Annotated in this window: 108 protein-coding genes and 3 CRISPR repeat arrays (1 of these 111 running past the window's edge); of the genes, 49 read left to right on the top strand and 59 right to left on the bottom strand. The window is 45.5% G+C overall.

The features are described 5' to 3' along the window. A CRISPR array of direct repeats spans positions 1-1,068; the repeat unit is 35 nt; unit sequence CTTTCCTAACCCACACCCCGCAAGGGGACTGAAAC; it reaches 952 nt to the left of the window's first position. Between the two features lie 322 nt (positions 1,069-1,390). Next, positions 1,391-1,681 (top strand): nucleotidyltransferase family protein, encoded by a 291-nt coding sequence (locus NIES208_RS05940; protein WP_075890707.1) that lies wholly within the window; start codon positions 1,391-1,393, stop codon positions 1,679-1,681. Then, complete coding sequence (locus NIES208_RS05935; protein WP_075890705.1) at positions 1,674-2,033, top strand: HepT-like ribonuclease domain-containing protein; 360 nt, start codon at positions 1,674-1,676, stop codon at positions 2,031-2,033. The genes NIES208_RS05940 and NIES208_RS05935 overlap by 8 nt, the downstream gene beginning before the upstream one ends. 133 nt (positions 2,034-2,166) lie before the next feature. Here NIES208_RS05935 and cas6 read toward each other — a convergent pair whose 3' ends face one another. From cas6 to crn3, 8 genes are all read right to left on the bottom strand, one after another. Next, positions 2,167-3,282: a CRISPR-associated endoribonuclease Cas6 gene (gene cas6, locus NIES208_RS05930; protein WP_075890703.1), complete on the bottom strand. Its 1,116-nt coding sequence runs from the start codon at positions 3,280-3,282 to the stop codon at positions 2,167-2,169. Positions 3,283-3,804: 522 nt separating this feature from the next. Beyond that, positions 3,805-5,468: a CRISPR direct-repeat array (repeat unit 35 nt; unit sequence GTTTCAGTCCCCTTGCGGGGTGTGGGTTAGGAAAG). 240 nt (positions 5,469-5,708) lie between these two features. After that, on the bottom strand, positions 5,709-7,037 hold the full coding sequence (locus NIES208_RS05925) for a TIGR02710 family CRISPR-associated CARF protein (protein ID WP_075890701.1): 1,329 nt from the start codon (positions 7,035-7,037) through the stop codon (positions 5,709-5,711). A gap of 78 nt (positions 7,038-7,115) precedes the next feature. Further along, on the bottom strand, positions 7,116-9,485 hold the full coding sequence (locus tag NIES208_RS05920; protein ID WP_075890699.1) for a TIGR03986 family type III CRISPR-associated RAMP protein: 2,370 nt from the start codon (positions 9,483-9,485) through the stop codon (positions 7,116-7,118). Continuing rightward, the gene (gene csx19 / locus NIES208_RS05915; RefSeq protein WP_075890697.1) at positions 9,485-10,057 is read right to left on the bottom strand and encodes a type III-D CRISPR-associated protein Csx19; all 573 of its coding nucleotides are present in this window, start codon (positions 10,055-10,057) and stop codon (positions 9,485-9,487) included. Before csx19 ends, NIES208_RS05920 begins: the two co-directional genes overlap by 1 nt. After that, on the bottom strand, positions 10,054-11,625 hold the full coding sequence (locus NIES208_RS05910) for an RAMP superfamily CRISPR-associated protein (RefSeq protein WP_075890695.1): 1,572 nt from the start codon (positions 11,623-11,625) through the stop codon (positions 10,054-10,056). The genes csx19 and NIES208_RS05910 overlap by 4 nt, the downstream gene beginning before the upstream one ends. A 3-nt stretch (positions 11,626-11,628) precedes the next feature. Further along, positions 11,629-14,034 (bottom strand): RAMP superfamily CRISPR-associated protein, encoded by a 2,406-nt coding sequence (locus NIES208_RS05905; RefSeq protein ID WP_216349364.1) that lies wholly within the window; start codon positions 14,032-14,034, stop codon positions 11,629-11,631. Further along, entirely contained in the window at positions 14,034-15,782 is a 1,749-nt protein-coding gene (locus tag NIES208_RS05900; protein WP_171971727.1) for a Cas10/Cmr2 second palm domain-containing protein, read from the bottom strand. The genes NIES208_RS05905 and NIES208_RS05900 overlap by 1 nt, the downstream gene beginning before the upstream one ends. Before the next feature lie 177 nt (positions 15,783-15,959). After that, complete coding sequence (gene crn3, locus NIES208_RS05895) at positions 15,960-16,874, bottom strand: CRISPR-associated ring nuclease Crn3/Csx3 (protein WP_075890693.1); 915 nt, start codon at positions 16,872-16,874, stop codon at positions 15,960-15,962. Between the two features lie 68 nt (positions 16,875-16,942). Between crn3 and NIES208_RS05890 the strand changes: the two genes are divergently transcribed. Then, positions 16,943-18,385 carry a TIGR03985 family CRISPR-associated protein gene (locus tag NIES208_RS05890; RefSeq protein ID WP_075890691.1) on the top strand — a complete coding sequence of 481 codons (1,443 nt, stop codon included), beginning with the start codon at positions 16,943-16,945 and terminating at the stop codon, positions 18,383-18,385. A gap of 697 nt (positions 18,386-19,082) precedes the next feature. Next, positions 19,083-19,720: direct repeats of the CRISPR family, unit length 35 nt; unit sequence CTTTCCTAACCCACACCCCGCAAGGGGACTGAAAC. Between the two features lie 307 nt (positions 19,721-20,027). Here NIES208_RS05890 and NIES208_RS05880 read toward each other — a convergent pair. Continuing rightward, positions 20,028-20,708: an HAD-IA family hydrolase gene (locus tag NIES208_RS05880; protein WP_075890687.1), complete on the bottom strand. Its 681-nt coding sequence runs from the start codon at positions 20,706-20,708 to the stop codon at positions 20,028-20,030. Positions 20,709-20,715: 7 nt separating this feature from the next. Continuing rightward, the gene (locus NIES208_RS05875; RefSeq protein ID WP_075890685.1) at positions 20,716-21,900 is read right to left on the bottom strand and encodes an NAD(P)/FAD-dependent oxidoreductase; all 1,185 of its coding nucleotides are present in this window, start codon (positions 21,898-21,900) and stop codon (positions 20,716-20,718) included. Between the two features lie 101 nt (positions 21,901-22,001). On the opposite strand from NIES208_RS05875, the gene NIES208_RS19900 reads away from it, so the two are divergent. Further along, positions 22,002-22,319 carry an inositol monophosphatase family protein gene (locus NIES208_RS19900; RefSeq protein ID WP_084176548.1) on the top strand — a complete coding sequence of 106 codons (318 nt, stop codon included), beginning with the start codon at positions 22,002-22,004 and terminating at the stop codon, positions 22,317-22,319. A 287-nt stretch (positions 22,320-22,606) separates the two neighbouring features. After that, positions 22,607-22,741, top strand: a complete 135-nt coding sequence (locus NIES208_RS19615) for a hypothetical protein (RefSeq protein ID WP_282956310.1) — start codon at positions 22,607-22,609, stop codon at positions 22,739-22,741. A 272-nt stretch (positions 22,742-23,013) separates the two neighbouring features. Here the strand turns inward: NIES208_RS19615 and NIES208_RS05865 are convergent, their stop codons facing one another. Then, positions 23,014-23,373: a YkgJ family cysteine cluster protein gene (locus NIES208_RS05865; protein WP_075890684.1), complete on the bottom strand. Its 360-nt coding sequence runs from the start codon at positions 23,371-23,373 to the stop codon at positions 23,014-23,016. A gap of 147 nt (positions 23,374-23,520) precedes the next feature. Between NIES208_RS05865 and psb30 the strand changes: the two genes are divergently transcribed. Beyond that, the gene (psb30, locus tag NIES208_RS05860) at positions 23,521-23,652 is read left to right on the top strand and encodes a photosystem II reaction center protein Ycf12/Psb30 (protein ID WP_075890682.1); all 132 of its coding nucleotides are present in this window, start codon (positions 23,521-23,523) and stop codon (positions 23,650-23,652) included. An 83-nt stretch (positions 23,653-23,735) separates the two neighbouring features. On the opposite strand, the gene recJ is transcribed toward psb30, so the two are convergent. After that, positions 23,736-25,757: a single-stranded-DNA-specific exonuclease RecJ gene (gene recJ, locus NIES208_RS05855; RefSeq protein ID WP_075890680.1), complete on the bottom strand. Its 2,022-nt coding sequence runs from the start codon at positions 25,755-25,757 to the stop codon at positions 23,736-23,738. 130 nt (positions 25,758-25,887) lie between these two features. After that, on the bottom strand, positions 25,888-27,390 hold the full coding sequence (crtD, locus tag NIES208_RS05850) for a C-3',4' desaturase CrtD (RefSeq protein WP_075890678.1): 1,503 nt from the start codon (positions 27,388-27,390) through the stop codon (positions 25,888-25,890). Between the two features lie 157 nt (positions 27,391-27,547). Here crtD and NIES208_RS05845 point away from each other — a divergent pair, with 157 nt between their 5' ends. Then, a complete protein-coding gene (locus tag NIES208_RS05845) occupies positions 27,548-28,087 on the top strand; it encodes a hypothetical protein (protein WP_075890676.1) in 540 nt (179 codons plus the stop codon). 18 nt (positions 28,088-28,105) lie between these two features. Beyond that, complete coding sequence (locus tag NIES208_RS05840) at positions 28,106-28,513, top strand: hypothetical protein (protein ID WP_075890673.1); 408 nt, start codon at positions 28,106-28,108, stop codon at positions 28,511-28,513. 81 nt (positions 28,514-28,594) lie between these two features. On the opposite strand, the gene NIES208_RS05835 is transcribed toward NIES208_RS05840, so the two are convergent. From NIES208_RS05835 to NIES208_RS05825, 3 genes are all read right to left on the bottom strand, one after another. Continuing rightward, complete coding sequence (locus tag NIES208_RS05835; protein WP_075890671.1) at positions 28,595-29,593, bottom strand: aspartate carbamoyltransferase catalytic subunit; 999 nt, start codon at positions 29,591-29,593, stop codon at positions 28,595-28,597. A gap of 79 nt (positions 29,594-29,672) precedes the next feature. Continuing rightward, positions 29,673-29,966 (bottom strand): 50S ribosomal protein L25, encoded by a 294-nt coding sequence (gene rplY, locus NIES208_RS05830; protein ID WP_075890669.1) that lies wholly within the window; start codon positions 29,964-29,966, stop codon positions 29,673-29,675. A gap of 61 nt (positions 29,967-30,027) precedes the next feature. Then, the gene (locus tag NIES208_RS05825) at positions 30,028-31,359 is read right to left on the bottom strand and encodes an adenylosuccinate synthase (RefSeq protein ID WP_075890667.1); all 1,332 of its coding nucleotides are present in this window, start codon (positions 31,357-31,359) and stop codon (positions 30,028-30,030) included. A gap of 120 nt (positions 31,360-31,479) precedes the next feature. On the opposite strand from NIES208_RS05825, the gene dapB reads away from it, so the two are divergent. Genes dapB through NIES208_RS05810 form a run of 3 tightly spaced genes read left to right on the top strand, consistent with a single transcriptional unit; the run spans position 31,480 to position 33,893 of the window. Then, entirely contained in the window at positions 31,480-32,307 is an 828-nt protein-coding gene (dapB, locus tag NIES208_RS05820; RefSeq protein WP_139324993.1) for a 4-hydroxy-tetrahydrodipicolinate reductase, read from the top strand. A 24-nt stretch (positions 32,308-32,331) separates the two neighbouring features. Next, on the top strand, positions 32,332-33,174 hold the full coding sequence (locus tag NIES208_RS05815) for an RpnC/YadD family protein (protein WP_075890663.1): 843 nt from the start codon (positions 32,332-32,334) through the stop codon (positions 33,172-33,174). A gap of 2 nt (positions 33,175-33,176) precedes the next feature. Beyond that, on the top strand, positions 33,177-33,893 hold the full coding sequence (locus tag NIES208_RS05810; protein WP_075890661.1) for a phosphate ABC transporter permease: 717 nt from the start codon (positions 33,177-33,179) through the stop codon (positions 33,891-33,893). Here the strand turns inward: NIES208_RS05810 and NIES208_RS05805 are convergent. Next, positions 33,882-34,463, bottom strand: a complete 582-nt coding sequence (locus NIES208_RS05805; RefSeq protein ID WP_075890659.1) for a nicotinate-nucleotide adenylyltransferase — start codon at positions 34,461-34,463, stop codon at positions 33,882-33,884. The genes NIES208_RS05810 and NIES208_RS05805 overlap by 12 nt on opposite strands. A gap of 149 nt (positions 34,464-34,612) precedes the next feature. Here NIES208_RS05805 and pgsA point away from each other — a divergent pair, with 149 nt between their 5' ends. Further along, positions 34,613-35,155: a CDP-diacylglycerol--glycerol-3-phosphate 3-phosphatidyltransferase gene (gene pgsA / locus NIES208_RS05800; protein WP_075890657.1), complete on the top strand. Its 543-nt coding sequence runs from the start codon at positions 34,613-34,615 to the stop codon at positions 35,153-35,155. Here the strand turns inward: pgsA and NIES208_RS05795 are convergent. Together NIES208_RS05795 and NIES208_RS05790 are read right to left on the bottom strand one after the other, a co-directional pair. Next, positions 35,054-36,349 carry an O-antigen ligase family protein gene (locus NIES208_RS05795; protein ID WP_075890655.1) on the bottom strand — a complete coding sequence of 432 codons (1,296 nt, stop codon included), beginning with the start codon at positions 36,347-36,349 and terminating at the stop codon, positions 35,054-35,056. The two genes, pgsA and NIES208_RS05795, sit on opposite strands and share 102 nt — an antisense overlap. Before the next feature lie 66 nt (positions 36,350-36,415). Further along, positions 36,416-36,982 (bottom strand): zf-TFIIB domain-containing protein, encoded by a 567-nt coding sequence (locus NIES208_RS05790; RefSeq protein WP_075890653.1) that lies wholly within the window; start codon positions 36,980-36,982, stop codon positions 36,416-36,418. Between the two features lie 260 nt (positions 36,983-37,242). Here NIES208_RS05790 and NIES208_RS05785 point away from each other — a divergent pair, with 260 nt between their 5' ends. The 4 genes from NIES208_RS05785 to bioF all read left to right on the top strand — a co-directional run bounded on the left by NIES208_RS05785 (position 37,243) and on the right by bioF (position 42,456). Then, a complete protein-coding gene (locus NIES208_RS05785) occupies positions 37,243-38,094 on the top strand; it encodes a pentapeptide repeat-containing protein (protein WP_075890651.1) in 852 nt (283 codons plus the stop codon). Then, positions 38,064-38,234, top strand: a complete 171-nt coding sequence (locus tag NIES208_RS18885; protein WP_171971726.1) for a hypothetical protein — start codon at positions 38,064-38,066, stop codon at positions 38,232-38,234. The genes NIES208_RS05785 and NIES208_RS18885 overlap by 31 nt, the downstream gene beginning before the upstream one ends. Beyond that, a complete protein-coding gene (polA, locus tag NIES208_RS05780; protein WP_075890649.1) occupies positions 38,234-41,185 on the top strand; it encodes a DNA polymerase I in 2,952 nt (983 codons plus the stop codon). Before NIES208_RS18885 ends, polA begins: the two co-directional genes overlap by 1 nt. 104 nt (positions 41,186-41,289) lie before the next feature. Next, a complete protein-coding gene (bioF, locus tag NIES208_RS05775; RefSeq protein WP_075890647.1) occupies positions 41,290-42,456 on the top strand; it encodes an 8-amino-7-oxononanoate synthase in 1,167 nt (388 codons plus the stop codon). A gap of 7 nt (positions 42,457-42,463) precedes the next feature. Here bioF and NIES208_RS05770 read toward each other — a convergent pair whose 3' ends face one another. The 5 genes from NIES208_RS05770 to NIES208_RS19190 form a co-directional block, all read right to left on the bottom strand. Next, complete coding sequence (locus NIES208_RS05770; protein WP_075890645.1) at positions 42,464-43,300, bottom strand: hypothetical protein; 837 nt, start codon at positions 43,298-43,300, stop codon at positions 42,464-42,466. A gap of 533 nt (positions 43,301-43,833) precedes the next feature. Next, a complete protein-coding gene (argS, locus tag NIES208_RS05765) occupies positions 43,834-45,591 on the bottom strand; it encodes an arginine--tRNA ligase (RefSeq protein ID WP_075890643.1) in 1,758 nt (585 codons plus the stop codon). 130 nt (positions 45,592-45,721) lie between these two features. Continuing rightward, positions 45,722-46,798, bottom strand: a complete 1,077-nt coding sequence (locus tag NIES208_RS05760) for a Fic family protein (protein WP_235641341.1) — start codon at positions 46,796-46,798, stop codon at positions 45,722-45,724. A 184-nt stretch (positions 46,799-46,982) separates the two neighbouring features. Further along, a complete protein-coding gene (locus NIES208_RS05755; RefSeq protein WP_075890639.1) occupies positions 46,983-47,366 on the bottom strand; it encodes a DUF4346 domain-containing protein in 384 nt (127 codons plus the stop codon). 189 nt (positions 47,367-47,555) lie between these two features. Continuing rightward, entirely contained in the window at positions 47,556-48,509 is a 954-nt protein-coding gene (locus NIES208_RS19190; protein WP_075890637.1) for a hypothetical protein, read from the bottom strand. A gap of 142 nt (positions 48,510-48,651) precedes the next feature. Here NIES208_RS19190 and NIES208_RS05745 point away from each other — a divergent pair, with 142 nt between their 5' ends. Next, positions 48,652-50,169: a SagB/ThcOx family dehydrogenase gene (locus NIES208_RS05745; RefSeq protein ID WP_075890635.1), complete on the top strand. Its 1,518-nt coding sequence runs from the start codon at positions 48,652-48,654 to the stop codon at positions 50,167-50,169. Positions 50,170-50,196: 27 nt separating this feature from the next. Here the strand turns inward: NIES208_RS05745 and NIES208_RS05740 are convergent, their stop codons facing one another. Together NIES208_RS05740 and NIES208_RS05735 are read right to left on the bottom strand one after the other, a co-directional pair. Beyond that, positions 50,197-51,102, bottom strand: a complete 906-nt coding sequence (locus NIES208_RS05740) for a formylglycine-generating enzyme family protein (RefSeq protein WP_075890633.1) — start codon at positions 51,100-51,102, stop codon at positions 50,197-50,199. 120 nt (positions 51,103-51,222) lie between these two features. After that, complete coding sequence (locus NIES208_RS05735) at positions 51,223-51,405, bottom strand: hypothetical protein (RefSeq protein ID WP_075890631.1); 183 nt, start codon at positions 51,403-51,405, stop codon at positions 51,223-51,225. Between the two features lie 53 nt (positions 51,406-51,458). On the opposite strand from NIES208_RS05735, the gene NIES208_RS05730 reads away from it, so the two are divergent. The 4 genes from NIES208_RS05730 (at position 51,459) to NIES208_RS05715 (ending at position 55,144) form a co-directional block, all read left to right on the top strand. Beyond that, a complete protein-coding gene (locus tag NIES208_RS05730; protein ID WP_075890629.1) occupies positions 51,459-52,382 on the top strand; it encodes an ABC transporter ATP-binding protein in 924 nt (307 codons plus the stop codon). A gap of 27 nt (positions 52,383-52,409) precedes the next feature. Next, positions 52,410-53,048: a DUF2059 domain-containing protein gene (locus NIES208_RS05725; RefSeq protein WP_075890627.1), complete on the top strand. Its 639-nt coding sequence runs from the start codon at positions 52,410-52,412 to the stop codon at positions 53,046-53,048. 75 nt (positions 53,049-53,123) lie between these two features. After that, the gene (locus NIES208_RS05720; RefSeq protein WP_084176547.1) at positions 53,124-53,456 is read left to right on the top strand and encodes a DUF3082 domain-containing protein; all 333 of its coding nucleotides are present in this window, start codon (positions 53,124-53,126) and stop codon (positions 53,454-53,456) included. Positions 53,457-53,647: 191 nt separating this feature from the next. Then, the gene (locus NIES208_RS05715; RefSeq protein WP_075890625.1) at positions 53,648-55,144 is read left to right on the top strand and encodes a diguanylate cyclase; all 1,497 of its coding nucleotides are present in this window, start codon (positions 53,648-53,650) and stop codon (positions 55,142-55,144) included. On the opposite strand, the gene radA is transcribed toward NIES208_RS05715, so the two are convergent. Next, positions 55,137-56,561, bottom strand: a complete 1,425-nt coding sequence (radA, locus tag NIES208_RS05710) for a DNA repair protein RadA (protein WP_075890623.1) — start codon at positions 56,559-56,561, stop codon at positions 55,137-55,139. The two genes, NIES208_RS05715 and radA, sit on opposite strands and share 8 nt — an antisense overlap. Positions 56,562-56,783: 222 nt before the next feature. Between radA and rpaB the strand changes: the two genes are divergently transcribed. Further along, positions 56,784-57,512: a response regulator transcription factor RpaB gene (gene rpaB, locus NIES208_RS05705; protein ID WP_075890622.1), complete on the top strand. Its 729-nt coding sequence runs from the start codon at positions 56,784-56,786 to the stop codon at positions 57,510-57,512. A gap of 344 nt (positions 57,513-57,856) precedes the next feature. Here the strand turns inward: rpaB and NIES208_RS05700 are convergent, their stop codons facing one another. Further along, positions 57,857-59,080, bottom strand: coding sequence for a PQQ-dependent sugar dehydrogenase (locus NIES208_RS05700; protein ID WP_315861621.1), 1,224 nt, complete (start codon positions 59,078-59,080; stop codon positions 57,857-57,859). A 210-nt stretch (positions 59,081-59,290) separates the two neighbouring features. Continuing rightward, the gene (gene clpS, locus NIES208_RS05695; protein ID WP_075890618.1) at positions 59,291-59,578 is read right to left on the bottom strand and encodes an ATP-dependent Clp protease adapter ClpS; all 288 of its coding nucleotides are present in this window, start codon (positions 59,576-59,578) and stop codon (positions 59,291-59,293) included. A gap of 259 nt (positions 59,579-59,837) precedes the next feature. Here clpS and NIES208_RS05690 point away from each other — a divergent pair, with 259 nt between their 5' ends. Continuing rightward, positions 59,838-60,731: an alpha/beta fold hydrolase gene (locus NIES208_RS05690; RefSeq protein ID WP_075890616.1), complete on the top strand. Its 894-nt coding sequence runs from the start codon at positions 59,838-59,840 to the stop codon at positions 60,729-60,731. Between the two features lie 56 nt (positions 60,732-60,787). After that, the gene (locus NIES208_RS05685; RefSeq protein ID WP_075890614.1) at positions 60,788-61,321 is read left to right on the top strand and encodes a hypothetical protein; all 534 of its coding nucleotides are present in this window, start codon (positions 60,788-60,790) and stop codon (positions 61,319-61,321) included. Between the two features lie 297 nt (positions 61,322-61,618). Here the strand turns inward: NIES208_RS05685 and NIES208_RS05680 are convergent, their stop codons facing one another. Together NIES208_RS05680 and NIES208_RS05675 are read right to left on the bottom strand one after the other, a co-directional pair. Next, positions 61,619-62,434 carry an SH3 domain-containing protein gene (locus tag NIES208_RS05680; protein ID WP_075890612.1) on the bottom strand — a complete coding sequence of 272 codons (816 nt, stop codon included), beginning with the start codon at positions 62,432-62,434 and terminating at the stop codon, positions 61,619-61,621. 298 nt (positions 62,435-62,732) lie between these two features. Further along, positions 62,733-63,752 carry a hypothetical protein gene (locus NIES208_RS05675; protein WP_075890610.1) on the bottom strand — a complete coding sequence of 340 codons (1,020 nt, stop codon included), beginning with the start codon at positions 63,750-63,752 and terminating at the stop codon, positions 62,733-62,735. Positions 63,753-63,931: 179 nt separating this feature from the next. Between NIES208_RS05675 and NIES208_RS05670 the strand changes: the two genes are divergently transcribed. From NIES208_RS05670 to NIES208_RS05655, 4 genes are all read left to right on the top strand, one after another. Continuing rightward, positions 63,932-64,222: a YiaA/YiaB family inner membrane protein gene (locus NIES208_RS05670; RefSeq protein ID WP_075890608.1), complete on the top strand. Its 291-nt coding sequence runs from the start codon at positions 63,932-63,934 to the stop codon at positions 64,220-64,222. Positions 64,223-64,575: 353 nt separating this feature from the next. Further along, entirely contained in the window at positions 64,576-65,901 is a 1,326-nt protein-coding gene (locus tag NIES208_RS05665; RefSeq protein WP_075890606.1) for a Mur ligase family protein, read from the top strand. Between the two features lie 175 nt (positions 65,902-66,076). Continuing rightward, positions 66,077-66,571, top strand: a complete 495-nt coding sequence (locus NIES208_RS19505; protein WP_216349363.1) for a hypothetical protein — start codon at positions 66,077-66,079, stop codon at positions 66,569-66,571. Next, positions 66,572-66,994: a type II toxin-antitoxin system VapC family toxin gene (locus tag NIES208_RS05655; protein ID WP_075890604.1), complete on the top strand. Its 423-nt coding sequence runs from the start codon at positions 66,572-66,574 to the stop codon at positions 66,992-66,994. It abuts the gene before it with no gap. 291 nt (positions 66,995-67,285) lie between these two features. Here NIES208_RS05655 and NIES208_RS05650 read toward each other — a convergent pair whose 3' ends face one another. Beyond that, positions 67,286-67,744: a rhodanese-like domain-containing protein gene (locus NIES208_RS05650; RefSeq protein ID WP_216349362.1), complete on the bottom strand. Its 459-nt coding sequence runs from the start codon at positions 67,742-67,744 to the stop codon at positions 67,286-67,288. Between the two features lie 40 nt (positions 67,745-67,784). Between NIES208_RS05650 and NIES208_RS05645 the strand changes: the two genes are divergently transcribed. Continuing rightward, complete coding sequence (locus NIES208_RS05645) at positions 67,785-68,483, top strand: DUF547 domain-containing protein (RefSeq protein WP_075890602.1); 699 nt, start codon at positions 67,785-67,787, stop codon at positions 68,481-68,483. On the opposite strand, the gene NIES208_RS05640 is transcribed toward NIES208_RS05645, so the two are convergent. Continuing rightward, positions 68,465-69,199, bottom strand: a complete 735-nt coding sequence (locus NIES208_RS05640) for a TIGR04283 family arsenosugar biosynthesis glycosyltransferase (protein WP_075890600.1) — start codon at positions 69,197-69,199, stop codon at positions 68,465-68,467. The genes NIES208_RS05645 and NIES208_RS05640 overlap by 19 nt on opposite strands. Before the next feature lie 7 nt (positions 69,200-69,206). On the opposite strand from NIES208_RS05640, the gene ubiG reads away from it, so the two are divergent. Then, a complete protein-coding gene (gene ubiG, locus NIES208_RS05635) occupies positions 69,207-69,944 on the top strand; it encodes a bifunctional 2-polyprenyl-6-hydroxyphenol methylase/3-demethylubiquinol 3-O-methyltransferase UbiG (RefSeq protein WP_075890598.1) in 738 nt (245 codons plus the stop codon). A gap of 166 nt (positions 69,945-70,110) precedes the next feature. Continuing rightward, entirely contained in the window at positions 70,111-70,611 is a 501-nt protein-coding gene (locus NIES208_RS05630; protein ID WP_075890596.1) for a tol-pal system YbgF family protein, read from the top strand. 38 nt (positions 70,612-70,649) lie between these two features. Here NIES208_RS05630 and NIES208_RS05625 read toward each other — a convergent pair whose 3' ends face one another. The 9 genes from NIES208_RS05625 to NIES208_RS05585 all read right to left on the bottom strand — a co-directional run bounded on the left by NIES208_RS05625 (position 70,650) and on the right by NIES208_RS05585 (position 81,116). Then, positions 70,650-70,949 carry a TehB family protein gene (locus tag NIES208_RS05625; RefSeq protein WP_075890594.1) on the bottom strand — a complete coding sequence of 100 codons (300 nt, stop codon included), beginning with the start codon at positions 70,947-70,949 and terminating at the stop codon, positions 70,650-70,652. Between the two features lie 76 nt (positions 70,950-71,025). Beyond that, positions 71,026-72,477, bottom strand: a complete 1,452-nt coding sequence (locus NIES208_RS05620) for a family 10 glycosylhydrolase (RefSeq protein WP_225875256.1) — start codon at positions 72,475-72,477, stop codon at positions 71,026-71,028. Positions 72,478-72,697: 220 nt separating this feature from the next. Continuing rightward, positions 72,698-73,522: an AsmA family protein gene (locus tag NIES208_RS05615; protein ID WP_075890590.1), complete on the bottom strand. Its 825-nt coding sequence runs from the start codon at positions 73,520-73,522 to the stop codon at positions 72,698-72,700. A 42-nt stretch (positions 73,523-73,564) separates the two neighbouring features. After that, positions 73,565-75,943 (bottom strand): hypothetical protein, encoded by a 2,379-nt coding sequence (locus tag NIES208_RS05610; RefSeq protein ID WP_075890588.1) that lies wholly within the window; start codon positions 75,941-75,943, stop codon positions 73,565-73,567. Positions 75,944-75,961: 18 nt separating this feature from the next. After that, positions 75,962-77,245: a histidine--tRNA ligase gene (hisS, locus tag NIES208_RS05605; protein ID WP_075890586.1), complete on the bottom strand. Its 1,284-nt coding sequence runs from the start codon at positions 77,243-77,245 to the stop codon at positions 75,962-75,964. 3 nt (positions 77,246-77,248) lie between these two features. After that, entirely contained in the window at positions 77,249-77,869 is a 621-nt protein-coding gene (locus NIES208_RS05600; protein WP_075890584.1) for a hypothetical protein, read from the bottom strand. Positions 77,870-78,082: 213 nt separating this feature from the next. Next, entirely contained in the window at positions 78,083-79,261 is a 1,179-nt protein-coding gene (recF, locus tag NIES208_RS05595; protein ID WP_075890582.1) for a DNA replication/repair protein RecF, read from the bottom strand. Positions 79,262-79,456: 195 nt separating this feature from the next. Next, the gene (gene mltG / locus NIES208_RS05590) at positions 79,457-80,545 is read right to left on the bottom strand and encodes an endolytic transglycosylase MltG (protein WP_075890580.1); all 1,089 of its coding nucleotides are present in this window, start codon (positions 80,543-80,545) and stop codon (positions 79,457-79,459) included. Then, positions 80,535-81,116, bottom strand: a complete 582-nt coding sequence (locus tag NIES208_RS05585) for a DUF3727 domain-containing protein (protein ID WP_075890578.1) — start codon at positions 81,114-81,116, stop codon at positions 80,535-80,537. The genes mltG and NIES208_RS05585 overlap by 11 nt, the downstream gene beginning before the upstream one ends. A 136-nt stretch (positions 81,117-81,252) precedes the next feature. Between NIES208_RS05585 and NIES208_RS05580 the strand changes: the two genes are divergently transcribed. Continuing rightward, positions 81,253-81,603: a hypothetical protein gene (locus NIES208_RS05580; protein ID WP_075890576.1), complete on the top strand. Its 351-nt coding sequence runs from the start codon at positions 81,253-81,255 to the stop codon at positions 81,601-81,603. Positions 81,604-81,678: 75 nt separating this feature from the next. Continuing rightward, positions 81,679-82,680, top strand: coding sequence for a UDP-glucose 4-epimerase GalE (galE, locus tag NIES208_RS05575; RefSeq protein WP_075890574.1), 1,002 nt, complete (start codon positions 81,679-81,681; stop codon positions 82,678-82,680). Positions 82,681-83,209: 529 nt separating this feature from the next. Here the strand turns inward: galE and NIES208_RS05570 are convergent. Then, positions 83,210-84,382: a glycosyltransferase gene (locus NIES208_RS05570; protein ID WP_075890572.1), complete on the bottom strand. Its 1,173-nt coding sequence runs from the start codon at positions 84,380-84,382 to the stop codon at positions 83,210-83,212. A 214-nt stretch (positions 84,383-84,596) separates the two neighbouring features. Between NIES208_RS05570 and NIES208_RS05565 the strand changes: the two genes are divergently transcribed. Both NIES208_RS05565 and metK read left to right on the top strand, forming a co-directional pair. Beyond that, entirely contained in the window at positions 84,597-85,136 is a 540-nt protein-coding gene (locus NIES208_RS05565; RefSeq protein ID WP_216349361.1) for a hypothetical protein, read from the top strand. 180 nt (positions 85,137-85,316) lie between these two features. Then, positions 85,317-86,570, top strand: coding sequence for a methionine adenosyltransferase (gene metK / locus NIES208_RS05560; protein WP_075890569.1), 1,254 nt, complete (start codon positions 85,317-85,319; stop codon positions 86,568-86,570). A 233-nt stretch (positions 86,571-86,803) separates the two neighbouring features. On the opposite strand, the gene NIES208_RS05555 is transcribed toward metK, so the two are convergent. Continuing rightward, positions 86,804-88,015, bottom strand: a complete 1,212-nt coding sequence (locus NIES208_RS05555; protein WP_084176546.1) for a YihY/virulence factor BrkB family protein — start codon at positions 88,013-88,015, stop codon at positions 86,804-86,806. A gap of 272 nt (positions 88,016-88,287) precedes the next feature. Here NIES208_RS05555 and NIES208_RS05550 point away from each other — a divergent pair, with 272 nt between their 5' ends. After that, entirely contained in the window at positions 88,288-88,740 is a 453-nt protein-coding gene (locus NIES208_RS05550) for a hypothetical protein (RefSeq protein WP_075890567.1), read from the top strand. A gap of 65 nt (positions 88,741-88,805) precedes the next feature. Continuing rightward, positions 88,806-89,120 (top strand): DUF2499 domain-containing protein, encoded by a 315-nt coding sequence (locus tag NIES208_RS05545; protein ID WP_075890565.1) that lies wholly within the window; start codon positions 88,806-88,808, stop codon positions 89,118-89,120. 34 nt (positions 89,121-89,154) lie between these two features. Here NIES208_RS05545 and NIES208_RS05540 read toward each other — a convergent pair whose 3' ends face one another. Further along, positions 89,155-90,624 carry a multicopper oxidase family protein gene (locus NIES208_RS05540; RefSeq protein ID WP_075890563.1) on the bottom strand — a complete coding sequence of 490 codons (1,470 nt, stop codon included), beginning with the start codon at positions 90,622-90,624 and terminating at the stop codon, positions 89,155-89,157. 30 nt (positions 90,625-90,654) lie between these two features. Next, on the bottom strand, positions 90,655-91,158 hold the full coding sequence (locus NIES208_RS05535) for a DUF411 domain-containing protein (RefSeq protein WP_075890561.1): 504 nt from the start codon (positions 91,156-91,158) through the stop codon (positions 90,655-90,657). Between the two features lie 118 nt (positions 91,159-91,276). Here NIES208_RS05535 and NIES208_RS05530 point away from each other — a divergent pair, with 118 nt between their 5' ends. From NIES208_RS05530 to NIES208_RS05510, 5 genes are all read left to right on the top strand, one after another. Further along, positions 91,277-91,564, top strand: a complete 288-nt coding sequence (locus tag NIES208_RS05530) for a hypothetical protein (protein ID WP_075890559.1) — start codon at positions 91,277-91,279, stop codon at positions 91,562-91,564. A gap of 56 nt (positions 91,565-91,620) precedes the next feature. Next, entirely contained in the window at positions 91,621-92,301 is a 681-nt protein-coding gene (locus tag NIES208_RS05525) for an urease accessory protein UreF (protein WP_075890557.1), read from the top strand. Positions 92,302-92,349: 48 nt separating this feature from the next. After that, positions 92,350-93,144, top strand: coding sequence for a type 1 glutamine amidotransferase (locus NIES208_RS05520; protein ID WP_171971728.1), 795 nt, complete (start codon positions 92,350-92,352; stop codon positions 93,142-93,144). A gap of 123 nt (positions 93,145-93,267) precedes the next feature. Further along, a complete protein-coding gene (locus NIES208_RS05515; protein ID WP_225875257.1) occupies positions 93,268-93,924 on the top strand; it encodes a hypothetical protein in 657 nt (218 codons plus the stop codon). A 46-nt stretch (positions 93,925-93,970) separates the two neighbouring features. Continuing rightward, positions 93,971-95,131, top strand: coding sequence for an aminotransferase class V-fold PLP-dependent enzyme (locus NIES208_RS05510; RefSeq protein ID WP_075890717.1), 1,161 nt, complete (start codon positions 93,971-93,973; stop codon positions 95,129-95,131). Between the two features lie 154 nt (positions 95,132-95,285). Here NIES208_RS05510 and NIES208_RS05505 read toward each other — a convergent pair whose 3' ends face one another. The 3 genes from NIES208_RS05505 to NIES208_RS05495 all read right to left on the bottom strand — a co-directional run bounded on the left by NIES208_RS05505 (position 95,286) and on the right by NIES208_RS05495 (position 96,732). Continuing rightward, positions 95,286-95,996: a Uma2 family endonuclease gene (locus NIES208_RS05505; RefSeq protein ID WP_075890551.1), complete on the bottom strand. Its 711-nt coding sequence runs from the start codon at positions 95,994-95,996 to the stop codon at positions 95,286-95,288. Positions 95,997-96,086: 90 nt separating this feature from the next. Then, positions 96,087-96,503 carry an HNH endonuclease gene (locus tag NIES208_RS05500; protein WP_075890549.1) on the bottom strand — a complete coding sequence of 139 codons (417 nt, stop codon included), beginning with the start codon at positions 96,501-96,503 and terminating at the stop codon, positions 96,087-96,089. Beyond that, a complete protein-coding gene (locus NIES208_RS05495; protein ID WP_075890715.1) occupies positions 96,493-96,732 on the bottom strand; it encodes a hypothetical protein in 240 nt (79 codons plus the stop codon). The genes NIES208_RS05500 and NIES208_RS05495 overlap by 11 nt, the downstream gene beginning before the upstream one ends. 262 nt (positions 96,733-96,994) lie before the next feature. Between NIES208_RS05495 and NIES208_RS05490 the strand changes: the two genes are divergently transcribed. Next, positions 96,995-97,585 carry a DUF3038 domain-containing protein gene (locus NIES208_RS05490; protein ID WP_075890547.1) on the top strand — a complete coding sequence of 197 codons (591 nt, stop codon included), beginning with the start codon at positions 96,995-96,997 and terminating at the stop codon, positions 97,583-97,585. A 60-nt stretch (positions 97,586-97,645) separates the two neighbouring features. Continuing rightward, positions 97,646-99,076, top strand: a complete 1,431-nt coding sequence (locus NIES208_RS05485) for a DUF4335 domain-containing protein (protein ID WP_075890545.1) — start codon at positions 97,646-97,648, stop codon at positions 99,074-99,076. A 60-nt stretch (positions 99,077-99,136) separates the two neighbouring features. On the opposite strand, the gene NIES208_RS05480 is transcribed toward NIES208_RS05485, so the two are convergent. Further along, the gene (locus tag NIES208_RS05480) at positions 99,137-99,643 is read right to left on the bottom strand and encodes a hypothetical protein (RefSeq protein ID WP_225875255.1); all 507 of its coding nucleotides are present in this window, start codon (positions 99,641-99,643) and stop codon (positions 99,137-99,139) included. A gap of 352 nt (positions 99,644-99,995) precedes the next feature. Between NIES208_RS05480 and NIES208_RS05475 the strand changes: the two genes are divergently transcribed. Continuing rightward, entirely contained in the window at positions 99,996-100,208 is a 213-nt protein-coding gene (locus NIES208_RS05475) for an acetyltransferase (protein WP_075890541.1), read from the top strand. Between the two features lie 239 nt (positions 100,209-100,447). Here the strand turns inward: NIES208_RS05475 and NIES208_RS05470 are convergent, their stop codons facing one another. From NIES208_RS05470 to NIES208_RS05445, 7 genes are all read right to left on the bottom strand, one after another. Next, on the bottom strand, positions 100,448-101,164 hold the full coding sequence (locus NIES208_RS05470) for a class I SAM-dependent methyltransferase (RefSeq protein WP_075890539.1): 717 nt from the start codon (positions 101,162-101,164) through the stop codon (positions 100,448-100,450). Positions 101,165-101,230: 66 nt separating this feature from the next. Beyond that, positions 101,231-101,854, bottom strand: coding sequence for a class I SAM-dependent methyltransferase (locus NIES208_RS05465; RefSeq protein ID WP_075890537.1), 624 nt, complete (start codon positions 101,852-101,854; stop codon positions 101,231-101,233). 41 nt (positions 101,855-101,895) lie between these two features. Beyond that, the gene (locus NIES208_RS05460) at positions 101,896-102,516 is read right to left on the bottom strand and encodes a GNAT family N-acetyltransferase (RefSeq protein WP_075890535.1); all 621 of its coding nucleotides are present in this window, start codon (positions 102,514-102,516) and stop codon (positions 101,896-101,898) included. A 345-nt stretch (positions 102,517-102,861) separates the two neighbouring features. Beyond that, positions 102,862-104,247: a glycosyltransferase family protein gene (locus NIES208_RS05455; RefSeq protein WP_075890533.1), complete on the bottom strand. Its 1,386-nt coding sequence runs from the start codon at positions 104,245-104,247 to the stop codon at positions 102,862-102,864. A 247-nt stretch (positions 104,248-104,494) separates the two neighbouring features. After that, positions 104,495-105,691, bottom strand: a complete 1,197-nt coding sequence (locus NIES208_RS05450; protein WP_075890531.1) for an HhoA/HhoB/HtrA family serine endopeptidase — start codon at positions 105,689-105,691, stop codon at positions 104,495-104,497. Between the two features lie 30 nt (positions 105,692-105,721). Beyond that, a complete protein-coding gene (locus NIES208_RS19610) occupies positions 105,722-105,853 on the bottom strand; it encodes a hypothetical protein (RefSeq protein ID WP_282956302.1) in 132 nt (43 codons plus the stop codon). Between the two features lie 194 nt (positions 105,854-106,047). Next, the gene (locus tag NIES208_RS05445; protein ID WP_075890529.1) at positions 106,048-107,625 is read right to left on the bottom strand and encodes a hypothetical protein; all 1,578 of its coding nucleotides are present in this window, start codon (positions 107,623-107,625) and stop codon (positions 106,048-106,050) included. Between the two features lie 68 nt (positions 107,626-107,693). Here NIES208_RS05445 and NIES208_RS05440 point away from each other — a divergent pair, with 68 nt between their 5' ends. Beyond that, positions 107,694-108,179 carry a helix-turn-helix domain-containing protein gene (locus NIES208_RS05440; protein ID WP_075890527.1) on the top strand — a complete coding sequence of 162 codons (486 nt, stop codon included), beginning with the start codon at positions 107,694-107,696 and terminating at the stop codon, positions 108,177-108,179. 11 nt (positions 108,180-108,190) lie between these two features. On the opposite strand, the gene NIES208_RS05435 is transcribed toward NIES208_RS05440, so the two are convergent. Beyond that, on the bottom strand, positions 108,191-109,192 hold the full coding sequence (locus NIES208_RS05435; RefSeq protein WP_075890525.1) for a GspE/PulE/PilB domain-containing protein: 1,002 nt from the start codon (positions 109,190-109,192) through the stop codon (positions 108,191-108,193). Between the two features lie 404 nt (positions 109,193-109,596). Here NIES208_RS05435 and NIES208_RS05430 point away from each other — a divergent pair, with 404 nt between their 5' ends. Then, entirely contained in the window at positions 109,597-110,592 is a 996-nt protein-coding gene (locus tag NIES208_RS05430) for a phosphoribulokinase (RefSeq protein ID WP_075890523.1), read from the top strand. 268 nt (positions 110,593-110,860) lie between these two features. After that, entirely contained in the window at positions 110,861-112,021 is a 1,161-nt protein-coding gene (locus NIES208_RS05425) for a CobW family GTP-binding protein (protein ID WP_075890522.1), read from the top strand. A gap of 180 nt (positions 112,022-112,201) precedes the next feature. Here NIES208_RS05425 and NIES208_RS05420 read toward each other — a convergent pair whose 3' ends face one another. After that, the gene (locus NIES208_RS05420) at positions 112,202-112,729 is read right to left on the bottom strand and encodes a GIY-YIG nuclease family protein (protein ID WP_075890520.1); all 528 of its coding nucleotides are present in this window, start codon (positions 112,727-112,729) and stop codon (positions 112,202-112,204) included. A 98-nt stretch (positions 112,730-112,827) separates the two neighbouring features. Here NIES208_RS05420 and NIES208_RS05415 point away from each other — a divergent pair, with 98 nt between their 5' ends. Continuing rightward, entirely contained in the window at positions 112,828-113,991 is a 1,164-nt protein-coding gene (locus tag NIES208_RS05415; RefSeq protein WP_075890518.1) for a DUF58 domain-containing protein, read from the top strand. The last annotated feature ends 98 nt before the right edge of the window (positions 113,992-114,089 follow it).

The following is a 114,089-nucleotide window of genomic DNA, read 5'->3' as shown; positions in this document are numbered from 1 at the left end:
CTTTCCTAACCCACACCCCGCAAGGGGACTGAAACAGCTTCTTCCAGTAACCCACTTCTCCTTGCGGGAGAATCTTTCCTAACCCACACCCCGCAAGGGGACTGAAACATGCAATACCATTCGGAGGCAGTGCAGTAGCACCAAAGCTTTCCTAACCCACACCCCGCAAGGGGACTGAAACTAATTAATTTAGATGATTCAGCTTTTATTCTAATAAAATCCTTTCCTAACCCACACCCCGCAAGGGGACTGAAACAGGCTAAGGAAACACTCGTCGTACCTCCTTTACGACACTTTCCTAACCCACACCCCGCAAGGGGACTGAAACCCTGCCCCCGATTCAACATCGTCAGTGATAACGGGACTTTCCTAACCCACACCCCGCAAGGGGACTGAAACATTCAACGGATTCAACGGATTCGACAATCTGAATTTCAACTTTCCTAACCCACACCCCGCAAGGGGACTGAAACAGATCAACATTGTTTTCTTGAGGGTCATTTTCGTACCCTTTCCTAACCCACACCCCGCAAGGGGACTGAAACTGCGATCGTTCAGCTCGTCTTCAAAGTTTTCCAAACTCTTTCCTAACCCACACCCCGCAAGGGGACTGAAACTTATTTGTTTATTTTTGTTTAAATACAGTTTTGTGAAACCCTTTCCTAACCCACACCCCGCAAGGGGACTGAAACAGTTTAATACTTCGTGGTAAAGAGCCTTCATAGTTAGAAAGATCCTTTCCTAACCCACACCCCGCAAGGGGACTGAAACAATAAGATTGCGTAATAGTATTAGCAACCTTTAAATCTACCTTTCCTAACCCACACCCCGCAAGGGGACTGAAACCTTCATAATGGTCGACAGATCCGGTGAATAGGCTTTTTCCTCTTTCCTAACCCACACCCCGCAAGGAGACTGAAACCATGGAGATGTTTTGCGTAAATTGTTAAACAATTACCCCTTTCCTAACCCACACCCCGCAAGGGGACTGAAACACGCGCCCACTATATTTGACGATTAAGCCTGCTGGTGTCTTTCCTAACCCACACCCCGCAAGGGGACTGAACAGGCAAGGTAATGTGTGTTCCGATGATTGGTCGTGGGCGCATCTCGATGTCGCCCTTACATAAATGGTGATATTAGGGTTTTTCGCAAGATATTTTTCAGCAATGAAAAAATCCCTTTTTGAATTTCAGTCCCCCAAAGGATACCGAAATCTTGAATTCTGCCCTCGAAAAGTGAGAGATGAAGGAAAGAAAAAAGAAGAAAATCTAAAGATTACTTTTGTTGAGCAAGTATTGGCCCACGAGTTTCAGCCTTAGTTGAGCAGAAAAAGTCAAAGCCACTGAACTTGTCTCCTAAAATTAAAAAACGACCCGACACTAGAATGATGACCAAGCAACAAGTGCTCGACCTTTTAGCTGAAAATAAAGCCCTACTTCAAGAACAGTACGGCGTAACAAAATTAGCCTTGTTTGGTTCTACTGCAAGGGATACCGCCACCGACAAAAGTGATGTAGACATTTTGATTAGCTTTGAAGGCAAAGCCACCGCGAAAAGATATTTTGGCGTACTCTTTCACCTCGAAGACCTTTTAAACTGTCCCGTTGATCTGGTGACAGAAAATGCCCTGCGTCCCGAACTGCAACCCTACATCGATGCAGAAAAGATTTATGTCTAGAAATACTCCGGCGAGGGAATGGCGATTTTATATTGACGATATGATTCGCTTTACCGAAAAAGTCCAACGTTACACCCAGGGTCTTGACCAAGAAAGCTTTATTCAGAGCGAACTGTATTACGACGCAACTCTCAGAAATCTGGAACTCATCGGTGAAGCCGCAACCAATATTCCACAGGACGTTCGAGCAAAATATCCAGTAATCCCTTGGCGACAAATCATCGCCACTCGTAACCGCATTATTCATGAGTATCTCGGCATAGACGATGACATTATCTGGAGCATCATTACCGACGAAATTCCGGGGCTACTTGTGGAACTCCAGAACCTAAAACAGACCGATGGCATCTAGAGATTTAGTCGCTTCGAATAAGAAATAGAATTCCTTTTTCACTAGAAATTAGTGTAAGTGGCGTAACCTTCTGAAACCCCTTCCGGCCTAAGGCCACCTTCCCCAAGGAAGGACACTAGAAACCCTCTAGAACTTATTCGGAATGATCATATTCGAGATTACTGAGCGATCGCCGAGCGCGTTTTAGGTAGGTTTTGGCAGTTTCATAATGAATGCCGAGGTCAAAGGCGATGTCCTGCAAAGATTCTCCTCGTTCTCTGCGTGCAAAGATCAATGCCCAAAGCTCCGTTATCCGTTGGGTGCGATCGCCCTGATACTTTTGCCGTTGAGCCGAAAATAGTTCTCTTAAACTTTCCACCCGTTGCAAGAAAAGCTGCTCGTCTAGATCAATGAGAACAGGTAAATCCACTTGTCCTGAAACCGTAAAACCAAGCCCAAAGGACGTTTTGTGACCCGTCCCGCAATAGGGCGCAAATGACCCCAGAGCCGAAAATAAACACCAAAAGTTTTTCTGATTCTTCCCCTCCGGTCGCACCGCAAACTGCACAGAACCGATAAACCCCGTCACTGCGCCTGCTTTCCCTGCTGCAACAGAGCGTGTTTCGATGCGGTGCTGCCGAATAACGACAAACTCATCCACCCAATCCAAAAAATTATTGGTCTCGACCGCAAACCCCGAAAAATCCTGCCATCGCCGTAAATAACTCTGAAAAATATTGCGGGGCAGCGGCAACGGTAAATGTCCACCGCGACGACGAAACCCAGTAGGGGATAGAAAACTCAAGGTCACTTTATCCCGCAATTTTTTTCGCCATAAACCCTGATAGGTATTGGGCTGTAGGCTCACACTGACTCGCTCAATGGTTAGCTCAGTAACTTTGCCGCTCCCTAGCCACAGCAGCGATGGCTTCACTGCCCACAGCCATGCCAACACCCCATCCACTGCTTCTGGGGACAATAGGTGCAATGACCATTCATGGCGATCGCCGGCTACGAGACGGAGATTTTCGGCGACAGTGCCGCCCCCTAAACGCGACATGGAAAAAGGTTTTTCGGATTGCCCGTCGTGGAGATAGGTGGACAAGGGGGGATTGTAATCTTGGATTTGGTTGAGAAACCAAGCGTGTAAACCCTTTGCGTAATGCGCCCTCAACACAAAATCCTGCTGGGCGCACAGTTCAAAGCGTAGCCCCACCATATCCGTGTGCTTGCGCTTGGATAATTTCATCAAATCAAGCTGCACCGCCATATCCAGACAACTCTCTCGTCACAAAGGTCTCTATAACTTTACAGGTCTTCCCCGCAGGCTTTCTCAATGTCTGAAGGGCGATCGCCTCACAAAGCCTCGCGGAAACAACCTTTAGTATTTATTTCTTTTTTCTCCTTAATAATCTGTCGTTCTCAGTTCAGAATTTTCAATTTCGGTACTCTTTGGGGGACTGAAATTGAAAAAGGTATTTTTTCGTCGATTAAAATTTGAGGTTTGCGAACAACTCCTACGTCGCCGTCATTTATGTAGGAGCGTCATCGGGATGCGACCATGACTAACCATTGGGACACATAGGTTAGTCCCCTTGAGGAGTAAGTCAAAAAAGTCCCCCTTTCAAACAAAAGATAAAGATAGTTTTTGTCCTTCCTTGGGGAAGGTGCCCGAAGGGCGGAAGGGGTGTCAGTAGGTTACGGAACTATGTTTTGGCTTGTCTAGGCTCTGTTTTTAGCGGAGTTTATGGAGAATCCCCCCTAGCCCCCCTTAGAAAAGGGGGGAGTCTCAATTTCAGTCCCCTTGCGGGGTGTGGGTTAGGAAAGCGTCGGTGACCAAACTGCTACTGGCGGTAATGGCGGGTTTCAGTCCCCTTGCGGGGTGTGGGTTAGGAAAGGTCAAAAAACGAGAGCGCTATGATGGTTGCAAATGGGAAGGGTTTCAGTCCCCTTGCGGGGTGTGGGTTAGGAAAGTTTTGATTGGTTTAGGAATCTCTGTAGGTATCGCTGCGTGTTTCAGTCCCCTTGCGGGGTGTGGGTTAGGAAAGGATTATTCCGCACGACAAACAGGTGCCGGACTATATACAAGTTTCAGTCCCCTTGCGGGGTGTGGGTTAGGAAAGGATTTACAATCTTGTTCTCATGGCGGCTCGCACGAAAGGGTGGTTTCAGTCCCCTTGCGGGGTGTGGGTTAGGAAAGCAGAAACTCTAACTACTTTAAGCAGTGGTCTAGCTGTTTCAGTCCCCTTGCGGGGTGTGGGTTAGGAAAGCGACATGGGTAACGGTGCTTCTCTCACTTTCCAAGGTGAGTATGTTTCAGTCCCCTTGCGGGGTGTGGGTTAGGAAAGCTGAAACTAACGAACGCCCAACGGGTGATGACAATCACCGTTTCAGTCCCCTTGCGGGGTGTGGGTTAGGAAAGAATTGCTATTTCTGAAGTCTTGTTAAACACCATTCTAAAGTTTCAGTCCCCTTGCGGGGTGTGGGTTAGGAAAGAGTTGCCACCACATCTTTCAGTTGCGCACAAAAAAGTGATATTATCTGGAGTTTCAGTCCCCTTGCGGGGTGTGGGTTAGGAAAGGACATGAACCACGCTGAACGCAATGCAGACATGTTGCTAAGTTTCAGTCCCCTTGCGGGGTGTGGGTTAGGAAAGGGGTGTGGATCTAACTACTGCTCAAAACTTGATGGATGTTTCAGTCCCCTTGCGGGGTGTGGGTTAGGAAAGGATCATGACTCTTGTTAGCTATGCACCTATTGCAAGAGCAGTTTCAGTCCCCTTGCGGGGTGTGGGTTAGGAAAGGGGTATTAAATTATCAAACCAAGTTGTGGGCTTAAAGTTTCAGTCCCCTTGCGGGGTGTGGGTTAGGAAAGGATGAAGACAGTCGTTATTATGGCGTGAAGTATTTTATATGTTTCAGTCCCCTTGCGGGGTGTGGGTTAGGAAAGCTTGTAATCTTTTGTAATCTTCTTGGAGCAGCTCAGGTTTCAGTCCCCTTGCGGGGTGTGGGTTAGGAAAGAATTGCTATTTCGAGGACGGTGCTGGCAACGGAACGGGGTTTCAGTCCCCTTGCGGGGTGTGGGTTAGGAAAGAAGCTGCAAACAAAGCAGAAGTGGTAATCGAGTATGGTTTCAGTCCCCTTGCGGGGTTTGGGTTAGGAAAGGCTCTAGGTCTAGCCGTTACCGCGTCTTTAGCTGCAGTTTCAGTCCCCTTGCGGGGTTTGGGTTAGGAAAGTTCAAGGTGGCCACACAATTACCGAAAACGGTGAAATGCGTTTCAGTCCCCTTGCGGGGTTTGGGTTAGGAAAGGCTCAGGTATTCAAAATCAGTACTTGGAGAGCTTGTGTTTCAGTCCCCTTGCGGGGTTTGGGTTAGGAAAGAAAGCTAATTGATGCACAGCAACAAGAGCAGTGCCAAAATCGTTTCAGTCCCCTTGCGGGGTTTGGGTTAGGAAAGAGACCCATTTTTGAGCCCTTGCTGTGACTGGCTTTCAACCCCACGATTTGCCATAGGTCGAAAATTAAGCGAAAATCGTGCCCAAAAATCATCAAAATCGAAAATTTTAATGGCTAGAACCCTTACTGTACCAGCATTTGCCATAGGTCAACGAAAGAATGGGGGTTTCAGCGATCTGCCTACCTATGGCAGCAGAGCCAAGTTGCCTTCAGTTTACCAAAGATTTTCCGATGCGCAACATCAAAAAGACAACGGCAGAGACAACCTCCGAGGAAACTGCGACGCAGAAAAACTAGACCCCGCCGTGAGCCGCCCAATACCCTGCTGCATAAATTCCCCCAGACTCTCCCAAAAATCCCCATACTCAGCGTGGGTGACAGGATTCATACCGTGGGCAAGGATCGAAAAATTCCGAAACTGGAGCTTATTTAATAACCTGTCCTTGTATTCCCCATAAAGCTCACCGAGAGGTTCATCCGACAACTCCCGCAACAGCTCATAACTGGGGATTAGCCCGATTTGAATCTTGCCATTACGATTATTGCGCCGCGCCCCATACCGCCCCCGTAGAGCTTTTGGCAACATCTCCAGCTCCAGATCACCCGTTTTAATTTGATATTCCTGCCAGAGCCGCACCTGCCCCAACAGCTCGATCGCCCGATAGAGCCGCGCCACCGCATCATCAAACCTTTGCTGGGACGCACGCCGTTCTGCATTAAACAACAGATCCTGCACAATCTCGTAACCATGACCCTTGATGCCATTCTTCCCCTCAAAACGATCATCCACTGCCGGAGCAATAAACTGCCGACTGCCAATCACCCGCTTGAGAAATAGCACCAAATCTTTTGTACTAGGTTGGCTCAAAAAAGGTTCCAGATAACCCCAAGCCTCACCATGGTCAAAGCGATCCCAGAGGTCTAAACCCACACAAAAATTGAGATGAGCTTCAACTGACCCCAGATCCGCAGATTCTGTATCCCGCAGGAGTACCTCAAGGGCGGCGATCGCCGCAGGGTAGTTGTATTGACCCAGAAAACGCGGCAAATCCTGCTCCAACACCCGCTGAATCGTTAACCCCGTCACCGTTGCCCGTCGTACCCGTTCGCCCCGTTCCACTTTGATGAGATTCGTGCGCTGCGCCGTGGTGATGTAAACCCGTAGGTCATAATCGAGGGCGACAGTTGCCAACGCCACAGACATTGTTTTTGTGCCGCCCGTGTAATCCGCCACCAGTTCAGCCGTCGTTGCCGCCGCCTGAATTTCCCGTACCTTCTCACTAATCTTTTGATAGCCTTCCGAGAGATCATCAGGATTTTTTAGGAGCACTACATCCCGATCCGGGTCAAAATCGCTTAAACCCAGCTGAGTCGGGATATTCGGCAACCTTTCGAGAACTTCCGCCCCGCGCCGCACTTCACAAGGTTTACCATCACCTGTCACCTGAGAGATGCTTCCCCGCTGCCCACCAGAACAAATAAAGATAGTGCGATTTGGCTGTAGAGATTGGATCGAAGTGGCGATCGGTTGATGGGAGCCACCCACAGTGATGAGGAGAATTTTTGTCATGGCAAATAAAGACCTTTGCTAGTCTATGCACTCTAAATTTCTACTTTTTTGTTTATTGTTTGTAACCGAAGCCTTTTTCTAATTGCGCCACAGTGGACCATTCTTTTGTTTCTCCTCCTGACGCGGATCTAGAGGTAGACCTCCACCATCGGCTAAACTCGGTAAACTCAGGCGATCGCCCGCTTCATTGTCCGTAAACCATTCGTAATTTTTTCCGTCAGAATTAATGTCTTTTTCCCGACGAGGATAATGGGTTGGTAAACCATCTTCAAAGCCCGTCAAAGAACGACGGAAGGCAGTAATAAAAGGCACATTTTCAAAAGAAACCTGGTACGCAGACTCGACCGCCGCAGTGTAAGCAGAAATTAATTTAGTTTTGTCGAATTCGGAAGGCTTAACAGATCGCAGAGAACCATAAAATTCCTGCCAATCTTCTCCGTTACGCAAATCAGTTTTTGTGATTTCTAAACGAACACTACCAAAACCTAACGGCTTACCACCGCCTAATCGATGAAAAGCATTTTCCGGTTGATTTAGTAGCCATAACAAAGCACCCAACTCAACTGTTGAAAGATTAATGACATCAAGATCAAACGAGAATTCAGTACCGGGATTGACCCAACTTTTAATCGACTTGTTTTGCGAATCTCGCTCACCATTAGAACGTCGATATTCTTTTGAAACATCTTCAGTGGAACTATCCCAATAACCTTCAGGTAAAGACGAGTGGTGCGGGTAAACCTTCCGTCCCCTTAGTCCCCGTGCTTCGCTTTCATAACCATATTTCTTCTCTTGTGGTTCCTTTCCATCATTGGCAATAGGTGATCCTTTTTTATCTTCAGCAGCATAAAAGCGAGTTTGAGCCGGCTTCGGTTCCCCCAGAATTGCCAGAGGTACACCCAACTCCCCAAGATCATTATTAATAGCCTGATCAATTGGTGTGCTGCACTCGATACTATGGACTCTTAATTGCCCTTTATAAGCATTGTTCTTTGAATCTTTCTTCTTCGGTTTACGATTATTTTGATTCACCCAGCCGAACACTCGATCAGCCGGAGACAGTTCATTAAAATCTACCGCTGGTTGCAAAGAATCAGATAACAAATTAATTGGTTTTTTGTCATACAATCGCCGCGAAATAGTTACGGGTTGCAGCGCAATAATATCGCGAGATTGTAAATCGTCAGGATTATAGTTTTCGTCTAGCTCAACGTAACAGAGGATACCCTCAGTAAGCTGGCACTGATTCGGATCGAATACATGGCGTGACCATGCTGTTTCGCCGGGTTTAAATCCAAGATAATCACGAGGAGATTGCCCTTTATTTTCCCGTTCTGTCAAATCTTTTTTATGGGTTTTCTGATAGTCAGAAATTAAGTTCTCCCAGAGCTCTGTAATTGCTGGTGTGATTTTAATTGCTGGATCTTCAGTATCTGAATGTTGAATAAATACTCGTTCATTTTGTTTCGTACTGATATTTGCCCCTGTGACACAGACCCAGCCAAACTTCCAATCGCCACCCGGCTGATTATTAGAATTCCATGGTTCAATTTTTGTTACTTTACCTTTGCTGAGTAGAACCCTGACGCGATCGCCATGTTGGGGTAAAGCTCTGTTTGGATATTTAACAGAAGCTCGCCCTCGCTCACCTTTGTCAATAGCACGGCTATTTTTATCGTATCTAGGTAACTTCGCTGCACCTCCAATACAGCTTGCTCTTGGTTCCTCTAGAATTCTGAGATACAACCCATCATTACGTTGTTCAACTCGTGCGGGTTTAGCTGTCGTGCCTTCTCGTGCATCCATTCGATAAGCCAACCGTTTGTCATGTTTATCAAGAACAGCCAAGCGCGAATTTGTAATCGCCTCATAGGCCGATCGCAGCATTCCTTTAAGAGAAGTCGCGGGTAAATAGGGCTGGCCGTCTGCTTCTAATCGCACCGGATAGGTTTTGTGATCATTCTCTTCGGTCATCTCTGCGGCATCGGGAATCAGCAGAGGAGTCACAGTGGTGAGCTTCATCGAAATTCGACCCGACCAATATTCCGGTAAATATCGTCCATGACCCTTGGGGCGGCGATCGCCCAACTCTCCTTCAATTCCATCTCTGGGTAAAGCAGGCACAAAATTATAGGGATTGTGGAAATGATCTGACGTGTCATTGTTAGAGGATTCCGCATTACTTTCTTGAATGGATACTTCACCTTTTTCGCGGAAATTTAGAATTTGCTTGTCTTTAATTTCAAATTCAACCTCTAAAGTTCCCTGTTCCAGTTCTTCAAGTTTTTGACGTAAATTTGGAGAGATTTCATCTTTGGAAATTGACTGAAATGACCAGCTAGTATACTCGCCTTCTGGACTGGTGTAAGAAAAGGAAAACTCAAAAGACTTTTTTACATTGCCTTTCTTATTTTTTTTGCTTTTGATCCTTAAAGTGCTAATTTCCATCACGCTACCTCCATATTCAATAAACGTTCTTCAATAACTGCGTAATTACCACATTGATCCTCTGCGGCGAGATACTCCTTCGTTTTTAGATAAATCCGTTGGTGCTTTTCTAGGGTTTGTTCACAGGGAATATCCAATTTGCCAATACGAGCCTCGGCTAACCGTTGCCAACCTTCTGCTTTCGGTTGATTCTTCGCTTTTTCGCCCCAGACAATATATTGCTGAGATAAAGGCTCACATTTTTGATTTTTCTCTGTAAAAGCTTCAAGGGATAATTGTGACTCTGATAGAAAAACAGTCTTGCCATTTCCGTTAGTTTGATTTAACCAACGTAGTTCGCAGTTTGAATTAAAAATTCTTGCTTCAAAAACATCTTGAATGCCTAGAATTCGACTACCAGAAGAGTTTGTCAATTGACTATTTTTGAGTATGGCAATTTGACAAGTTTGGGGGGAATAAAGTAGGGCGATCGCCCCCTCTAAAGATTCACGACCGATGGCGATCGCCGCTTCTAAGGTCATTAAATAATTACTTGCGTAACTATAGAGCGTTGTTTCTATTGTGCTGTTCATGCTGCCTCCTGATTTTGAGAATTCTGAGTAATCCAGTCTTGCCAAGCTATTGTTAAATCACGTAATAACTCATCACCAAGATTTAATAAATTCGCATCAATATTTTGTTTATTCTCAATATCATGCAAGCCATCAATAGGACTAGAATTAAGTTTCATTTCTGTCACCGCAACCGTTCCCATACCGCGATTCGTGCCATAGCCAATGGGGATCTTTCGATTAGCAAAGTCACGCAGAACAAGAAGTAAAAGGGCGATCGCCGGTTTTACTAACTCTGAATTTGACCCATACTTTTGTAATCGCGCTAAATCTAAACGAATACCAATCGACTCCCACTTAACGCCGATGGGTTCGAGTACGCTGTAAAGCATTCCTTCTGCTGCGCCACCAGTCCAACGATCAACCGCCACGTGCATCGCCGGTTGTAATGTCTGAAAAGGATTGTCGCCATTCGCCGTGTCTAGGGCAGTGCCGAGAGTCTTTTTTAAATCCCGAAACTCCTCATTCTCCGTTTTAGCGGCATTCTCGACAGCCGACCAATTTTCCGCCGTCATCGCCAGAGTGGCATAGCAATCATCAACGAAAAGCACGCCAATATTCCCTTGAGATTGTTGTTTATTACCCTTTGGAACTGGTTTATTTTTTTTCTTCTCAGCAGACCCGAAAAGCTTATTAACTAATTCCAATTCAACTTGCTTAAGAAAATCGTCTTGAGTTGATTTGTGGCAAACAGTGCGGACAATTCGTTCGGCATGGGCACGTAAAACCCCCTTAATTGAGCTGCCCGGAATCACAAACCGCACATCGGAATTAACCTGACTAACGAGGGGCAAAATATCAACGGCAATGCCATCTCCTTCGGCTTTTACCATCACCGGATCTTTCGGCTGCCAACCAATCTCAAGGCTTAACTGAGACGGCGATCGATAAGGTTCTAAATTTGGCTTGATTTCCTCTTCCCATTTCACCTTCAGATTTTGACTAAGTAGCGAATTAAAAAGACCTTTTGCATTACCTAATTGGTGTTTTCTAATGGTGAGTTTGTCTAACTTAATTTTTCCTAGACCACGGGTTTTTGCTGCCCCAATGCGAATATCACCATGTCCTAAAGCCTGCAGTAGTTGCCAAAGTTCATTGGGTTCCTGACCGTTTTGGCAGTCAAAGGTGATTTCTAAAGGAAATGTGATGCCTTTTGGCAGAATCGCGCGACTATATTTTGCCTTGTCAGCGGCAGCTCCTGTGTGGCGATCTATGCCCACACCTTCACGAATTTCGATATTAGGATTGTCTTTAATTTCGGCATCATCAATGATGATAAAACTGGCTCCTCGTTTGTCATTTTCGTGATCGCCCCAAATTTTTTTGAGATCGTCATCATCAAGTATTCGTCCCATCCAACCGCGAAAGGCTCCTGCGAGGCTTGTGCCGGGAATGTAATATTTGCCGCGACCGTTAATAGCTAATGCTAAATCGGTGTCTGCATCGCCACCCATGCCACCCACATGAATCGGTGTTTCTGTTTTAACGATGCCGCTAATTTTCCAGCGAGTCTGAATGTGTCTTGCCATGGTTTATGCTGCCTCCTCGCGAATGTTGTCTTGTGCTTTCTCTAAATCCCGCTTGTGACCCCGGACGATGGCATCAACTAGAGTTCTAACGGCTTCTGCCCAGAGTTCAGTTTTTAGGCTTGACTTACCATCCTCCGTAATTTTGATTGACTGCCAGTTAATGTCAGAAAAATGCCTCCAAATAATTTGATCGTTCGTCACGAGCGTTCTGATTTTGTCGAGACCATCGTCGGTTTTATCCCATTTTTCTCTTCGGTTAGCCGTCTTTTTGAGGGCATCAAACCAACTCGTTACTTTGCTGATATCTTGGGGACTTTGGAGGTTACGGATAACAGATCTCAGACCTCCAAGCTGGCTCATGGATGGATGACTTTGATCGTCAGTAATTCTGAGTCCAAGAATTTCTTCTCGTTTTTCTGGATCTGCGGCGATCGCCAGTGCCATATCCTGAATTTTTTTACGCCATGCAGCTGTTTCAATGAGCCGGGCATATTCAAAAGATTTACTGTTACTGGCAATGGGTTGTGGTGGCGAAGAATCAGGCTGGGATTTTGAATCTTCTCGCTCTAATTTTGATAACTCTGCGGTGAGTAGTGGATCATTAAAGCTAATTTGTCCGTAACCTTCCACCCGGCGATCGCCAATGCCTTTTGCTTCTAACTCTGCTAATTTCTGTGGATTAATATCCCCCTCAACTTGATAAACCAGACAGCTCCCAGCTTGCCAACCGAGCATGGTCGGACGCGGCAGACCCCAACGCACTTGCCATGATTCATTACGCTGCGATCGCATCATCAGTGACATTAATTCGTCATCATCGCGTTTGGTGAGAGTAACCTGTAATTCTTTTTCTAAAACCTGTCGCAAAACCTCTGGATCGGTTGTGGGTTGCAGACGCTCATCCCGTAGCAGCACATCTGAGAGAAACCAAAGAGATAGCAGATTTCCCTTGAGGGATTTTTGAGTGGGTAAGGCTTCTGGACGCTCAACGGAAATTTTAATTTTGCCGTACTGATCTTTTTTTGACTGACCAATGCGTAAAATTCCATCGAGCTTATTCTGCCAGTCTTGTGTTTGATCAAGCTCTGTTTTCAGACTTTGAGGAATACGAATCTCCGCTCGAAAAATGGTGTTTATGGGAATCGCCTGATAGCTATAAACACCGCCGACATCACTGGTGGGTCGCTGCACTTCATCTTGAACAGTGTTGTGGGTATTAACTCCTAGTTTGATGCTGTGGTGATCAGGGAGCTGCTCGTCATCAAAAGCACCAACATATCCACCTCGTTCGCCTTTCAGTTGAATGCCCTTAGGTTCTGCTTCGACGAAACGGTTATAAACACTTTTCCCTTTGCTCAAGCCACCGCCAAGCTTTTTGCCAAATAAACAAAATGGCGTTGGTTTCCCTGCTCTTCCAGCTATTTCGACTGTGGCATTGGTAATGATGATTTGATTGGTGGCGATCGCCCCATTTAAATCTAGAGATTGACCAATTTTGCGGTGCAGATGACCAATGAAATAGCGTCCGGGAATGTAATCCAAAGATTCAACAACGTTACCGACAGTACGTTTGGGAATGACGACAGGAGAAAGTGTTTTAATTCTCAACGGAATGCGCCACCATGTTTCCGTATTGTTTACTGTTATTGGTTGGGGATTTTGAACAAGAAGAGAGTTATCTTCGTCCGCAGATTCTTCTTTGTTGAATGATGGCGGTTCTTCGATATCTGAATAATTATCTTTAAACCATCGCAACCATTTATCTCTACTCGCATCTGTTGTAATTTCGCAATTACCATTCCCCCGTCGTCGCTTACCGCCTAGTCTTTCTACGAGTTTTGTACCAGCAAGGATCAAAGCATAAACAATTTCTTTCGTCGTTTGGTCAACAGGTTCATATGGGGAAAAGTCTAGACCGATATCTGCATTCAATACCGCGCCCATTCTGACAACCTCCTCGAATCTCAGGCATTGAGGTTCAGCAGAACCAGTTTTTGGATCAATCGCAACACCGGGTTTAATGAAGGCGATCGCCTCTTTTAGTCCCTTCTTCGCTTTGAGGGCATCTCGCAAATCATTATCCAAATAGGCTGACCCAATGGAAACGACGGCGGGACGCGGGGCAGGTTCGATAGCTCCCTCAGCTAGAGCGGGTTGGTCACCGAAAATAAAATTAATCCAGTTATGCCATTGACCCGTTTTTTTGCCACCATCAAGGGCGATTGCCGCCTGCTCGCAACCATCCCGCAGAATCCCCGTTAAAGTTTTCGCTGGAATGTAAGGCAAATTATCGTGATCTCGCTGGACGGCACTATCAACTTCTCCATAACCATTACCAGAACCGACGTGCCAGTCACTGGTCATCTTTATTTGGATTGTGAAACTAAGATTTTGTGGTAACTGTGGCATTATTGATCATCTCCTGTTGTCCGGTTGTCGACATTTTCAGCATTTGTCAAAAAATCTCTAGCATCGAGGGCATCAAGGAAGGAAGTCGAATAATGATGATCACTGTCCTGATGAAATAGAGACTTTTGGGTTTGATCTTCTTCAAAGATTTGGGTGTGATAGCGTTGGCGAATGAGTTGATATTTAGCATCAGCGACTTTTTTATTAATATGCAACGCACTTCTAAGCTCACCACACTGGCTACGGGCTAACTTGGGTCGGTCTTTATATTTAGGATCAGTTTCGGAGCGATTGAGTTCTTCGATCTTTGTTGCCAGAGCTGACCAATCATGGCTTGCTGCCCATTGTTGCCCTGTATCTTCTGCTTCTTCTAATGCTTCACTCACCACATAGGGACGATTGTGGAGATAGACATTTTTTTCGGGTGTTAGGCGATCGCGAATCTCGTCAAAGTCTGCGCCACTACTGTCGTAGAGAATATGAAAGTCAATGGCAGAGCAGGGAAACGGCGTATTTTCCTCAATTTGATCAGTGGGTACACAAGTGACTGTTTCTTTGACTGTTTTGGCTGATTTGATCAGTCTTTCCGCGAGGTGATAGGCCACAGAGAACGGGAAATGGGGTTTGATAATAGATATGCCTGCACAAGCGGACAATTTACCCACACCAAATGCTTTTTTGGCGATCGCCTTAATATCCTTATGATCAGCAGTTTGCTTTTCAAACTCTTGCAAGAAAACCCGTGTGAATTCGAGGGCATATTCTCCGTGACAAACAACGGTTAGATCATCGCCACCAACAATCAGCGGCACGATTGGTATTGCTTTTTTGTCTTTTTCATCAGGTTTATCGTCAGCAAAAACACTAAGTGCTGACCGAAAAGCGGCTTCTGTACATTCATCCAGAGCGAGGGAAAAATCCCTGAACTTGTCAGCATAGATGCGATTATCTGTATCAATGTATTTATCCAGATTCAGGAAAATCTGCCCTAAGCCATTGCCATCAGCATGGACGATCGCCAGCCAAGATAACTCTTCTTCAAATTTTTCTAAATCATTGATAGTCCTAAAAAGTTGATAGGGTTTGGCGATCGCCTGCAATCTTTCGATGGCTTTGGGAGCGATTTCTCTTTTAACTGAACTAACTAGAGAAATTCTGCTGGGTGTTTTTCCGTCGTGTTCTTGTGCTTTCGTTAATTTTTCAAATGTGCCGGCAGGTAATTCACTAACGGCACAGTCAGCAATAATCGGTAATCTCAAAAATCGATTGATCGGTGATGGACGACCAGATCGCATCTTTTCAAATTCTTTGTGAACCTCGGCGATCGCCTGATGCAGAGAACCATCCTTGCCCCAATCTTCTACTGGAACAAATACACCAGCAATATCTAAGCCGGGTGCTTTTTTTAATGCTCTATGGGTAACTTGCCCAATAATTTTCTTTGCTATTTCCTCAGAACGAGTGAGCACCAATGCTTTGCCTGAAGCACCCACTAAAATTTCTGCATTTTGTGTTGGCGTTTCTTCTAATTTAGATTGACTGTTTAATGCTTTTCTAAATTCTTCAGAAGAAGAACATTTTTTAAAGCTTGTTTGTTGATTCACCTGATCTACAGCCCAACTTACCCAAAAAGTGCCAGCTTGATAGGTTAACTCTGAAGCACCGATATTCTCTTTGAGTTTATTGGTCGAAAAAATAAAATTTTGATTACCAGATGTTTCGAGAAGTACTAAATAATAATTCGCCATTTGTTCCAATCCATTGAGCAATTTACAAATCAAGTTCAATTAAGTCTGAGACTTAGGATCCTGCTATATCCCCCTTATTAAGGGACTTGAGATTTTCGCTTGGTTCGCGATTTTCTGGAAAAACGATAAAGGCTAGCCTCTCTAGTAGTGTGTCGTAGACGTTAGGAACCGCATGAGTTAGCGGGAGAAAATTAATGTCCGGCAACGTTTCAAAACAATGTCTGGAATTGTCGTCTCTTTTCCCCTTTGCCACGAACCACAAGTGATTTCAAAATAGGGTTCTTGTTGATGGATTTCTAGGGTGTCTTCTAGGGTGCTGTGAATGACACCGAGGGGAGTGAGATTACCGCGATCTCGACAAAATTCATGCCATCCGGCGATCGCCTCTGGTTTGGAACTGATAATGAGGTAGTGGCTACAGGCTTCTAGGACTGGGTCTTTTTGTGGGTCGATGCGTCCCCCAACATCGACGAGTACTAGGTCTTTTTGGCGACGGAGGTTGAGGATACCTTGGGCATGGACTTGAAAAAATGTCTCTGTCGGTTTGCCTTTATTTTTGAGTTTGTGTTCTTTTTGTTGAATGGGGGTGAGGGGCGTTTCGAGAATCCAGTTGCCTTCGCCATCCCAGTTTGCCCGCTCTAGATAAATGTTTGGATATTGGGGAATTAAAGCTTGAAATAGGCTGTGGGATAAAACGCTTTTGCCGCTATCGGGTGGGCCAACGATCATGACAGCGGGGGATAAATGTTGAGCGGGCGGGACATCGTTTGGGTTAATGGGTAAAACTTGCCCAATGGTGGTTTGGGTGGAGTGGGTGGCGACGACAACTGCGCCTAGTCTGGGGTCATAGCAGGCGACCCAGGCGGTGGGGTGTAGTTCATGGACGAGGTAGCTATAAAGCCAGATGGGGGCACGACCGGAAATGATCACGCCGCCTCTAGTATCTAGGTGGGCAGGAATACTGAGCTTGGGTAATTCGCCGGGGTTGGTGAGGCGATCGCCTGCGGTGAGTTCGATCCTCAAGACCTGATAGGACAAATTTTGGTACTGTCGCGATGGTGAAAGATGAAGCTGAATAGTGGGGGTGTCCATTGCGAACGCTGGGAATGAAAAACTGGTTTTAGTATGATCCATAGCTTGAAGAGGGGTCTTCAAAAAAAATGGTGGACATCGAGTATTTAGCCAAGCCCACGCCAGAATTACTGGGTTGGCTCAGTGGTGGTCAGCTGGGCAATCGGTTTGGGCGGAGCATTCGTCTTTGGTTTCTGATTACGCGTTTCTATTTGCCTGAATATGATTGGCGGTCTAGTTTGCCGCAGCCGTTTAGTTATCCTCAGTTGCGCGATCGCCTGTTTGCGCCGACCCATAATCTTCAGGAACAGAGCACCCGCGAGGCTGTATCGGCGACTTGTGCGAACTCGGATTGTATCTGTCAGCGGACGGCGGGGGAATTAGTGTTTGCGCAGGTGAGTCTAGATCGACAGTTGTGGTTAGAACGGGTGGCTCAGTTAGCAGGTTTTAGTGCATCGGAGTTAGAAAAAAATATTGCTGCTTTTCCGTTTCAGACGGTGCATCGGTCGCTACGGGATGATTTGAAATATCTTGTGGAAACGGGTTGGCTAGAGAAGCCGAAACAGGGTCGTTATCAACTTAAAGTGCTCCAAGCTTTGCCGAAACCACCGCCAAATTTATTGGTGAATACTGTCGCGGCTCCCCTCGCAACGGCTCAACAGCGGGATCTCCTCCATGTGCTTCAGGCGATCGCCTTTGTGCAGCCAAATCTGGAAATTATGGCGGATCGGCTCTGGCAGCAGGTAACGCAATCGGGTTCTATGCCGTCGGTGCAGCAGCGATTGTTTGTGCATTTGGACTATATTTTGCCGGATCAAACTCAGGAGCGGGTTGATGACTATCAAGTGACCCTCGAACGGCTCTGGGAAATGCCGCAGGGTGCGGTGATTCAGTTTGAGACTTGGGTGGCGCGGCAGGAGAGGCTCGTAACGGCTACGGTGTATCCGGTCTGTCTGCATTACATTCGTCGGGCGAAATATCTCAGTGCTTATCGTCTGAATGGGACGGATGAGCTGGAATGGCACAACTACCGTCTGGATCGCATCATCTCGCCGCAGTTAAAGGTTTTGCCTTGGGGGTCTACAGAAATTCCGGCAGCTCTAAAGCTTCTCCGCGACAGGGGACGGCTACCGACTTCGGCGGAGATTGAGTCGGCTTTGGAGGAGGCTTGGGGGTTTGATTTTTATTTGCCAAAGGTATTTTTGATTATGCGGTTTGCGCGGAAGTTTGCGCGGTGGTATGTGGCGGACTCGGTACGGCATCCGACGTTTAAGTGTTTGGCCTATGGAGAGTTACGGCAGGTTGTGGAAGCGCATTTTTCTGACATAAAGGAGCGGCGGAAAATTTTGGCTCTTATTGAGAGGCGATCGCCGGAGGATGCTTATTATGGGGGCTGGATTCGGTGGCGGGATACGAATGTGTTGATGCGCTTGCGGGATTGGCGACCGAATGGGGAGGTGCTTGCGCCTTTGGTAGTGCGGGAGAAGATGCGCGAGGAAGTGGCGATCGAGTCGCAGTTTTATCGGGATTAAATAAAGTCCTTCCTTGGGGAAGTTTTTTGTATGAGGGAAGGATTCTCGACAGGTTACAAAACCACCTCAAAAGCTCAAGTCCGCCTTCCAAAGTTAAAGATAGTTTTGTCCTTCCTTGGGGAAGGTGGCCGACAGGTCGGAAGGGGTTTCGATAAGTTACGCAACAAACAAAAAAGCTCAAGTCCCCCTTTCAAAGGGGGATTTAGGGGGATCTACGTTTCGGCACAAACGAAAAATATAATTTTGTCTTTCCTTGGGAAAGTTTTTCCTACGAAGAATAGCTTTGGACAGATTACGAAACCACCAAAAAAACTCAAGTCCCCCTTCCAAAGGTAAAAATAGTTTTGTCCTTCCTTGGGGAAGGTGCCGAAGGCGGAAGGGGTTTCGATTAAGTCACGCAACATTGAAAAGACTTCAAAAGGTCTGAGGCAAAGTTTTCTAACTAATTCACAAATGCTGCTCCACAACCAAAAATCTTTGGTAAGCTATGGACAACTCAGCCGAAACCGACACAGGTCGGTGGATCGCTGAAACCCCTATTCTTTCGTTGACCTCCGTCGGTCGCCTACTGTGTAAGGGTTCTAGCCTCTTTTTTTCTTTGTTTTTATGGATTTCTGGCTCAATTTTCACTCAATTTTCGACCTATGTCGGATCAGGGGGTTGAAAGCCAGTCACAGCAAGGGCTAAAAATGGAGCCCTTTCCTAACCCTCACCCCGCAAGGGGACTGAAACGGCGTAAATATTAATATTTCCACCTGAAGTAATACCAGCTTTCCTAACCCTCACCCCGCAAGGGGACTGAAACCTGAGTCTAGTGCTGCCGTACCCGAATCACCTGGATCAAGTCTTTCCTAACCCACACCCCGCAAGGGGACTGAAACGGAAAGCTTGGCAAGACGAGTGGCCTTTACAAGTGCAACAACCTTTCCTAACCCACACCCCGCAAGGGGACTGAAACCTCTGAGATCCGGAAATGGTAAACTTAAAAGTTCCCCATCTTTCCTAACCCTCACCCCGCAAGGGGACTGAAACGGGGATGGAAAGACCGAGAACAGCAAAGAGAGTGAGTTTAGAACTTTCCTAACCCTCACCCCGCAAGGGGACTGAAACAGCTGGAGCAACCACAGGAGCTGGAGCAACCACAGGACTTTCCTAACCCTCACCCCGCAAGGGGACTGAAACTAAGGCAAAGCAACTTCAGCCAGTCTGACTCCGCCACCTTCACCCTTTCCTAACCCACACCCCGCAAGGGGACTGAAACTGCTGCACTAACTCAGTCTCAATAATGATCGGCTCCTCACTTTCCTAACCCACACCCCGCAAGGGGACTGAAATCTCGTCTCAGGCGATCGCCACAAAAGCTAAAAATAGTTGCGTAACTTAAAGAGGATCCCCCTAAATCCCCCTTTGAAAGGGGGACTTTTCTTGAGAACTCACCTCATGAGGAGACTCAGAAAATAAAATGCGCTTGATTACTAGAGAATGACTGGAAAATGCCTTTTTTAATTTCAGTCCCCCAAAGAGTACCGAAATTGAAAATTTTGAACTAAAAACAATGAATATTTCGTCAGAAAAAAGTAAGAAAATCTAAAAGTTGTTTTTTTAAACGATCGCCCTACAAGACGACCCAAAGCAAAAAATATTAATCTTGACGACTATAGGGGAAACGTTGCTCTGGCGATCGCTCTAAAAGAAACGCCTTCATACCTAGTTTTACCGCCCCCTCATAATCCTCTAGCTGACTATCGCCAATGTGCCACGCTTGGGATGGTAAACAATTGTGTTTATCGAGGGCGGACAAAAACATCTTGCTGTCAGGTTTCGCAGCTCCGACAATAGAGGAAATCGTAATACTGCTGAAATACGGCTTCATATCAAGCAACTCGACAATAGCGAAGAGGCGAGAATCAAAATTCGAGATTAAACCTAGCTCTATGCCTTGGGCGTGCCAAATTTTAATCGAAGGCATAACATCCTGAAACACGAACCAAGGATCAGGCGTGGCAAAGTGGGCGTAAAGCTGGGTGAAAAATCCGGGAAAGTCTTCAAATTTGTCAATGACACCCGCTTCTTTAAAGGTATCGTGGGCGATCGCCTCCCACCATTGAAACTCTTTTTCGGGAATTTGAAATGAATCCACACCGGGAAAAATGGGCGCTTTTGATCGCTTAAATGCCGCACGAAAAGCCTTTTCAAGGACATCTGGATCGGTCTCTACGCCATTTTTTTTAGCAATTTTGGCATAGGTTTTTCCCACACCTTCTTTGACACCAAATAAAGTGCCCACTGCGTCGAAAAAAATCACCTTCGGCTTTTGCTTCATATTGTCCCTACGACTCCTGATTTGCCAACAACTTTACCAAAGGTTGCACCATCCAATTTAGCCCAACATTGAGCTGATGTTGCCAAGTTGGTAATCGATATAAATAAACCATTCGGCGGGCGAGGTGGGCAAGGTTGCCGTCTAGCTCGATGCCCAGTCCGCTGAGGGTGGCATTATCTTCGCCGAGGGTCAGCATTTCACCGAGATTAAAAAAGTTAAAGGTGAGTAGTGGCTTCTCTTCGATGAGGGATCGTAAATTCCAGGCACACACATCCGCCTGCTGAATTGCCACTTGTGCGGTCATGGGTATTTCTTTTTCCAGCTGAGCCACATCGCCGAGGGCAAAAATATGGGGGTGGTCTTTCACTTGTAAATGTTTAGAAATTTCTAGCCGTCCATTGTCCGCATGGGGCAAGGCTAAATCTTTAATCCACGGGGCGATCGCATTACCGACTGTCCACATCACCAGATCGACAGGGAGCTCATCGACTTTGTCTTTATATTCGAGGCTAATGGTTTTATCCGTCAGGGCAACAACGCTTGTTTCGTAGTCCACCCAAACTTTTTTAGCTTCGAGGGCTTCTCGACCTGCGGTTTGGTTAAACTTGGGAGTATTTTCTAAAATTTCAGTCCCTCGATCTACGAGCCTGAGACGACCGCGATCGCCTAGGCGATCTGCTAATTTACAAACTAATTCCACACCGCTATAGCCGCCGCCAACTACAGCTACCCGAATTTTTTCAGCATCAGACTGTTCTAAAAGGCGTAATTTTTCCTTAAGGCGTAGCGCGTCATCTAAGGTTTTAAAGGGAATTGCATTTTCCTTGAGGCCGGGGATGTCGATAATTTTCGTTGTGCCCCCCGCTGCAATGACCAAATAATCGTAGGCGACATTAACTTGATCGTCACAAATCACCGTTTGCGCAGCCACATCGACGCTAGTCACTTGCGCTTGGAGATGTTTAATAAAACTATTTTCTAAAAGTTTGGCGTAACGAGGTGCCACTTCCCATGGCTCCATTTCCTCGGTAATTAATTCATAGAGCAGGGGACTAAACACAAAATGATCCTGACGATCAATTAGGGTAATCTCAGGACGGGTTGCAGCATCCCAAGGAAAGTCCATCAGACGCAGGGCTGTGTACAATCCGGCAAAACCGCCGCCGATAATAACGATGTGCTTTTGGCTCATGAATAATTTGGGCTTTCTCAACTCTTGTTCATTGTGCCTTAATTTTTCTCATCGGGTTATTCGCCATGGGGCGATCGCCGTACTTTTCGCCAGTTAGATGAATTACAAATCTCTACCGCTCAACCATTATCGCCACAGAACACCAAGTTTTCGAAAAAGGCATAAGGGATTTTGCCCTAGACAAAGATCATCATATCGAGAACACCCTGCAGGCTTTACTGACAGAGCTAACGCCAGAGATTCCGGTTTTAGGAGAAGAAACGTTTTCCGAACGTACGATTTTGCCAGCGCAATTCTGGATCATTGGCCCCATCGATGGCACAGTAAATTTTTCGCGACAACTGCCCCTATTCGGGGTAACCATTGCCTTAATTTGGGCGCATCAGGCAATCTTGGCACAAAAATCACGAAAAAAGTAGTTTAAGATTCGCAACACTTTAAGAAGTCTACACTCATATTTATCTTGTTTAACCTAAAGCTATTTCAAGAAAAAATACTTCTCCCATTTAAAAGAAACTGCTTAGCCGATAATAAAGATTAGATTAGGCAAGCTTCTAGGCCAATAACGAAGTCACAAAAGCCGATATTTTGTCTAAGTTTACTGTCTAACATAAGTAATCCTGAGGAGCTGCTTAGGGACGCAATGACCTATTTTTCTGCGACTTAGTGACTCCTCCGAAAACATAAAACTGTAGAGGTATTCCCGATGAGCAAGCTACTAGAAAACTTAACTCGTTACCTATCGCAGGCGATCGCCCGTATTTTTTCGCCCAACGAAGAACCAGTGCCAGAAATCGGGGCACAACCCTTTGAAGGAGAACCCTATGCGAAATTTGATTAATTTGATTAAATAGAATTATTTAGGCTTAAATCTCTAAAATCATCGCCATTAATTCCATTAAATTAATCGCTAGTATACATTTTTTCGGAGTATCAGAATCCTTGGGCTGATACTCTTTTTTATGGAAAATTTAATTTGAAATAGATATTTTTCCCTCTTTAAAAGGAAACAAAAATAACTTCAAATTTGAACTCTAGCCCTAGCCTTAATAACTAAAAATTTATTTTTTTTGACCAAACAAAGCTAGTTGTATTGCCTAAAAATTCCGAGAATCAAGAGTTCGCCTTCACGACTTTCGTGACATACCGTTCCATTTCTGAGCTCTCATCGCCATAGATACTTTCAATATGTTCCACACAACAGTCAATGGCAAATTGTTGTAACTCATCCTTAGAGACCTCAAACATTTCGTCAAAGGTTTCTGGCAAAACCCGACAAAATCGCGGTCTTTCTGCATAAATCAAGCACTTACGGTTGTCTTTATCGTAATTAATGCACCAGCCGTCTTCGCCCACCATCGACATATATTGAACTAGCTGTTCCGGGGTAAGATAATCTTCAAGATCGGGGCGTTCGCTCGGTTCTAGATGGCAACAAGCCCCACAATTTTTAATACACTGCCAAGTCGCCATCGCCGTAATTCTCCAGCATGTTACAAAACTTCATCGTTTTTCTCCAATTCTCAGCAAAGCACGGTAGACAACAGGGTATGATAGACAATGATTTTTAGGAAAAACACTTTTACCCTGTTTTTTGTTTAATTCAGGAATAGGAGAAATATGGATTTTATCACAGGTTTTTTTGGCAGTATCAATTTTGAAGTGATTTTTCAATTGACTTTTGTCTCTTTGATTCTCATTTCTGGCCCTGTCATTATTTTTCTATTGGCGGCCCGCGGCGGCGATATGTAATGCTCTTTTAATAAAAGAAATTTTTTAAAAAACTATTTTTAATGGCGATTAACGATTTAGTTAGTCGCTATTTTTTTGTGGGTTTATTGGTTTTCTAGGGTGGCGATCGCCATTTTTATCATCTGAAAAAAAGGTGGTCGAGTCACATCTACAACCTGCTCATCGAGTTTGCCCTGTCGCTTGCCTTTGTGAACCGCAAGGAGCTTACCTTGGTCATTACGAATATTGAGGGTTTTGCCTTGGTTTTCGAGGTGGCATATATAGACGCGATTGTTGTAGCGGAACGATTTTCCCCCGTTACTGGCCGCTGGACTTTCCGGAACCTGTGCGGGCTTACTCATCGACGGTTGTAATCTGTCATTTACAGACGATGGAACAGTGGTACTTGGTCGTGCTCCAACCAGTTCGAGTTCAAGATTTGTTTGATCATTCCAATGATTTTCTTTCAGTTTGTAGGCGATGTCCATGGTGCGTGGCAGGGGATAATAGTCCCCCCAACGCCAGGCGATCGCCGTAATGGAAAATGTTTGATTATTAATCGTTTGACCGAGGGAAAATTTCACATGATTTTTGCCGATTGCCCGTTGCTCTAAAACTTTAATATTCGGTGTCCAGAAAATAGGTTCGCGATTACCAATGCCCCAAGGATGTAGCTTATCTATTTGCTGATAAAAATCGGGTGTGAGGTCGGTAAATGTTGCTTCGGCATCGATATTCACTAAGGGTTTTAAATGTTCAGGTTCTAAACATTTGTGGGCAAACTCACTTAACTTTTGAATGAATTTTTCCAGATTATTTTTTTCTAAAGAAAAGCCGCCAGCAGCTTTGTGGCCACCAAATTTCCCCAGTAGATCTTTACAATAATTAAGACCATCAAAAATATTAAATTCTTCGATGCCCCGTGCTGAACCGCGGAGATGTCCGTCTTCTTCGTCGGTGCAAATAAAAACGGGCACGCCATATCTTTCTAATAAACGTGATGCCACAATGCCGATTACGCCGTGGTGCCAACCGCTTTTACATAGCACTAATACGCGCAAACTACGATAATCGATGGGAGTTTCTTCGACGAGGGCGATCGCCTCCTCTTCGATTTGAGCACACATTTGTTGGCGCTCTTTATTGATTTGTTCGCACTGCATCGCCCGTTCTAGGGCAATACCTTCATCTTCAGTGATTAATAGTTCAATCACCTTTTGTGGATCATCAATACGACCGACTGCGTTAATGCGCGGGCCTAAGCGAAAACCAATATCATCGGGCTTTAATTGTTTTTGTTTTTCATCTACGCCGGCCATTTGCATTAAAGCTTGTACACCGGCTAAATCTGATTTTGGTAATAGTTTTAAACCACGTTTTAACCAGCGACGATTGACTCCTGTTAAGGGCGCAAGATCGGCGATCGTTCCGAGGGTAAATAGTTCTAAAATTTGGGAGGTTAAACCTTCTAATTTCCCTAAAGCTTGGGCTAAAGAAACCGCTAAAACGTAGGCAACTCCCACCCCTGCTAAACCGTAATAAGGTGACATTGTGGGAATAAGTTTGGGGTTTAAAATGGCATTGGCTGGGGGCAATTTTTCTGGTAAATCGTGATGATCTGTAATGATCACATCTAGACCTAAATCCCTTGCTAAAGCGACAGGATTGTAAGCAGAAATGCCATTATCGACGGTTAAAATAATGCCGACTCCTGCCTCGGCAAACTCTGTGACAATGCGTTCGTTAATGCCATAGCCATCGGTCATACGGCTAGGGATGGCATAGGTGACATTAGCTCCCAAATGGCGTAATGCCCGCAACAATAGCGCCGTGCTGGTCATGCCGTCGGCATCATAGTCTCCACAAATTGCAATGAGGGTTTCTGTGGCGATCGCCTCCTGTAGCAATTCAACACTCAGGGTCAAATCTTCAAACTCCACTAGGGGGGCTGGCAAACGCTCAACTTCCGGTTGGATATAAATTTTGGCTTGCTCAGGGGTACGAATATTACGATTAGCCAGTACCTGTGCCACTAGGGGTTTGACACCGACGGCCTCCACTAAAGCGGCAACAATTTCGGGCTGACTTGCGGCGATACGCCAACGTTGTTGGGGAAGTCTCGACATCTCGCCTCACAAAAAAGCACATCAAAAATCACGGTCTCATATTATTACCCAAGACGACGTATAGATCGAGCTGTTACATTTCATTGAACCGAAATCATTACGAACAATCACTGGGCGATCGCCTTTATTTTTACCGAGAACAAGCTTCAATTTGCCGCACAGCAGTCAGCGCCGAATAGCTCACCCCAGCTGTCCCTTCGCCGGGATGAACGGAATCTCCCACCAGCCAAATATTTTTAAAGGGGGTGCGAGTCGCTAAACCAAAGGGTGCAAAGGTTGAAATACGTTGACCCACACCACCAACAAAGCCTTTTTTACGGGCAGTGAAATGGGCGAAGGTTTTAGGGGTTCCGGCTTCTTGCACCACAATATTTTCGGGCGATAACTCAAAATAAGAACTCAAGTGGGCGATCGCCTCTTTGGTATATTTTTCTTTTCTTTCGTCATAGCCTTCACCAAACCAAGGATCGGCATTAACAAAAGACGACGCAATGATCGTGGCAAAACCTTCCGGAGCGCGACCATCATTAGGTTTGCTAACAGAAACAAACAAAGAATTATTCTCGCCAATTGCTTTTTTCGGATCGTAGAGAAACTGGAGATGGGGTGGACAATTTTCTGGAATAGCTGCCTGTTTTACCCCTAAATAAATGACGAATGCACCGGATGGTTCGGGTAAGTTTTTAATTCGTTTTTGATAGCTCTGACTGAAAATTGAAGCGGGAGGATTTTCGACCAAATCTTTTAAATCTTGTACCGTAGTATTCGCCACCACATGGTCAAAAGACTCTTCAAAAATTTCCCTTTTACGTTGATTGAAAATTGTGATTTCAGTTTGATTTTCCCCAAGATTAATTTCTTTAATCCGATGACGAGTTAATAATTTACCGCCATGTTTTTCGAGGGCTTCAATGAGGCGATCGCTCAGGGTTTGCATACTGCCTTGGAGGTGAAATAAACCTTGGGGTGTTTGGGAAACCGCTAAAGCCGTTGCACCGTAAAGTAAGGCGGTTTCTGAAGTATCCACCTGCGAATAAAGCTTGAGCTGTAAATCGAGAAATGTTTTTAAGCGTTTATCTGAAGCAACTCCGCATAATTTCAGCGCATCTAAAACCGTCATTAAGGTAAAAGGCACTGTTACTAGGGTATCCAGCCGCAAAGCCTGTACCAATTTCGCGACATCCCAAGGATTGCGGGGTGGCACAACCGGATCACGGGATTGGAACTTCCAACTGGCATCAAACAATGTCTGCAATAATGCCCAAAATTTTTCGCTCTTCGGAAATTGTCGTAAACGTTCCTCATGCCATTTTTGGCGATCGCGCCACACATTAATCGGCTCAGATTCTCCCGGTAAAAACACCGCACAAGCTGGATCACAAAAAGTCGCTTCGGGTAAATCCACGCCTAATTCTTCAAAAATTCTGTGGTGAATGCCGCCTTCTTCTAAGCCAGCCACTTGGGTTGCGCCCACATCAAAGGTAAAGCCGCGACGCTTAAAGGTCGAAGCACAACCGCCGGCGATCGCCGCCTGCTCATAAACAGTCACGTCATAACCGCGCTTTGCCAACAACGCCCCAGCGGTCAAACCGCCAATTCCCGCACCAATTACCGCGACTGTTTTACCTGTCATGAAGAATCGCTCGTTACATTTCGTTACTTTCTAGGTATAACTCAAAATGAGCGGCAAAATCAGTACAGGAAAACCGTGGGTTATGGTGATCAGATCACAGATTTCCTCACAAAGTTCGTTTAAAGTGCCCTAAAATTCAAATTTTTTGTGGACAGACATGACCCAATATTCCACCGACGAAAAGCTTGAGCGACAGGTAAAAGATCTTTATAAACTTGCTAAAGAAAGATGTGATGATGAATCTTTGCAGTTAGCTGTCGACGTTATCAAAACAATGCGGCGATCGCGCGGCAAGTTGAAATCTTGGAACCAGAAATATCGTGAAGGTATAGAATCGCTCCATGAAGATATTCAAGTTCAAGAAGAACAAAATCTTGCTCTCAAACAAGAACTCAATAAGCTAGGTAATGAATTGCGTACTCTAGCCTTAGAAAAACAGCGTCTACAAATTGAAAAACAAAGGGCGATCGCAGAACTACGAGATATTGAAATTCAAGTCAAGGTTGCAGCTCAAAAAGTCCAATCAACAAAAAGTTTACGAGGTAAGTTTGATATTGTTTGGTGTTTTTTACAAACAGTATTTTTCTCTGATGATCCACAAGATTTCGGAAAGATTGATAATTCTTTGGAAGTGGATCAAGATAAACCCCAAATGGGCTCTGGAGTTGCAGATACTCAGAGAAGTTTACGGGATTAATAATAATTAAGAAAGTATATGTCTAGATTTAGCAGATTAATTGATCAACTAGAAGATTTTGATCAACAAGATGTAAAAAATACTGCAAAAGTTTTTGCGATCGCCGCTCATTTGTACGAAAGATTAAATCAACTAGCAGAGCCACCAGAAAAATCTAAAGCTGTTTTAAAACCAAAGACAATTACACGGGAATTTTTGCTTGAAACATTTGGTAGTTACGATGAAGCATATCGAGCTTATCAACAAGCCTATGGCATTAAATGTCGAAGAAGCTGGGGCAACCTGCTCAAGTTAGTTCAGGATTTGCAAGTACCAAATGTTCACTCAATATCTACTGAAGAAAGATTGAAAAACCTTGAAGAAAAAGTTGATTTATTGATGGAAATTTTATTAAACAATGTCCAAAAAGATCGTAGGGTGCGTTAATGAAATGTAACGCGCCTTTTAAAGGCTTATCTTGGCTTATTTTGTGCGTTACGCTTCGCTAACACACACTACATTTACAGGCTAATTATTTTTACTACTGCCAATGAGATAAAGCAGCGCCATTCTAACAGCGACACCATTAGTTACTTGCTCTGAAACTAGACTCAAAGCTGGATGATCCATAATGTCCGAGGCAAGTTCTACGCCTCGATTAACCGGACCTGGATGGAGGATTTTTACTTCTGGTTTACAGAGCTTAAGTCGCTCCGCTGTAATCCCAAAATTTTGATGATATTCCCGCAGACTCGGTAAAAGATGAGCTGTCATTCGTTCATGTTGTAGCCGCAAAGTCATCACAAAATCAGCATCTCGAATCGCAGGTTCAATTTCCCAATGGACAAATAACTTTCGTTCAGAACCCGCTGTAAACTCTTGGAAAACTTCTGGTAATAGAGTTGGAGGAGCCGCCAAATGAACCTCAGCCCCTGCCGCTGTTAAACTCCAAATATTTGAGCGCGCTACCCGCGAATGGACAATATCGCCTACAACCGCAATCTTTTTCCCCTTAAGTAAATCGCAGCGGGGATTTTCTGGGTCAACCACCCGACAAATTGTGAATAAATCAAGCAGCGCTTGGGATGGATGGGCATGAAGTCCATCACCAGCATTAAGAACACTGACACCGGATTTAATTCTGTCCATTTCTTGGGCGATCGCCTGGGGAACTCCCGACTGTTTGTGGCGAATCACCATAATATCTGCCCCCATCGCCAAATAGGTTTTTGCCGTGTCGAGGATCGTTTCACCCTTGCTGAGGGAGGACGAACCGGGCGAAAAATTCATCACATCCGCCGACAGACGCTTTGCCGCTAGCTCAAAACTGCTGCGCGTGCGCGTCGACGGTTCAAAAAACATATTCGTGACAACCTGACCTTGCAGCGCTGGCACCTTCTTCATACGACGAAACAACACATCCCGAAAACTGACTGCCGTCTGCAAAATCATATCCAGCTCAGCCACCGAAAAATCCATTAGCGACAGAATATGTCGTCTTGTCCAAGCTTGAGTTGCCTGTGTCATTTTTATCTTCCCAAATTTTCGCCACAAAAAAGAGGGCTAAAATTGCCCTCCATATCTTACCTGAATGAAATATTGCTCATTATGCAGCTTCAGTGTGGAAAAAGCTGAGGTGATAAAGATTACGCTTCCAAGGGTGGGATTGGATTTCGCGAATGACAGCAGAGCCAGACCAGTCAGGGGTTTTTACTTCAACAACGGTTTCATTGGGCGTTGCCTGCTTGAGTAAATTTAATGCTTCTTTGTAGTTCACAACAAAAACGTCAGAGTCAGCACCTTTATGACCATAGACATTAACAGGAAGAAGGCCATCACGACGAAGGGCGCGGGGATTAATGCCTTCAGGACGAGGCTGACATTCGATAGTTAGAGACATAGAAAATTACCAGATAAATTAGGAGTTAAAAGATAAAAAGTTAGAGATAAAGCGAAATGCCTTAGGCAACAGGCTCACCGTTACGATCTAACAACGCTCGCTTCGGACCATGGATAGGATCTTCAACGATAATTGTTTGCTCACGACCTGCTCCCAGAGAAACAATGGCGATCGGCACATCCATTAATTCTGCTAGGAACTTCAGATAAGCCAAAGCCGCTTTCGGTAGTTCTTCTAAGGAACGGCATTCAGTCGTTGGTTGCTGCCAACCGGGCATCGTCTTATAGACCGGCTTGCAACGAGCAAACAATGTAGCATTACTGGGGAAGTGTTCACAAGTTTCGCCGTCAATTTCGTAGGCAACGCAAACTTTGATTTCTTCAAGGGTGTCTAAGACATCCAGTTTCGTGATCGCAACACAGTCTAGACCATTGATACGCGCGGCATAGCGGCCAATTACAGCATCAAACCAACCGCAACGGCGACGACGGCCGGTTGTTGTACCGAATTCTGCCCCAATATGACCGAGGAGTTCACCTATGTCGTCCTCTAGTTCTGTGGGGAAAGGCCCTTCTCCAACGCGAGTTGTATAGGCTTTCGCGACACCGATCACACGGTCAATAATGGTGGGACCGACTCCGGCTCCGACACAAGCTCCGCCCGCGATAGGGTTAGAGGAGGTGACATAAGGATACGTGCCATGGTCGATATCGAGGAGTGTGCCTTGGGCTCCTTCAAAAAGGACATTTTTTTTGGCTTTTACGCCTTGGGCAACTTTTAGGGAGCTGTCTACGATGTGAGAACGCAGTTTTTCGGCATACTCGCGGTATTCTGCGATGACCTCATCAGCGTCGAGGGGGTCTAGCTCATAAAGTTTTTCGAGGATAATGTTTTTATATTCGATAGTCCAACGGAACTTTTCATCATCTTCGGCAAGGTTCATCAAATCTAAGATCCGGACACCTATACGTTCAGATTTGTCGGCGTAGGTTGGGCCAATGCCACGTCCTGTTGTGCCAATTTTGCGATCGCCCCGCATTTTTTCCGAGGCTTGGTCGATGAGCCTGTGGTAGGGCATCGTCACATGGGCAGTTTGGGAGATAAATAGGTTATCTGTCGAAACGCCGAGCTTATGGAGCTGGGCAATTTCTTCTAAAAGCACTTTCGGATCAATGACTGTACCGGAGCCAATGATACATTCTGTATCTGGGTATAAAATGCCGGAAGGGATTAAATGAAGCTTAAAAGTCTGTCCCTGCACAACGACAGTATGTCCTGCATTAACGCCCCCCTGAGAGCGTACGACAACATCGGCGGACTTACTGAGTAAATCCGTGATTTTTCCTTTTCCTTCGTCACCCCATTGGGCACCAATGACAACTACGTTAGCCAAGGGTTTGTTTTCTCTACTAATTCACACAAACTACAATTATTGTGACTTTAACGATCTTGTGTCAAGCTCTTTAGAAAGTTTTAAGCTGGTTCACAAGTAAAAAAAATTTCGGGTTTAATCATGGACAATGCCAATCGAATTCCTGTAGTCATTAATGGCGCGGCCGGCAAGATGGGTCGTGAGGTTGTGAAAGCTGTTGCTGCGGCGGAAGATATGGAGATTATTGCAGCGGTAGATAAAAATCCCAGTGTTATGGGTCAGGATGTTGGTGAGGTTGCAGGCTGTGGGCCTTTAGAGATTCCGATTGTGAATGACCTAGAGGCTTCTCTCGTGATGGCAACTCAGTCGAAAATTCAGGGGGTGATGGTGGATTTCACTCATCCTAGTGGTGTCTATGCTAATACCCGCGCGGCGATCGCCTATGGTGTGCGTCCAGTCGTTGGGACAACGGGTTTAAGCGAAGAACAGATCGAAGACCTGAAAGAGTTTGCCGAAAAAGCCAGTACTGGTGCGTTGGTCATTCCAAATTTTTCCATCGGTGTAGTTTTACTCCAGCAAGCTTCTTTAAAGGCAGCTCAGTATTTTGATCACGTCGAAATCATTGAATTACACCACAACCAAAAGGCTGATGCTCCCAGTGGAACCGCCATCAAAACAGCCCAGATGATGGCAGAGCTCGGCAAGCAATTTAATCCTGCTCAAGTGGAAGAAAAGGAAGAAATGGCGGGTGCGAAAGGCGCTGTCACCGACGATAATATTCGCATCCACAGCGTTCGCCTCCCCGGTTTAATCGCCCACCAAGAAATGATTTTTGGTGCGCCCGGTCAGATTTATACCCTGCGCCATGACACCAGCGATCGCTCTTGCTATATGCCGGGTGTGTTGCTTTCTATTCGTAAGGTGACTGAGTTACAAACCCTTGTCTACGGCTTAGAAAACATTATTTAGTTCGTTAAGTAAGTTAGGGTATCAATGGCTAAATCCGCTGACATTGGCAGTAAGCGCCTAATTAGTCTCAACCCCGATGCTTGGGTGCGCTGGATTATTGGAGCTCCAGATCTTCGTTCTGGAGAATTCCTTGATCCTCAATTTCAGTGGGTGAGTCGCGACAGTGATGTCTTGCTACGTGTTACTTGTCCTAATGACGGAGATTTTCTGCTGCTCAATGAGTTGCAGCTACGCCATGACAGTCAGATGCCCCAGCGAATAGCTGCCTATGCTGCCCTTGCTCGAGAAAAATTTGATCTGCCTGTTTATCCTGTGCTGATTAACATTCTCCAACCTTCCCGAAATCCTCAAATTCCGCACTGCTACCAATCGGTATTTAAGGGTCTGCAGGCAAGGCAGGACTATCATGTCATTAACCTCTGGGAAGTAGACACTGCAACAGTTTTCTCACAAGATATTGCTTCTCTACTGCCCTTTGTGCCGATTCTCAAAAATGGTAATGCAGAACAACCTATTCGTGAGGCAGTCCGGCGTTTGCGCCAAGATCGTGATCTACAAGAGTTGGAACCACTCCTCGCATTTTTTGCTAGTTTTGTACTAGAAATTCCCTTAGTTCAACAGATTATGAGGTGGGATATGAGTGTTTTACAGGAATCCCCTTGGTATGAAGATATTCTCAAACGGGGTCAGATAATGGGCTTGAAAGAAGGCATTGAACAGGGCATCGAACAAGAAAAAAGAGAGGTGATTCAACGGTTGGCTCAAAAAGATTTTACGGTTCAGGCGATCGCCGAAATCATGGCTATTTCTGAGGCTGATGTTCTTCAATATTTAAACCAAGATGTTGAAGAATCAAGTTCAAACTAAGTATGTTAATTCCCATTACTCGCGAGAAATTTGACGAACTGATTCCCCTGATTGCGAGTGCAGAACAGTATCAATATTACTGGGGAAAAACAGAGGATTTTTTACGGCGGGCGTTAATTTCTTTTGTGCTCGTCGTGATTATTTTTATTGTGGGTTCAATTTTGGGGAAGGGTGCGGAGCCCATCCGGTTGATTGCTCAGATTATTGGTGGTCTGTACTGGTTTTGGTCGCCTATTTATTCGGCTAGTGTCCAAAATGCTCGCTATCGACGGTTGCCCTACTGTTGTTTTTGGCGGGGCAAAATTTTTGATGTTTATTTGACAGAAGAAATTGTGCGTACCCAAGAGGAAGTGGATAAGTTGGGGCGGCTTTTAAAGGTGGAAAATCGCGAGCGGCGTATCAATATTGATGTGGGCGACAAGCAGGGATATTTAGCAAAAATTCAAGCACCTGTGGCTCCTGTTCATCGGTCTCTGAAACCCGGTCAGGCAGTTGAGCTTTTAGTCCTTTCAAATAATCGTAATTTAGACAGAAATATTAATGTGACAGATGCCTATATTCCGCGTTTGAATTTGTGGGTGGGCTTGTACCCTTATGTGCGGCGGGATGTGTTTTGGGATGTGAGGGAACAGCTCCGCTATCGTTATGGTAAAAGTAAGAATAATCCGCCACCGCGTCCGCGTCCTCAGTCGCGCGCTCGTCGTCCGCTAGGTTTTTGATTGGTTTACTGGGTACAGGTTTTCTTGGGTGATGTAGTTGGCGATCGCCTCAATGACGACGGCGGATTGGCCTGCGATGCGGTAGTCACTGGATGAAACGGGGGGCGGTGTGTAGTCTGCTTTTTGCCAACGACTTTTGAGGGATGAAAGTTGTTTGAGGGCTTCGGGCTGGATGGGATAGCCTTTACGCGGAAAAATCAGTAGGGTGACTTGCTTGAGTAAATCTTTCGCGCGGTACCATCGGGGGATTTGATCGACGAGATCGGAACCAATGACGAGTAGGTATTCGGTGTCTGTGCCCCAAATTTCTTTGGCTGTATTGACGGTTTTGAGGCTGTGGCGATCGCCGAGTCGTTCGTCGAGTATGACATTTTTATCACAGTCAAGGTCATCGATGAGCATTTGCAACATGACGTAGCGTTGTTCAATGGTTGCACCATGCTCTTTAAAGGGGTTATCTGCTGCCCAAACGGCTACATGGTCGTAGTTTTGGCTGAGCCACCGCAAAATAGATTGGTGGCCAACGGTTGGCGGATCGGCACTGGTACCGAAGAGAGCTATTTGGGTCATTTCGGTCTAAAAAAATGGGGATGGTGGCAATGGGAAGGAAACGGAATCGGTGGTAAAAAGTAGCAAATAAAAAGATTTTAGCGGTGTATAGCGGCTTCTAAATTAAGGATATGACATGATAAATGCGGCGAATGTTCAGATGAGTGTATATGAATTTACCCACTTGGATCACGGTTTCCCGACTCGTTGGTGTGCCTTTTTTATTGATTTTGCTGGAAAATCCCACTGAACAGCAGCGCTTGTGGGCGATCGCCATTTTTCTAGTAGTGGCTTTAACGGATTGGCTAGACGGCTATCTGGCAAGGAAACTTGATCAAGTGACGGACTTAGGCAAATTTCTTGACCCACTCGTCGACAAACTTTTGGTGACTGCGCCCTTACTCGCATTGATTCATCTGCAACAGATTCCGGCATGGGGCGTGTTTCTCATCATTGCGCGGGAATTGACCGTTGCAGGCTGGCGGGTCACTGGCACGAAAAAAATTCAAGGGGCAAACATCTGGGGCAAAGCCAAAACTGTCACGCAAATTGCGGCGATCGCCCTGCTGATTTATCCCATTAATGAAACGGGTGCAATGGTGGCTCTCGTTTTATTCTGGGCTGCTGTCGCTCTGACTTTGATTTCTGGCGTTATTTACCTGTTGCCCCAAACCCCAGATGCCAGCCAAGAGCAGCCAAGCGAAGGTGTTTAGCCGCAGGTCGAGCGCTGTGACATCCAGCAGATTAAATAGGCTATAACCGCCGAAGGCCACGAGATAGCTAAACAAAATAAGCTTGTCGGATTTATTTTTTAATCCGCGCCAGGCGATCGCCCCCTGTGCCAAAATCCAACCGATTAGCCCAATAAAAAATCCCGCCACGGGAATCCCAATTTCCGAAGTCAGCATGAAATAAAGATTATGGGGATGACCGAGCCATCTATCCATTGCCGCGTCATAGGCTGGCGTAAAACTGCGGAGGCCAAACCCAGTCAACGGTCGTTGCCGGATCATCTCCCCCAAAAATTGCCATTGGGTAATACGTAGAGATTCTGTCGCGCGGTTATCTGCATACATCTGGTCAGACAATCTACCCCAGAAATAGTAGGGAACCACCTGCCGTAAACTATCCCGCCACGGTTCTTGGCCAAAGGAAGCTCCTAAAACTGCTGCGAGAAAGCCCGCCGCAAAGGCACAAATCCACCACCAACCGATATACAAGGCATAAACTAAAATTCCCAGAAAGGCGATCGCCCACACATTACGGGAGTTCGTTAGAATGAGCGCGACAAAATCAATGAAGAGGGTAAAGCTGAGGTAGAGAAAAAGCTTTGACTTTGTAAAATTTTGCCAGCGAAAATCCCTGAGCCATAGCCCGATTCCCAAGAGAAAACACATCAATAAATAGGCAGCACAAATATTCGCATACATAAACGTTGACGCGACGCGACCCGCCGGATTGCCGACCCCCGTCAACTCCCAGCCGAATAGCGACCAAATAAAGTCGGGAGTCTGCCAACCGAGCCATAAATCTCCCAAGCCCAGCAACGCCACCGCACTAGAAGGCAACACAAAGAGCCATGCCATTCTCGCCAAATAATCCGCACGATTTAGAAGATGGCTAAAGGTGAGAAAAAACAGAAAAAAGGGCAAATAATTTGCCATGCCCAGTAGCGAATCAACTCGGTATGGCGACAATGCTGTAACAAAAAATAGCCACACACTAATGCCGCCAAAGCACCACGTTATTGGCTCCCGAAGTAGCTGCTTGTTAAAATGTTTTGTGGAGCGGATGAGTTGGATGCCGAGGAAAATCGCGCCTAGACCCGGTGCAATGGGATAGAGAAAAATGCCCAGCTCGGCGAAGAGTGGTAAGCGGTTGTCGGGAAAAAGATGCAGGTGTTTCATGGGCTAGGAACAGGGGCGATCGCCTCCAGATCCTACCGCTCAACTTCCCTATTCCTCGGAAAAATTTTAGGATTCTTGGCTTTCTGTGACGCGACGGGCGAGATAGGCCACTGCAAAATCCCCATCTTTTGTCGCAGCTAATTTTTCCTCTAGATCAAAAACTTCAGTTGCTAGATCCTGTCCTAGTTTTTGAATTAAAGCTTGGCGCTCACTGACGGAATGCTGTTGTTCCCGGACTTTGTGTTGCCACTCGCTGGTAAAAATATATTCGAGACTGGTGTGGAGGCTCAGCTTCTGCAAAATATCCCATTCTTGGCGATCGCACCAGAAGCCGTTGCACTCTGGACAACGCTCCAAATAAAACGGTGTCACCACAGGAATTTTGGCGCGGGATAAATAGCGGCGGCATTCGGGACAAAGGGCGGCTTTACTGTCAGTTTCGCCGGGGCTAAAGTCCGATTTTAGATTCAGGGTTGTGTTAACGATGGCGGGGCGGTCTTGGGTCTGTTGCCAAGCTTGGTAGCGTTCGCCCGACAGCCAATCCCCCTCACATTGCTCGCAGTGGTAGCTGGTCAGTTCTTCGCCTAGATCGAAATCTGTTAATTCAATTTCTCGGCACTTTGGACATTGCACGCGAGTTTTTCCTCCATTTTTCTCTCGTCATATCCTATCCCAAGGCGATCGCCCAAGAAAATCAAGTCCGACTTCACCTGCAAATGAGTGATTTAAATCTTGGCTGGATATAAACTTTGGGAAATCCTCCTGAAAATTTATAGATGAATTTATAAATGACGGCGTGTTTCGGTCAAATCGTTACCGTTTACAGACATTAAACACGCCATACTATGCAGACTCCCCCCCCATGCCGCCATCAACAAAGGGCAAAATGGTAGATGCTGACAAAATCGGAACAGCTACAGCTCCTAAAAAGTGATGTTACGGCTTGGAATCAATGGCGCAGTGCGAATGACAATATTGAGCTGGATTTGTCGGGGGGAGATTTTGCCGGAGCAGATTTGGCGGCAGCGGATCTAATCGTGGTGAATTTGACGGGGGCAAATTTTTCGGAAGCGAATTTAACGGGTGCTGATTTTCGGGGGTCAATTCTGCGGGGGGCTAATCTGTTTGCGGCTTATCTGGCGGAGGCTTTGCTGTCCCATGGGAAATTATTGGCGGCCAATTTATCGCGGGCAAACCTGACGGGGGCAACTCTAGCTTCGGCGAATCTGGTGCGGGCAAATTTGATGGGCGCAAGGCTCTTTCAAGCGAATCTTGCTTCAACGGATTTAACGGCGGCGGATTTGGGGGCGGCGAGGTTAACGGCGGTAAATCTTGCTAATGCAACTTTGGTGCAAACAAAACTCATCGGCACAAATTTGAAGCAAGCAATTCTCACTAATGCAAATCTCCGAGGGGCAATTTTACGGGGTACAAATCTAAAACAGGCGAATCTCGAAAATGCGAATTTACAGGCAACGGATTTAACGGGGGCGGATTTTTCTGAGGCGAATCTGACAACTGCTAATCTTTCTAAGGCGATCGCCCACCATACGACTTTCCGACGATCAATTTTGACGGGGGCTTGCGTAGAGCAGTGGCGAATTAGCCGTTCAAGCGATTTCCAAGGGGTAAAGTGTGATTATATTTTCGATGAACCGTCCCGGCGATCGCCCGGCAGACCAGACAAATCTTTCGGTGCCTTTGGGTTTAGGCTGTGGCTTATGGACTATCTAAAGGATCACTGAAAACAAATAATCGATATTCAGAAACAACAGGTCAGGCGATCGCCGCCAAATTCTTTATTGCCCAACCGACGAATTGCAGTGATCAAAAGTCGGAGCTGTGGGAAGATCAAAACAGACTGATTTGCGACGAGAATTTTTAATGACTAAGCCCCTGTTACTCCTTATCGATGGACATTCCTTGGCGTTTCGCTGCTACTACGCCTTTTCCAAGTCCAGAAGCGGGGCTTTACGCACTTCCACCGGGATTCCCACCAGTATTTGCTACGGTTTTCTGAATGCGCTCGAACGGGTCATCGAAAATCAAAAACCTACTAGTGTGGCGATCGCCTTTGACCTGCCCAAACCGACCTTCCGCCACGATGCCGACGAAAACTACAAAGCCAACCGCAGTGAAACTCCCGATGATTTTGTGCCGGATTACCTTAATCTACGGGAACTCCTCACCAGCCTCAATGTCACCCAAGTCACAGCCGAGGGTTATGAAGCCGACGATGTTCTCGCGACCCTCGCCCACCACGCTAGTGAAGCCGGACAACAAGTGAAAATCTTGACCGGCGATCGCGACCTGTTTCAGCTCGTTAGCCCAGAAAAAAATACCAGCATTCTTTACCTCGATACCCGCGGCGTGAAAAGCGGCACTTACCAAGAATTTGACCCAGAAGCCGTCGAAGAAAAACTAGGCGTTTTACCAGAGCAAGTAATCGACTTTAAAGCCCTCGCCGGAGACTCATCCGATAACTACAAAGGCGTTAAAGGTATCGGCGAAAAAACAGCGATCAAACTCATCAAAGAATTTGGCACCCTCGATAATATCTATGCCAACCTCGACAACATCAAAGGCGCAACAAAAAAGAAACTCATCGAAGACAAAGAAAGCGCCTACCATTGCCAAAAACTAGCACGGATTTCCCTCGAAGCACCCTTTGATATTCCTTTAGACGAGCTCCATCTAAAAGGTTTTGAAGTAGATAAAGCTGTTGAGATTTTAACAAAACTCGAACTAAAAAAATTCATTCAAAATATTGGCAAACTCCAGCAAACCTTTGGAGCAGAAACAATTGAAATTCCTGCACCCGCTGCCGTAAATCTCGATAATAGCCAAATCAACGCCGCAGGCAATGAACAGCTTTCAATTTTTGCCAGTCCAGCAACAGAAACAACAGCATCAAAATCAGCTGAACCTGCCATTACCGAAGACTTTTTAAAACCACAAATTATTGATACCCCTAAAAAATTAGACGACTTAGTTAACCTCCTTAAAACCAAAACCGATGCCAATGATCCCGTCGCTTGGGATACCGAAACCACTGGTCTTGATCCCAGAGAAGTCGATTTAGTAGGCATTGGTTGTGGATGGGGGTTAGAGCCAACAGATGTTGCCTATATTCCCGTTTCCCATACCGCGGGTGAGCAGTTACCTCGTGAGGAAATCTATCAAGCACTACAACCCATTCTGGCCGATAAAAAATATCCAAAAGTCTTTCAAAATGCCAAATTTGACCGTGCCATTTTCAATCATCAAGGCCTAGATCTAAACGGTGTTGTCTTTGATACGATGCTCGCGAGTTATGTCCTACAGCCAGAATCAAAACATAATCTAACGGACTTGAGCCTGCGCTACATCGGCAATATTGTTGCCAAGAGTTATAAAGATTTAGGGTTAACGAAAAAACAAACGATTGCCGATCTAGATATTCCCACTGCGGCGAACTATTGCGGCTTAGATGTTTATACGACCTATGCTTTAGTTGAAAAATTAAAAGATGAATTAGAAAAAGTCGAAGATGTTGATAAATTGCTGCGGGAAGTTGAGCTACCTCTAGAGCCAGTTTTATATCAGATGGAAAGCAACGGTATTCGTATCGATTTGGATTATCTTCAAGAATTATCTAGTGAGTTAGGGGAAGATTTAGAAAAGTACGAAGAGCGGGTCGAAAATATTGCTGGTCGTCGGTTTAATCTCAACTCTCCCAAACAGCTCGGAGAGGTTTTATTTGACGAATTGGGCTTTGATACGAAAGGCGTTCGTAAAACAAAAACAGGTGCTTATTCCACCAATCAAGCAGTCCTCGAAAAGTTGCATTCCCAGACTAATCATCCCAGTCATAAAATCATTGACTACATTTTGGAATACCGTACCCTAGCGAAACTGAAATCAACCTATGTGGATGCGTTACCGACCCTCGTTAGTAAAAAAACAGGTTGTGTTCACACTGATTTCAACCAGACAATAACCTCGACTGGGCGACTGTCTTCTTCTAATCCAAATTTACAAAATATTCCCATCAGAACTGAATTTTCGAAGCGCATTCGCAAGGCTTTTATTCCCCGCGATGGCTGGATTTTAGCAGCGGCTGATTACTCTCAAATTGAGCTGAGAATCTTGACCCATTTAAGTCAAGAACCAACGCTCTTAAATGCCTATAATACGGGCGGAGATGTGCACCGTGTCACGGCTCAACTCATCTTTGAAAAAGATACTCCAGAGGACGTAACAACGGAAGAAAGACGGCTAGGAAAAATCATTAATTTTGGTGTAATTTATGGCATGGGTTCCCAACGTTTTGCGCGGGAAGCTGGTGTGCCAAAATCCCAAGGTAAAGAGTTTATTGAGCGTTACCATGAGCGCTACTCGAAGGTTTTTGAATATCTTGAACTGGTAAAAAAACAGGCGATCGCCCAGGGTTATGTCACGACAATTCTTAACCGCCGTCGTAATTTCAATTTTGCAAGTCAAGAATGGCAAAAATTAAAAGGTAGTGATCCATTGGCAATTGATCTAGAAGTTCTTCAGAAAAAAAATAGAAACTATAACGATATTCAAGCTTTACGGGCAGCAGCCAATGCCCCCATCCAAGGATCGAGCGCCGACATTATTAAAGTAGCCATGATTCAAATCCATGAGTTGCTGAAGGATTACGAAGCGAAATTATTACTGCAAGTCCACGATGAATTGGTGTTTGAAATGCCACCGGAAGAATGGGATGAATTGCAGGCAAAAATCAAATTGACGATGGAAAATGCGGTGAGTTTATCCATACCTTTAGTGGTCGAAATTAATCGCGGTGCGAATTGGATGGAAGCGAAATAATAATGGCTTTTCTTATTTGTCCCGAAGCGTAGGATTCCCCTAAGTCCTTCTTTTAAGGGGGACTTTCAATTGTTAGTTATTTTCATAGTTTCTGGAATGATTATATGTCCCAAAAAGATATTTATGGTTGGGTTGATCAGTCTCTAAGCACCATCAAAAAGGCCAATTGGTATCGGCAAACTAAGGCGATCGCCGGAAAAGCAGGGGCTGTTGTAGAGCTAAATGGGCGACAGGTTGTTAATTTTGCCAGTAACGATTATCTGGGATTGGCTGGGGATGAGCGCTTAATTAATGCGGCCATTAAAGCCACAAAAGAGTTTGGTACTGGCAGCACTGGCTCGCGTCTAACCAGTGGTCATCGGGATTTACATCGGGAACTAGAACGGGCGATCGCCGATCTCAAGCAAACGGAAGATGCCCTTGTTTTTAGTTCGGGCTATCTCGCTAATCTAGGCACAATTTCGGCGATCGTGAATAAACGAGATGTAATTTTCAGCGATCAATATAATCATTCGAGCTTGAAAAATGGCGCAAAACTTAGCGGCGCAACCTGTATTGATTTTCCCCATAATGATGTCGATGCCCTCAGGGCATTACTGGCTAAACACCGACAAAATTACCGCCGCTGTCTGATTACTGCCGATAGCGTCTTTAGTATGGATGGCGATCTGTGCCCTTTGCCGCAATTGGCGGAACTTGCCGAAGAGTTTGGTGCGATGCTCCTCGTGGATGAAGCCCATGCCACAGGCGTTTTAGGGAAAACGGGGGCAGGTGTCACCGAACATTTCAATTGCACTGGCAAACCGATTATTCAGATTGGCACACTCAGTAAAGCCCTCGGCAGTTTGGGGGGCTATGTCGCTGGCTCAGCCAAACTCATCGATTTTCTCCGGAACCGTGCTGCCACTTGGATCTACACCACAGGATTGTCCCCTGCCGACACCGCTGCGGCGATCGCCGCCATTAAAATTATCCAAACCGAATCGGGACGAAGACAAGAACTTTGGACAAATATCACTCAACTCAAACAAGCATTGGGCAAAGCCGAAATTGTCCCCTCAGAATCCGCGATTTTATGTTTCGGTTTAGAAAATCCAGAACAAGCATTAAACCTAGGTCAAGTATTAATTAAAAAAGGCTTTTTTGCCCCAGCAATCCGTCCGCCAACCGTTCCCACAAGCCGTATTCGTATATCCGTAATGGCGACCCATTCGACCCAACAAATGCAGAATTTGATCGACATTTTGCAAACCCATTTACCGACGAGTTGAAGCATGGTTATTCTTGAATATTGAGCGCTTCCTTTTCTGCATTCAATACTTCTTCCGGAATGCTATAAGTTACCGAACCATTGTCATTAATCCGTAGCTCAACACCTAATTTTTCCAGCTCATTAATCGCTCTTTGGCGCGTCACATTATCGCGGGAATTACTCAACAGTGTGACCCATGCAGTAACCTGAGCTCTTACACTCCGGGGATCTCTGATCAGAAAAGCCGCGGTTTCCCTTGAGCGTGATGCTGCATCGCGACTCTTCATATCGTCATGGTAACCCGCCCATTCCGCAGCTGTTAGATAGGACTTAATGGCATTGTCAATATCCCCCAGAAAAAGATGTTCATCAATGGCTTTCATGCGCCACAGAAATTGCGATCCATCGGGCTGCAATGGTGTCATTTCTGCTAAACCTTTTTCCAAAATTTCAACGGTACGTTCAGGCGTTCCCGCAAATAAGGAACTGCTCCCAGAGAGATAAAAATAGCTTTCGGTAAACCACGGATCATGCTCAACGACTACGTCAAAAAAATCTGCGCTGAGGCGATAGTCCCCGATCGCCCGGGCTTCACTATCACCAAAGTATTGTAAAAATCTTAAGAAAGCCCAATTACCGAGCAAATTATCGAAGCCAAAGGCAGGAAACTTTTCCCAAAGTTCGATATTGTTCTTCTCGACATTCGCTTGACGAGTCACAATTTCAGGGGTGAGGGTATCAGCGTTTTGGATGGTCTCTAGTCTGTGTTGTTGCAGGACGGCGATCGCCGCGCCACAAGATAAAACGAGGGCAGCCAAACCAAAACTTTTTAATTGACCTAAACGCTGAACACTAAGCTCCATAAACACCAAGACAATTCGTGTGATTATTCAAGATTTTAGTCTGTTTACTTGATATTCGTGACTATGGCAGGATTTTTTCGCAATCTCTTTGTTGTGACTTAAATTTACTGACCATGACCAAGGGACAAATGGCGATCGCCGCATGATTTTCAATAGCCCCAAACAAGCGAAAACCTACTCAAGGGGAGTAGGCTCAACGCTTTGATTTAACTAACAAAAAAGATTTACCAAACAACAAATGGAGGTTTACACAAACTCAGAAAACACTTCTCTTAGATATGCCAAACAGGCTGTGATTATAGCTCAATTACCCGATACCGTTAGGTGGTATAACCGAGTCTATCTCGAAAAAAGTTCAAAGGGTTGAGAAGGGTTGCCGAGTGAGATTGAATCAGGAGGCACAGATCATCAATCTCTCCGATGGATAAGGGCTGTTTCAAAGCTCTTATTTGCGCCTTATGTATAAGTTACCAAAGATATCAAAAAAGGGAATTTGTTCTTTACGTCTCTTAATGTTGTTGGTAAATTTCAACCTACATTCTGTCTAGGACTTCGATGCCAAGGAGAGACAAACCGAGTTTTAATGTTCTCGCTGTGGTGTCCGCCAGAATTAGTCGGGAAGTGCGGCGATCGCCTTCTGCTTTGAGGATGGGGCAAGCTTCGTAAAATTGATTAAATTTACGGCTGAGTTCATAGAGATATTCGCAGAGGCGGTTGGGCATGAGGTCGTTTTCGACCACTTCTAAAACCTCTCCCAGTTGAAAAAGATGTTTGGCAAGGGTGAGTTCTGCGGGTTCAGACAAAATAATGGGTGTGTCGGTCGGCAAATTGGCGAGGTCAATGTCTCCCTGACGACTTACACCTTGAACTCGAACATAGGCGTAGAGCATGTAGGGTGCGGTATTGCCTTGGAGCGCCAGCATTTTATCGAAACTAAAAATATAGTTACTAGTACGGTTTTGGCTGAGATCGGCATATTTTACGGCTCCAATACCGACAATTTTGGCGACTTGCTCAATAAATTCCGGTGACTCTTGGCGATCGTCTTCTTTTAAGCGTTTTTCGATATCGGCACGGGAACGAATGATCGCCTCGTCTAAAAGATCCTTTAGCTTAATGGTTTCGCCGGAACGAGTTTTCAGTTTTTTGCCGTCTTCACCCTGCACCAAACCGAAGGGTACATGGACAGCTTCCACGTCATCGGTGAGAAAGTTGGCGCGTTTTGCCACCTGAAAAACTTGGGCGAAATGTCCCGCCTGCCCTGAATCCGTAACATAAACAATCCGATCTGCGCCATCTTCTTTGATGCGGTAACGAATTGCGGCTAAATCGGTGGTCGCATAGTTAAAGCCACCGTCGGATTTTTGCACAATCAACGGTAGGCGATCGCCGTCCTTATTTTTAAAACCTTCGAGGAAAACACATTGCGCGCCAGCATCTTCTTCCAGCAACCCCACTTCGTCTAAATCTTTGACCACGTCTGCGAGGTAGGGATTGTAGAAAGATTCGCCCCGTTCAGTAATTTTGATATCGAGGGTGTCATAAATTTTCTGAAATTCCCGGCGGGATTGGTCGCAAAGTAATTGCCATGCCTGACGACTTTCCTCATCACCAGATTGCAATGCCACCACTTGTTTACGAGAGGCTTCTTTAAAGGCTTCGTCTTCGTCAAATCGAATTTTTGCTTTCTTATAAAACCCCACCAAATCACCAATATCAAGGGCATCAGCTTTCGTTAGCGCATCGGGATAGGCTTCTTTTAAATACGTAATCAACATCCCAAATTGTGTACCCCAGTCCCCAACATGGTTTAAACGCAGTACATCTTGCCCGCGAAACTCCAGCACCCGCGCAATGGAATCCCCAATAATCGTTGAGCGCAAATGTCCGACGTGCATTTCTTTGGCGATATTCGGGCTAGAAAAATCCACCACTACTTTCTGAGGATTTGCGACGGTTTCAACACCGAGGCGATCGCTCTGTTGGAGTTCTTTTAATAAGGTTTCGAGGTAGCTAGGCTTTAGGGTGAAATTAATAAATCCCGGTCCGGCGATCGTTGGCGTTTCACAAAGCTCTGCCACATCAAGGGCATCTATCAGCTCTTGGGCAATAACTCTCGGATTTTTCTTTAATAGTTTTGTTAGTGATAAAGCGACGTTGGATTGGTAATCACCAAACTTCGGATTACTAGCCTGCACAACGAGGGGATCTGTATCTTTGCAGCCTTCTCCAAATGCTTTTACAAGAGCATCAGAAACAGCATTTTTTAGTTGAGATAATATCGATTTCATAAAAAATCAGTTGTCTTTGTATATAAATTAAAGATAGATATTTAGAAAGCAGTAAAAAAAGACTCTATTACAATCTCATTTGACTATATGGATTTTTTCGTTAAGCAAAAATAAGAAAAATCTTACTAAATCAATCGTCTTGAAAAACTTCGAGATAAGGATCATAGCAAAATGCCCGATTACGTTTTTGACCTGTGATCTCTCTCAACAAATCAAGTTGACAAAGAGCTTTGACAAGCTTATTCGCATTAGTGTAAGACAATCCTGTAACTTCTATAGCATGGTCTATAGTAAAGATAGGCTTAAAATAAAGGGTCTCCAATAAGGCGATCGCATTTCCAGATTTGCGTCCCATTTCATCTAAAACTAAAAGGCGACTCGTCTCTTTTAGATGAACGATATTTCGTGCTGTTTTAGCCGCTTCATTAGCTGTAACAGCGACACCTTTCAAGAAAAATTTCAACCAGCTTTCCCAATCTCCAAAATCCCTTACTCTTTGCAAAAGATCATAGTAGTCACTACGATATTTTTTAAAGTAGTAAGAAAGATAGAGTAGTGGCCTTTGTAAAACACCTTTCTCGCAAAGTAGAAACGTTACTAATAACCGACCGACCCTACCATTTCCATCTAAAAAAGGATGTATCGTTTCAAATTGAGCATGGGCTAATCCGACTTTAATCAAGATTGGCATCGGAGTCGAACTGTGTAGAAAAGATTCTAAATTTGTTAAACATTGGTGCATTTCATCTGGCGGAGGAGGTACATAGCTAGCGTTATTAAGGGTGCAACCACCCGATCCTATCCAATTTTGACTTCTACGGAATTCCCCCGGACTAAGTTTTGAACCCCGTACCCCCTTCATCAATTTGCCATGAATTTCCCGAATTAAACGTAAAGAGATAGGTAATGAGTGGATGCGTTCTAAACCATAGTTTATTGCTGCGATGTAGTTAACGACTTCCTCAACATCCTGAGGGTTACTGGGTTCTAAAGTTTGTGATTCAAATTCTAGTACATCCATTAATGAAGCTTGGGTTCCTTCAATTTGACTAGAAAGTAGAGCTTCTTTACGTACATACATAAAAACGAGTAGATCTGGATTTGGGAGAGCATCTGTTGAACCATCTAAGCGACCTAATGCTCTATCGGCTTCTGAAAGCAGATTCCACATTTCCTGATCCATGATGATTTCTGGACTTGGTGGCAAAGGTTTTGGGATGAAGGCTCGATACCCCTTCATTTGCTGAATATATTGACCTGCTCGATTCGTCTGCACTATTAATTATCGTTTTTGTTCATATGGCTGTGCTTTGATATGTATATTAATGGAAAAAGGCATTTAACGTTAATAGCGTAACAAGTCCCATATGACTGAAATTTTCTGGCACTAACTAGTCTTGGATATATTCTGCACCAGTAAGCAAGGCAATTTCCGCACGAACAAATTCGCGTCCAAGATATAGAGCATGGTCAAACATTGAAATGGGGCAAGGGTCAGCCTCTTCCGTAATTTTCATGCCGAGTTCTTTCGCGGTGCGTCCGGTGTAAACAGTCGTGTGCGATCGCCCCAAATCCCCTTTACAAGATAAAACTTCGCCAGTCTCTGGGTCAGTCGCTAAACCTTGATCATTAATTGCATTGGTGAAATGTTTCGCGCAAATCAATCCCTGTTCGCGGTCGAGATAGATTAGGAAATAACCTTTAGGATCGAGGTCAATGTGGCGATTGGAATATTCGTTATCGAGGACAGCTAAAGCTTCAGCGGAAACAGTCATTGGTTTTCAGAAATTGCATTTTCGGCACAGTCATTCAGTATATCCCACCTACTAGCATCCCAAAATAGAACCCCATAGTCTATAAAACTACGGGGTCAAATCAGGCCAGTTTTTTCGAAAGGCGATCGCCTGATTCACCTTTCTTTTTGATGCACTCATTCATGCTCTAAATCGATGCCTGACAAAACCTTAATTCCCCTGATTTGAAACCACTGTTACCGAACCATCAGGAGCAACCGTCACCACTGACTGATAGGTGAAATCGAGGGATTCAGGGCGACGACCTTGGAAAGTAAACGTAAAACTCCCGTCTGCATTTTCCACGTAGGGTGCATCGTTCGGGTTGCCATGCATCGCTGCCTCTGCACGATAGTTTCCGAGGCCACCATTGGCTTCTTCCGCTGCTTGGCGGGCAAGATTTTTGGCTTGATTTAGGTCGATTGTAGTCGCTGAAATAGTTTCAATCGCGGCATTAGCACGGGGTTCGCCATTGTAATCAATTACAACCGAGCCATCGGTCAACACTGTGATCACACTCTCATAGGTGAAATCAAGGGATTCAGGACGGCGACCCATAAAGGTGAAGGTGTAGCTACCATCCGCATTGGTGACGTAGGGCGCATTGTTCGGATTGCCATGCATTGAGGCTTCGGCACGATATTCCCCAAGACCGCCGTTGGCTTGTTCTGCCGTTTGGCGGGCAAGGTTTTTAGCTTGATTTAAATCAAAAGATTGCACCGTTGTGGTGCTGGCAACGGAAGATGTGCGGGGTTCACCGTTGTAATCAATCACGACTGAGCCATCGGGAAAGACCGTTACTTCGCTTTCATAGGTGAAATCAAGGGAGTCAGGGTGGCGACCCATAAAGGTGAAGGTATAGCTTCCATCTGGATTCTCGACATAGGGCGCATTGTTTGGATTACCATGCATCGAAGTTTCGGCACGATATTCTCCCAAACCACCATTGGCGACTTCAATGGTTTGGCGGGCTAAATTTTTTGCGTTATTTAACCCAAAAGCAAATGTGGCGTTACCGGGGTTAACTTGAGCTAAGCGCATAGGGCTTGCTTGAGCCATGGTGGAGGGTTGCAGAGTTACAACAACACCGAAAGCAAATAAAGATGAGAGGTATAAATTTTTCATGGATATTTTCACGCAAACAAGAATGGGGCAGAGGCGATCGCCGGGGTTCTAGTCAACACAGAAGTAAAGCACGAGAAAAAAGTTTCCGTAAGTCTACGGTAAAACTGGATAATAGAAACGGTTTATTCGCTTTGGGGACAATATGAGCCGTTCGCTGCCGATTTCCGCTTATTACCACCAACGTACAAAATACGACCCCGAAACGATCGCCCAACGAGGCAAAACACTCAATTGGTCAGCCCAACCGAGTCCCTTTAAAGGCTACAAAATAGGGACAAGCTACGACCTAAAACCCTACCTTGAGCTAGACAAAAACGAGCCAGAGTGGGAATCCCTGTCCTATCTATTGCTGCTCAGCTATGGACTGACGGCCAAACTCGCGACGGGCGGTGGTAATTTCATTTATCTACGTTCTGCTCCCTCGGCTGGGGGGCTGTATCCCGCTGAGGTTTATCTCATTTCCCGCGGCACTGATCTCTTACCTGCGGGGCTATACCATTACCAACCCCAAACCCATAATCTCCTGCGTTTCTGGGATGACCACTGCTGGGCAGAACTGCGAGGGGCTTGTTTTCTACACCCAGCCCTTGAAAAGACCCAGCTAGCCCTCGTTACCACGGCTATTTTTTATCGCTCCGCTTGGCGCTACGAAGACCGTGCCTACCGCCGCGTATTTCTAGATACGGGGCATCTTTTAGGCAATATTAATCTTGCCGCCTCGATGCAGGGCTTCCGCTCCCATCTCATCGGAGGCTTCAGCGATCGCCTCATGAATGACTTGCTATACCTCGATGGCGAAGCAGAATCCGTCACCAGCGTCCTTGCCCTCAATGGCAATCCCCAAACATCAAGTCTTGGTCGAACGACTTTACCTTCACCGGCCATGATGGATTATCCAGAGCTAGACGACGGAGAACTATTACCCGCATTGCACCAAGCCTCAAAAATTGTCACAAAAGCTTCAGTGCCACCACGTCAACCCGACATCCTTGAAGACAAATACAATTTTCCCTTTGGCCTCAAATTTTCCCTAGCCAGCACCTCCGACGAAACCCGTTACAACACCCGCGTGGATTGGGGAGAAGATTTAGAGGATTTAGAAGAAGCGATCCTCAAACGCCGTTCGACTCGGGGTTATACCGGGGAAGACTTGACCCTCGAAGAACTCCAGCAGCTCCTAAATTTCACCTATCACCCCGAAGACTATGGCGAGCAAGGGTTAACCACAGATCCCGACTATTTTGACCTGAGTTTAATCGAAACCTTTGTGGCTGTTTCCGGTGTAGAGGGACTCGATGCTGGCTGCTATTATTACGCCCCGAAAGCCCAAGAACTACGACAAATTCGCTTTAAAAATTTCCGAGAAGAGTTGCACTACCTTTGTCTTGGGCAAAATCTTGGTAGAGATGCGGGAGCCTTGATTTTTCATACCGCAGATCTGGCTCAGGCCGTCGCTCGCTACGGCGATCGCACCTATCGTTACCTCCACCTCGATGCCGGCCAGCTTGGGCAACGATTAAACCTAGCGGCCATTCAGCTGGGATTAGGCGTAAGCGGCATTGCAGGCTTTTTTGACGATCAAGTTAATGAAGTACTGGGTATTCCTGACGATGAAGCCGTACTGTACATCACAACCCTAGGCGTTCCGAATGAACAGTAAAGGGCAAAACCAAAGAATCCCTAAGCGCTAAAAAAGTCGCGGAATATTTAAAGAATAGGTATTCACAGAAATCTGGGGTGGCGAACAAGCAATCCGAAAACCAACCGAATCCACCTGAAAGTCAAGGTCAATCACATACCGAAATGATGACCGACAGTACCGTGGGTGATTAAACCAAGAGCCACCCCGGAGTACCTTGGCATCTTGCTTTTCTGTTTGTTGCCATGCACTGCCGTCTTCGGGAGCTTCTTCATAATTTCTGTAGTAATCGTCTTCACACCATTCCCAAACATTGCCATGCATATCGTAGAGCTGGAAGTTGTTTGAATCAAAGGATCCGACTGGTGTTGTTTTCCCTCGAAATTTGCCAATTTTTTCCGTGCCATAGGGTTCGTTCGTATTGAAATTAGCGGTTTGATCGTTAATGGTTTGGCCGAAATGGAAGGATTCGTAGTAATGCTTATTCCAATATTCTTGGGAAACTTTAGAGGTCATCGGTTTACGCAGAACCCCGCGACAGGCATATTCCCATTCTGCTTCGGTAGGCAGGCGATATTGAATTTTTGAGATTTTGCTTAGTCTTGCACAAAATTCTTTTGCATCTAGCCAAGAAACTTGTTCTACGGGAAGTTCGTCTCCCTCGAATCGGGACGGGCTTGGTGCAAGCTCTCGCTCAATGGGTCTTAATTCTGCGATTATGCGCCACTGGGCTTGGGTGATGGGATATTTCCCTAGAAAAAAATCAGGGATTTCGACCCAGTGCTGTGGTGACTCGTTTTGATACCAGCTATTGTCATATTCTTGGCACAGCCTTTCTATTTCTGCTTCTGATGTTCCCATCCAAAACCCTCCACCACCGATCTTCGTCATGTGGATGGATATTTCCTCTGGCTCTTCTGCGAGGATTTCTTTGTACTGGACGATATCTATCATGGAGCCTCAAAAGTACTACGCATATTCTCTCAGCATATCGAACTCTCTAGCACCGCAAAAACTCTTCTGTACTGTAAATGAGAAAATTTAATAAGCGACTTTATTTTACTTTTCTTTTTCCTAGGATGCGATCGCCATTGTTATTTTTTCCCAAGTCTTCAGTTGGGTGATGATGGGTTTTGTCTTTGCGGTAATGGGGCGATCGCCATTAAGGGGTATCTTGAATATTTTATGTAATGTTTTGGATATATTTGGATCTATGAAGACGGCGGTAATATTTCTGTATGGCGCTATGGATTTCATTGGTTATAACCCATAGTCGGTAACATTTTTCCCATGAAACTCGCGGCAAATACATGTTAGAGATTACAAATCTAAAAAAAGCTTATGGTCAGCGACAAGTGCTCGATGGCCTAGCGCTCCACATTCAAGCGGGCGAAATTTATGGGTTGTTGGGGGCGAACGGTGCGGGGAAAACGACCACCATTAATATTCTCTGTAATCTACTAAATGCCGATAGTGGTGAGCTGCGTATTGCCGGACAGCGAGTGTCTGAGGCGACAAAGAAAATCATTGGCGTTGCGCCCCAAGAAAATCTCCTTTATAAAACCCTCAGTTGCGCGGAAAATCTCCGATTCTTTGGCAAAATCTACGGTCTTCGCGGTAAAAAATGCGATCGCCGCATTCAGTATTGTCTAGAAGCAGTGGGATTGAGCGATAGAGCAAATTCTCCTGTGGAATCTCTGAGTGGCGGTATGCAGCGGCGGATGAATGTGGCGGTGGCCCTCGTGCATAATCCAAAGCTTTTAATCCTTGACGAACCGACCACCGGACTCGATATCGAAACCCGTTATGACATTTGGGCTTTAATCCAACGGTTACGGTCTGACGGCATGACTATTTTGCTCACGACCCATCTCCTCGATGAAGCGGAAAGACTGTGCCAACGTATTGGCATCCTCAAAGGGGGTCAAATTATTGCGGAGGGAACTCTCCCTGAACTGCGCAAAATGATTCCCGCCAAGGAAATTGTGGTCATTAAAACCCAAGAAGAAGAGACGGCGATCGCCCGGGGGGAGGCAGCGGGATTTACCCAGCGCAGCTATGGCGGTGATTTGGCTTTTTGGTTACCCGACCAGCTGGAACTCAAAGAAATTCTTGATATTTTTGACGGCATTCCCCTCGACTCCATTGCCCGGCAGCCTGTTCAGCTCGAACACATCTATATCGAAATTACAAAACATTCCGTAGCAACCCCGTCTCCGTCTGAAGTTGTGTAAAACAGTAGTAGTCTTTTTTTTTTAATAATGTTGAAATCTTTTTTTGCGTCCACGGCGATCGCCCTTTCCCTGAGCCTTGCCCCGATTAGCGCCTTTGCCGAACCCGAACCAATTCACCCTGAAACCATCTCACCAGAAAAATTAGCTTTAATCGAAGAATTGCGGGTGCTCACCAAGCGCGACGAAAATGCCACCCAAGTCCTCGACATTATGATGAGCCAGATGCAGGATCAGGCCAGCGCCATGAGTAAAAGTCTTTTTGGGGAAGCCGCAGATCCCACAGTGATAGCTGCTTTTGACGAAACCTTCACACGCATTGTTGAACGTATGTATACCCTGATGCAGGCAGAAATTGACTTTGCTGCGGTGCAAGAGGACATTGATTTCAAGCTCTATAACGAATATTACTCGGCGGCAGAACTCGCGGATTTAATCGCATTTTACAAAACCCCCACCGGCCAGAAAACCGCTGAAATTTATCCCCAGCTTGCCCAGCGCTCCATGGAACTCTTTAGTGCCGAAGTCACTCCCACCATGATGGAAATTCAGCAGCAGGTGCTCATGGAAGAGCTTTCCGCTGGTTTTGAGATGATGCCGGACTATGGAGCACCCGAATCAGAGGAAGAGTATGACACCCAGACAAATACTGATGAAACAACAATGTAGGGCGATCGCCCCTAGGAGCGTAAAATATTCATCACAAGAGTAGACCCCAACTCCAAAGCCATAAATGCCGAGCCGATGATCAACGAAACCCCAGACCCTAAACCCGAAGAGATTCCAGAAGAGCCACTACCTAGCCCCCTACGGTGTTGGAGCGGTACAGCCGTTGCCAGTAGTATGTCCTTTGCCGCATTTTTAGTGACCCGCAAGGTCATCACAAATTTTGCGAGCACCCCTCCAACAGGCAATGATTTAGCCCTACGCATTGCTATTACTGTGCGCACATTAGTCGTGGGTGTTTTAACCATGGCAACGGGGGTATTTGGACTCATTGCCTTAGGGTTACTTCTACTGGGTGTTAAATCTTTATTGGAGTCCCTAAAAAATCCAGAATCTGAAGAGGCATCCTAGCTTCTCCGCTGATGGCAAAGGCCATTGATAAAAACGTTATTTTTGTAAGCGATTAGAGACTACCTATGGAAATATTAGATATTGCAATGGGCATTTTAGCGCTATTAATTGTGGGAGGCGGTTTAATTATGCTTTTCCAAGGGGCGATCGCCATGAATGGGAAAGACTAATCCCACCATCACCATGGCAAAGTGGGCATCGTTTTACGTCTGACCTACGAACGCAGCATTATCCATTTTTTAAGTATTTTGAAAGGTGTAGACGACCCGGTAAAGCATCTGATAGATGGGGGAGCAACGGTACTGTTATTTCTCAGTGCAGTGGTCATTTTTGGCTGGCACACTGAATCTTCCCGACTGATACAAATTCATCCAAGCTATGTGCCGATGCAGTTTAATACGGCCCTCGGATTTGGGTTGATTGGTGTATCTTTACTACTGCTAAATTACCAACGGCAGGTCTTTGCAAGGGGTTTTGCTAGTCTGCTTTGTGTGCTGGGGATGCTGACTTTAAGTCAATATATTTTTGATATTAATCTCGGCATTGATGAGCTATTTGTCGATCATCACATTGAGGTGGAAACGTCCCATCCGGGACGAATGGCTCCCAACACAGCCCTAAATTTCATGCTGAGTGGGGCGGCGATCGCCTTTATCAACCGTCGGCGACTCACATTAAATAGTGTATTCTTCGCATCACTGTCTAGTGCCCTAGTGACCGTTTTTGGTTTTGTGGCACTTTTTGGCTATCTTTCTGGGGTAGAAACCGCCTACGGTTGGGGCAAACTGACCCGCATGGCTTTACACACTTCCGTCGGATTTGTCTGGGCTGGACTGTGGTTAATGATAGTAACGGCACAAATAAGTCTGAGTAAACTCAAACAAATTCCCTTGGGGCTTTTGCCGATGGTCGCCGGGATGTCGGTGCAAACGATCACCATTGCCCTATGGCAAGCTTTAGTTGCAGCAGAGAATTTATTAGTTAAGCAATATAGCGTTGATAAACAAAATACCCTTGCGGAATTGATTTTAATCAGTGGTAGCTTTCTGGCCATCAGTTTGGCGATCGCCCTGTATCTGATCGGTAAACTGCAACAGCAACTGGAAGATTTAAAAGAAGCTCAGCAACGAATTCTCCAGCTCAATAGCCAGCTCGAAAAGCTCTCCTATTTAGACTCTCTCACGGGCATTCCCAACCGCCGCATGTTCGACCTCACCCTCGAAAAAGAATGGGGACGAGCACTGCGTAATCAAACATCATTGGCCCTAGTGTTTATTGATCTCGACTGCTTTAAACCCTATAACGACTTTTATGGTCACCAGCAGGGAGATCTTGCTTTAGCCCAAATTGCGATAGCGATTAATCGTCTAGCGCGACGTACAACAGATTTGGCAGCACGATATGGCGGTGAAGAATTTGTTTTACTGCTCCCTGAGGCGAATGCTATCTATGCTCAGGCGATCGCCGCCGAATTAGTACGAACCATCCGAGACCTAGCACTCCCCCACCTCAAATCCAATGTTTTGCCCCTTGTCACCATTAGTGCCGGAGTGAGCTTAACGGTGCCCCAGCCGTCAATGACCCCGAAAGAACTTTTGCAAGCCGCGGATCAAGCCCTCTACCAAGCCAAAGCCAAGGGGCGTAACCAAGCCGTTTTTTATGACGCTAAAAAAAATCCAGTTATTTAGAAGCTATCGGTAAAGCCGCCACAATCGCATCTAGGACTCGACTAACTGGCACAACCTCAATCCCTAGATTTTCCGAAAGCTTTTGTCCCTTGGGAATAATCGCCCTAGTAAAACCGAGTTTTTTGGCCTCCTTCAGGCGCGTTTCAAGGTGAGAAACCGGACGAATTTGCCCGCCTAAACCCACTTCACCAATCAAAATCGTTTTCGGATCAACCATGCGATCGCGGAAACTAGCAATTAACGCCACAGCCATACCCAAATCAACCGCCGGTTCAGAAACGGTTAATCCTCCAGCAGAAGCCACATAGGCATCAAGCTTAGACAAGGGAATACCCACCCGCTTTTCCAGCACCGCCAAAATTTGCTGTAGCCGAGAATAATCTACCCCTGTGGTAGATCGCCGTGGGGAAGCATAACTCGTCGGACTCACTAAAGCCTGTAATTCGACCAGTAGTGGCCGTGTCCCCTCACAGGCAACAACCGTGGCCGTACCGGGAGTTTCCTCATCACGATTACCGAGAAATAATTCCGAAGGATTCAGTACTTCCTCTAGACCTTGCTCACACATTTCGAAAATACCGACTTCGTGGGTTGCCCCAAAGCGATTTTTAACCGAGCGCAATAGACGATGGGAAGCATAGCGATCCCCCTCAAAATACAGCACTGTATCCACTAGATGCTCTAAAACTCTCGGCCCGGCGATCGCCCCTTCCTTGGTGACATGTCCCACAATAAACAGCGTAATATTATCTCGCTTCGCTACCCGCATTAAAGCCGACGTACATTCCCGCACCTGAGATACCGACCCCGGCGCAGAACTTAACGACGAATAATATAGCGTCTGAATACTATCAATTACCGCTACCTGGGGACGCAAGGTTTCTAGCTCTGAGAGAATCGTCTCTAAACCTGTTTCCGTCAAAATATAGAGATTTTCCTCCGGATTATTCTCCGCCGACTTGAGGCGATCGCCCCGCAGCTTAATTTGTTGACCCGACTCCTCCGCCGAAACATAAAGAATACGCGGCAACTTTTCACTGAGCTGATAAGCAACCTGCAACAGTAGAGTCGATTTGCCAATGCCCGGATCACCACCAATGAGCACCAAAGAACCCGGCACAATTCCACCACCCAAAACACGATCCAACTCACCATAACCAGACGGAAACCTTAACTGTTGACTCGTGTCAATTTGATTGAATTTTAGGGCCACCCGCGGCTTTGCATCAGTAGATTTACTTCTATTAGGAGATGACGATTTATTGTGCCAACTACGACTAACACCAGAATTTACAATCTTCTCTCGAATTTCCTCTTGCAGCGATCCATACACACCACAACTTGGGCATTTTCCAAACCATTGCCGTGATTCCGCACCACATTCTCGACAGACGTGAACAGTCTTTGCTTTTGCCATGAATTGTTAAGCTAAATGTAAAAAAATGACGAAATAATTGCCCTGAAAATTAGAAAATAGACTCACATTCCAAAATAAATCTTAAAAAAACACTTTTTTTGCCGAAAAACAGCCTTTCAGCCTCCATCAAACCTCAGGAAAGCGATATTCTTATAACTAGAGAACTTTAATTAATAAACTTCAACATCACTTACCGAAAGTCAATAAGGAGCGTGAAAGAACTTGGAAAATCATAAAGAAAGAATTCTCGTCGTTGACGATGAAGCGAGCATTCGACGCATTCTCGAAACTCGTCTTTCCATGATTGGTTACGAGGTAGTTACCGCAGCCGATGGCGAAGAAGCACTAGGAACCTTTACCGAGGCAGATCCAGACTTGGTTGTGCTTGATGTCATGATGCCAAAGCTTGATGGCTATGGTGTCTGTCAAGAGCTTCGCAAAGAGTCTGATGTTCCTATCATTATGCTCACAGCTCTCGGTGACGTTGCTGATCGCATTACAGGTCTAGAACTCGGCGCAGATGATTATGTCGTTAAGCCTTTCTCTCCGAAAGAACTTGAGGCCAGAATCCGCTCTGTACTGCGTCGTGTTGATAAAAATGGCATTACTGGTATCCCCAGTTCTGGCGTAATTCATGTTGGTTCCATTCGCATTGATACCAATAAGCGTCAAGTTTATAAAGGTGACGAGCGTATCCGTTTAACGGGGATGGAATTTAGCTTATTAGAGCTGCTTGTTAGTCGTTCTGGGGAGCCTTTCTCCCGCTCAGAAATTCTCCAAGAGGTTTGGGGCTATACGCCTGAGCGTCATGTTGATACTCGTGTGGTGGATGTTCACATCTCTCGCTTAAGGGCAAAACTAGAGGATGATCCTAGTAACCCAGAGCTGATTTTGACGGCGCGGGGAACAGGTTACCTTTTCCAACGTATCCTCGAACTTGGTGATGAGTAGACCATGCTCATTAGTTGATCAAAGCTCTTTTAGATTCCTTCGGTTAATGACATAGATCATAGTGCTGTATCAACTATGGTCTTGTTGTTAGGGAAAGCTTTTTGTACTGGGTTATTTTGTATGTTGTTGTGAAGTAATTTGAGTCTTTAACTTTTTTTCCTATGCCGCAGGGATCTGGCTTCTCTTTTTTTTGTTGATGGCTTTTGGTCGGGGAAAAATGTTCCATTCATTCTGCGGCGATCGCCGATTTAGTTTAAGCAGAAGATTCAAAACCTAGAAAAAGAATAATAATATTAACAACTAATATTAACGACTGATTCTAAATTGCTTAATTTTGCATAATTTTAAGGTTCTAGTTTTAGTAGTCGTCCCGAATCTGCATCGGTCAAGACATAGAGATGACCGTCGGGAGATTGGCGAATATCTCGAACGCGCTGGTTAATTTTAATACGAGATTCTGAAAGTATATTCCCTTGGGCATCTATTTCTAGTCGGCGAATATCGTTAGAGACTAAACCGCCGGCAAACAGATTACCCTGCCACTGGGGGTGGCGATCGCCAGAATAAAAAGCGAGACCCGATGGTGCAATAGCTGGTGTCCAAACAAGCTTTGGCTCGGTGATGTCCTCCCTTGTCTTGACTGGGGAAACGGGACGGCCAGTGGAATATTCTGCACTAAAGGAAACATCAGGCCAACCGTAATTGTGAGTGGCTTTGACAATATTCAGTTCATCGCCGCCACGGGAGCCATGTTCCGTCGCCCAAATACGTTGATGAATGGGATCAAATGCCATTCCTTGGATATTGCGGTGGCCATAGCTCCAGACTTCTGGCTCTGCGTTGGGATTATCCACAAAAGGATTGTCTGGGGGAATGGTGCCATCGTCGTTAATGCGCACCACTTTGCCGAGATGGCTACCAAGATTTTGAGCTTGTTTACGGCTCAGTACACCGTCAACTTTGAGTGGGGGATTGCCGCCGTCGCCAATGGAAATCAGCAGGGTTTCGTCGGGTAGCCAGGTCAAGCGAGAGCCGAAATGCTGTCCTCCTTGCTTTGCTTGGGCAACTTCGAAGACCACTTCCCAGTTGCTGAGGGCTCCACCGTCAAATTTTGCCCTAGCGACACGGGTACGATTAGCATCGCGAGTGCCGTGGGCGTAGCTAAAGTAAATCCAGCGGTTTTCCTCGAAACGTGGATGGAGAGAGATATCGAGGAGTCCCCCCTGCCGTGACGCAAAAACTTGCTGGGCTGTGATATCTGCAACGTCTGTAAGGCCGGCGATCGCCTCAGGATCTAAAACCCCATCTTGAATAATGCGTAAATTGCCCGGCCGTTCTGTGATGAGAATATCTCCATTGGGTAACCATGCCATGCCCCATGGATGCTCCAGCCCCTCTGCAATCACGGCTAGCTCGACCTCATCGGTTGGTAATGCTGCCCCATCAGAAATTAAGGCGATCGCCTCTGAACCAGACTCCGATCCTAGGGATGCCGACCCTTGGGCGCTTGGCTCCGAAGACGGAGATGTCGTCGGTTTCGGTTGAGATTGCGAAGCACAGCTAACCATTAATCCCAAATTACTAACGAGAAGAATGGCCAACATTACAGAGCGAAATTTTCCCATGGGGATATGTGCAATAAACAACAAAAAAGTAAGCAACAGGTCGTTGAATAACCATTGTTACTTACTTTAAATTAAATGGGTTTTGCCAAGATGAAAATTTCAAAATGCGGGTGAGCACCGCTACCAAATTAATCACTAACAGCTTGATGTTTTTTATTCATCGGGCTCAATGGTGCTACTCAAACCATGGCTTTTTAAGGTTTCACAATAAAACTCAGCATGCTCCTGGACACAGGTAATAACAAGGGCTAAACCATTTGTATGGGCTTCCATCATAATGCTCACAGCCTGGGGCTGGGTGATCCCAGCAACGGTTTGGATCAGCGTTTGGACTACATGCTCCATGGAGTTGAAGTCGTCGTTATGAAGCAAAACACGGTAACGGGGCGCGGGTTTGCGAATAGTTTCTGACGCGCGCTTTTCGATCACACCTGTAGACATGATGATTTAACCTCCTAAAAAGTTGTTTGATTAGTTTGCTTTAGTTTTTTTGTTTTAAAGGTAGTTCGACAAAAAGATTTTACTGAGCGATAAACGTTGGGCGATCGCCTCATATCATGTTCTAGGGATCAAGAACAGACTGCGCTTTGGTTATAGCACATTAAGTTACCCTCATCTTAGCGCGGAATATAAAGACTGAAAGCTCAGTAAGAAAGCGATACAATATGAGAAATTAACATTTATTTACAAAAGCGTCCATATGACTGCTGCGACTGAAACAATTTTTGCAACTGCGGAAAATCCTCCAAGCCAGTATTGGACTTGGCGAGGACATAAAATTCATTATGTGCAGGCTGGCAACACCAACGGCAAGCCACCCCTGCTGCTCGTCCATGGTTTCGGCGCATCGACAGACCATTGGCGTAAAAATATTTCAGACCTACAACAGGATTTTTCTGTATGGGCGATTGATATGCTCGGTTTTGGGCGATCGCCAAAGGCAGACACTATCTACAGCGGCAATCTATGGCGTGACCAAATCCACGATTTTATTAGTCAGGTGATTGGTGAACCTGTTGTTTTAGCGGGCAATTCCCTTGGTGGTTATGCATCCCTTTGCGTGGCAGCACAACGTCCTGAGTCGGCCAAGGGTTTAATTTTGCTCAACAGTGCCGGCCCCTTCAGCGACTCTAACAAAAAGGAGCGATCGCCCCTCCAGAAAGCATTGCGCAAAGTATTATTTAGTCCCGTTTCAACCTTTCTGATTTTTCAATACACAAAGCGGCGTTCAACGATTCGTAAAACCCTCGAAAAAGTTTATGTTAACCAAGATGCGGTAACGGAGAGACTCATTGACGAGATTCGCCGTCCATCCGATGACCCCGGCGCGAGAAAAGTTTTTGGTGCAGTTTTCAACACACCAGAAGGGGCGAAAGTGGATCACCTCCTTGAACAGCTAGAACGGCCTTTAATGATGATTTGGGGCGAAAAAGATCCGTGGATTAATGCCAGAAGTCGTGGCGCAAAATTCAAACAATATCGTCCAGAACTAACAGAGCATTATCTCAATTCTGGCCATTGTCCCCACGACGATACACCCGCCGAGGTAAATCAAATTATCCGCGATTGGATGAACAACAATTTTGCATCCTAGATTTTAAGTTTTCGCGGCGATCGCCCTAGGGTTTCCCCATAATTTTCAGAAAAAATATGCAGACAACCTTTAATCTTTCTCCACTGATTCGCATTACATTGCTCAGTCTTTACACAGCTTTGACTTTGCCGATTCCATTTTTAGCGGATGTCACAAATGCACCTGTACCGTCCACATGGTTATGGGCTGGCTTTGTGGTGGGCGGCATTTTTCTTTACGGTGCATTGAATGAAAAAGTATTACTCGATGACGACAGCATTCAAGTCACCTACCCCCAATGGTTTCGGCTCATTTCCCGTAAAGGGTGGTCCTTAAAATGGTCTGACATTGCCCAGCTCAAAATGCGGACGACGGGTCAAGGAGGGCTGGTGTATTACTTTGTCACTCCAGAGCGAGATCGCGCTTATCTTTTGCCGATGCGAGTCGCTGGTTTTGCAAAAATGGTCGGCATTGTCGCAGAAAAAACAGCTCTTGATACTAGCGATGTGCGTCCCCTCTCTCAACCTTGGATGTACATGATTTTATTAAGCGTGACAGCACTTCTTGGTTTAGTCGATATTTGGACAATTACCACTGCAATTTCTTTGTAGCCCTCACCTTAAAAACACAAAATATTAAAAAATCTTTTTTAAATTAGCGGATATCTAGGGTGCAAGTAGGGTTTAGCTTTTATCTAAAGTGCCATTATATTTCTAGGTTAGAGAGGTCATTATCACAGGGCGATCGCCCCTTAAAAATTATGGAATCAAATCAAAGAAAAACATTGCAATAAAAAACCGCTAACTCACGTTAAAGTTGACGGTTTTAACCCTATTTATTTGCGCTTTACTTAACCTATTTAAAAAAAGTAAATTATCCAATTAATAGGCATTATTTCGCGAAGAAGATTAACAAGAACCTAAATTAGCAGAGGCAACATAACCACTGGCGGGTTTTTCCACAGGAACCCAACCGTCATAACCTTCATTCGCAATATAAACCCGTTGATTTTGCGGCAACATACCGATGACCGTACCCATTGGCTCATACCGAAGCTGGACATCGGGAGAAACCGTCCTGCGGCAGTTTGCACCAGCAACCGTCGTCACTGACTCTTGCCCCATGGTTGACACCGTATCCATCGTTGCGGCAGAACAACCCGTTAAAAATTCAGCAGAAACATAACCGCTGACGGGGGACTCGATGGGAACCCAGCCATTAAAACCTTCGTTCGCCATCATCACAGCTTGGCCGCGCATCAACTGCCCGATAACATTACCGTTAGGCTCATCCATGACTGGCAAACCATCGGTATTAATCTGGCGACAATTTGAACCGGGAACAGTAGAGGTATTGTCGCCGCCATGGGGATATTGACTAGCGACGGGGGTCGAGGTTGGTGTGTAGTAGTCGCCTAAGTTTGGTACATCTGCACAGTACACAAGGTAGCTAGAGCTAACATAGCCTTCTACAGGGGCACTGATGGAGACCCAACCGTTACCGATAGCGGATATGCTTACTTGCTGGTCGTCGGGAAGACGGCCAATCACTTCACCGCCGGGGGCACTTCTAACGTTTAAATAGTTGTCGACATTTACTTCTCGGCAAGCGGAAGTTTCTGTGCCAATGGCATCTGTTTGAGCTGAAACTGTCGAGCTTTGATAATTTTGCGCTGCGATAATTGACGCGATACCTAAAATAATTGTCCACTTTTTAGTATTCATTTATATTGTTGATTTCTACATTGCGGTTTAAACCCAAATTAAAAAAACTTCAGGTACGCTAAACCTTAATCTCTAAAAACATATTTATCTAACCGCTTGATTTAATTATTCGTTATTTTTTTTAGAAAAGCATCTCCCTAGGGCATAATTTCACTCATCAGATCGATAGATTATTATTTATGCCGATAGTGTGAAGGGAAATGTTTTATATGTAGGGATGTGTTGTGGTTCTGTTGGTCTTTTTTGTGGAATATTAGGGTTTGAAAAAAATGAAAATTATTGATATTGCTCGGTGTTTTTAGAGTTGGGCGATCGCCTGTTCAACATCTAGGGCAAGGAAGCGATCAAGGGCTTGGTACATCCAGTGAATTTCTGAGGGAGAGTCTTGATGGGTATGCTGAAACCCTAGAGCCGTAGCTAGTTGGGCATAGGAAGGATGAATAATTAAAGTGTAAAGATCGCAAATATTGGGGAAATCGTGCTGCATTTTGGTTAATGTCACTTGTGCGTCTTTGATAAATTTACCGCGGTATTCTTCGAGAAATTGGGGGTCAATCATCCAGCTGCGAATAAAGATTGAAACGCAATTTTGGTCGTTTATTTCTGCTAGTTTAAAGGGATCAATTTCTGATAGGGTGCTGAGATGTAAGGCGTTTTTAGCGGGTTTAAAAAAGTTGATGTCGGACTCGCTTTGGGTGGGATAAAGTAAATAAAATGCAACGGGATTTTGGTTGTCTGAGCGTCTTAAAACTCTCATGCCTCGATTATATTTATGTCCCCACTGGCGCAATAATCGTGCAATGCGATGGGGAACGGCGTTGTTATTGTTGTTCATCCAGTTGTAGTTAGTGGCGAGTAAATTCGCGACGGGAATGGCATCGCAGCGGGGGTTAAAATCGTCTAATAAAAGTTCTATTTTCGGGGCGATCGCCCCATCTTGCACACTTTGGGGTAGGGGCAGGATTTCGATACAGGTGGTATTGCCGTCGAAATATTTTTTTAGTAAACCGAGGGCGGCTAGTTTGTCGAGCATCATGCCTGCGGCGCGATCGCCCCCTTGATCTTTATCGGCATAAAAAAGTGCTGCGGCCTCGCGATGGGTACAAACTTCGGCTCCAAAATTTGTTTTTAGGGTCTGTAGCGGTGGCTTGAGGGTTGGGTTTTTCGTTGTCTCGTGTTTCACCAACAGATATACCCACAATCGCACAAAATAATCTGCCCGAATTCGGGTCAGACCGACTGTTTGAATAAGTTTTTGGATCAGGGGCGATCGCCGCTCCGCCGAAAACCAAGACTCCGACTCTTCAAGTTCGAACATTCACGCTATATCTAGGGACTTGACTTCATCTTACTTCACCCTAGTTCACCCTCTTTCTGGTTACTACAAAAAACTACTAAAAGCTTTTGGCTGCTTAGGTTTGGTCATTGTCATTGCAGAAATTCCGTTGTCAGAATGTGGGTGTAGAAAACAAAAATATCTTTTGAAGGTTCCAAATTATGTCTAGCTCAAAATTTAAAGCGCCTGCGACTCACACAAATGCTTGGATTCTACAAACATGGCTTGCCTTTGTTTTATCCATTGGGGCAACGGCGGTGGGCATTTACCTTTTGCCTGTGAATGGCTGGGTCAAAAGCTACCTTGGCATCGGCTATGTTTTCTCCGTCAGTTCTACGATTAGCCTCTCTAAAACCACCCGCGACATCGAAGAGTCGAAGCGTATTGTTAGCCGTGTGGATGAGGCGAAACTCGAAAAACTTTTAGCGGATTATGACCCGTTTACTAAATAGTTCAAAACATGGGCGGAGATGTGCAAATAGGGTCTATTTGAATATTATGCAAACATTGATCGGTCGATATATCGGTGTTTTTATTTGACTGGGGGGATGTCTGCGTTATTTTTATTGTTTACGCCAAATACGGCAAATGCGCTAAATATTTCGATGAGCGTTGCAAGTTTTTGTCAAAATCCATGGCGGCAAAGAATCTGTCGTCTTGAATAAATCGGATTTTTGGGGTTATGTTGGCGAGATTTGATTTTTTGAAAGTTTTCGCGGCAACTGGCACCTCGGACTCGGTAGGCAGGAATAGCAACTTCTGTTATCTTTAGGGACTTAGAATGTCTGGGAGAAAGCCGCACGGAATGTCTATTTTTAAAGCTCTAAGGTTGGCGATCGCCTGTAGTGTGGCGAAGTCCGTGACGGCGGTGGTGCGGGGTCTCAAGCTTAGTGCAGGTAGTGTTTTGCCGGGGGCGATCGCCAGAAAGATTTTTCCCAACGTTTTACCAGAATTATTTAACCAAGCTAAAAAGGGTGTCATTTTAGTTGTGGGCACTAACGGTAAAACCACAACATCTCTACTGATTAAAGCGATTCTGACGGCGCAGGGTTACAAAATTGCCCACAATGCCACAGGTGCTAATCTCATTAATGGTTTGGCGACGGCATTACTGGAGAGTGCCAATCTTGTCGGGAAGCTCGATATTGACTATGCCATCCTCGAAGTAGACGAAAATATTGTCCCCATTCTCCTCAAAACCTGCACGCCGACCCACATGGTCACGCTGAATCTGTTTCGTGATCAGTTAGACCGTTATGGTGAAGTGGATACCATTAGTAAGCGCTGGCAGGAGGCGATCGCCCCTCTCCCCAAGGAAACAACGATTATCGTTAATGGCGACGACCCAACCCTCAATCATTTTGGTCAGCAATTAGAACAAACTGTTAAATTCTTTGGCTTAACGGAACCTGAGCGTTATCTTGATGAAATCCCCCACGCTTCTGATGCCATCTACTGTCCGGTTTGTGGCACGCATCTGACTTATCAAGGCGTTTATTTGTCCCACCTCGGTGATTACCATTGCGATAATTGTGGTTTTGCCAAGCAGTCCCTCGATATTCACAGTCCAGAATGGGGACAGATTCTTATCGGGATTTACAACAAATACAACACAATGGCAGCGGCGCTTTTGGCGGAAACTCTAGGCATTCACAGGGATGTCATTAATGAGGAAATTCAAGGATTCAAAGCGGCGTTTGGTCGGGCGGAAGAGCTAAAGGTTGAGGGGAAAGATGTCCGTATTCTGCTATCGAAAAATCCTGTGGGTATGAATGAAAGTATTAGAGCTGTGATGGATTTACAGAAACAAGGTAAGACTTCCACTGCTCTAATGATTCTCAATGACCGTGATCAGGATGGTACTGATGTGTCGTGGATTTGGGATGTGGATATGGAAAATCTGACCAAGTATCCCGGCAAAATTATTATTTCCGGCGATCGCGCCCATGACATGGCTTTGCGGCTCCATTATTGTCAGGGTAAAGCAGATCTTAAAGTGGAAACAGATCTCGAAAAATCGATTCAAATGGCGTTGGATGTGACCCCCGTAGACCAAACTCTGCATATTGTGCCGACTTACACTGCGATGTTAGATGTGCGACAAATTCTCACAGGACGCAAGATTTTATAGTGGCGATCGCCAGGCAATTAATTGATAAATTTACCAATTTATTCAGCGATACTGTGTGGAGGCAAGGAAACTCCTAAGAAATGGGCCATCATCCAGCCTTAGATATCACCAAAGAATATTTCGATAATGAGTTTTAAGGACTGTCTACAATAGAAATAATTAAGTTAGTTTAGCCATGGCACAAGTTCTCTTAGATTTACCCGATGACCTTGCCGAAAAGATACAGACTCTAGCCCAGAGCGATCGCCTTGGTGAAGTTCTGTCTATGGGATTAAATCAGCCTATGGTGCCAGCCCATATTTATAGCTATATTCTTGGTTTTCTGATCAGTAATCCAACTCCAGAGGCGATCGCCGAGTTTCGACCTACCCTTGAGATGCAGGAACGATTGCAGACATTGCTCGGACGGAATCAAGCCGGAAATTTAACGCCGGAAGAAGAATTGGAATTACGAGAATATGAAAAGATTGAGCATTTGATAGTGATGTGGAAACAGCTATCGACTCAGTATCCGCAGATGTTGGAATTGCTCAAAGCTGAGGTTCAGACTACTCCCAATAACAATCAATCCCTTCAACAGCCATCATTTTTGGGTTACATGAAAGACTCCGTCGTTGTTAAAGGCGACATTATTGAACCAATTGAGGAAATTTGGGAGGTCTGTCAGTAGGTGACAACCAAAGGTTTACTGCTCGATACTCATATTTGGATTTGGGCAATGACAGGGGATTTAGCAAAATTATCAGAATCCTATATGGAGGCGATCGCTTTTGCAGAGACAGAAGGTGAACTGGCGGTATCAGCCATTTCTGTCTGGGAAGTCGGGATGCTCGAAGCCAAGGGCAGAATTGATTTGGGGGGTAATTGTAAAGCGTGGGTGAACAAAGCCTTATCTTTTCCCGGTTTAAAACTCATTCCTTTAACCCCTGAAATTGCGATTCAGAGTTCACGTTTACCCGGTGAGATTCATGGAGATCCAGCAGATCGGATTTTAGCGGCGACTTGTTTAGTGACCGACCGGAGCTTACTGACGAAAGATCGAAAATTGATCGATTACAGTAAACAGGGTCATATTTCCGTGTTGCCCAGCTGAGTAAAAGCATCATAATTCCATTTATCATCATGGTAAATCTGCAGACATCTCACTCGGTTTAGGTAAGATGCAAAAATCCTAGCTTCACTTCCATGGAATTAGTCTGAGTTTTTTTCTTACGAAAACACACATATGGGGGAGAAATTTAAATTGATTTTTGGGTTTTGATCATATAAAGTTTCGCATTCTCGAAATTACTAGAGTAGAGATGATAGAAAAGGTAGTCTTTGGAAGTTCTCCAACCCGCTACCTAGCCAACAGATTGGCGTTGGTCAATTAGGAGAGAATTTTCTACTCTTTCGAATCTAACAACATCCCCCAAATGAAATTATAGGGGTGCACTGATCGCGTCGATTCACCATCAACAACCAGAGGTTGACCTTGATTGTGCCATTCAAAAATAGAACCTTCCAAGTTCATCACATGGGCATAACCAGCCTTTTGAAGTTCTTGAGCTAACTTAGCTGAACGATAGCCCACTGAGCAGTACACCACGATCACGGCCTCAAGACTCACTTCAGACTGTTGCACTGCCGCTAAAGTCGGTAAATGGTGCGCCCCCGGTAGGTGACTTACGGCATATTCTTCTGGCTCACGAGCATCAATCAGAATGGGAGAGGGCGATTCGCTGGCTAACCAAGCTGCCAACTGGGTTGTGGAAATAGTTCCGATGTCTGGAAACTGTTGATTGATAAATTGCTTAATGAAAATCCAGGCCAAGCGGCGAATTGGTTTTAAGCTGCTAAACACAGATAATTCCTTATGGTGTGGCGTATAAAAAGTGAGCTTGATGATTGATTTTTCTGCTTGGGATTTGATGTTGAAGCATTATGTCAATGGGCAAGGACAGGTGGATTATCCTGCTTGGCGCTCGGAGTCTTATAAGAAATTGGAAGACTGGCTTGCATCCCAACGTCATGTCGAACTCAATGCTTGTTCTCAGGATGAGGCGATCGCCTTTCTCATTAACCTATACAACGCGTTGACCATTCAGCAAGTTCTCAAAAAATACCCCATCGCTTCAATTCGACCTACTTTTCTCGGCATACCCAATTGGCTAGCCTTTTTGCGATTTTTCACAAAGAAAATATATCGTTTGCAAGGTCAAGCCTTAAGTCTCAATGGCATCGAGCATGGCTTGCTCCGAAAGCGATTTCAAGAGCCTCGCATTCATTTCGCGTTGGTCTGTGCGTCTGTCGGTTGTCCACTCTTACGCGCCGAAGCCTATATGCCAGAGCGGTTAGAAGAACAATTAGAAACTGATGCCCGCCACTTTATCCGCAATGATGATAAGGTGCACTATGACGCGACTCAACAAACCTTATATTGCAGCAAAATTTTTAAATGGTATGGAAAAGACTTTTTGACTGTGGCTGAATCCATCCCGGACTATATTAGTCAGTATCGGCCTGATCTCGATTTGCCTAGTGATGTTACTGTCAAATTTTTGCCCTACAGTTGGGAGCTGAATCAACGGATGTCTTCATAGAATTGCTTGAGCCAAGTTGCCGATACTCCCGCAGCCCAGAAAAAGCCGATCATAAAATAGATAAGATTGGCTTTGAATAATCCCAACTGCGCCACGCGGCGATCAGAGCATTGCACGACTCGATTTAGCTGACGAATATGTCCCAACTTCGATAACCGCAGACAGAGATCAGCATCTTCCATGATGGGCATGGTTGCATCAAAACCACCACAGGCAAAGAAATCACAACGGCGGCAAAAAATCACCTGATCCCCAAACAAGATCCGTAGGCCATCACGAAAATAAAGATGGGGCCGAAAGATTAGCGGCGCATAGTGGGTTTTGATGGCGTTATGGATCGTAATGCTCCAACGGGTCGTCTGTGCTCCAGCCATGATCGAGATAAAACCCCCGCCAGCAACCTTAGGATTCGCTAAAGTCTGTTGCATAACGTCAATTAGATCGTTAGGGACAGAGGTATCACCATGAACGAAGCACAGAATTTCGCCCGTTGCCACCTCAGCCCCGGCATTCATCTGGGATGCTCGACCTCTTTGCTCGGCGATGATCACTGTTGCTCGGTATTGGGTGGCGATCGCCACGGTTTCATCTGTACTGCCGCCATCTACTACGATTATTTCAGCGGCAGCAGGATAGAGCACTTGCATACATCGCAGGGTACGCCCCAGACAACTTGCTTCGTTTAAGACGGGGATAATAATAGAAACTTTTGACATAACCCTGATGGTACGCAACGATCTCGCATTTTACGACCGACAAGCTGCCCAATGGTGGAGTGAAACAGCCACTATTTTTCCGCTGAGTAAGCTCAATCCCCTCCGCTTTCAATTTTTTGATCAATACGTTCCCGATTGGAGCGGTCTACAAGTGCTGGATGTGGGTTGTGGCGGCGGCTATACCTGCGAATTTTTAGCCCAGCGAGGCGCTATCGTTACCGGCATCGATCAATCATCTGCCTGCATTAGCGCAGCTCAAGATCATGCGGATCTGATGAGTCTGGAGATTGACTATCACACGGGCGTGTCGGAAAAGTTGCCATTTCAGGGCGATCGCTTTGACATTGTGACCTGTGTCGATGTGTTGGAGCATGTGGAAAGTGTCCCTGCCACAGTCGCAGAGATTAGTCGTGTACTGAAACCCGGCGGTTTATTTTTGTTCGATACCCTCAATCGCACTTGGCGATCGCGATTCATCATGATTTGGCTGCTAGAAAATTGGTTACGGCTCATTCCGCGCGGCATCCACGATTGGCATCAGTTTGTGCCGCCAGAAGAATTAGAACAAAACCTAATCTCAGCAGGACTCTCCGATATTCAGATTCAGGGATTTGATCTGTTTGGGCGGACTCCCCTTGCCCAATTCCAAACACTGTTGCACTACTGGCAAACGGAAAACTTCCGGGTGAATTTTGACGACAATACAGACGTTTTTTACATCGGCATTGCAAAAAAAAGACGTTAACAAAGGTAATCGGCAAAACACTTTCTACATCAAAAAAATATTTATTTTTGATATGACAACATCAAGATATCGGCGATCGCCCTTTTTCCTTCTCCAGAACGCCACCCGGTAAATAAATTAGTGCTACCTTTTATATCTGTTGCCCAGCTTAATTTTCCGATGGCACATGGATACAACCACAATTATTTTGTTTGAAGAAGGAAAAGACGCATTTTTACAAGGCGAGTATCGCGTTAGTCGAGATCGTTTCCTTGAGGCGATCGCCAATGTCCCGAAAGCCTCTAGTGAGGGCGGTGAACTGGGTTTATGGCTCGCTAACGCCTACCAAGCCAATAACCAAATGGACGATGCAATTAATCTTTGTCGCGAATTAACAACCCACCCTTTTCCGAGGACAGCAGATCGCGCCCGTCGACAACTTTATATCTTGGAAGCACCGAAATTAGAACGCCCCAAGGAGTGGCTGACAGAAATTCCTAGCATGGAAAATTTTGAGCCAGCGAAAATCCTCTATGTGGAAGGAAAGTCCAAGCCTATCGAAAAGGAATTATCGATTGAAGATTTTGAAGATCTTTCCCAAATAGAAACCGAGGATAATCAGTTTGTTTGGGTTGCCTTAGGTCTGGGTGTCTTAGGTTTAGGAGCATGGGCGATCGCCGGATTCTAAACACCCACCCCAGCGAAAAGCAATCCCATCTACTAACCTTAATCGCCGTGAGACGAAGGATCCCGGTAAAACTCCACATAAAAACGCCCATCGTCACCCGGTACCACCTCATGGCGGACAGTCGGCTCAACGATACCAACTTGTCCCGAAGTCAACACAATTTCTTCGACAGTCGGCTCCAAAATACGATAGATGAGCTGACCTGCCAGCACCACAATCTTGCCCCATACCCCAGCCTTCGTATTATGACCATGACGTAAACTTTGGGGTGTGGAAATCTCAGTGAATTCTGGCGTTTTTTTGTAAGCGACAAGATGATCAGGTAGCTTATCCAGCATCAAATTTAGCCTCTTCTCACACGGACTAAGGATTCCCCCATCAGGATCATGACACCTGCCCAGCGATTGAGCAATCCTACACACGACAGAATTTCCGTTCATTGTCCGAAGCCGGTTCCTGCCACGAATAGGCAAAGTGGCTCACACTATCAATTTGCGGAAAATTAGCGCGAATCGCCGCCATTTGGTCTTTGAGCGAAGGTCGTTTGCCAATGGCGCGATCCCAATCCCCAGCCAACGCCGGAATAATTTGAGTACTAGGAGAAGCAAAACGCACCACCCGCGCAATTTCATTGACGATGCATTGGGGACTACCGCAAACACTGTAGGACATGGCATGCCATTCCAAAGAAGCAGGAAACTTATCCCAAGGTTGCAAACGCGAATCAAAGCCCCGCTGCCCGACAATTTGATTGCCGCCGGGGAAAAAGACAGCTCCAGCGGGAACGCCCTGCCGTTGTGGTGCTTGGGAAACAAGGGTAACAAAATCAACGACACCCTGCGCTGCATGACCAACAGTTAAGTTCCACAGGTCATTTTGCAGGCGCTGGTGTAACTGGGTATTGGAGAGATTTTTTTCGTAATTGGTTATAATGCGCCCTTGCCAGCGGGGGACATCTTCATTGGGGAATTTTGCGCGGACAGTCGCAACGTCAGAAACTGTAATTTTACGATTACGCAAATATTTTTCGATGAGGGCTAAACCTTGATTATTCTGAGCGCGATTATATAAAGCTTGGGTCGCCGCGGAACTGTAAATCCAGAGATCATTTACCGATGCCGTCACGGATTGTGTACCTGTGCCACGGGGATAGCGAATGTAGTCAAACAGCACACCATCGGGTTTGCGCTTCAGAATTTCTTTAACAAGGTTGTAATAGTCTTCTTGGGCGGTGCGATTGTAAGGATCGGCAAAGGCCTGAGCGCCATCTTTCACAAAGTCTAGGCTGGTTTGTCCAAAACCATTGCGAGCCATCACATGGCGGCGATCGCCGCGATTGGCGTAGACATAGCCGAAATTCAAGCCGAACATCCAAGCATAAACTTTTAGACCACGGGCATGACCCTTGGCAATAATTTCCGCCATTAAATCCCGATCTTCGAGACCCGGCGTTTTTAATACCGACGGCCAAGCCGTATTATTTTGGCTGGCTGGAATCAGTGCTTGACTATCGTAAAAAACTTCAAGATAAAGGTGGTCGTAGCCTTTGTTGACGATGTCATCTAAAACTTTGTCGATAACGCCGGGTTTGGTATCACAGGGATACACCCGCAGCCACATGGCTTGATCCTGTGGCCAATTTTCTTGACGACAGGTATTAAGCTGTTTGCCATGGTCGTTGAGGAGCTTTGTATACTCCTGTTGGGCAGCTTGGTCACCACTAAAGGCTTTTTCCCGGAGCGCATCTTTCGCGGCGATGGTCTTTGCATCGAGCCGACAATACTGGTTTGGTTTTGCTTGGGCTGGTTGTGACCAAAGCATCAAAGGACTGAGGCTACCCATACCGAGGGCAAGGGAAACAGCCATTAAGCGCTGCTTGAATCGAAAGAATTTAGAGAAACCGAAACCACCCATAGATTAATGCGCCACACTGGACTGTTTGCGAATCATAGCAAATAAGTTTTCGTCTCTCATTACCTGTTTTCCGGTGAAGATGACAAAAAAATTTACCGTCATTTGTCATTAGGATCACAAATTGTGAGATAAACTTACCGACTACCGCTACCATTGACGCTAATTTCTGAGATTAGTTCTTCGACTCGGGTAGCTTAATCGATGGTAATTCAATGGTTTCCGGCAATTCCATGCCTTCGGGTAACTGAATATTGGATAGGTCAATTTCAGTCGGCAGAGATTGTTGTAACTCTTCGAGGGAACTCGGCAAAATTTGCTGGAGAAACAGAGTTTGTAAATTGCGGAAAGCGGGTTCTCCTAGGGCAAGTATTACTTTCTCGGCAATGTTTTCGTCGGTGACATTTGTGATTGTCGTTGCTGGAATGGTGATGGTGTGTTGTAGTCGCTGCTGTTGCCAAGGTACTGCAAGGTCAAGGTTAATGGCGATCGCCTCGATATTAAGTTCGTCAATCGTAAAGCCATTGGCAGCGCTAGAACCATTAGCTTGGGTCGTAGAGCTAGCATTACCGGACAAATCCTTAGACATTTGCTCAAAATCGACATTGGCATGGCTAAAGGAGGCAAGAGCGGCCTGTATTTGACTGGTGTCGCCGTCAATATTGATGGTAATCCCTTCGACTGTGGCGGCATCAACGTTGACTTTTTTTCCTTGAAACCTTGGTTTATCTAAAACGAGTTGTTGAATATTGAGGAGGTTTTCGCTGGCAATGCCCTCGATACCGTTGAGCTGAATATCTGTAAAGGCAACCCTCTGGCGTAATAACTGCACATCGGCGCTACCGACTGCTGCCATGCCGCCTGTTGCTTCTAATAGTTGGTTTTCGACTTCTGTTTCGGCTTTACTGTCTAGCCACGAATCTGCTAAAACGTAGCCGCCAGCGCCCAGTATTGCGAGTCCGGCGATCGCCCCGCCGATAATCGTCAGAGTTTTATTCATGGATTGTGCCCCAGTTCAACCGAGGGATTTAAAGGTTGCCCGTTAGACTTCAAGGTCATCCCAATTCATTTCTGAAAAATTTCGAGGAATAACATGACGGTCTACGCCCACCTTGCGACTTTCTTGTTGCAAACGCGGATTAATGGCGATCGCCTCAAAGCGAACTTCCATGGCTCCTTGGGGAATGGGCACTTGCATTAATGTTTCTGCGTCGCCGTCTTGGTTCGGCGTAAAATCTGTGAGCTGGTAGGGGCCACCCAAAATACTACGGGTTTGGCGATCTTGAAGCCAGAGCTTGACATAGAGGCGATCGCCGTAGGGCGGCAAAGTAACCCGTACCACAGCCATATCCTCCGAACGGTATTCCGGTTTGCTTAAACTTAAAACTGGTTCCGGCACAGGTTGAGAAGACTGAATTGCCCCGTCAGTAGCCGTGGTTTTGTCCACAAATTCGGTCGGATAGGGCAACCCAGAGGCATCATAACTCGGTTCTACAGGGTTCGTTGGTGTCGTGACTTCTTCCGTTTCGTCCCACAGGCTATCCACAACAATTTCCATCGTGTCGGGCAGCTCTTCCTCCTGTTGTTCCGGTACGAGAGGCTCCATTGCCATTACATCTTTTTGGAAAATCACCACCGAATCATTGTCTTTATGTTGCTGAGCCTCCTCTAGCCACGCAGAATTTTCCCCTTCCGATGCCATTGTATTCAGCCGCTGAAAGAATCGGGAGTTCCAATCTAGATCTGGCACACCTGTTGTGGCTTCTGCTTCAGATTCTTCAATATTTGCCGTTACTTCCGGGGAGACGGTTTCGGGCTGTTGACCCTCGCTCGTGGTGGCAGTGCCTGTTTCCTCTGGGCTAAGGACAAAAGGATAGGGGATATCGTCAGGGTCGACCGTTGCCGTTCCGTGATGATCATCATTAGCGGGCGATCGCCCTTGCATCACCACCGGTGCATCACCACCGGGTAGGGCTGGGATTTCCGGTTCTATCTCCACAGACGATGCAATATTTTCTGAATTTGCTGAGTCTTCAAGGACAGCTTCACCCATGGGCGGCTCCTCAGCTTTCGCCGGGGTCTGCATAAAAGTGGGCAGCTCTGGGGTGTGGGGAGTTGTGCGTTCTTGATGGTGTAATTTAGGGGGCAAAATCGACCCATTGGGGCCTGTTTCAACGACTTTTTCTGCCACGATAAACGTCTCAGGCTCCGGTAAATCAATGCCACGAGGATCGCTGCTCTCTTCTAATAGGGATTCGTCTTCGGGAGGCACTTCCGGTAGCTGAATATTTGCGGCGATCGCCTGATAATCTGCCACAAGATGGAGACTTTGGGTCGCTAAAATCTGCGGCGGCTGCTCATTGGTCACGACATCAATTTCACCGACAATTGCTAAGGTTTGCCACTGGGGATCAACGGCAATAATTTGACGGAAACCATGGGGCAGTTGGGGATCATTGAGCTGTTGTTCAACGGTGACCTGCTGTTGGGCATTTTGAGGATTAACCAGTTGAAAACGGAGCTTCACCTGTCTCAGGGCAGGCTGATATTGCTCTGGAATGTCTTTGGTCGCCTGCAATTCCCCCGTAATCACCACAGGGCGATCCCCTTGCCAAGTTAAAACATGTTGCTCTAGGACAATGGTCAAAAAGTCTGGCTTTGAGGGTTCAGCCTCTGGGGCAGGGACTCGTTCCTGAGCCGCTTTATCCATTTCCTGCCAAATGGGCTCTAGCTCAGCTTTGAGGAGATCATCTAGTTCTTGTAATGAGCCTTGTAATAACCCGGCGGCTGTTTCCGTATCACGCCAGTCTTCCGGTTCTGCATCTTCTACGGCTGGTGATTCTTCCAGATCTTGCAGTGTACTGGCCACTGTTGCCTTCAGATTTTCGGTGGCAGCGGGATCACCATTTTGGGTCGCCATTAATTTAGCGAGGGAGCGGTCTAAAACGGTTTCTTCTGTTTCGCTTTGCTCCGTTTCGACAGCTGCGGCAGACGTTTTTTCGTTGAGGTTAAGGGAACCATCAAAGGAAAATAAATTGGGATTGGGGGGTAATGGTAGGGGACGAAAGGTTTTTGGTTTGGCGATCGCCTCCTTAACGTAAATACTGAGGGTTTTTTCCCAAGGATTGTCAACATCTAGACTTTGACAGGTAATTGTCCATTGACCCGGTTTGAATTGGGTAAAGGGAACGATCGCCAGCAATCCCTTGGCATTAGTACGTTTGGCGCGAGATTGCACCTTAGGTGGCTCATCCGCACTGGCCGCAGCACTCACAAACTGAACCGTAACGGCCACATCTACACTGGCATCACCCTTGGCCGCAATCCGATAATTGCCAGCCTTCAGCTTGAGGTCTGATTTGTGCGCCGTCCCCCACTGGCGATCGCCTTTTTTTTGTAAGAGAAAGTCCCAGTTACCCATCGCAAAAAGTCCTATGGTTTATGCCTGTCTAGCCCGACTGATTTTTTGTTGCCATTGTTCGATATTAGCGAGTAGTTCAGATTGTGCAAGGGTTTGCTGTTCCTTGGTCTGGAGCCACTTCAGTTGCACCTGATCATTTTCTGCTTCATGATCACCAATCACCAGACAGGCGATCGCCCCACTGCGGTCAGCCCGTTTAAACTGTTTCCCAAAAGCACTACCACTAAGATCTAGCTCCACAGAAAATCCCGCAAATCGCAGTTTATGCGCCAAAATTACCGATGCCGCCTCAGCCGCCTCACCGCGAGAAACCACATAAAAATCTAAAGTCGATGGGGGAGCTTCTGCTAACTGCTGCAACAAAATTACGAGACGTTCTAAACCAATCGCCCAACCCACTGCCGCAGTCTCAGGGCCACCAAGTTCTGCAACGAGGCCATCGTAACGACCGCCGCCACACACTGTTGCTTGAGCACCCAGATCATTAGACTGGATTTCAAACGCCGTGTGGGTGTAATAATCTAAGCCTCGCACCAAACAAGGATTGAGGGTATAGGTAATATCCAGCGCCGTTAAGGAAGCCTGCACCTGCTCAAAGTGAGCTTTAGAGCGATCGCCGAGATAATCAATAATGCTGGGGGCATTTTTTGCAATTTCTTGGGTTTTCTGATCTTTGCTGTCGAGAATGCGTAACGGATTACGGTCGAGACGATCTTGAGAATCTTGATCTAGATCCGCTTTAAAAGGCGTTAAATATTCCACCAAAGCATCACGGTAGCGCTGGCGATCTTCCCCATTACCGACAGAATTCAGCTGTAAACTCAGATTTTTTAAACCGAGTTTTTGTAAAATTTCCGTGGCGATCCCGATCACTTCCACATCAGCGCGGGCATCATCACTGCCGAGCACCTCTACCCCCACTTGGTGAAATTGCCGTTGGCGACCGGCTTGGGGACGTTCATAGCGAAACATAGGGCCGGTATACCACAGTCGCTGTACACCGCCTTGGGCAAATAATTTCCGTTCGATATAGGCTCGCACCGCACCTGCTGTCCCTTCCGGACGTAGGGTAATGGGGCGATCGCCGCGGTCGGTAAAGGAATACATTTCCTTACTAACCACATCCGTCGCTTCACCAATGCCCCGTTCAAAGAGATCCGTTTGCTCAAAGATAGGCGTACGAATTTCCTGATAAGCAGCCCGCCCCAAGCAATCACGCACCACCGCTTCTACCTGTTGCCAATGGGCGATTTCTGGTGCATAGATATCCTTTGTTCCCCTGAGTGCCTGAATATTTGCCATAGATTACTGGGATGGTGTGTTGTTGTTATTGTTCAGCAGAGGTAAAACTACCATGTATCCAGCCCCAAAGGCCGTCAGAATAATGGCGATCGCCACAATGACAATCCACCAACCATTAACGCCCCCCTCAACCTCCTCAGAGCTCGCAAGATCTGGCTGGGTAACAGTCGCAACCTGCTTCGGCTTGGCTGTTGGCTGGACTGTGGGCGACGGTGCGTACTGGGGCACTGAACCGTTTTGAGTCATCTGCTGTACAGGTTGAGGCGCTTGGGTGTGAGGTGCTGCGGCTGGTAGTTGAGGCTGGGGCTGTGGCGGCATACTTTGCTGGGGCTGTGGCGGCACACTTTGTACCCGCACTTGGTAGGTTTCTGCACCAAAATCATAGCGATTCACCATTTGCTTGAGGTGTTCTGCGGCCTGGATCACTTGGTGAACTTGGTTTTGTAATTTTTGATTATTAGAACGCAATTGTTGATTTTCAGATTTCAACGCAATTACTTCTGTTTTCACCACATTCAACTCTCCAGCGAGCTGCTTGTACACAGAAATTGGTACAGATGGGCTACTATAGTTTGCCGGATTCGGTGTTTGAATCGGTCTGGATTTTGGCGGCTCAGCAGGCATGGGCGAAAAGTACTACAGAAAGATTATTTTCTACATTATTATGATTTTTCAAATCTTGTCATCCTCCTTACGATCTCTTCAAGCTTCAAAAGTGTCGCTGTCAGGCGAATAAATTGTATTTTTATGCAGGATGAAAACGGGACTTTTACACAGTCAAAACCTTTTTATAGTGGGGCCTAACATGTTAAGCCCCTATAGAATTTATTGGCGCAACTATGATTGGCGATCGCCAGCAAGCGGTATTTCTTTAGCCATTTCTAACTCTTGGAGATGTCCTTGCTCTACCGTCACGATTTGCGAATGCTTAAGCCAGTTGGCATCAAAGGAGTTTAGATGAGTGGTGGTGATAATAGTTTGAAACCGCGACTGAATAGTTTCTAGGAGCTGATTTTGTCGCGACGGATCAAGTTCTGCTAAAACATCGTCTAACAACAATAATGGCGGCTCCCCGACCACTTCTTCAATTAACTGTAATTCAGCTAATTTAAGGGCTAAAACTAAAGTTCTCTGCTGGCCTTGGGAACCGTAAAATCGGGCAGGTGTGCCATTAATCTCAAATTCAATTTCATCGCGATGGGTTCCCACCATGCTGCTGCCTTGGTGTTTTTCCGCCGTGCGTCGTTGTTCTATTTTTTCTAAAAAAGCTTGCTGCACCACCTCAGGATCATCGTCAGTCCAAAGGACATTAGGTCTGTAGGTGATGACTAAATTTTCGGTTTGGCTACTAATTTCATGATGCCATTTTTGCGCCAAGGGAATCAATCTTCCTAAACCCCGCGATCGCCGCCTTGTCACCCTCGATCCGGCCGCCGCCAGTTGCAGATCCCACAGCTGGAGTTCTTGGGTTATTCCTGAAGAAACCGCTCCCCCCTCTTGATTGAGCTTGCGGATTTTTTTGAGGAGGGCATTCCGTTGCCGAAGAACTTGCTGGTACTGCTGGGCGATGTGGGCATAGAGAGGTTCTAGCTGCACTAAAAGCCCATCAATCCAGTTGCGACGATAATCTGGGCCACCCCTGACAAGATCGAGATCAAGGCTCGAAAATTGCACCGAATTCAAAGTTCCGAGGGCATCCATCTGACGACGAACGGTTTCACCATTGAGCACTAACGTACGTCTCCCCTTTACCCGCAAGACGGCATTCAACTCAGAATCACCATACGTCCGTTCAATGACCGCCTGTAATGATCCGCTAGGCTCAGATTTTAGTACGAGGTCAAGATCACGGCTAGTGCGGTGGGTTTTTAGGGTCGAGAGTAGCTCCACAGCCTCTAGGAGGTTTGATTTTCCTTGGGCATTGTTCCCGATCAAAATTGTTTTTTGGGCGGTAAAGTCGATGTATTGGTCGCGGTAGTTTCGAAAGTTGCGGAGATGGAGACTTTTGAGGAACATAGCTCCTTGGCGACATGCCTAGATGGACTCCTGATTTTACCGCAAAAATCCTTGCTGATTTTTAGAAAAAAATGTGGTTAAAGGGTCGGCTTTTTCGGCGATCGCCCCAGTCAAAAAAAATGTTGTTTATGGCTTTTTCGCTGTGGGAAAACAATGGAGAAAAGCAAATTTTTCTAGCAAATCGCGTCTACGGTTTTATGACTCTGAGTTAACCGATGCACGAATTTCTTTAGTGGCGGCTTCGTGTTCTGCAAGGGTTTTACTAAAGACATGGGTGCCGTCGTATCTCGCGACAAAAAAGAGATAGTCTGTCTCCGCAGGTGCTAAAGCTGCCTTTAAAGCGGGTAAACCGGGGGCGGCGATCGCCGTCGGGGGCAGTCCGGTATAGCGATAGGTATTGTAGGGAGAATCTACCCGAATTTGTTCAAAGGTCAGGGGCTGCTCTTTTGTTTGACGAATATTGAGGGCATATTCAACGGTTGGGTCTGTTTCGAGCCTCATGCCCCGCTGTAAACGGTTAGCAAACACACCGGCAATAATATCCCGCTCCTCGGCGACAACGGCCTCTTTTTCGATAATGCTAGCGAATGCCACCCATTCATTTAGAGATAACCCAAGGGGAACTTCCGCATCGTTATAGAGAGGCAGGGCGATCTCCTCAAAACGCGCCAACATTTGATCGATAATGGCTTGGGGTTCAGGCTCATTTTTACTCAGAAAATAAGTGTCAGGGTAAAGAAATCCTTCTAAATAGGGCAAATTGGCAGGGAGCCATGCAAATTTATCCCGAGGAACTTGCTTGGTCGCCGCTAAAAAATCTTCCGCAGAAAAGAGCCCTTCGCCTTCAAAGTATTCTGCCATCTGCTGTAATGACCAACCTTCGGGAATCGTGATGCTTGTCTGCACCACATCTCCTGCCCAAATCGTTGCGGCGATCGCCGGCAAATCCTCATTGAGGCTGAGCTGATAAGTTCCCGCCTTAAAACTGCCCCCCTGTTGCGATAGCCTGAGCCACAGAGACCAAACCTTCCAAGCCTTTTCTGAGCGAATTAAACCCAAATCATGTAAATCTTGCCCGATTTGCTGGGACGATGTCCCCGGAGAAATTTGTAACTGTACCGCCTCATCAAGGGCAGTCGTGGGAGAAATACTCCAGCGCCACCAAGCCCAGCTCTGCCAAAAACTCACACCAGACACCACAATCAATAAAAAGAAAAACCAAGGAAACCGGCGACGGCGACGACGGACTGGCTGTGTTTTCGGAGCGGCATTACTACTCGTCATCTTGAATAATTAAAAGATCGACTAAATCTTTCACCTTTGGGTCACTGAGATCCAGCATTTCTAGCTCATCATCTCCAGTCGCCCGGGCAAAGAATAAATAAGGGTCAATGGGCGTATAAATACTATAGTGCTGCTCTAAATGATAAAAATCCGTCAGCAGTTGTAATTCTTCCGGTTCGAGGCGAGACGCTTCATCATCTTCAATCTCTAAAGACAAAATATCCTCTTCCTTTAAAGGGGGAATTTCGCCGCTAATGGTCATCACATAAGCGGTATCTTTGAGCGTTAGTTCCAACTCGCTTAAAACAGCCTTGGCATCAAGGAAAATCTCTTGTAGTTCTTCGGGATCTTCGACCATTTCTGTCTCAGGGATGTCTTCGTCTTCCGCGTCATCATCCCAAGCCAAAATCACAATCGGTAAATCGACAGGCTGGAGTAGGAAATAGTCAATATTTTCACTCGTAATCTCGTTTTCTACATAACAATCCAGCGATCGCCCGGTGGCATCGGTCAGGGTCACAATTTCCTGAGCATCAAGTTCCCGTCCGGAATCAAAAGAAGGCGAAGACATAGACAGTTTCGGGGTGGAAAAAGAACAAGACAAAACAATGATTTTCAGAATATCACGCTAGGGAGTCATGTTTTCCTGTACCTTTGCCCCCAAACTGCTTCTATGATGTCCCTATGGCAACGTTTTTCTAATATTCATGTCTAAAGCTCCCATTACCGTTAAATCCGAAGATCTCTCAAGCCCCATCGAAAAGACGGCCGAGGAGTTAAAGGAAGAAGAAAAACGCTTGCAGGATTTGTTTTTGATCATCGAAACAATGTTTTTGCGAGAAGAAACGACGGTCAAATTAATCTTGGACTGTCTCTACGACATTGGCTCCGTTAACCTGATCAACAAAAAAGTCCGTAAGCGTCCCCTCAATGGCCTGATGAAATACATTGCACGACTCTCAAAACCGGTTTTCCGCATTGTGGCGTGGCGGTGGTTTATGAAAAATTGCCCGAAGCTCTTGGTGGATTGGCTCCACGGCAAAGTCTCAAAGATTTAACGTTTTCTGATCAAAATTTTTCGATACCCTTATTTTGAATAGTTTCGTGATGCTAGTGGCCTAGGCGTAAAGTTGATGACAAATTCCCAAAAGACGGTTTTAGTAAGTGGTGGTGCGGGTTATATCGGTTCCCATGCAGTACTTAGTTTGCAGCAGCGGGGCTATGAGGTAATCATTCTCGATAATTTGGTCTATGGTCACCGTGACTTAGTAGAATCTGTCCTTAAGGCAAAATTGATTGTTGGGGATACCGGCGATCGCCCGTTGTTAGACAAGATTTTTCAGGGTCATGATATCGATGCAGTGATGCATTTTGCTGCCTATGCCTATGTCGGCGAATCCGTGGCGCAGCCAGCTAAGTATTACCGCAATAACTTTATGAATGCTTTCACCCTCCTCGAAGCGATGATGGCTGCAGGGATTACATCCTTTGTTTTCTCTTCCACCTGTGCCACCTACGGCGAACCGCAAACGACTCCCATCCCAGAAGACCATCCCCAAAATCCCATTAATCCCTATGGTATGAGCAAGTTAATGGTGGAACAGGCCCTTAAAGATTTTGACAAAGCCTATAATTTTCGTTCGGTAATATTTCGTTATTTCAATGCGGCAGGAGCGGATCCCCAAGGGCGGCTAGGGGAAGACCACAGTCCTGAAACCCACCTAATTCCACTCGTTTTGATGGCAGCTTTGGGTAAACGAGAGAGTATTTCGATGTTTGGTACGGATTATCCAACACCTGACGGTACTTGTGTGCGGGACTACATCCACGTCAATGACCTAGCAGATGCCCATGTCCTCGGCCTCGATTATTTGCTAAAAGGTGGTAAAACTGAGATCTTTAATCTTGGGAATGGTAATGGTTTCTCCGTCAAAGAAGTCATCGAAGCCGCGCGGGAAGTAACCGGGAAAGATATTAAGGCGATCGCCGCCGACCGTCGCCCCGGAGATCCCCCAGCCCTAGTGGGAAGCAGCGAGAAAGCCCAGAAAATTCTCGGTTGGCAACCCCAATACGCAGACCTAAAAACAATTTTGGCGCACGCCTGGCAATGGCACCAAAAGCGACACCAAACCTAGAGAGTCAAGCCTAGAGGGTTCAGTGATAGCGGTGACGGACGGAAAGATTACTTGCTTCCATGCGCTAAATCACCCTGAGTTTTGCTTAAGAATGCTTGGCAATAGGACGCGGCGAATAAGAGATCGGGAGATGTTTTATCCAAACAATCCTAGGGGTCAAAAAACGCAGATTTTCGTTGGTTTTCCGTGTCTCTACCTCTCCGTGTCTTCCTTTCTTTCAAGAAATATCAGCTATAGTCGTCGTCGGCAGGATTAGTAGGGGTTTAACATGTTAAACCCCTACAGGACAAGGCTTTAAGGTCTGTCAGATGTCTCAACTTTGATGGCCTTGGCTGTAAATTCTTATCCATAACTGACGTTAAATCACCTTGGATTCTCTAAGAGGTTGTCTGAAAAGGGTCTTGATGTAACTTTTGTCGCCTTGAGCCGAGCGAGAAGATAAGGCTTGCAGACTACTAGAACTGTGAAAACATCTAGAGATGCATCAATAAAATAGACTGTTTAAACATCCTCTCAGCATCTACTAGAGCTATTGGTCTGCAGCGAGTGTCTCTAGGTAAAGAGCTTGATAATCTTGGGCCATGCGCTCAATCGAAAATTTCTGCTCAATGAGACTTCTCGCTTTTTTGCTTAACTGATCTCGACTACCCGGGTCGAGCGCCTTAGACATCCAATCATCACTACCATCACTCGCAATCATCGCAACATCCTTATTGAAATAATGCAACTCCCTAGACAGAGAATCCATGATGACACAGGGGTTATTCCAAGCCATCGCTTCTAGCAAACTAAAGGGCATACCCTCAAATTCGGCAGGATGCAAATAAAGATCCGATGCAGCTAAATAAGGAAAGACATTTGTTTGCCACCCGATGCGTCTAAAACGAGACTCATCAATATCGTTCTCCTTGACCCAAGCTTGCCATTCATCTTCCAACCGACCCGCTCCCACCCACAGAACAACACTGCCGGGGATTTGCTTTTGGAGCTTGTAAGCCATGTCACGAAAACGATCCGGGCGTTTCTGGGTTTCTAAGCGACCGATACCCACGATCAAGAATGTATCCTCATCGACTTGAAGACGCGATCGCCCCTCTTGGCGCACTTGGGCATAGGTATCAGCATCAGGGACTGTAGCCCCGTTATCAATACCATAAATATGATGGTTACGTCCCAAAAAATCACAAAGCTGATCAAGCCGGTTCGTTGTGGTTACAATCGGCCCAGCGTAGCGATTTAGAAAATAACGTGCCACCCAATCCCGAGCACCGGGATACTGAGCTTTTAAGTACGAAGCACTTTGGGTAATATGCAAAAACACAATACTTGGAATATCGACGTATTCTAAGGCGGCCACCAAGTCCAAACCATCTTCTAAATTTTGCTTGTTTAGGTGGATAAAATCAGGTGCTATTTTTTTCCAGTTTTCAATAATGCCTTGGTCTTTTTTGAATATGGAAGTGAAGTGTTGCAGTGAGCGGAATTTGTAATCATAGGTATTTGTGTAATCGTAGCGAATTACTTCTCCCACTTCACTAAACTGCTCGCAAAGGGGATCCATCCTGCTGTGGGTTGATGTCCAGAGTGTGACTTGATGTCCAAGCTTGGCAAGGGCACGCCCTTGGTAAACTAGACACAGTTCTCCGCCTCCCTGTGAACCTGAGCTGGTTGAGACAAAAAGTATTTTTAAGGCTTTCGACATATTCCTGTAATTCACATTCTTTGTAGTTACGTTAATCTATTTCCATGCGCTTGCTGGCTGGAATTAACTTTTTCGCATACTGGCTTGCAAATCTTGGACATTGTTCATATTCAGACACAAAACCGCTTTTGCCTGATTCACCCGAACCAAGTCCTATTCCGGCTTTATCTTAGCAGTTGGCTAGTGAACCCATACCTATGGATTAGTTTCCTTTTTGCTGATTCCCGTCGCGATGATGACGGCTTTTCACTGGGTTTTTCAGAATATTTTGCACCAGCTTAAAGGTGTGCCCAAACCAAAAGTCATTCACAGTTTGTGGGAAGGTATTTACGGTTGGATGGTGGCGATTTTTGCCTGTACCCTAACGACATTTTTATTCGTTGTCCCCACATTGATGGCCATCGGCTTGGACTCCGTCTCTAACCAATATTCAAACTACATCGATTTCATTGACGAAGAAGAATTTTTGGTGTCCTGTCTGATTCTTTACACGGCGATCGCCCTTTACCTCTACCACCTTGAACATCTGATTCGTTTTCCCACCCCTAGGGCAAAAAATGCTAGACCGCCACAGAAAACATCCCCACCACAACCAGCGAAAAAGAAAATATCTCCGCCAACCACTCGCCCTTCCCAATCAGCCCAGCCAAAAGCCCCAGCAAAGCAAAAGGCCATACCCGTTACTCCCGATGAAATTGAGCTAGAGCTCGAACAACTCAAGAAAAATCATCGTAACAATACAGGTTTTCACTAAGGATTTCGCCATTATCGTAAAGTCTTCAAGCTAATAGTTTTGGTTCGTTGCTATTTTTTGCATCCCCAATAAACATCGCGCAATTTTGCAGACATTCCCGAAGGGCGGAACTCGAACAGATAGAATGGAAAACTACGTGTTTTGTTATGTAAATCTATATATTTAAGAGGATCAACAACATTGTCTCGTCGTTATCTCTTTACTTCTGAATCTGTAACAGAAGGGCATCCCGATAAAATCTGTGACCAAATCTCAGATGCCATTCTAGATGCTGTCCTTGCTGAAGATCCCGCCAGTCGTGTTGCCGCAGAGGTGGTCACGAACACAGGCTTAGTCGTGGTTACTGGTGAAATTACCACCAAAGCGAATGTCAACTTCATTAAGGTGGCTCGCGAGAAAATTGCCGAGATTGGCTATACCAATGCTGATAATGGTTTTTCTGCTAACAGTTGTTCTGTGTTGATTGCCCTTGATGAGCAGTCTCCGGATATTGCCCAAGGGGTGACCAGTGCCCAAGAGCAACGGGACAAGCTCAGTGATGATCAGTTAGACCAAATCGGTGCTGGTGATCAGGGTTTAATGTTTGGCTATGCTTGCAACGAAACGCCGGAGTTGATGCCTTTACCCATTAGCTTGGCTCACCGTCTTTCTTTGAAGCTCAGTCAAGTGCGCAAAAGTGGTGAGCTAGATTATCTTGGCCCCGATGGTAAAACCCAAGTAACGGTAGCCTATGAAGATGGTCAACCGGTGGCGATCGACACGATTTTGATTTCGACGCAGCACACGGCAACGATTGGTAGTCTCACTGAAAATAGTGATGTACAGGCCAAAATCAAGGCTGATTTAATGGCGAGTGTTGTGGAGCCTGTCTTTGCTGAGGCGGTCGTTGGTTTAACGGAAAAGACAAAGTTCTTGGTTAACCCAACAGGTAAATTTGTAATTGGTGGTCCCCAAGGCGACTCTGGTTTAACCGGTCGCAAAATTATTATTGATACCTATGGTGGTTATTCTCGCCACGGTGGCGGTGCTTTTTCTGGTAAAGATCCCACAAAGGTAGACCGTAGTGCGTCCTATGCTTGTCGTTATGTCGCCAAAAATATTGTGGCAGCGGGTCTTGCGGATAAGTGTGAGGTGCAGGTGAGCTACGCGATTGGTGTGGCGCGCCCGGTGAGTGTTTTGGTGGAGACTTTTGGCACTGGTAAGGTGGATGAGGACAAGCTCCTCGAAGCGGTACAGAAGCATTTTGAGCTCCGTCCGGCGGGCATTATTCAGGCGTTTGATCTGCGTAATCTTCCCGGCGATCGCCAAGGGCGTTTTTACCAAAATGTGGCAGCCTATGGTCACTTTGGTAGAACTGATTTAGATCTACCTTGGGAGCGTCTCGATAAGGTGGATATCCTCAAACAGGAGTTTGCTTCTGCGGCGATCGCCTAAATTAACCTGAATTTGGTTTGAAAAAGAGCCGGAGTGACGACGGGGTGAAAGGGAGAGCTAGTGAAGGGGGGATTTTGCATTCAAACAATTAATTGTGAGGATCAAAAAAGCGGATTTTAATTTACTCTCTTTAATTTACTCTCCATGTCTCCCCCTCCCCGTATTTCCCTTTTTCTAAAGTATGTCTGCTCAACCCTTAACCTGAATTGACCTTCAATAAAAGATTATTCCCCTTATGCTTCTTCTTGCAGAGGGGAATTTTCATAATCACTAGATGTTTGGGACTGTTTGGCATTTTTAGCCTCCGCACGCTTTAACGAATCAATGAGCATTGTTTCCCCGACCACAGCATTTAGCTGATCTCCCACAAGCATGACCAAAGCACTCAGTTGCAACCACAACATTAAAATAATGACCGTTCCGACAGCACCATAGACGCGATTATATTGCCCAAAATTTGAAACATAGAGACGAAATAACGCTGAAATACCCGCCCAAGACACCGCTCCCACAACAGCACCCGGCAAAATGGGCATGCCCTTAATCATGCGGCTAGAACCCATGCTGTAGATAAAGGCAAAGGCAATGGAGACAATCCCCAAAGCAACAGGAAAGCTGAGAAATCGCCAGAGAGTCACAATAAAACTGGCGATATCATAATCAATTTGCAGATTAACAATGATTTTTTGAATAAAAATGATTAAAAAACACAGCAAAAGTAAAGACGAAACGCCAACGGCTAAACCTAAGGACATTTTCTTGATTTTGCGCATCGGGTGACGGCGATCGGCAGGGCTTGTCAGAATATTAAGAAGCATCGCTACAATGCCTGCACCGAGAATTAGGGCAAGGGGAAAACTAATTAGTTGCCACAAAATCACGAGTACCTGTATCCCTCCCGAATCGACGGGTAGGCGCTCGGAGAGATCGAGGCCAACTTTTACAAAGCTATCGCCTAGCAGCACCAAGAAAGAGGCAAAGAGCAATAAACCGATCGCCCCGATGGTAATCACGATGGAAATTAATTTTGCTTTCCAAAAGGGACGACGCTGTTTGGGAGGAATTTCGTGAATGAGGTCTAAGGCATTCATCGCAGTACCTAACGCACTGGACGAAACCCAAATGGTGGCGATAAAACTGATGGAAAATAAACTCGTGTTGGGCGATTCGCTAATTTCTTGGGCAAACCCCCCTAAGAGTTCCCATGTTGATGGCGGAATCACGTCTTGGTAGTAGCTGGCCAGCTGAATCACTGTCGTATCAAGCTCTTCTGTAAATAATCCCAGGGCGGTTAGGGCCATGATGATGATGGGAAAGAGTGATAGCATCACGTTAAACGCAATTTCTGCTGACAATCCTACTAGACGACGTTTGAGTGCCTGTCGGATGGTGCAATAGATCGTCTGGTGGTTGACGTATAGGAAAAAGCGAAAAAAACGTTTCATAGCTGGATGGTTGCCATGGGCTAGGCCAAATTTTTTTGATTATTTAGCGTGATTTTTGTGGCGATCGCCTAATTTTCAGTCCGGTGTGTGACTCAAAAATTGCGATAGGACAATATTGATGGATCCGAGACAAACGGGTTGAGCACAAGATTTTTCATAGCCTTGTAAAAATATCATTGCAAGATCAACAGCAAGACGCAAGATCACATTTTCAGATTGAGAAAGGCAGATTACTATGGACTATGTAGCACCTACTCTAGGAGTTTAAGCCGATGAGCGAAGCAGTTGTGCAATGGCTCGGCGAAATTAACCGTCTTAAGCAGCAGCTTGCCACCCTCCAACAAGAGCTGCAAACGAGTCAAAAAAATGAAGCCAGTTGGCGGCAACGTTATACGGAAGAGGCGCAACAGCGACGCACAGAAGCACGTTTGGCAAAGGAGCAGTTTGAGCAGATCCAGCTGACGATGCAAACATGGCAACAGGCAGGCCAACTAACGGCGGGACAAGCCAGCAATCCAGAGCTAGAACAAGAAATTCTGGCGATCGCCGATGTAGAGTCATTACAGCAACAGCTAATTCAAGCTTCTAAGGAACGGAGTCAAGCGCTTAGTGATTTGGCTGCAGAGCGCGAAGCCCACGAGCAAACGCGCAAAAGTTTAACCTCTGTGATTAACGACACCATTGAGCAGTTGGGCAAAGTTAAAAAAGATGCTCCAACGCTCTAAGATTCGGCGATCGCCACCCGTCGCTTTATTTCTAGACCCTAATCTATTTTTCAAAGTTTCCTTTTATGAATGCCCTCTCCTTCCCCACGTGGATGGTTCATGTGTCCAGTGTCCTCGAATGGATTATGGCAATTTGGCTCATCTATACCTATGGTCAGCTCACCGACGATAAAAGTTGGACGGCTCTCTCATGGGGCATGCTACCTTCCCTAGTCAGTGCGATGTGTGCCTGTACGTGGCATTTTTTTGATAATGCCGAATCTTTAGAATGGCTCGTCACAACCCAAGCAGCGACGACGGTCATTGGGAATATCACCCTTTGTTTGGGGGCTTGGTGGGTATGGCGATCGCCAAAAATCGACAACAGCACAGCCGAATAATTATCGGCAGCTCCACACTATCAAGACCGTAGGGTTAACTATTTTGTGGCGCACTTATTTTTAGTTTGCCCATCATCCCCAAATCTTCGTGGTCGAGAATATGGCAATGGTAAACTGTCTCACCAGTAAAATGTTGAAATGCCATGCGGATTTTGACGGTTTCACCAACTTTAACCAACACCGTATCGTGCCAGGCGATCGCCGCTTCTGGGATACCATTACGACTAATAATTTGAAACTTGTTGGTGTGGACATGGAAGGGATGATCCATAGTGCCCGTATTTATAATCTCCCAGTCTTCTACGGTATCTAGGGTGACCTCGGTATCCACTGCTCCTGAATAGGATTCACCATTAATGAGAAATGCCATACCTTGGCCGGGCATTTGACCACCCCTGTGACCGTTGCCGCCCCTGTGACCGCGCGCCATACCGTGGTTCAGTCTAAATTGTCGAGTTTGCTCTGGTTCGGGTAATGGTTTGATCGGCTGAAATGCTTCTGGGAGGGTCACGGTGCTGTAATTTTTTGCAGCTCGTTTAAAATCGGCGATCGCCTCAACAACTTGGGTCGCTTGATGACCCATCATGCCCATTTGCGTCCGTTGGTAAGGGAGGTTGAGGAGATGAATCGGAATGTCCGGTAAATTCACCGTAGGGATGAGCAACTCTGCCCGCTGTCCGGGCGTGAGCAACAATTGATCAATGGCCTTTGGTTGGGCTAATGCACCGCCATCCGTCGCAATTTGTATTAATGTTTGCCCTTTTATTTGCAAATTATAAAATCGGGAGGGCGAAGCATTCACGAGTCGTAGTCGTAGTAAATTTTCCGTCACTTCAATAGTCGGGTGATAATTGCCATTGACCAAGCGTAGCGAGCCTTCTCGCCCTGCCATCAAATTCATGTGGCTACTGTTTTCATTGGGCAACGCAAAATCTTGTAAGAGGAAAAATTCTTCCTGAGCTGCGGCAATTTCTGGAATATTATCGAGTTCTCCGCGCACCACAATAATGCCCGCTAGCCCGCGAAACAGTTGCTCTGCCACCGAGCCATGGACATGGGGATGATACCAATAGGTGCCACCCCGTTGGTTTGGGTGAATATCTAGCTCATAGGTGTAGGTTTCACCGGGTTTGATGTGGAGAAAAACGTTGTCTTGGGCTGGCGATAGGTGCAAGCCATGGAAATGTAAATTTGTCCCTTGGTTGAGATTGTTTGTGAAATGGATAATGAGGCGATCGCCCGGCTTGACTTCGAGGCGTGGTGCTGGAAGTTGCCCGTTGTAGGTCATCATTTGGGACATCGCTTGCTCTGCTAAAACAAGATCCGCATATTGGGCGGTTAGATCTATTTCCAGTAGGCCATCTTTACTGCGATGAATAGCGGCGATCGCCGCCCCATCACTCACAGACCCTTGACTAACAAAACCTTGACAACCCTTAAGAGCCAGCCCACCGAACAAACCGATAGCACTTAAACCAATAAAATCTCGTCGATTGATGACCATCGCGAACAAATCCTCTCAATAATTTGTTGATTAATACTCCGCAAAGACAGAAGTAGAACCATTACGGTGCAAAGCCAAAACCGCATAGGGTTGCGATTTATTTGCCATTTCCATCCCCGGAGAACCAATAGGCATACCGGGAACCGTCAAACCAATCACATCTTTAGGAGGATTGGCCAAAAAACGCTGAACCTCCGTGGCAGGAATATGCCCTTCAAAAACATAACCATCGACAATGGTGGTATGACAGGAAGCCAGCTCCGGTGTGATGCCATATTGCTCCTTAATGGGAGTTAAATCTTCTTGCTGATGATCGACCACAGTAAAATTGTGAGCCTCTGCATGGTCAATCCATAACCCACAACAGCCACAGGTCGGTGTCCGAAAAACTTCAGCAGCAACCAATTGCGTTGCGGTCGTCTTAACTGTATTCACATCAGCCGTCATCGAACCAGAGCGGGTAAGCCCCCACCAGTACCAACCCCCAAAACCGAGGCTCACTGCCGCAACACCAATAAAAATTAATCGCTTCATGGATTGTTCAAAGTTTCGAAAAGTACTAACTCGTAACTTCACCTTAAACTCTCCAGTCGGCTAGACAGTCAAGAGTGCTTTAATAAAGTGCTACATCGGTTCGTAAAAGTAACATGCCATGACCAATGCCTCAGAAGTCTTATTCGCTCATGATCCGAAATATCATACGGGTGAAAAACAGGAATCGGAAACGGTTCCTAGCCCGACTAAAAATACGCAAGAACAGCCTTCTGATCCGACTCCGACTTCTGAAAGCACAGAAGAGGTTGTTGCACCTGTAGAGACTACAACCACCGTGACGACTTCTGAAGCTTTTATTACTTTGGAGCAAGTTGTCAGTGTGACTAGTTTTAGTGCGTTGTTTGTTGTCCCAATTTGTTTTTGGTTGTTGCGACAGCGACGGTAAAGTGAGGTTGAGGTACAAAAAAGTTGTGCTGATTCCCTCATTTTGACTACAAGACTGTGCAAAGTTTTTTCGTTCTACTGCAACTGACAAATTCGAGTGTTCCCCTTGGGGCTTATAACTATTCCGATGGCTTAGAGTTTCTCGTCGAGTCGGAGCTGATCACCTCGGCAGAGGGCATTCAAGATTGGCTCACGACAGAACTTAAACATGGCTCGATTCGGATGGATATCGCCGTGATGCTGAAGGTAAATCAGGCCATTATTGCTAACGAAAACTCGGAATTAAACTACTGGAATAGTTGGCTCAACGGTACAAGGGAAACGTCAGAATTGCGGCAGCAAAGTATGCAGATGGGTAATAGCCTTTTGAAATTATTGGGCGACCTTGATCCAGAAAAGCGGGTGCAAATACAAGCATTGCGAGAATCCATCGGTAAAAATTGTCATTTTGCGGTGGCTTTTGGGGTGGCGATCGCCCTATGGGAGATTGATACAAGACAAGCCGTTTGGGCGTATCTGCATAGTTGGGCGAGTAATCTTGTTAGCGCGGCGGTGAAGCTTGTGCCCCTCGGACAAACCCAAGGACAACAAATTATTTACGAACTTCATCCCATCATTGATGCTGTTGCCACAGAATTACTCGACCCAAAAGAAGAACATTTTTACGCTTGCTCATGGGGATTGGGCTTGGCGAGCATGAACCACGAAACCCAATATACTCGTCTTTTTCGGAGCTAGCAGGTTAAAATCAGTTGCACAAAATTTGGCTGAATCTCTCCAATGTCTATGCAATTGAAGCTTGGCTGGCTCTACCCTACCCTCATGGGAACCTACGGCGATCGCGGTAACGTGATTTGTCTTGAAAAGCGGGCGCAGTGGCGAGACATTGAAGTTGAAATTATTCCCCTCGATAAGGAAGCCCCCTTAGAAGCTTGGTCAGACATTGACCTCATCGTTGGTGGTGGGGCGCAGGATCGACAGCAAGAAATTGTCATGCGAGATCTTCAGGGAGCAAAGGCGGCTAAATTTAAAGCGCTCATTGAGGATGCTGTGCCCGGTGTGTTTACCTGCGGTTCTCCCCAGTTGCTCGGCAAATATTATGAACCTGCCCTTGGTCAACGTATCGAAGGTTTAGGCATTTTAGATTTAGTCAGTAAGCATCCCGGCTTTGAGGCGAAACGCTGTATCGGCAATGTGGCCTTTGAAATTACGGCGAATCCTTTAGCAGACGATCTCACAAAAAAACTTGGTCAAAAACCCGTTGCCCTCGGCTTCGAAAACCATGGCGGCAGAACCTATCTTGGTGATGTGCAGCCCCTCGGCAAAGTTTTAACGGGTTATGGCAATAACGGCGAAGATGGTTGGGAAGGTGCTTTCTATAAAATGGCGATCGCCACCTATGCCCATGGCCCTCTTTTGCCGAAAAATCCCTTTATTGCCGATTGGCTCCTCGAAAAAGCCCTCGAACGCAAATATCAACAAACAGTGGAATTTTCTCCCATTGATGACAACCTAGCAAAACAAGCTCGCAATACCATGTTTAAGCGTTTAGATTTAGCCGAATTGAGCAGCACAGCGTAGATTCACCACATACAATACTGTTGACTGATACCTGATAACTGATAACTGATAACTGATCCCTGACTTCCGATGGACAACGAGGCAAAAGGACTTTTAATTCTTATTCTTCCCTTCGCACTGTTGATGACAGTAGTGATTACAGCTTGGCCGCTGATCGTGTTGGCGATCGCCTTTTCCATTGCGTGGCGGCTGTGGCAAGAATACCAATGGCAACAGTTATCTCTGGCGGTAAATCCGGATTTTCGTCGCCTCATTGAAACTAACCAAGGCAAAATTACCGTCGCTGACCTTGCCCTCGAAACGGGTTTATCTGGTGGCTCTGCCCGTTGGTTTCTAAACCGTAAAGCGAAGGAATATGGCGCTCAGGCGATCGCCTACGAAAATCGCGGCATTATTTACTATTTTCTGACCGTGAGTGCGTTGGGCAATATGTTTGACGATAGCGATCCAGAGTTTGAGCTAGACGAATTTGAGCTGGCCGATACAGTGCAGTCAGAGCCTGTTGAAGCATCATCTTCTCCCAACGACATTGCCCAGTTGCTTGATGTGGAGGATGCCTCGCGGGTGGGAAATATTTCGTCCTTAGTCGATTTACATTCTGCCCAAGCTCTGGAGCCGATGATCCAAGCCGATCTCGCTAAACGTTTGGATGTTCATCCCAGCACCCTCCGCAAACGTCGCCAAGAAGAGGGTTTCCTTGAATGGAGTCGCGACAAAGATCCCCAAAATGTCAGTTGGGAATTTGATGCGGACTCGCGCCAGTTTTTCCCGCAAGTTTAGACGGCGATCGCCTGATTTTTTTATTAATACTCTCCCCAATTTTTTTATGGCAATGGATCTCGAACAGTTGCGTCTACAATTTCCGGCGATCGCGGCTAAGTCTTATTTTAATTTTGGTGGGCAGGGGCCCCTTTCCCGAAAAGCGCTGAATGCCATTATTTCCAGCTATGACAAAGTGCAAGTGCAAGGGCCTTTTTCCATAGCGGTGAATGCTTGGGCGCAGGATGTGATGGCGAAAACAAAAGCGGCGATCGCCTCCGAATTACGCGTCCAACCGAAAAATTTGGTGCTCACAGAAAATGTCACCATGGGCTGCAATATCGCGCTATGGGGCATCGAGTGGCAGGAAGGTGACGAAATTCTAGTGGGAGATTGTGAACACCCCGGCATCATTGGGATATTACAAGGACTGGTGTATCGCTTTGGTGTAAAGCTCAATTTCTGCCCAATTTTTGACACCCTCAATGAAGGTGATCCCACAGAAGTGATTACCCAAGCATTAACCCCGAAAACACGCTGTTTAGTCATTAGTCATTTGCTTTGGAATACGGGACAGGTTTTACCGCTCAAAGAAATTTGCCAAGTTTGCCATGACCAAGATGTGCAGGTAATGGTGGATGCGGCGCAATCGGTCGGGGGGCTCGCGCTGAATTTAGAAGAAATGAGAGTGGATTTCTACGCCTTTACTGGCCACAAATGGTGCTGTGGCCCTGCGGGCGTGGGCGGTTTGTATGTTTCTGAAGCTGCGATGGCGACCTTGCGACCAACTTTCATTGGCTGGCGGGGCGTGAAAACATGGCCTTCTCCAAAGGAAGTCACCTTAAAAAATGATGGCAATCAATACGAAGTGGCAACTTCTGCTTATCCTTTACAAGTAGGACTCACTGAGGCGATCGCCCTGCACCAGAGCTGGGGAACATCGGAGCAACGTTACGCCAAAATCTGTGAGATGAGTGCCTATACATGGGAAAGATTAAACACGATTAATGCGGTGTCTTGCCTTAAAAATTCTCCACCGGAATCGGGTTTAGTTTCGTTTGTCGTTGACTCCCCGATTGGTCATAAAAAACTTGTTGAAATCCTTGAAGAACAAGGGTTTTGTTTGCGCACTTTGACTTACCCTGACTGTATTCGCGCTTGCACCCATTACTTCACCACTGAAGCTGAAATCGATGCCATGGCGATCGCCCTAGAATCTCTACTTTGACAGTAAAAGAATAGCGCTCGAGATCCTGAAATCTAGGGACTTTTGAGATTGTTTTAGTAGGATTTACGCACAATGCAGAAATATCTCTTTCTGTGCAATGATGATTGCCCATGATCTTATCCTTGCCAGTAAACTCCGATAATTTCAGGCTTTTTTAGTTTGGTAGATGGTCTGGGTCAATGCCTTGGGATCTCAAGTAAGCCTCTAAACGTTCCTTTGCTTGTCGCTCTTGCCCTACCTGCTGTTGGGCTTGCTCTGCTGCACTGAGGTGGCGATCGCCTGATTCATTAAACCAAGTCAATATTTCTTGGGGGATACCGCCAATTACCCCTTGATAACGCCCGATGCCTAACCCGATTTCTGGCATCCAATAGGGTTCACCAATCTGAAGACGATAAGCACTCTCTTCCAATTTGTAAACCTCAAAAGGCAGATGGCGATCGCGCTGCCAAAATTCCGGATTGTAAATCACATAATAAAGCACACCGAGCTGGGCATACTTTGCCATTTTCTTTGTGTATTCGTCGCCCGGCGTGTGGGAAACCATCTCCAAAACAAACATCGGCGCAATATCGTTCTCTTCCCACAGAACATAGCTCGGTCGAGACTTGCCACCTTTTTTCCGCTCCACACCCAAGCTCAGAAAAGCATCAGGCACAATCGGCACGCGAGGATTAGCCCCAGTAGTATGGTAAATCGCCATATCAACGCCAAAATACCAATCCATGCGCTCCGCCCAGAGATGAGTCAAAAGGAGCAGCAGTAAATTGGGGAGAAGATTTTGATCTTCGTTGTCCACGGGTATATCGTCCGAACAGGGCAGCTCAGCAGCAGTAGGTAAAGGATGATTGACTGATGGAAGCATTGTAAATCGTGTCACTCCACAGTGAAGTCATGCACTAATTATAGCGATCGCCCTACCCACATTTCGAAGAAGTAATAGGCGATCAGTACTCTAATCAGCACAAGGATCATTTTGAGGTGGATGCCAACCTGCAGCTATCCAAAGTTTCCTTGTTGCTTGAATCGAATCTTCTGCCGGATATCTCTCATCATTCAGAACACCTCGGATCAATGCACCTTGATTTTCCCAACAAAAATGATCCGACCACTGATATAAACGAGGTTGATAAATGGGTGTTATTTCTTTGTTTTTTGGATCAACACCTGCCACAAAATTGTATCGACGCTCATTGCAGCGACGACAGGCCAGAGCCAAATTCTCCAAATCATCAGTACCACCCAAAGATCGAGGAATGAGATGGTCAATAGTAAAACGACTTGCACTCAGCTTCTCTGGCGAATGACAATACTCACACAAATAATCTGCTCTTTCGCGCACAGTTTGGCGCAGCTCTTTGTCAAGCGGCATTTTGGACAAGCAGCATGGCGTTAAGGTGGGTGAAAATACGATCTAGCTCGCCAATAGCCTCTAGTTCTAGTACTTCATCGGTAGACAATTGATCTGCCTTTTTTTTCTCTAAAAGCATTTCCATCTTCGTCTGTAGCGAATCGCTGAAACGAAATAACGAAGCAGCACCATTCTGTTCGAGAGTAATCTCATGGATTAATGATGATGGCTTACCAGTAAGAGCAACCATATAGATTTCACCTAGGCTTATCTCTTCATAGGTTATCAAACAAAAAAGTAGCAGGCGATCGCCATCATAAATTAGGAGCTGAATTATCTAAATAAGAAGACGCAAATAATCAGAGCCTTTTTCTCCAAAATTAATGATTGCGTTAGGAAAAGAGAGGTTTGGCGTTGTAGGGCATAATATGGGGGAACATTCCGCGAACCAAATACGTTTCAAGACCTGTAACCCCATGCCTATTCACCGAGCGATCGCCTAAATTATAGTTATGCGCCCCAGTCTCCAAACGGTTACTGCTCCTGCATCTGTACAGGATTTGACCCTGACCCGAACTCCCGATGGTCAGCAGCTGGAGAATATCAAAAGTCACCTCGACCTGATTCTGTTGGCGTTGGAATCTTTATCTGGAATCGGCTCGGAAGCGATGTTATTGGCAGCGAAAGAACTTAACCTCGAAAAAGTAATTGGCGATCGCGTCACATTATGGCGGTTGCGACAATCGAATCCTTTGCGTAAGAGTAGTGGTGGGCGCAAAAAGCTGGATGTGGAGGAAGCAAGATCTCTCGTTTTGATCATTTGTCACCTCGCCCAACAGGAACAGGACAATATCCGCCGGGCTTGTGCATTACTCGAACAAATGACGGAACAGGGCAAAGAACCCCATCGGGCGGCATTGTTGGGGGATTATCTCGATAATTTTAGTAATACTTACCAAGAGCGCATGGACGAAGAAAGTCCTGCTCCGCCAGAATTTTTGGTGCGTCTCGCGTTCAAGCTGCTCATTGATTTGCTGTTTTATGGCGCAACCAATGGTCATCGTCGTTTATGGCTGGCGCTAATGGATCATGCTACAGAATAAAACAATTTAAAACTCCTTGTTCTCACTAAACCTTCTTGATTTGACCCGCCGCTAAACTTTATGCTCTCACCCACCCTCATCCGTCGATATACACCGCCGACTTGTAGCCTAGAAGTGGTTGCAAAAGCTTCTGCGTTGTCCCAATGGACAGGGAATCCGGTGATTAAAGAATTAAAATTTGAGCTGAGTCTCGATGATCCGCGCCTTGTGACGGAAAACAAGATTTTACTCACGGGCGATCGCCAACAATTAGAAGATTTAGTTGAAGTTGTCACGGATTACGTGCAGAACTTTTTACAGCAAACAAATCCTGTTTTTGACTTTGCGCCGACTCAGAATATCTACACCTATCAAACCCAAGGTAGTACTCCCGCTAATGTTGCAACCATTGCCCGCCCGCAACTAGAAACTAAGGGTTTACTGTCCCATCGATTACATTTGGGAAGACTTGCCAATGACGTTTCTGGACAAACGATTCAACTCAGTGCCACACAACTCTACGATCTCGCCAATGCGCTGGAATCCTACAGTGCGGAAATGGTAGCGCTACCGACTCTCACGGCAAACCAAAATCGTAAAAATGTAATGCGTTGGGGGGCGATCGCCGCGTCATTTTTAGTGGTGGTGGGTTTGAGTAAAACGGCCTTTGATATGCAGCAAGCTGCGCAAAACGAAACTGCCGCAAGCCTTGAAGCCGTTGAAGAATCTCCCGCCGACTTTGAACAGCAAGTTGTACCGCCAAATCTCCATTCGTCCTATAGCTTTAGTGAAGTACCGGAGCTGGAAGAAGCCCTGAATGCGGAGAAAGCAGACCCGACAAACGTTAATCTTAAGCCCATTAATACCAATGCCAGACCATCTACCTCTGGCGATAGTGGCAGCTCTCGGAATGACCGCTCTCCTGCTTCATCTAATGAATCCCGCCCAGAAAGTGGCTCCGCAGCTCAACCTCGTGTTAATGCCCCGCAACCGCCGGCGATCGCCACTGCTCCCTCCGCCGTGATTCCACGCACTGCCGGCAGTGTCCCCAGCGCCTCTGGAACCCTTGCCCCTGCTTCTCCTGTCCCATCTGCATCAGTCCCCCAACCTAGTAGCGCTGCGGTACAACGGGAAGCACAAGCAGATTGGAGTAATGGCGCGGAGTTGAATAGCGTTGCTATGAATTTTTATAGTGATGAGTTTGCGGCTGCACCGGTTTTAACGGGCGATCGCCTCAACCAAACCCAGCAATTTTTTGATGCAAACTGGCAAACCCCCGACGGACTCCAAGAAACCCTAGAATATCGCCTTAATATTGACCAAGCTGGCAACCTACAAAAAGTGATCCCCCTAGGCAAAGCATCGGAACTTTACCAAAATCGGTTGAGCTACCTAACAACAGGCAAGCAAATCGTTAACCCAACCGAAATCGCCCCCCAAACAATCCGTTTAGTCCTCGACCCCGACGGCACAGTCCAAACCTTCGAAGAGCCACAACTAAATCGCCCTTAAACTTAAAATCTTAGATTCAGAACTCAGAAACTTTGAGTTCATTACACTTGGGCACAACCCTTAAGCAAAGCGACTAGATTGACCCTTTTCTTTTTGGTATTGAATTAACTTTTTCTGAATCGCCCCCTGTAAATCACGGCGGTGGACTTCAGTACCGGCATTTAAATCGCCAGAAGTCTCGAGGAACACAATGCTATCCAGCTGCTTTAGAGCAAAAAGCTGAAACAAAATATGGGTCACAGGAATGCGTTGCACCGTTAAATCAGGATCAGGGCGATCGCCAGAAATATCTTCAAACAATGTCGCATCTTCAGCAGTACTAAAAGCATAAATCACCTTTTTTTCTAAGAGCGGATCACGGCGATTACTGAGAGTCGTTAACAGCCAATTTCCCTGGGAAGACTGGTAGGCAAAATAGTCGTTATGTTTTAGCTGAGTCCCAAAGGTTTTCAGCACTGGATTGACAGCTTTTGCGATGACATCAGGAGTTACGCCATCCTGTGGCGCTTGGTCAACGAGGATTTGCAATTGTTGCTCTAAATTCATCGTTAACTCCAGAAAAGACATCAGTTAATTATAGCCACTTTATACGAGAATCGAGACACCCAAAAAATCAGCCAATAGTGATACCCCTTCACCCAAAACCCTACTGATATTTATATAAATTTCCGGCGAAAATCCATAAACTGCCCCAATTATTTATTTCTGCTGGCATTGTAGTAAGTAATCATAATCAATTGGCAAAATTATTAAAATCGTTTTAGCTGCTTCTCAGTTTTATAGGCTACAAAACCTTGATTCGCTGTAATTTATTAGTGAATAATATTAGTTGCTATGCTGTGAAACTTTGCCAGTTTACAAATTAAAACCAAGCCAATTTTTTCAATATCCAAATTTTGCAACAAGAGAGCATATTTTTATGTTTTTACGCTATTCATTAAACGATACACTCGTTGAGGTGATGGAACCTCAGACATTATGGGATCCATTTCAAACAAAAGTTCTTGGCCGTTCCCATGCAGGCGAAGAAATGCAGGAGCCAGAATTGTTACCAAAGAAAGATTTAATTTTCCCTTCTGGAGAATCTTTACCTAAAGCTTGGCTCGACCCAGAATACAATTTAGAAAAATAAATAATAATTATCTTTTCGGTCAGATTCTTAGTTCTAGAATTAGCTTTTTTTACTAGAGTTCAAATTCAAAGAGATAGGTTAAAAAAAGTTCTGCTAATATTAATTTTAAAAAAGATTTTCCCTTTGATTTTCCTATTTTGGTAATTAATACCAGAGAATTAATCCCTCAAAATAGATCATTCCTATCAAGGATACAATGGCAAAATTCTACCCTGATGATAACTTTGGCGATCGCCGATTTATGTTGCTTTTTTTGCCCGAAGTAATAATGAACCTGCGCCACAGTAAGCTTGATAAACTTCATAGGTAGGAAAATAAGCCGAAGGCGTAAAATCTTGGGCTGAAATCTTAACTGGCAAAGGAACACGACGATGGGTGATATTTTCCCAACCCGCTGAAATTAACAGTTTTTCCCAGTCTACTACCGAAAAATTATGCGCCGTAATCGATAGCGCTTCCACCCAATATTTTGCTGCTGGATTATCTTGATAAAGATCGATCACCAGACCTAAATGACCGCCAACCCTAGAGATACGTCGCCATTCTTTTAATGTATCTAGTGGCTGAGCGTTGTAATACAAAGATTCGACGGAAATAATATGGGAAAACTGTCCATCGGGGAAGGGAGTTTTTGTACTATCTGCTGTTAAAAATTCGAGGTGAGATAAGGTTTTTCTAGATGAGGCGATCGCCACCATTTCTGGAGATAGATCTATCCCAACCCCCTCCGCAATATCTGCACCGATTAAATCATTTAATATCCAACCAACACCGCAACCGGCATCAAGCACAACCGAATCAGCGGCGATCGCTAAATCTTTTAATAGGATTTTTGTGGCATAGAGATGTCCCTCCGCCATCGAATCTCCACGCCCAACTTCTGCCCACTGATCAAATTCAGTAGCAATTTCATTGGCATGGGAAAAAGGACTTTGCTCTAATGGTGATGAAGACATAAATAGTTTTAAATGATTTTTTTAGTGATTTTTTGATAATTTTTTTAATATATTTTTAATATAAATTTAAGCTGTTTTTTTCGCCACAATAAAAACTGCTTTTTTCTTATCTGGCTGCCATTGATAATCAATCGAAAAGCCAGTTTTTGTTAAACTTTCTACTAAATTTTCAACAGTAAAAACTTTTACCAACGGGAAAAATCCGAGCACTTTACCCATAGGTGCAATTAGCTTAAACCATCCCATTTCATCTCCTAAACACATGGTACTCGTTACAAGTAAACCACCGGCTTTAAGCATTGTATAAATCTTGGCGATCGCCGCCTCTTTATCCTCTAGTAAATGCAAAATACTGAGTGCCAAAACCATATCCATACTACCCTTAGGCACATTTAATTCTTCAACACTACATTGCTCAAAAGTGATGTTTTGAATATTTTGCTCACTCGCTTTTTGTTGGGCGATCGCCAACATTTCTTTCGAAAAATCTACCGCGCGAATATGTTTAACATGAGGCGCATGGAGGATTGCCGTAGAGCCTGTACCACAACCGATTTCAAGCAATTCCATCTCAGGATTGAAATAGCCGCGAGTTATCTCCAGCTTTTTTTGGTAGGATTCCTCATCTTCAATGGGTTGTTCGGCATATTTTGCTGCAATCTTATCCCAAAATTTTGTAGATTGTGACATTGCTTTTCCTATTCAAAATATCAAAAAATCAAGTATGAGCTTCAGTTTAAAGGCTTTGGCGATCGCTGCATAAACCAGATCGGAGAACTATTTGTAAGAATATGTTTATGAACAACCTCAAAACCATTTTTTTGATACAAAGCTAAATTTTTCTCCTGAGAATTTTCTAAATAGGTCGGGGCTTGCTCTCGATCCGCCATCGCCAAAACATGAGTAAGTAGCCGACTAGCCACTCCCTGACGACGAAAAGATTGCCTAACACCAATTGCACAAAGATAATAATGGGGCTCTTTAGGGTGATAACGTAAAGAGAGACTAGACAAAGAAAAAGAGCGCTTTAAAGAGTCAAAAGTAAGATTTTGCCGATTGTGCCACAACATCTTAAAAAATCCAAGAGATAGAGCATTTGGATCTTGACCGGGCTTTGACCAGAGTGCGCAACCCATCATTTCACCGTGATTATTCTTTACATAAAAAGAACAATCAAAGGGCAAATAAATATGTTGAAAAAGCGCCTCGAAAAAATCACGGGTTACGCCTCGTTTGCCCAACAAATATGACATTACAGCATCATCTTCAAAGGCTTCTTCTAGGATTTCTGCCATTGCAGTAGTATCCTGAAGAGTTGCTTTAATCACTCCATCTGCATTAGCTATATCCATAAAAATATCAATTTAAAATTCTCTCCAACAGCAGCACTTATGATATATATATTAGCCTTTATTTCATGGGAATTTTACTGGGAAAGTTATTTTGCTAACTTTTTTTATGGTCAAAGCCGACAAAATCATAGGCCAAAATCAGAGATTTATAAAAGTTTAATGATAGTCAATAGTCTCTTCAAGAAAAACTTGATTTCTAAATTTTAATGACATTTATAGTATCCTGAGTCTCCCTATGATGGCTGGCGATCGCCGACGGTATAAAGTAATAGATCATAACTCTAAAACCACCATTTTTTGCCTATTTTAAAGAGTGAAAAATCTCTAATTCCAAGCCTTTTTTGGTTATGATAGATAATTTTTGGTAGGCCTACCCTCAAATCGACAAAAGCACAAAGCCAAAAAGACCGCTAAAACAGGAATTAAAGGATCACTATACCTTGTAATAAAATGAGAAAACAAAGCATAAAAAGAATGATTAAAGAGCACAATTAAAGAAAATGCTAGGATCCCTATTTTGCCAAGCTTAATGGCTCGTGATATTACGATTAGAAAAGCAAAAAAATAAGTGAGTCTCGTCAAGGCAAGTGACCTTTCTGGCAAAACTCGAACGAAGGCTCCTCGGTAAGCAAACACTGGAATTAAGGCCGTATGCTTAAACCAATTCTGTTTGATTTTTGCAAAAGCTTCTGACTGTAAATTATTATCTATTTTTTCATATTCGCCATTGTCTTTTAGTATTTGTACCCTGTTCTTTGTACGGCGATAAAATCCCTCTGGATTATCACGATCAAATTTTTCGTAATCTTCCTTTGCAAAAAAACGTTCTAATATTGGTTCTCCAATACCGGGAGTATAGGCAAAAAATGAAGCTCTATATTCCGACCAATTCATATCAGTAAATTCGGCACGGATAGCAAGGACTTCCCCGCCTCGACCAGAAATTTTCCAGACACCAAAGTTAGCATAGTTCCGAATCATCCAAGGGCTTACCAGCAAATATGCTGCAGCCAATATTAAGATGATTTTCTTCAATGGTTGAGTCGATTTTTTAAACCAAGCAAGACCAATAAAGGCTATGATCAAAAATACACCATAGTATAGATAAGAGGCTTTGATGAGCATTAAACATCCAAAGCTTAAACCTGCACCGATTGCATATTTTACCCAATCATTTTTAGTGGTGCAAAGATATAGGAATGTTGACAGAATCAATAGTGGTAAAGCAGCAATCAAATCTGTATTAAAAGAATTAATATCTGTACTCAGATCTGGTGATAAGCCAACAAGGATACTTGCAAAATAAGATAGTTTATTAGAGCCGCTAATTATTTTGCATGTGACAAATGTGCTGAAAATAATTAAGAGAAAAATTAATAAATTAACGCTTTTAAGATATCGTTGAATATTTGCACATTTAGATTCTGCTCTTATGAGGCAATTTAGGGTGATAGATTCTGGATCTACTAAAGTTTTTAAGGCTCCAGCAAGTATTAGGGGGTAGAGAGGCTCTCGACGAAAGGTTGGCGCAATAGTCGAATCATCTTGTCGTTCGTCGGAGACGATTCCATACTTGAATTTATTGTAAGCCATCGTCAGATTTTGACTGGCATCTTTATTGCTTGGTCTAGGTTCTAGTTCGTCAATATTGTTAATAAAAAATGCCAGTAGCATTAATAAAAGAAGGATTATGTTAATTCGTATTTTGTGTTTTTTCCAAAGTCTTTTCATTGCATATTTATGTCATTTTATTGCTTAGGTTTGTCTAAAAGTCTACTGTGAAATGAGAGTGTAACTGGGAATTTCTATGCAACTCTAGTGATCCTTGTTAAGGGAAATTGTTATGGGTTGATGCTTTTTTACTTGAAATTTGACGCTGGGATAGTTTGTGGGTTGATTTTACACAAAAAAACTGATGCTAGAGTAAGCATCAGCTTTGGGGTTGAATTATTTCTAATCGTTCTATTTTTCTTGTGGTTTAGGACATTTCGCTCAACTGGGCTGTTTTGATATTGACTTGGAGTTGGCGATCGCCGCGCGTTAGCTCAACCTTGAGAGTGGCATTAATCCCACTGTCTTCCACAGCTTCCTGTAGCTGGGGAGCATTGACGATGCGCTTACCATCAATTTTTGTGATGACATCACCGCGACGCAAACCAGCCTCTTGGGCAGGGCTATTGGGCAAAACTCCAATGACTAAAACACCTTCTACTTCAGGGAGTGTGACTAAAGAGTTGGGATCGCTGTTGTTTTGCTTCGCCTCATCTGGTGTGATGGTCACCATGCGAATGCCAATGAAGGGATGGGGAACTTCTTTGCCCGAAGCAAGGGTATCTTGGAGAGATTTTGCTTTATTAATCGGAATCGCAAAACCAATGCCCATCGCATCACGACGGATTGCAGTGTTGATACCAATCACTTCACCTTTTGCGTTGAGGAGGGGGCCACCAGAGTTGCCGGGGTTAATGGCGGCATCGGTTTGGAGAAAGTCAACACGTTTATCGGGAATACCAGCTTGGGCTGAAGAACGTTCTAAGGTGCTGATAATACCGAGAGTCACCGTATTGTTTAGACCGACGGGATTACCGACGGCGATCGCCCAGTCACCGACTTGCACATTGCCAGAGTTGCCGAGGGGCGCAACGGGAATAGATTCATTACCGGGATTAATTTTGACCACAGCAAGGTCAGTAATTTCGTCTGTGCCCTTTACTTCCCCTTCAAAACTGCGGCCATCTTTAAAAGTCACAGTTACTTTGTCCGCGCCACTAACAACATGGGCATTCGTGAGGATAGTGCCACTACCATCAGTAATAAAACCAGAACCTTGTCCTGTTACCACTTGCTCCTGTTCACTGGGGAAATTACCAAAGCGATCGCCGAAAAATTCCCGAAAGAACGGGTCATTCATAAAGGGATCTTGGAAACGACGCACCACTGTCTTTTCTGTATCAAGACGGACGACAGCAGCACCAGTTCTCTCAACAGCCTCCGCGACAAAACTGCGCTCACCAGTAATGGGAACAGCAGCAACCTGTTGGGGCGTTGCAGTATCCGCCAAAGTCTGATTAATCGGTTCGCTAGAACCTTGCATCGCACCAAATGTAATAGCGCAGCCAAAGACCAGCGCCACAATGTGAGTGCTAAATCGCCGAAAAAATTTAGATCGTCGCATAGGAGTTTTTCTGCTCATCAAATCTTGTCACTAGTCAACAGCAATGGCGATCGCCCCAGAAAAGTTTGAGCGGTACACCAAAAAATTATTAACCCAATGGTAACAACTTAGACCGGCGTATTTAGGTAGGGATTTTTCGCCATTGCCAGGAGAACACTTCAACAACCACGACGTTAATTCCGTAATTATGTTCAACAACTATGCTCAATAAAAAATCTCCCCCAGCACATCAGACTTACCAGCAAAAAACCGAATAATCCCCAAAAATCAAAATTAAACCATCAGCCTCCCCAAAGAGCCCATCCTCCCAACCACCAACCCCCAAAAACCGACAACAGACTTCAAAACCCCCCCCATTAACGAGACATCTGTCGCAACGCTCGCGTTTGTTCCAAAATATCCTCCACATCCTCCTCCGAAAGACGCTCAACATAATTCACCTTCACCTCTTCCAATAGATCATTAACCAAAGATTCCATACGCTCGATACTTTCCTGAGCCTGAATTTCAGACGTAATACTATTAGTAAACTGCGATAAAAGCTGATCAAACAACTCATCAAACCGCGGATCTTCCTCAAGAACAGCCCTAAGCGCCTCCGCCACAATTTCATAAAACTGATGAGAAATTTCCCGCGCTAACGTCACCTTAAGATCACTCATTCCCGGCAATACTTGTAACCCCTGATAAGCAGGAGAACCCGACATAATACGATCAAGCGTATGACTAATCAAAGCTTCAGCTTGGGGTTGCACCTTCGGCAACACCTGATAAACCACCAAATTTGCCATGAGCTTAGCAAGCTCCACCGGCTCATTCACATCATTAAGATCTACATATTCACGACCAGCCGTTTGCGACAGTAGCGTAGCAAACTCACCACGACGTATCGAACCTTGAATTTGATTAATAATCCGGATAATAACGACCTCTGTAATATCCTCCGCAATGCCCGCCACAAAACCTTGACTAGCCTGCTTCTGAATTGCACTTAAATCAATAAGGTCAGCTTGGTTCAGACGCAACGTTACCGGAATGACTCGCAACCAACGGAACAAAGGAATTAAAAGAAAAATGTCATACCATCGCCACAACATTGCATCAAACCAGCTCACCCCAGTACGACGACTACTGATATACCAACTCCGCGCTAAAAATTCGAGCAGAAAAATCAAGAAAAAAGGAAAATCAATAATGCCAAAATTATCAACAGCATTACCATTTTCTCCAATCGGTCGGAAATAGTTTGTTTCTAATAGAGGCTCAATTTCCCGCTCAAAAAAATTAAACCCTTCGCGCCAGCCATTCTCTAGAAAATATTCCGTACTCCAATACTCCGTAAAGGCTTCCTTAGACGAAGCATCCACATCATCAAAAATGTGGCGACGCATCTTATTTTTGATTTTTTCCAACGTTCCCGTTTTATTCGCGACCTCAAAGGGATTAGTATCGACCATTTCAATACTCAGTTCCCTTAGCTCAGCAAGAATTTCTTCCTTTTCACGACTGTAACGACGTAAATCCTCGACAATATCCTCCTGCTCCGAGGCACTAACAAACTCATCAGACGGAGAAGTTGAGCGCACAGTAAGCTCATTAATCTGCCGAACTTTCTCTTTAAGATCTTCAACTCGCTGTAAATAATAGGCAGTATTACGATTTTTAACAATGCCTTTCACCCAGTCGTAACGCTTGGTCACATCAATGGGCAAAATCCTGACTGGCTCTTCAGGAAAAGTCCATTCGTATTCATTAATCCGCATATAGAACTGCACACGTCCTTGCAGCCAAAAATTACGTAATGGAATATAGCTGAGGTCAAAGAGTACAAAAGCTAAATTAACAGAGGCAAGTAATGCCATCCCCCTTTCAAACCATAGACTTGTGCGATTGCGCTTGGTGCGACGGATTTGGCTACGAGGCGCGATGGTCATGATAAATTAGGGGCGTTAGAAAACACATTAAGTATATTTGCGTGGCCTTTATTTTATACATAATTTAGATGGGAGCCGGAACAAAGTACAACGTCCGTTTAACGCCAGAGCAGCGGGAAGATTTCCAGCAAATCGCCCGTAATGGTTATCAGTCAGCAAAAATGATTCTTCACGCAAGGATATTGTTAATGGCAGATCGTGCTCATCCGGAGGGAAATTGGACTGATCAGCAGATTGCCCAAGCTTTAAGTGTTCATCCGAATACGGTGGCGCGGATTCGCAAGTTATTCGCCACAGGTGGAGAGGAGCGCGCTCTCAATCGCAAGGTTAGAGAAGTACCGCCAGTACCACCGAAAATCACCGGGGAAAAGGCTCAGAAACTTTTGGAGCTGTATGCGAGTGAGCCACCGGCTGGTCGTGGTTACTGGTCACTGAGTTTATTGGTATCAGAACTAAAGGCGAGGGGTTTAGTGAAGAGTATTTGTCGTGAAACGGTTCGCAAGGTTTTAAAAGAGCATGGTATTGTCCTTAGCCGCCGCAAACTTTCCCCCTGAATTTAGGAGTCCTACCATTTAACTTGTTTTTGCTGGATTTGTGAGATGTTGCGATTCATTTTTGCAAGGTTTTTTTGTAGGAGAGGTAAGGCTTCAATTTTCTCGGGATTGATCTGCGATCGCGCGGCAGCTTGACGAAGTTTTTGATCCATGAGCTGGGCAATTTGAAGTAACTCTCGACTCAGTTTTGTCATCTGAGATTTTTGATATTTTTGTAGCAACTTACCCCGAAAAATCTGAACCGCCGCCTGTTCGCCAAATTGACCCGGAACAAAGCGCAAACGCAATAGTAAGGGTTCCTCTTCATAGGTACGTAGCATCTCAATCTTCTTGGGCTTTTCTACCGGGCGTACGGGAAAATCTGTGAGGCGTTTTAATTCATGAATAACACCTTGAAACAAGGGTAAAGGCAATTTATCCAGTAAAACTTTTGACTTATTATTACGACTCCAAATGACTCGCCCATTAGCTTCCTTGCGTTCTAACGAAATCTGGGTCACATGCTGCAAGAGCGATCGCCCAAATAATTCCAAAATCAATTCGTGGGGAGGTAGCTGAGACAACATCGCAGCCGGGGCATTCACATACTGGCGACTCACTTCCAACGGCGGCAAAGACTGAACAAAATCACTCACCCTAGGCTGCGCTGCCGAAAGCACAGTATTCACCTCTTTACTTTTTAGAACAGACTCATTCTGACCCAAAGACTCATGACCAAAAATCAGAGTAGGGATCGCTTCCTCTTCCTCATCAGCCCGTTGTTGTTTCTGATAGTCTCGATACTTTGTCAATACATCTTGATAAACCTGAGCATCTAAAGTACGACGTTTAATAAAGTAATTTTTCGGTTTTAAAATCGGACGAACATAATCTAAGACAGCAACATTCGTCGGATCGACCATACCCAAAACTAGAGATTCACCCTGCACCGCCAAAGGTAAAATCTGGTGATACGAACATACCTCGTACGGCAAAAGCGAATCAATTAGATGAAACGTCTGTTCCACATTCATACCAAACACCCACGACCGATAAAAAAGACAACTGTCACTAAGCCACTACACCTTTGTACCCTCTCCTGACAAAGCAATCCGGCAAGCTCAGCTGGGTCACTGAAAATGTACAAAATACTGTTTAAACCCATTCTACGGAGTGATAACTAGAGGCCAACAAAATATTGCAGTTCATCTAGCTTATAGGTAACTGCCATGGTTAAATGTTAGTGCCGTTGTATAATTGGCGGCAAAACCATGTAATAGTAGCCCATCGGGCGACATTGTGGGGTTCCGAAACGTGACCAATATTAAGTCTTATTTACAAGCTCTAGGGTAGCGAGTAAATTCACCCGTCACAATCGCCTCATCCATTAAAAGTATAAGTTTAAAATATCCAAAATTTGCAGACCTAGAGGAAATCTATGACCAGTCAGACAGACCGTGTAGTCATCATTGGCGTTGCCGGGGATTCCGGTTGCGGAAAATCAACTTTTTTACGCCGTCTTACCGATCTATTCGGCGCAGAATTTATGACAGTAATCTGCCTCGACGACTATCATAGTCTTGATCGCAAGGGTCGTAAGGAAGCCGGTGTTACCGCCCTTAACCCTAAGGCAAATAATTTTGACCTGATGGCTGAGCAGATCCGCGACCTCAAGAATGGCAAAGCGATCGATAAACCGATTTATAATCACGAAACTGGTGAGCTTGATCCCCCTGAACGCATCGAGCCTAACAAAGTCATCGTTATTGAAGGACTCCACCCACTTTTTGATGAGCGTGTTCGTGAACTTGTCGACTTCAGCGTTTATTTAGACATCAGCGACGAAGTTAAGATCCAGTGGAAAATCCAGCGTGATATGGCTGAGCGTGGTCACACCTATGAAGATATCTTGGCATCGATTAATGCGCGTAAGCCTGATTTCTCTGCTTATATTGAACCCCAACGTGAATTTGCGGATGTTGTGATTCAAGTGCTACCGACTGAGCTGGTTGAAGATAAGGAAGGGAAATATCTACGCGTACGTCTAGTGCAAAGAGAAGGTATTAAAAACTTTGAGCCTGCTTATTTGTTTGACGAGGGTTCGACAATTCACTGGCGTCCCTGTGGCCGTAAGCTCACTTGTAACTATCCCGGTATTAAGATGTACTACGGACCCGATAACTACTTTGGGAATGAAGTTTCTGTCCTTGAAGTTGATGGTAAATTCGATAATCTCGATGAGATGATCTACATTGAAAGCCACCTCAGCAAAACTGGTACTAAGTACTATGGTGAGATGACTGAGCTTGTCCTTAAGCACAGAGACTATCCTGGTTCGGATAATGGGACGGGTTTGTTCCAGGTACTTGTGGGTCTTAAGATGCGTCAAACTTATGAAACATTAGTGGCGGCAAAAGCTGCGGCGGCGGTGTAGGCTTTATGTGGATTTAAGTTAGTTTCGTTTTAGCTTACTTAAATAAGTTGTTTTAAAATATTTAGGGGAAAAAGATCTGAGATGGTCTTTTTCTTTTTTCTGGTTGTTGCTTCATGGAGATGCGGCTCATCATGGTGGGGCGATCGCCTTCTTTTTTTGAGAAAACCCAATCGATATCTAGAGAAACAAGCCTCCATCAGCACAAATTTTTTCAATCAGTTTTAAGATAGAAAACAGTAACCTAGAAGACATATATCTCAAAAGCATTATGGTGACAGTTAGCAGTCAAGCCCCCAGTGCAGATACCGTAGCCGAAAACCAAGGCGGTTTACCCGTTACGATCATTACAGGTTTTTTAGGGAGTGGCAAAACAACGCTTTTAAACCACATCCTCAGCAATCAAGAAGGTTTAAAGACAGCGGTACTCGTTAATGAGTTTGGCGAAATTGGCATTGACAATGAGCTGATTGTCACTACTGACGAAAATATGGTCGAGCTGAGCAATGGTTGCGTCTGTTGCACCATTAACGAAGATCTTGTCAATGCGGTGCACAAGATTTTAGAGCGCGAGGACAAAATCGATTATCTTGTCGTAGAAACAACGGGTTTGGCGGATCCTTTGCCTGTTGCCCTCACATTTCTTGGGACAGAGCTACGGGATATGACTCGCCTAGATTCAATTGTGACAGTCGTTGACTGCGCCAACTACAGCTTAGATTTGTTTAATAGTGAAGCTGCCTATAGCCAAATCGCCTATGGTGATATTATTTTGCTCAACAAAACGGATCTGGTTGACGAAGCGGATGTGGATTCCTTAGAAGTGCGGATCCGCGATATTAAGGAGGGTGCTAGGATTTTGCGTACCCAAAAATCCCAAGTGCCTCTAGCTCTTCTCTTGAGTGTTGGCTTGTTTGAGTCGGATAAGTATTACGACGAAGCTGAAAGTCATAGTCACCACGACCACGACCACGACCATGACCATGATCACGGGCACGCCCACAATCACAGCCATGATCATGCCCATGACCACGAGCATGATGATCATGTCTGTACACCAGACTGTGACCATGATCACGACCATCACCATCACCACTCTAATCATCTAGAAAATGATGGTTTTACTTCTATTTCTATTCAAAGTGATAAGCCTTTTAATATCAGAAAATTTCAGTATTTCCTTGATAATCAAATGCCTGTGAGTGTGTTTCGGGCAAAGGGGCTGCTTTGGTTTGATGAAAGTCCTTTACGTCATGTTTTTCACTTGAGTGGTAAGCGTTTTACGATTGATGATTCTGAATGGAAAAAGGGTGAGGTTAAGAAAAATCAGCTTGTGCTAATTGGTCAAAATCTTGATGAGGCAACTCTCAGGGAACAAATCGAAAATTGTATTTGTTTACCTTCTGCAAACCGTGGAAAAGGATTTTCCTAAAATGGCTTAGTTGTTCAATGTTTGTGTGTTTACTCTCTGGTTTTGTTTTGATCAATCAGAGAGTTTTTTTGGGAGATTCTTGAGAGGACTGGATGTCAGGTTCTCAAAATGGGTATTTTTTGTTTGTTTAAAATATCGACTGGGAATTTCTGAGTGTAAAGATGGTTTGATTTAACGATTTTATTTGAGGTCGAGTAGGCCTTGTTCTTTGGGTTTGGGTTGAAAGCGGATTTCAATTTTGAGGCCTCTTGCTTGTAGATTTTCGATGATTTCGGCTTCGAGGCGACGGGCATGGTTTTTGAGGATTTTGGTTTTTTGAATTTCTTCGGCTGCTGCTATTTCTGCGTTTTGAGCTGGGGTGAGATGGGGTTTGATGTCAATGGGTTCGGTCCAGCGGGCTTCGGCTAGGCTGTTACCGTCGGGTAAGGTGCCATTTTCTTGGATCCAAGTGTTTTTGATTTCTTCGAGTAATGTCCGGCTTGGGCGATCGCAGGTATGAATCTTTAGCCAGTGGCATTGGTCGGGGCAGCGGACTAGGTGTTGTTGTAAACTTTTTTTGAAATCGCGGGAATAGCCAATGTAGCGGAGGGTTTCGGTGGCATCGTAGATGGCGTAAATTCCGATTTTGGCATCGAAGTTGGAGGCGATCGCCCCGCGGCTGTCGATGTAGGGAAATAGGTTTAATTCGTTGAGTACAGGCAAATCCATGGGCAGCAGTTTGGGTGGCAAAAGTCTACTATTGATCTTAGGCAAGGCCGCCTAAGCAGCAAGGCGATCGCAACTATCCTTAATTGTTCCGAGAAATTATGGCACGGCAAAAAAAAGATAATTGGTATTTGAAGCTGGAACGACGCTGGGTAGCTCCGGCCTATGGTGGTGGTGTTTTAGGGGGGGTTGGGTTGTCGTTTTTTGGGGCGGCGACTAATACAATGGCGGGTTGGCTTTATGTGCTGAGTGGGACGATTTTTGCGATTTTATTGCTTGGGGCGATCTTGCCAGTGCGCTCTATTAAAGAATTAGAGATTGGGCGATCGCCGATTGCGCCTGTGAGTGTGGGTGAGGTGATGCAGGTTAGGGTGCAAATTATCAATCTGAGTAAGGCCTCGAAAAGTTTAGTGGCAGCGATGGATGTATTGCCGGAGGCATTGGGCGCACCTCGCCGTAAGGTGATCGAAATGTTACCCCCGAAGGATAGTTTGGAATGGGTTTATGAAATCGATGCCCTTAAACGGGGCATTTTCCATTGGGATATCTTGGCTCTGCGTACGGCTAGTCCCCTCGGTTTGTTTTGGTGTCGGCGATCGCGCTCAGTACCTGCTAGGGCTGTGGTGTATCCCCAAATTTTGCCGCTCAATACTTGCCCGATTATCGATAGTATTGGTTCGGATGAGAGCAAAAAATTCGAGAGTGATCGCCTCCATCAAAATGCGACTGAAGGTGTCACAAAATCGATCCGAAATTATCGAGTGGGCGACCCGATGCGTCTGATCCATTGGCGTAGTAGCGCAAGGTTTGGTGAGTTTAAAGTGCGGGAGTTAGAAATTACAACGGGCGGTGAAGAGGTCATTATTTGTCTTGATCATCAATTTGACTGGAACCCCGAAAGCTTTGAACAGGCGGCTAGCGCAGCGGCTTCTCTTTATTTCTACGCGCGGCGATCGCAGCTAAATGTCAAACTGTGGACGGCTCAAACGGGTGTGATTAATAATCGTTTAATTATTTTAGAATCCCTCGCAGGTATTCAGCCAGATACGACCAGTGCCCCTAAGGCTCTGCCGAAATCAACTTTACTTTGGCTAACTCAAAACCCTGCCAGCATCGAAACTTTGTCACGGGGCAGTCGCTGGATCTTTTTTGCTGGAGATAATAATGACCAGTCACAGCCATCGTCGCGACGGGGTTTAACCATTAACTCAACGGATGCCCTACAAATGCAATTACAAAAGGCGGTTTTTAGTTCCATTTTGTGACGGTAAAGTATACATGACTAAAATTCAATAATAAATCTTCTATCTAAGTACAGGACAAAAGTTGAACAGGGTCGAATAGAGGACAAGGAAAAGAGGAA

The sequence above is a fragment of the [Limnothrix rosea] IAM M-220 genome, assembly GCF_001904615.1.
Classification (GTDB): Bacteria; Cyanobacteriota; Cyanobacteriia; order Cyanobacteriales; family MRBY01; genus MRBY01.
Note: the sequence above shows the minus strand (reverse complement) of the source record. Positions and strands in the feature narration are given on the sequence as shown.

What these genes read in the sequence shown, in the direction of transcription:
- NIES208_RS05940 (WP_075890707.1), top strand. Translation starts at nt 1,391, where the DNA reads ATGACCAAGCAACAAGTGCTCGACCTTTTAGCTGAAAATAAAGCCCTA.
- NIES208_RS05935 (WP_075890705.1), top strand. Translation starts at nt 1,674, where the DNA reads ATGTCTAGAAATACTCCGGCGAGGGAATGGCGATTTTATATTGACGAT.
- cas6 (WP_075890703.1), bottom strand. Translation starts at nt 3,282, where the DNA reads ATGGCGGTGCAGCTTGATTTGATGAAATTATCCAAGCGCAAGCACACG.
- NIES208_RS05925 (WP_075890701.1), bottom strand. Translation starts at nt 7,037, where the DNA reads ATGACAAAAATTCTCCTCATCACTGTGGGTGGCTCCCATCAACCGATC.
- NIES208_RS05920 (WP_075890699.1), bottom strand. Translation starts at nt 9,485, where the DNA reads ATGGAAATTAGCACTTTAAGGATCAAAAGCAAAAAAAATAAGAAAGGC.
- csx19 (WP_075890697.1), bottom strand. Translation starts at nt 10,057, where the DNA reads ATGAACAGCACAATAGAAACAACGCTCTATAGTTACGCAAGTAATTAT.
- NIES208_RS05910 (WP_075890695.1), bottom strand. Translation starts at nt 11,625, where the DNA reads ATGGCAAGACACATTCAGACTCGCTGGAAAATTAGCGGCATCGTTAAA.
- NIES208_RS05905 (WP_216349364.1), bottom strand. Translation starts at nt 14,034, where the DNA reads ATGCCACAGTTACCACAAAATCTTAGTTTCACAATCCAAATAAAGATG.
- NIES208_RS05900 (WP_171971727.1), bottom strand. Translation starts at nt 15,782, where the DNA reads ATGGCGAATTATTATTTAGTACTTCTCGAAACATCTGGTAATCAAAAT.
- crn3 (WP_075890693.1), bottom strand. Translation starts at nt 16,874, where the DNA reads ATGGACACCCCCACTATTCAGCTTCATCTTTCACCATCGCGACAGTAC.
- NIES208_RS05890 (WP_075890691.1), top strand. Translation starts at nt 16,943, where the DNA reads ATGGTGGACATCGAGTATTTAGCCAAGCCCACGCCAGAATTACTGGGT.
- NIES208_RS05880 (WP_075890687.1), bottom strand. Translation starts at nt 20,708, where the DNA reads ATGAAGCAAAAGCCGAAGGTGATTTTTTTCGACGCAGTGGGCACTTTA.
- NIES208_RS05875 (WP_075890685.1), bottom strand. Translation starts at nt 21,900, where the DNA reads ATGAGCCAAAAGCACATCGTTATTATCGGCGGCGGTTTTGCCGGATTG.
- NIES208_RS19615 (WP_282956310.1), top strand. Translation starts at nt 22,607, where the DNA reads ATGAGCAAGCTACTAGAAAACTTAACTCGTTACCTATCGCAGGCGATC.
- NIES208_RS05865 (WP_075890684.1), bottom strand. Translation starts at nt 23,373, where the DNA reads ATGGCGACTTGGCAGTGTATTAAAAATTGTGGGGCTTGTTGCCATCTA.
- psb30 (WP_075890682.1), top strand. Translation starts at nt 23,521, where the DNA reads ATGGATTTTATCACAGGTTTTTTTGGCAGTATCAATTTTGAAGTGATT.
- recJ (WP_075890680.1), bottom strand. Translation starts at nt 25,757, where the DNA reads ATGTCGAGACTTCCCCAACAACGTTGGCGTATCGCCGCAAGTCAGCCC.
- crtD (WP_075890678.1), bottom strand. Translation starts at nt 27,390, where the DNA reads ATGACAGGTAAAACAGTCGCGGTAATTGGTGCGGGAATTGGCGGTTTG.
- NIES208_RS05845 (WP_075890676.1), top strand. Translation starts at nt 27,548, where the DNA reads ATGACCCAATATTCCACCGACGAAAAGCTTGAGCGACAGGTAAAAGAT.
- NIES208_RS05840 (WP_075890673.1), top strand. Translation starts at nt 28,106, where the DNA reads ATGTCTAGATTTAGCAGATTAATTGATCAACTAGAAGATTTTGATCAA.
- NIES208_RS05835 (WP_075890671.1), bottom strand. Translation starts at nt 29,593, where the DNA reads ATGACACAGGCAACTCAAGCTTGGACAAGACGACATATTCTGTCGCTA.
- rplY (WP_075890669.1), bottom strand. Translation starts at nt 29,966, where the DNA reads ATGTCTCTAACTATCGAATGTCAGCCTCGTCCTGAAGGCATTAATCCC.
- dapB (WP_139324993.1), top strand. Translation starts at nt 31,480, where the DNA reads ATGGACAATGCCAATCGAATTCCTGTAGTCATTAATGGCGCGGCCGGC.
- NIES208_RS05815 (WP_075890663.1), top strand. Translation starts at nt 32,332, where the DNA reads ATGGCTAAATCCGCTGACATTGGCAGTAAGCGCCTAATTAGTCTCAAC.
- NIES208_RS05810 (WP_075890661.1), top strand. Translation starts at nt 33,177, where the DNA reads ATGTTAATTCCCATTACTCGCGAGAAATTTGACGAACTGATTCCCCTG.
- NIES208_RS05805 (WP_075890659.1), bottom strand. Translation starts at nt 34,463, where the DNA reads ATGACCCAAATAGCTCTCTTCGGTACCAGTGCCGATCCGCCAACCGTT.
- pgsA (WP_075890657.1), top strand. Translation starts at nt 34,613, where the DNA reads ATGAATTTACCCACTTGGATCACGGTTTCCCGACTCGTTGGTGTGCCT.
- NIES208_RS05795 (WP_075890655.1), bottom strand. Translation starts at nt 36,349, where the DNA reads ATGAAACACCTGCATCTTTTTCCCGACAACCGCTTACCACTCTTCGCC.
- NIES208_RS05785 (WP_075890651.1), top strand. Translation starts at nt 37,243, where the DNA reads ATGCTGACAAAATCGGAACAGCTACAGCTCCTAAAAAGTGATGTTACG.
- polA (WP_075890649.1), top strand. Translation starts at nt 38,234, where the DNA reads ATGACTAAGCCCCTGTTACTCCTTATCGATGGACATTCCTTGGCGTTT.
- bioF (WP_075890647.1), top strand. Translation starts at nt 41,290, where the DNA reads ATGTCCCAAAAAGATATTTATGGTTGGGTTGATCAGTCTCTAAGCACC.
- NIES208_RS05770 (WP_075890645.1), bottom strand. Translation starts at nt 43,300, where the DNA reads ATGGAGCTTAGTGTTCAGCGTTTAGGTCAATTAAAAAGTTTTGGTTTG.
- argS (WP_075890643.1), bottom strand. Translation starts at nt 45,591, where the DNA reads ATGAAATCGATATTATCTCAACTAAAAAATGCTGTTTCTGATGCTCTT.
- NIES208_RS05755 (WP_075890639.1), bottom strand. Translation starts at nt 47,366, where the DNA reads ATGACTGTTTCCGCTGAAGCTTTAGCTGTCCTCGATAACGAATATTCC.
- NIES208_RS19190 (WP_075890637.1), bottom strand. Translation starts at nt 48,509, where the DNA reads ATGAAAAATTTATACCTCTCATCTTTATTTGCTTTCGGTGTTGTTGTA.
- NIES208_RS05745 (WP_075890635.1), top strand. Translation starts at nt 48,652, where the DNA reads ATGAGCCGTTCGCTGCCGATTTCCGCTTATTACCACCAACGTACAAAA.
- NIES208_RS05740 (WP_075890633.1), bottom strand. Translation starts at nt 51,102, where the DNA reads ATGATAGATATCGTCCAGTACAAAGAAATCCTCGCAGAAGAGCCAGAG.
- NIES208_RS05735 (WP_075890631.1), bottom strand. Translation starts at nt 51,405, where the DNA reads ATGAAATCCATAGCGCCATACAGAAATATTACCGCCGTCTTCATAGAT.
- NIES208_RS05730 (WP_075890629.1), top strand. Translation starts at nt 51,459, where the DNA reads ATGTTAGAGATTACAAATCTAAAAAAAGCTTATGGTCAGCGACAAGTG.
- NIES208_RS05725 (WP_075890627.1), top strand. Translation starts at nt 52,410, where the DNA reads ATGTTGAAATCTTTTTTTGCGTCCACGGCGATCGCCCTTTCCCTGAGC.
- NIES208_RS05720 (WP_084176547.1), top strand. Translation starts at nt 53,124, where the DNA reads ATGATCAACGAAACCCCAGACCCTAAACCCGAAGAGATTCCAGAAGAG.
- radA (WP_075890623.1), bottom strand. Translation starts at nt 56,561, where the DNA reads ATGGCAAAAGCAAAGACTGTTCACGTCTGTCGAGAATGTGGTGCGGAA.
- NIES208_RS05700 (WP_315861621.1), bottom strand. Translation starts at nt 59,080, where the DNA reads ATGGTTAGCTGTGCTTCGCAATCTCAACCGAAACCGACGACATCTCCG.
- clpS (WP_075890618.1), bottom strand. Translation starts at nt 59,578, where the DNA reads ATGTCTACAGGTGTGATCGAAAAGCGCGCGTCAGAAACTATTCGCAAA.
- NIES208_RS05690 (WP_075890616.1), top strand. Translation starts at nt 59,838, where the DNA reads ATGACTGCTGCGACTGAAACAATTTTTGCAACTGCGGAAAATCCTCCA.
- NIES208_RS05685 (WP_075890614.1), top strand. Translation starts at nt 60,788, where the DNA reads ATGCAGACAACCTTTAATCTTTCTCCACTGATTCGCATTACATTGCTC.
- NIES208_RS05680 (WP_075890612.1), bottom strand. Translation starts at nt 62,434, where the DNA reads ATGAATACTAAAAAGTGGACAATTATTTTAGGTATCGCGTCAATTATC.
- NIES208_RS05675 (WP_075890610.1), bottom strand. Translation starts at nt 63,752, where the DNA reads ATGTTCGAACTTGAAGAGTCGGAGTCTTGGTTTTCGGCGGAGCGGCGA.
- NIES208_RS05670 (WP_075890608.1), top strand. Translation starts at nt 63,932, where the DNA reads ATGTCTAGCTCAAAATTTAAAGCGCCTGCGACTCACACAAATGCTTGG.
- NIES208_RS05665 (WP_075890606.1), top strand. Translation starts at nt 64,576, where the DNA reads ATGTCTATTTTTAAAGCTCTAAGGTTGGCGATCGCCTGTAGTGTGGCG.
- NIES208_RS19505 (WP_216349363.1), top strand. Translation starts at nt 66,077, where the DNA reads ATGGCACAAGTTCTCTTAGATTTACCCGATGACCTTGCCGAAAAGATA.
- NIES208_RS05645 (WP_075890602.1), top strand. Translation starts at nt 67,785, where the DNA reads ATGATTGATTTTTCTGCTTGGGATTTGATGTTGAAGCATTATGTCAAT.
- NIES208_RS05640 (WP_075890600.1), bottom strand. Translation starts at nt 69,199, where the DNA reads ATGTCAAAAGTTTCTATTATTATCCCCGTCTTAAACGAAGCAAGTTGT.
- ubiG (WP_075890598.1), top strand. Translation starts at nt 69,207, where the DNA reads ATGGTACGCAACGATCTCGCATTTTACGACCGACAAGCTGCCCAATGG.
- NIES208_RS05630 (WP_075890596.1), top strand. Translation starts at nt 70,111, where the DNA reads ATGGATACAACCACAATTATTTTGTTTGAAGAAGGAAAAGACGCATTT.
- NIES208_RS05625 (WP_075890594.1), bottom strand. Translation starts at nt 70,949, where the DNA reads ATGCTGGATAAGCTACCTGATCATCTTGTCGCTTACAAAAAAACGCCA.
- NIES208_RS05620 (WP_225875256.1), bottom strand. Translation starts at nt 72,477, where the DNA reads ATGGCTGTTTCCCTTGCCCTCGGTATGGGTAGCCTCAGTCCTTTGATG.
- NIES208_RS05615 (WP_075890590.1), bottom strand. Translation starts at nt 73,522, where the DNA reads ATGAATAAAACTCTGACGATTATCGGCGGGGCGATCGCCGGACTCGCA.
- NIES208_RS05610 (WP_075890588.1), bottom strand. Translation starts at nt 75,943, where the DNA reads ATGGGTAACTGGGACTTTCTCTTACAAAAAAAAGGCGATCGCCAGTGG.
- hisS (WP_075890586.1), bottom strand. Translation starts at nt 77,245, where the DNA reads ATGGCAAATATTCAGGCACTCAGGGGAACAAAGGATATCTATGCACCA.
- NIES208_RS05600 (WP_075890584.1), bottom strand. Translation starts at nt 77,869, where the DNA reads ATGCCTGCTGAGCCGCCAAAATCCAGACCGATTCAAACACCGAATCCG.
- recF (WP_075890582.1), bottom strand. Translation starts at nt 79,261, where the DNA reads ATGTTCCTCAAAAGTCTCCATCTCCGCAACTTTCGAAACTACCGCGAC.
- mltG (WP_075890580.1), bottom strand. Translation starts at nt 80,545, where the DNA reads ATGACGAGTAGTAATGCCGCTCCGAAAACACAGCCAGTCCGTCGTCGC.
- NIES208_RS05585 (WP_075890578.1), bottom strand. Translation starts at nt 81,116, where the DNA reads ATGTCTTCGCCTTCTTTTGATTCCGGACGGGAACTTGATGCTCAGGAA.
- NIES208_RS05580 (WP_075890576.1), top strand. Translation starts at nt 81,253, where the DNA reads ATGTCTAAAGCTCCCATTACCGTTAAATCCGAAGATCTCTCAAGCCCC.
- galE (WP_075890574.1), top strand. Translation starts at nt 81,679, where the DNA reads ATGACAAATTCCCAAAAGACGGTTTTAGTAAGTGGTGGTGCGGGTTAT.
- NIES208_RS05570 (WP_075890572.1), bottom strand. Translation starts at nt 84,382, where the DNA reads ATGTCGAAAGCCTTAAAAATACTTTTTGTCTCAACCAGCTCAGGTTCA.
- NIES208_RS05555 (WP_084176546.1), bottom strand. Translation starts at nt 88,015, where the DNA reads ATGAAACGTTTTTTTCGCTTTTTCCTATACGTCAACCACCAGACGATC.
- NIES208_RS05550 (WP_075890567.1), top strand. Translation starts at nt 88,288, where the DNA reads ATGAGCGAAGCAGTTGTGCAATGGCTCGGCGAAATTAACCGTCTTAAG.
- NIES208_RS05545 (WP_075890565.1), top strand. Translation starts at nt 88,806, where the DNA reads ATGAATGCCCTCTCCTTCCCCACGTGGATGGTTCATGTGTCCAGTGTC.
- NIES208_RS05540 (WP_075890563.1), bottom strand. Translation starts at nt 90,624, where the DNA reads ATGGTCATCAATCGACGAGATTTTATTGGTTTAAGTGCTATCGGTTTG.
- NIES208_RS05535 (WP_075890561.1), bottom strand. Translation starts at nt 91,158, where the DNA reads ATGAAGCGATTAATTTTTATTGGTGTTGCGGCAGTGAGCCTCGGTTTT.
- NIES208_RS05530 (WP_075890559.1), top strand. Translation starts at nt 91,277, where the DNA reads ATGACCAATGCCTCAGAAGTCTTATTCGCTCATGATCCGAAATATCAT.
- NIES208_RS05520 (WP_171971728.1), top strand. Translation starts at nt 92,350, where the DNA reads ATGCAATTGAAGCTTGGCTGGCTCTACCCTACCCTCATGGGAACCTAC.
- NIES208_RS05515 (WP_225875257.1), top strand. Translation starts at nt 93,268, where the DNA reads ATGACAGTAGTGATTACAGCTTGGCCGCTGATCGTGTTGGCGATCGCC.
- NIES208_RS05510 (WP_075890717.1), top strand. Translation starts at nt 93,971, where the DNA reads ATGGCAATGGATCTCGAACAGTTGCGTCTACAATTTCCGGCGATCGCG.
- NIES208_RS05505 (WP_075890551.1), bottom strand. Translation starts at nt 95,996, where the DNA reads ATGCTTCCATCAGTCAATCATCCTTTACCTACTGCTGCTGAGCTGCCC.
- NIES208_RS05500 (WP_075890549.1), bottom strand. Translation starts at nt 96,503, where the DNA reads ATGCCGCTTGACAAAGAGCTGCGCCAAACTGTGCGCGAAAGAGCAGAT.
- NIES208_RS05495 (WP_075890715.1), bottom strand. Translation starts at nt 96,732, where the DNA reads ATGGTTGCTCTTACTGGTAAGCCATCATCATTAATCCATGAGATTACT.
- NIES208_RS05490 (WP_075890547.1), top strand. Translation starts at nt 96,995, where the DNA reads ATGCGCCCCAGTCTCCAAACGGTTACTGCTCCTGCATCTGTACAGGAT.
- NIES208_RS05485 (WP_075890545.1), top strand. Translation starts at nt 97,646, where the DNA reads ATGCTCTCACCCACCCTCATCCGTCGATATACACCGCCGACTTGTAGC.
- NIES208_RS05480 (WP_225875255.1), bottom strand. Translation starts at nt 99,643, where the DNA reads ATGTCTTTTCTGGAGTTAACGATGAATTTAGAGCAACAATTGCAAATC.
- NIES208_RS05475 (WP_075890541.1), top strand. Translation starts at nt 99,996, where the DNA reads ATGTTTTTACGCTATTCATTAAACGATACACTCGTTGAGGTGATGGAA.
- NIES208_RS05470 (WP_075890539.1), bottom strand. Translation starts at nt 101,164, where the DNA reads ATGTCTTCATCACCATTAGAGCAAAGTCCTTTTTCCCATGCCAATGAA.
- NIES208_RS05465 (WP_075890537.1), bottom strand. Translation starts at nt 101,854, where the DNA reads ATGTCACAATCTACAAAATTTTGGGATAAGATTGCAGCAAAATATGCC.
- NIES208_RS05460 (WP_075890535.1), bottom strand. Translation starts at nt 102,516, where the DNA reads ATGGATATAGCTAATGCAGATGGAGTGATTAAAGCAACTCTTCAGGAT.
- NIES208_RS05455 (WP_075890533.1), bottom strand. Translation starts at nt 104,247, where the DNA reads ATGAAAAGACTTTGGAAAAAACACAAAATACGAATTAACATAATCCTT.
- NIES208_RS05450 (WP_075890531.1), bottom strand. Translation starts at nt 105,691, where the DNA reads ATGCGACGATCTAAATTTTTTCGGCGATTTAGCACTCACATTGTGGCG.
- NIES208_RS05445 (WP_075890529.1), bottom strand. Translation starts at nt 107,625, where the DNA reads ATGACCATCGCGCCTCGTAGCCAAATCCGTCGCACCAAGCGCAATCGC.
- NIES208_RS05440 (WP_075890527.1), top strand. Translation starts at nt 107,694, where the DNA reads ATGGGAGCCGGAACAAAGTACAACGTCCGTTTAACGCCAGAGCAGCGG.
- NIES208_RS05435 (WP_075890525.1), bottom strand. Translation starts at nt 109,192, where the DNA reads ATGAATGTGGAACAGACGTTTCATCTAATTGATTCGCTTTTGCCGTAC.
- NIES208_RS05430 (WP_075890523.1), top strand. Translation starts at nt 109,597, where the DNA reads ATGACCAGTCAGACAGACCGTGTAGTCATCATTGGCGTTGCCGGGGAT.
- NIES208_RS05425 (WP_075890522.1), top strand. Translation starts at nt 110,861, where the DNA reads ATGGTGACAGTTAGCAGTCAAGCCCCCAGTGCAGATACCGTAGCCGAA.
- NIES208_RS05420 (WP_075890520.1), bottom strand. Translation starts at nt 112,729, where the DNA reads ATGGATTTGCCTGTACTCAACGAATTAAACCTATTTCCCTACATCGAC.
- NIES208_RS05415 (WP_075890518.1), top strand. Translation starts at nt 112,828, where the DNA reads ATGGCACGGCAAAAAAAAGATAATTGGTATTTGAAGCTGGAACGACGC.